Here is a 111,084-nt window from a genome sequence, read left to right as displayed (position 1 = left end):
AACAAAAAAGAATATAACTTTTGTTTTAACAACTAACCGTACGGGTTAGGGTGTCCCACCTTTTTGACTCATCGATGGAGAGCGACCTTGCCTCTGCGTAGCACTTTCACGCGTTTCTTTCAGTTGGAAGCTGCCAGCGGTCTGTTATTGATCGCCGCGGCCATCCTCGCTTTGATTATCAACAACTCGCCATTGTCGTGGCTGTACACCGGTTTGCTCGACACCCCGGTGGTAGCGCAGATCGGCGCGTTGAAAATCGCCAAACCCCTTTTGCTGTGGATCAATGACGGCCTGATGGCCTTGTTCTTTCTGTTGATCGGCCTGGAGGTCAAGCGCGAAGTGCTCGACGGCCAGTTGTCGAAGCCGTCGCAGATCGTCCTGCCGGGTGCGGCCGCTGTCGGCGGCATGCTGGTGCCGGCGCTGATCTACTGGTTCCTCAATCGCGACAATCCGGCCGCCCTGAGCGGCTGGGCAATCCCTACCGCCACCGACATCGCCTTTGCCCTCGGCGTACTGGCCCTGCTCGGCAAGCGTGTGCCGGTGTCGCTGAAGCTGTTCCTGATGACCCTGGCGATCATCGATGACCTCGGCGCCATCGTGATCATTGCGATTTTCTACTCCGGCGAACTCTCGACCCTGTCGCTGGGCCTCGCGGCCGCTTGCATTGCGGCGCTGGTGGCGATGAACCGGCTCGGCGTGGTCAAGCTCGGGCCATACATGATCATCGGCTTGATCCTGTGGGTTTGCGTACTGAAGAGCGGCGTTCATGCAACGCTGGCCGGTGTGACCCTGGCCTTCTGCATCCCGCTACGGACGAAAAACGCCGAGCCTTCGCCGTTGCTGACGCTGGAACACGCGCTTCACCCCTGGGTCGCCTACGGCATTCTGCCGCTGTTCGCCTTCGCCAACGCCGGCCTGTCGCTGAGCGGCGTCACCGTCGAAAGCTTCACCCACCACGTACCGATGGGCATCGCGGTCGGCCTGCTGCTCGGCAAGACCGTCGGCGTATTCGGCCTGACATGGCTGGCCGTGAAGATCGGTATCGCCGCCCTGCCCCAAGGCGCCAACTGGGGTCAGGTGCTGGGCGTGGCGATTCTCTGCGGCATCGGATTCACCATGAGCCTGTTTGTCGGCTCTCTGGCCTTTGTTCCGGGTGCAAGTGAATACGCGGGCATGGACCGGATGGGTATTCTGACGGGGTCGATTCTGGCGGCGTTGATCGGTTATGCGGTGACGGCGGCGGCGAGTCGCCAAAGCACCCTACAATCTGAGAAACCAGCTGCTTCATGAGTATCAGCACGCTTCGCGCAAGGCTTAGCAATGAGCCGCGCAAGTGTGCTATATCTTTCGTTAACCTCAGCCACCTCTCCAGCACGGTATTTCTCGGAGCCATCCATGTCACGTAAAGCAGAAAAACGCCCAATGACGGACGATCAGATTGCCGTGCAGGAATCCCGGATTCCAGATATCGCCCTGAAGGCATTCAACAACGCCTATAGAATGGCACTTGCCAACGGCGCAGCCGTTCTTGTTGCTAAAGATGGCCAACTGTTCGAGGTGACGGAGAAGACCTCCGTTGCTTTGCGCTCGATCGGCACTTATGGAAATCTGAAAAGCGGTACTCGCCTGCACATCAATAAATCTTCAAAACAGGTTACTTCTTGAGCACACCAAGAATACGGATATTTGCGGGACCTAATGGATCGGGAAAAAGCACCTTCAATCGACTTGTTCCTGCCCATTTGCTTGGAAACTACATCAATCCTGATGATATCGAACGGGCGATTAAAGATACGGGATACTTTGACTTCACCTCATATCGAATCGAATCTCATAAAAAAGAGATTTTTGATTTTTTCCGTAAACATGCGCTTTTAAAGAAGTCCCCTCGTTCGTTGGCAAAGCTGGGCTCACTTGCGATTGAAGGTGAAAGACTCAGCTTCGCAAATACTGAAATCGACTCCTACGTCGCTTCAGCCCTTTCCGATTTCATACGTCGGTCGCTGATCAAAGAACGCATCAGCTTTACGTTCGAAACGGTCATGTCCTCCTCAGACAAAGTTAACCTGCTCGCCGAGGCTCATAACTCTGGCTACAGAGTCTACGTTTATTACGTCGCTACAGCTGATCCTGAAATCAATATAGCCAGGGTTGCCTACCGCGTATCGCAAGGCGGGCATAACGTTCCTCCTGAAAAAATAAAGGCCCGTTACTGGAGATCTCTGGAGCTGTTGTCTGAAGCTATCCTGACATCCAACAGAGCCTACATTTTCGATAACTCGGATGAAGGCAGTGAGGGGCTGACACAAATAGCAGAAATCACTGATGGAGAACTGATTGAAATCAAGTCAGATATCCAGCCCCCCTGGTTCAAAGAGTTCGTACTCGATAAATTGTTGTAGTCGAACAATCCCACGCTTTTAGAGACGCGTCCTACAGCCACAAAATTCCTGCTTCGTTAACGTCGTGCAGCCCCTTCCGAGGGGCTGTCGATGGATGAACGAAAGGACGATCAGTGGCTCGCAACAAGGACATTCCCCGGGTTCCCAACCCACCGGCGGGCGACCGGCATCACGTCACCTACCGCTACATGACGGCCACAGAACTGGCCGAGCGCGAAGCCAGACAAAACGCTTACGACGCCATGCTGGCGCGACAGGAGGCTTTCGAGCGCAATCGTGAGGTTGCAGCCAAAAAGCCTGATCCTGTGCGCGCCGGATGCGTGTTTGCCAAGTCCTGCAAGTTGCCGGACGCGATCATTGATTACTCCAATCCTCCGGGGATGGTGCCGACCGATAGTTTGAAAGACTACGGCGACCTGATCCTGCTCGGTGCCCGCGAAGCCGATGCCAACGGTGCCGTCGCGCTGAAGAAAATCAGCGCGACGGCCATCCCGACAGGACTCGGCAATTTTGCTCTGGCCGGATCTGCATTCGAAGCGTTGCCTGCCGTTGCCGCCAGCACTGCTGCTGCCACGTTGGTTGGGTTGGTCGCGCTGTTCATGCCCTCGAGCCTTGGCGACAGCGCCCTCTACACCGACGATCAACTGCTCGCCCTGAAACAGGCCCGTACCCGCGTTCGACTGCGGGTCGAGCAACAGGCCGACGGCAGCCTCAAGGGTTACGGTTTCTACACCGGTAAGAATCGTGATTGGGAAATGGTTGATGTCGTGCAATTCACTGCGCGCGGCAGCCAGTTCATTGCTGACTTGGGTGAAGGCGTCGAACTGATCTGGACACCCGCCGTGGACGGCTCGGACATTCTCGGCATCCCCGCGTTGGAGGCAGCTCCGCAGGCGCCGCATATCTGGGTGTATCCACCGACGAAAGCGGCAGAGGGGATTCTGGTGAATCCGGTTTATCCGCCGGAGTACCGGGATTTCATTCTGGTGTTTCCGGCGGATTCGGGGGTCAGGCCACTCTATATTGTGGTTGCGCGTCCGGTGTCTGGTGACCACGACTACCATATGCCACCCAAGTTACTTCCGGCCTTCCCCGATGCAGTACCGGTTCGTAAAAAAGGACATCGCAAGCGCTGGGAGAGCAAAAAGCGTATTTATGAGTGGGACTATCAACATGGTGCTGTCGAGGTTTATAACTGGGAAGGAGACCATCTCGGCGAGTTCGATATAAAAACGGGTGAGCAAACTGGTAAAGCAAAACCCGAAAGACGCACCACGACCAAGTGAAAAATTGAGTATTCGAGAATGATTTTTTTAGCGCTTTCCGGGTTTTTCCCTGAACCAAATCCAGACAACTCACTGCAATATGATAAAGATGTCCCACAAACTTCAGAGCAGGCGGTTCTTAACGTCATGGGGTGGGAATCTCTGAAAGATGTACCGATGGGTGAACATGATCTAACGGAAACTCAAGCCAGAGAAATCATGCAAATCGTCAATACGCCCTTCAGGGACGATTTGACTTACTGCATCGGGCTTTGTCGCGAAGACTGACAAGCCTGATTCAGAAAAGCTGAAAAGCCACCGACAAAAAAACCCCGACCAGTCACCTGATCGGGGTTTTCTTTTGCCGCTCGCTCCCGCTTAGTGCGAAACGCGGCTGGTCCCGCCAACGGTCGAAATCCGCACACGCTCGCCAACGCGGAACACTTCATTCTCCTGAACCTGCTGCACATAGGCGCGCATGCTGCCGTCGTCTTCGCGCACGGTGATTTCCACACCTTGGGTACGCGTCAGGCCTTCTTCGGTCGCCGAGCCGATCAGACCACCCGCCACCGCACCGATCACAGCAGCGACGATGCTGCCTTTACCGCCACCGATGGCGCTGCCGCCGACACCGCCGACCACTGCGCCTGCTGCGCCGCCGATCGGGGTCTTGGTGCCTTCGATTTTCACCGGACGCAGGGATTCGATGGTACCCATGCGAATCGTCTGCACGCGACGCGCTTCGTCACGGGAGTAGGAGTCACCGGTCAGGCTCGATTGGCAGCCGGTAAGCAACATCGCCATCGTGGAAAAGGAAGCAACCAGCAGAACAGACTTACGCATAGCATCAACTCCAAAGGACAGGTATTCATTAAACTCCGCAGCTTGACGCCTGTCACGGCGCAGCTCGGATAAAATTGCTTTCATTCAGGCCCGGTACAGGCGCCCTGCGAACTCACCCAACATTAGCGCCAAATTCCATTTCTTGCGCCGCCGACCCAAGGATTTTCATGGATTACTTCATCATTGTCGTCACCACCGTCGCCGGTCTGTACTTCCATGGGTGGCTGTACGTACGGATCAAACGCTGGGTTGATCGCGACCTGGCACTGTCGCTGGCCGGCAAGGATGAAGGCAAACGCGCTTTTATGCTTGAACAATTGGCCCATGCACATGCGCAGAAGATCAAGCGTCGGGACCTGCCGAAGTGGCTTGAGGCCGCTGCGGCAGGGTATCCCGCTCGGTAGACTGCTTAAGGTGCCAGACGTTCAAGAATCCAGTCGGCGCCCTGCAAACGGTAGTTGAGGCGATCGTGCAGGCGGCTCGGACGGCCCTGCCAGAATTCGATGCGCTCGGGCAGCAATCGGTAACCGCCCCAGTGTTCCGGACAATCTGGCTGAGTATCGCTGAAGCGTTGCTCGGTCGCCTTGAGCAAATCCTCCAGTTCACCGCGCCCGTTGATCACCCGGCTCTGCGGTGATGCCCAGGCACCGAGGCGGCTGCCCAGTGGACGCACCTGGTAATACGCATCGGACTCTTGCGGTGTGACCTTCACCACCCGCCCTTCGATGCGCACCTGGCGCTCCAGGGTCGGCCAGAAGAAGGTCATGGCGGCAAACGGATTGGCCGCCAGATGCTGGCCCTTGGCGCTGTCGTAATTGGTGAAGAAGGTGAAACCCTGCTCGTCCAGGCCCTTGAGCAGCAGAATGCGGCAATGCGGACGCCCGTCCGCATCGACCGTCGCCAGGGTCAAGGCGTTGGCTTCCACCGGCGCCTGCTCGGTTTTCACCGCGTCGGCGAACCATTGGTGGAACAGCGCAAACGGCTCGGCCGGGGCTTGTGCCTCGGTCAAACCGTCCCGGGTGTAATCACGACGCATATCTGCCAGAGCCTGGGTCATGGCGCATTCCTTTTCGTTAGCGGATCACTTCTTGGTGGCATCGGTCGCGGCGACTTTCTTGTCGGTCGCGGCGGCTTTGGCTGGAGCGGTTTTCTTCGCTGGAGCCTTCGCCGGTGCCTTCTTGGCTGGAGCCTTGGCGGCGGCTTTCTTCGCCGGGGCTTTCTTGGTGGCCGGTACAGCAGCTTTTTTCGCGGCTGGCGCCGGGGTTACCGGTTTGGCCACTGGCTTGGCGTCCTGCGCAGCAACCAGGGTCACTGGCTTCGGCGCTGGCATGTTGTATTTGCTCAGCAGCGCAACCATGGTGTTCTGCGGAGTCACCAGCATTTCAACGCGACGGTTGAGGGCACGACCTTCAACGCTGTCGTTGGCGGCACGTGGCGCTTCAGAACCCATGCCGCGCAGCATCAGGCGATCACGCTGCAAGCCGCTGAGACGGAAGATCGCCGCAATGGCTTGAGCACGTTCCTGACTCAATTTGATGTTGGCCGGCGCAGCGCCGCTGGAGTCGCTGTGACCGAGTACCAGCACGGCGGTTTTCGGGTCGGCTTCGAGGATTTTCGCCACGCGGGTAAACGGGCCAAGCGTGACTGGCAGCAGCATCGCCGGACGATCCGGGTTGAATGAGCCTTCGACCGGCGCGGTGACGACTAGCACATTGTCGCGGCGCTCGAGTTGCAGATTGCTGTCCTGAATGGCAGTACGCAGGCGCGGTTCGTAGTCGTCAAGCCAAGCCTGAGTGACTTTCGGATCCGGCATCGGCACTACTTTGGCGGTGTCCTGATCCTTGCCGCCAAACGGCCACCACCACTTGCCGCCCTTGTCAGCCTCGGCTTTGGCCACGGCGACCGGTTTGGCTTCAGGCTTCACTTCAGGCTTGGCATCTGCCTTGGCGGTCGAATCGTCGGAGCCGAACGGCCAATACCATGGATTGCTGCTTTCAGTTTTGGCAACCGGCGCAGTAGTAGCAGGTTTCAACGGTGCTGGGGCCTGTGCCGGCTCTTTGGCCGCCACTTTGTCGGAAGAACCAAACGGCCACCAACTGCCGCCGTCCGCATCATTTTTAGGAGTCTGTGCACAACCGGTGATCGCAACACACAGGGCCAGGGCGAGTGTCTTTTTAGATGACATTGAAAATCCACAAAATGAAGTAATGAAAAATCAGAGCACTTTCGCCCGGATAAACTGTCGCTTTGAATCGAAAAACCTTTAGAGGTTCCGGCCCTGGAACCTCTGATGACGCTTTACAGACAAGTGGCAAGCACCCGCGCGAGCTTTTGCGCGCGCGGATCCATCAAGACGTACGGCCCAAGGGTATTTGTCACAAAACCAAACGCAACATCATGCTCAGGGTCAGCAAAACCGATCGAGCCGCCCGCGCCCGGATGCCCGAACGCACGCGGGCCGAGGCCGTAGGTGGCATTCGGTACGTCGGGTTGATCAAGCATGCAGCCCAGACCGAAACGGGTGCGAGTCAGCAGGATCTTGTCCTCGCCGATACTGTGTTCGCGGGTCAGTTCTTCAAGCATGTCGCTTTCGAGCAGGCTGCCGTCGAGCAAACCGGCGTAGAACCCGGCCAGACTCCTTGCATTGCCGTGGCCATTGGCCGCCGGCTGCTGCATGCGCCGCCATTCCGGTTTGTTTGTGCTGGTCAGCACCGACGGTGGATTGGTAAAGGCGCGGGTGGTCATGGCGGTCGGCTCGCGCATCGTCACTTGCAGCAGACGCTGAGCGGCGGCGTCGCCGGCATTGCCCTTGCCGCGGGCGATGTGCGCCACACGATGGAATTCTTCGTCCGCCAGACCGACGTGAAAATCCAGACCCAATGGTTTGGCGACACGGGCAACGATCGATTCCCCCGGCCCGCGACCATCGGCACGACGGAGCAGTTCGCCGATCAACCAACCGTAAGTGATCGCGGCATAGCCGTGACCGGTGCCCGGCACCCACCAGGGTGCTTCGGCCGCGAGGGCGTCGACCATGGTTTGCCATTCATAGAGCGCTTCGGGGGCCAGCAGCTCGCGCAAAGCCGGCAGGCCGGCCTGATGGCAGAGCAATTGGCGCAGGGTAACGGACTCTTTGCCAGCGGCGGCGAACTCCGGCCAGTAGCGGGCAACGGGAACATCCAGGTGCAACTTGCCTTCGGCGACCAATTGCAGAGCCGTGACGGCGGTAAAGGTTTTGGTGCAGGAGAACAGGTTGGCGATGGTGTCGCTGTGCCAGGCCTCGGTGCCGTCCTTGTCGGCGGTGCCGGACCAGAGGTCGAGGACGGTTTCTCCGCCGACCTTGATGCACAAAGCTGCGCCGCGTTCCTGGGGATCGTCGAACAGTGCGGCGAATGCCTCGCGCACCGCTTCGAATTGAAGCTCGTAATGTCCCTGAATCTGCACCCGCAACTCCCCCGCGAAAACGCTCTACAAAGTGGCCCGCATTGTTCCAGCCCTTGAGGGTTTTGGGAACAGCTGTGAGCTGGGCGGTCGGATCAAAAGCAAGATCAAAAGATCGCAGCCTACGGCGGCTCCTACAGAGAAGCGCGTCCCATGCAGGAGCTGCCGAAGGCTGCGATCTTTAGCGCATCACGCCTTAATGACCATTGCCCGAATGCCCACCGGCATGGCCAGCGCCCTGCCCCGGGCCTTTGCCGGCCTCACCTTTCCTGCCGCCTTCGGCTTCATGGACCGCTGCGGCTTTCTCCGCCTGTTTGCCAAGTTGATCAACCGCCTGCAAATTGCTCTTGCGTACCGTCTCGACAAAGCCCTGATACGGCAGATCCGTCACCCCGACCAAACCGAAGTGGCCGTTCTCGCCATCCAGTAGACGCCCGGTCACCGGTTGGTCCAGATACTGGAACCAGTGCACGCCGACAATCGACGGCTCGCTCAGCGCCTGTTTGAGGAAGTTGGCGTACGCCGCACCGCGATCCTCTTCCTTGGCCAGTTGCGTCACGCCGCCCCAGAACGGGCCGCGATCAGCAGAGCCGAAGTTGAACTCGGTAATCAGCACCGGTTTGTCCATAGCGTTCAATGCGGCGAAGTCATAGCCGTCTTGCGGCTTGAGGGTGTACATGTTGAAGCTCAGCACATCGCAATACTGCGCGCAGGAGGCCACGGCTTCCGGGGTGCTGATGGCAAAACGGCCGCCGAGCAGCAGTTGATTCGGCGCGTGCCATTTCAGCGAGTCGGAGATGGTCTTGAAGTAGGTATCGGCGAAGACCTTCTGGAAGTATTTGAAGTCAGCCTCGATTTCCGGGTGCTCCGGGTTCGGCAGCGGCGGCACGAAGCCCGGATCTTCCATCAACTCCCACGCCGGCAGGTCAATGCCCCAGGCTTTCGACAGCCCCGCCTGATTGCGGTATTTGTCGCGCAGTTGCTTGAGAAACGCGCGCTTGGCCGGCACGTCAGTGGTCATTTTCAAGGTGCCGTAAGCCAGTGCGTAGCGCGATTGCGGATCGTTGCCCGCGCCTGCCCAGGCCAATTCGTTATCGGCGAAGTAACCGATCAGCCAAGGATCGTCGCGGTGATCGCGGGCCGCGATGGCCACGGCGCGCTCGGTGGCCATGGCGAAACGCGGGTCGAACGGGTCAGGCATGGCGCCCCACCAGTCGTTGCCGGTACTGATGCTGGCGTAATCGCCGACGATCGCCAGCGGCAAGGTGTAGGGCACGCGTTCCGCGTCGCTCAGCGAGTCAGCACTCCAGTTGCCGACCGTGTTGAAGCCCCAGGCTTGCAGCCGATCAAGGGCGTGGCTGGCCCACTTCTGCTCATCGACCGTGGCGGTGCACGGAGTAGTGACGGGTTGATCAGCGGCTTTTTCAGCCGTCGTCGCCACGGCGTCGGTTTTCGCCGCTTCGGCAACACCGGCCTTCGGTTCGCTTGACTGTGCCGCAGGCTCGGCGGCTTTCACTGCGGTTTCTTCAACTGCGCCAGCCTTGGCCGCTTCAGCGACCCCGGCCTTGCTGTCGCTATCCGGTTTGCAGGGCTCGCCATAAACCCGCTGCAGGTTAGCGCCGTAGAAGTCATACCAGCGCCCATTGCTGTAGCCTCGGCCCTGATCGGCGCCGTTGCCGCCACGGTTGTCGCCCTCGCCAAAGTGACTGGCGAGCGGTTCGTCGGGTTTTGGCAGGGACTCGAACATCCACTCGCGCCCGGCCACGTAGGTCTGGTTGACGTCGGGGGTGACGGTGTTGACGCCCAGGGAATAGAACGGATGCCCCTCAGGCGTGACCAGATACCAACGGCCATCACGTTTTTCGGTGCGGAAGAAACCGCTGGCCTTGAACGCCGGGCCTTTGCTCCAGCCGCCGAACTTGTCCAGCGAGGACTTTTCGCGCTCGGCCAGCCAGGTTTTCAGCTGTTGCTGGTCCTTGGCGGCGGCGGATTTGAGTTGTTCGTCACTGGCAATTTTTTCCGGCCATTTGCTGCGGGTCGATTGCCCGTAAGCGTCAACCAGATTGCCGTACACCGCTTGCGTGACCGCCTCACCGTCCTGCACACCAAAGCGCTCTAGCAGCAAACTCTGGGCAACTTTCGGCTGATCCATCGACAGGCTCACCGATACCACTTGGCTGCGATCGATTTCACCGGTGCTGCTGGCAAGCAGAATCCGCTGGCCATCAACGGTCATTGGCATCGGTGGCCCGGCTTTCATGCCCTTGCTAAGCGGCGTGGTCGCCACCAACGGCACCAGCAAGGTTTGCGCAGGGCCGGCCGGCAGGTCGACGCGGCTGGTCAATGTCTGGCCATTGTTGCTCTGGATCTGCACGTAGACCGTCACGGCCCAGTTCATTGCGCTCTGAATGCGCAGGCTCATCATGCCGGACTGCGACCAGTCCCAGGCACCGGTTTGCGGGGTCAGGCGCAAGGTCGGGCGGGCCGCCGGGTTGAAAGTCACGCGTCGCAGCACTTCACCTTCCGGGGTTTGCTCGGCGTTGGCTTGCGGCAGGTCGGCGTTTTCAGTGGCGATTTTCACCACGTCGGCGGGACGGACAAAGTTGAACAGTGTTTGCGGCGCAGCAGGCGCCGCCAGCAACGGGGCAGCGAAGATCAAGGCAAACACGGCAGGCAACGAACGGCGGATCATAAGAACGGAGTTCTCCCTAACGACCAACAATGGCCAATGGAAAAGCGATGGCAGAGAGATAGACAACAAAGTGGGCAAAACTGCCCACCTATGTCTCAGGAAATTTCACGACGGAAAGGAGGCAACGCATTGAGGATCGCCTTGCCATAGCGCTGGGTGACCAGACGCCGGTCGAGCAAGGTGATGGTGCCGCGATCTTCTTCAGTGCGCAGCAGACGACCGCAGGCCTGAACCAGTTTCAGCGAGGCATCGGGCACGGAGATTTCCATGAACGGATTGCCGCCCCGGGCTTCGATCCACTCCGAGAGCGCCGCCTCAACCGGATCGTCCGGCACCGAGAACGGAATCTTGGCAATCACCACGTGTTCGCAGTACGCGCCGGGCAAGTCCACGCCTTCGGCGAAACTGGCCAGACCGAAGAGCACGCTGGAATCGCCGCCATCGACACGAGCCTTGTGTTTGTTCAGGGTTTCCTGTTTCGACAGGTTGCCTTGAATGAACACTTGCTTGCGCCAGTCGCGGTCGAGGCCGTCGAATACGTCCTGCATCTGCTTGCGCGAAGAGAACAACACCAGCGTGCCGCGCGAGCCTTCCACCAGATCCGGCAACTCGCGAATGATCGCGGCCGTGTGAGCGGCGGCGTCGCGTGGATCGGCCTTCAGATCCGGCACCCGCAACACGCCAGCGTCGGCATGGTGGAACGGGCTCGGCACCACGGCGGTGACGGCTTTTTTCGGCAGGCCGGCGCGCATGCGGAAACGGTCGAAAGTGCCGAGCGCGGTCAGGGTTGCCGAAGTCACCAGACAACCGTACGCCACGTTCCACAGGCTGCGGCGTAAAGTTTCAGCCGCGAGGATCGGGCTGGCGTTGACCTCGATGTCGAACAGCGAACCGCTCTCCGCCAGGGTCAGCCAGCGGGCCATCGGCGGGCTGTCTTCCGGGTCTTCGGCGGTGAACGCCGTCCACAGTTCCCAGTTGCCCGACGCACGGGACAACAGGCTGCCGAACAGCGGATACCACTCTTCGGCCTGGTTGCTGGCAATGCCGATGTTGACCTCGCCGTCCATGCCTTCCTTGAGCAGGTCGGTCAGACGGGTGAACAAATCGTTGAGACGGGAGAAGCCTTTTTTCAGCTCGATGCCCATTTCGCGCATGTGCTCGGGAATCACCCCACCGACAAAGCGATGGCGTGGCCGTTCGCGACCTTCGACGTCTTCACCGGGTTTGAAATCGGCGATCTGCTCACAGGCGCTGAACATGAACTGCTGCTGGGTCTTGATCTCCCGCGCCAGTTCCGGCACCTGCTCGATCAATTTGCCGAGATCGCCCGGCAGCGGATGCTGGGCCAGCAGTTTGGTGAGGTTCTTGGCGGTGGTTTCCAGCCAGTCGGCGGTGGAACGCAGGCGCGTGTAGTGAGCGAAGTGGCCGATCGCCTTGTCCGGCAGGTGATGGCCTTCGTCGAACACGTAAAGGGTGTCACGCGGATCAGGCAGAACGGCGCCGCCGCCCAATGCGAGGTCGGCCAGAACCATGTCGTGGTTGGTGACGATCACGTCAACCTTGCCCATGCCTTCACGGGCCTTGTAGAAGGCGCACTGGCCAAAGTTCGGGCAATGGCGGTTGGTGCATTGGCTGTGATCGGTGGTCAAGCGCGCCCAGTCGGCGTCTTCCAGAGCATTGGGCCAACTGTCGCGGTCGCCGTCCCATTTATTGCCGGCGAGTTTCTCGATCATGCTGGTGAAGAGCTTCTGACTGGCCTCATCGACCTCGATCTTGAAGCCTTCTTCTTCGAACAGCTGGGCTGTGGCGGTCTGCGCGTGGCCTTCCTGCAACAGCATGTCGAGCTTGGACAGGCACATGTAGCGGCCACGGCCCTTGGCCAGGGCAAAGCTGAAGTTCAGCCCGCTGTTGCGCATCAGGTCGGGCAAATCCTTGTAGACGATCTGCTCTTGCAGGGCCACGGTCGCGGTGGCGATGACCAGACGTTTGCCGGCCAGTTTCGCCGTCGGGATTGCCGCGAGGCTGTACGCCACGGTCTTGCCGGTACCGGTGCCGGCTTCCACCGCAACAATTGCGGGGTCGCCACTGCGCCGGCCTTCGTCGTCGGTATCGATATCACCGAGGACTTTGGCGATTTCAGCGATCATCAGGCGCTGGCCGTAACGCGGCTTGAGGCTCTTGGCCTCTAGAAAACGCGAGTAGGCGCCCTGGATCGTGGTTTTGAGTTCAGTGCTGATCATGGATTGTCGGGCGCAAAAAACGCTGGATAAATTTTCAGTGGTTTCGGATGGCGGCTATCATACCCCGCTAATTAATCCCGCGCAGAACGGAGTGCCCCAATGACACCTTTTAGCCTCGTTTATCCGCTGCATGTCCTGTCCGCCCTGGTCTGGGTCGGCGGCATGTTTTTCGCCTGGATGGTCTTGCGTCCGGCGGCTGTGAAGGCCTTGGACGGCCCTGCCCGGCTGACCTTGTGGGTTGAAGTGTTTCAAGGTTTTTTCCGCTGGGTCTGGGTCGCGGTGATTCTGTTGCCGATCAGTGGTGTGGGTATGTTGCATTTGCAGCAGGTCGGGTTTGAGACCGCGCCAAAGTATGTGCAAGTGATGATCGGGCTGTATGTGGTGATGACGGCGCTGTTTATCCGGATTCAGGGGTTGATGCTGCCGGAGTTGCGTAAGGCGGTTGAAGCGAAGGACTGGGCGGCGGGTGCGGCGGTGCTGGGGCGAATCCGGCGGGTGGTGGGGATTAATTTGATTGTCGGGTTGGTGCTGGTGGCGATTGCGGCGGCGAGGCCGATGATTTGAAGATCGGGGATTAGATCAAAAGCCCCTCACCCTAGCCCTCTCCCGGAGGGAGAGGGGACTGAGTGGGGGATATTGAAGAGCTACGCCGACTTGAAAGATTGGCTTTGAATCCATAATCGACTCGGTTTTTCAGGTCGATGGATAGCGTGAGTCACCTCGGTCGGCCCCCTCTCCCTCCGGGAGAGGGCTGGGCGGGCGGCGTTCCGATGAGGGTCTGCTTTTACAAGCGCTGCACCGTCACAGCCCCCGCCGCCCCCACTGGCCCAGGCTGCCCATCAGCCCCCGCCTTGCCACTCTTGCCGCCATCGGCGCGATACACCAGGCAGCCCTTGGATTTGCCGCCCTTGCCTGCCTTGCCGCCAACACCCGCCGGGCCGCCAGCACCGCCGGCGACGTTGACCTTGATTTGCTCAACCGGGAAGTCGCGCGGCACTTCCAGCCGCACCAGCGCACCCGGAGCACCTGGCTGACCGTCGCTACCGTCACTGCCATCCGCACCATGTCCAGCCGAGCCATAGGTGCACCCTGGATCTTCACCGTTGCCACCGTCGAGACCGACAAAACCCGGTGCACCGGTACCGCCACGGGCATCGACCAACAGTTGCGGCGCGTTCAGTGCCTTGAATTGCAGATTCAGATTGCGCCCGGCACGGGCGGCTTTTTCGTAGGTGCCCGGCGCACCGCGCGCGGTGATCTGACTGCCTTCGCTCAAATCTGCACGAATGACCTTCATCTCAAAAGCCTGTTCACCCGGAACGATGGCGATGCGTGCTTCATGACCGAGGCGCAATTCGCCGACACTCAGTTCGGTCACGTTGGCCGGAACCAGCAAGGTGCCATAATCGGCCACTTCCAGTCGTTCGAGTTGCAAGGTGCCGGCGGTATTGGGCAGACGCATCAGGGAATTGGTTTCGACGCTGACCACCTGGGCGCAGGCCAAAGGGCTGATAAAAGCAGCGAGCAGACACAATTTACGCATGGGAAGAAGCCTCCGGAGCGGCCGGGGCCGGGATGGTTTGCAGATGGAATACGCCGAACAGCAGGATGCGGCCACGATCACGCCAAGGGTGCGCGCGCCCCTTGAGGCTGCGATTGCACAGCAGCACTTCGAACACATGGATCAGCAACAGCAGAGCGCCGGCCAGATTGACCAGCAGATGCAGCGGATGTACGAACGGCACCAACTGATTGGCCAGTACCACGCAGCAGAACAGCAGGGTCAATAACCGCCCCAGCCCCCAGAACACTTTCATACGCTCCCCCGTGTTGCGAATTATTCTTTGGGCGCACAGTAACGGCTTCTGCGGGGGATAAGCCAGAGGGAAAAATGAAAAATCTTCGCCGAGCCGCTAAATGGCTGCCGGATCGACGATGATCGCCCCGGCAGCTCTAGCTCGCGGACTACAGACACCTCCTAACGATTGATGTGCAGCTCCACGCGACGGTTTTGCGCGCGCCCCTCGTCGGTTGCGTTATCGGCCACCGGCTCACTCTCGCCTCGTCCTTCACTGGTCAGTTTGTTCGGTGCCAGCCCCTGACTCAGCAAATAAGCCGCGACACTGCTGGCGCGCCGTTCCGACAATGCCTGGTTATAAGCATCCGAGCCTTTGCTGTCGGTATGACCGATGACCTTGATGCTGACCACGTCGGCATTGCGCAATTTGTCCATCAGCGTATCAAGTTGGGCTCTCGCGGCGGGCGTCAGGTCGGACTTGTCGAAATCGAACAGTACGTTGCCGGCATCGCTCAACGTGATGACTTCGGTTTGCGGGGCCGGTTCGACCGGTTTCTCTACGACCGGATATTGTGGCAGCGGGCAACCACGGTGATCGACCGGGGTATTGGCCGGAGTATCGGGGCAACGGTCGCGGCGGTCGAACACGCCGTCATCGTCTTTATCGCCGTCCTGGGCATAACAGATCAGTCCGCCGGTAAGTATCCCCAGCGCTGCGCCGCCAGCGGCCCAACCGCCACTTTCAATGGCGCCGAGGCCGCCACCGACCAGCCCGCCGAGAAGGCTGCAGATCGGCCACGTACGTTGATTGAGGGGTGCAGTGCCATCGCTGTGGGTGGCGCAACCGGTGAGCAAGCTGCCAAGCAGCAGCACCGGCAAGACGGACCTTGAGAAAACAGTCATTGTGAAAGCTCCTGTGTCACCGGCCCATACCGGTTACACAGGAGTAAAGACCCGCATCCGCGACTGCACAAGCCGCGGATGCGAGAGGGCTAGCGGTTGATTTTGATTTCTGTACGACGGTTCTGCGCACGGCCGTCAGCGGTTTTGTTGTCCGCGACTGGCTGGCTTTCACCGGCGCCGGTCACCGAAACGAAGCTGCTTTGCGGCACGCCGCTCTCAACCAGGTACTTGACCACCGAGTGCGCGCGACGATCAGACAGTTTCTGGTTGTAGGCATCGCTGCCGACGCTATCGGTATGACCGGTGACGGTCAGTTGCGCGGTCGAGGATTCCTGTTTCAGGCGCGTAGCGACCTTGTCGAGCACTTGTTTGTCGGCACCGGTCAGCGTGGCTTTGTCGAACTGGAAGTGAACATCGCGAATGACAATGGTTTCTTCCTTGACCACGACAGCTTCTTCAACCACGGGTGCAGGCGCTGGTGGAGGGCAACCGTCAGCATCGACCTGAACGCCTTTTGGCGTGCCCGGGCACTTGTCGCGACTGTCCGGCACACCATCGCCGTCTTCGTCGCCATCACCGTGTACCCAGCAATAGGCTGCTGCCGTACCACCGACAATCAGCGCACCGTAGCCCGCCCATGCCGAACTCTCCGTCGCGCCAAGACCGGCACCGACGACACCGCCGACCGCCGCACAGGTCGGCCAGTCGGTTTTCTGCAAACCTGCGCAACCAGTCAACACACTGGTTAGCAGAACCAAGGGTAATGCTGTCCGAACTATGCTCATCTAGTTTTCTCCTGAGGGATCGGCTTAAAACCGATTCAGGGAGTAAAGACCGGAGTTTTAATCTCCGCCAGCAATAGGCCATTGCTGTTTGCGACCGTGTTCACAGGACTTTGGCGCATTTGCCGCAAACCTGCGTGGTCGGGCTCTTTGCCGCCGCAGTCAGGCAGGCTAGTCTTGGCGGTCTGATTGAGGAGCTTCGATGAACGTCGCCATTTCTTCCCGTACGCCGCAACAGGCGTTGGCCGCTTTGCTGGATCGTTACGCCCCGGCGCGTCTGCTGTTGATCGGCGCCAGTGAATTCCCGGCGCTGACTGCTTTTAAAGAAGCGCATCCGGACACCATCGTCGCCCACGCCGCGCCCGGTGCCTTGCCTGCCGAGCTGGCGGCGCAACGTTTCGATCTGGCGCTGGTGGTCGATTGCCTGGAACATTTGCCCAAGCGTGACGGCCTGAATCTGTTGGGCGGGATCCGCAACCTCAACGCCAGTCGCATTGCGGTGCTGGCGGATCTGTCGGCCAGCGGCTGGCAGGAAACCGATTTTTACTCGCTGGCACTGCAAGCCAGCGAACGCTTCCAACGCGACGATCAAGTGCTGACCCTGTTCACCTATGATCTGCTTGACTACAAACAAGTCCCCGACTGGCTCAATTCAAGGTTCTGGGCCAATCCGGAAAACTTCGGGAAATACTGGTGGTAATGCAATGAGTACAGCCATTTGCCCTTGCGGCAGCGGCAATCTGCTGGATGCCTGCTGCGGTCACTATCACGAAGGCCTGCCGGCGCCGTGCGCGGAAGCCTTGATGCGGTCGCGCTACAGCGCTTATGTGCTGGGGCTGATCGACTATCTGGTGGCGACCACCCTGCCCGCTCAGCAAGCGGGGCTGGATCGCCAATCGATCAGTGCCTGGAGCGCGCAAAGCACCTGGCTCGGCCTCGACGTCGAAAGCTCGGAAGTCTTCGGCGGCCAGCCGGAACACGCCTTCGTCACCTTCACCGCGCGCTGGCACGACAGCCAGGGCGAACACAGCCACCGCGAACGTTCTTCATTTGTGCAGAACGCCGGGCGCTGGTACTTCATCGACCCGACTGTGCAATTGAAGCTGGGGCGCAATGACAGTTGCCCATGTGCAAGCGGGCAGAAGTTCAAGAAGTGCTGTGCGGGGTATTTCGGCGCGTAAAGACAGCGGCAACTAGACTGGAGCACAAAGGGAGTCACTCGATGCTCGGTCAACGCCACACACTGCGATTGTTTGTTCTGATGCTGATGCTGAACCTCGGCGGCTGCGCGTCGTGGTTCAGCGATGACCGCGTCGACCCCGCCGTGCACCTGGTAAAAGTCGAAGTGGTGCGCGCCAAGTTGCTTGAGCAGAAGTTCATCCTGCACTTTCGCATCGACAATCCAAACGACAGCGACTTGACCGTGCGCGGCCTGGAATACCGCATTCATCTGGCCGACATGCTGCTGGCTGAGGGCGAGCATGAACACTGGTTTACTGTCGGGCCCAAACGCAGCGCGTACTTCAAAGTGCCGATCCGCACCAATTTATGGCCGAAGGTGAAGGACGTGGTGAAAATGCTGAAAAAACCGGACCAGCAGATTCCCTATCGTTTGCAGGGCGAAATGGAAACCGGTTTATTCATCGCTCACTACGTGCACCTTGAGCGCAATGGCGTGATAATCCCCGCCGATTTAATTCCGGAGCAACACCGATGACTCAGCAACCTCATGTCCATGGCCCTGACTGCAACCACGATCATGATCATGACCATCACCACGATCATGACCATGGCCACGTCCACGGCCCGAACTGCGGCCACGCTCACCAGGAACCAGTGCGCAATGCCTTGAAAGACGTCGGCCGCAACGACCCTTGCCCATGCGGCAACGGCAAGAAATTCAAGAAGTGCCACGGGGCTTGATGCCTCGGGCGAAGATCATCATCGCCTGATCAATCGCCTTCGCGAGCAGGCTCGCTCCTACAGGTTAATCAGCGTCTGTCACACATTTTGTGTACATCGCGATCCTTGTGGGAGCTGGCTTGCCAGCTCCCACAGAGTTCTCAGGCGACGGCCAGAATCTGTCCGGCACTGACCACCGTCGCATACTCCCCATGCAGATTCCCCAGCGACATCCCGTGCACCTCTTCGGCTGAACGCGGCGTGCCGAAATAATCGGTCTTGTCGAAGGTGAAGCACGCATCCTCCGCGACCCACGTATCAAACCCCAGATTGCCCGCCGTGCGCGCTGTCGACTCCACCGAGTTGTTCGTGGCCACGCCAACGATGATCAACTGCCCGATCCCGGCCTGCCGCAACCGTGCTTCCAGTTCAGTGGCACAAAACGCATCCGGCACCTGTTTCTGAATCAGCCACTCGCCGTCCTGCGGCAAAAACCTCTCCTGAAATTCCACCCCGGATTGCTCCGGCCAGAACACCGAATCCGGCGAACGTGACAAGTGCTGCACATGAATCACCGGCCGCCCGCTGCGGCGCCAAAGCGCCAGCAGATCAAGGATTCGTTCTTCAGCCTGCGGATTGTTCCTGCGCCCCAATCGCGGCTGCAGGATGCCTTTTTGCTGGTCGATGATGATCAGTGCAGCGTTGGCCTGCAGCTCCATAGAGGTCTTCTCGCAAGGGTCATTTGATTGGCCGCACTTCAACATCCCTCCCTTCACCTAAGCAAGTCATGAAACGATCATCGATCAGTGGCAAGAAATAACCACTCGCCCCGCTTGCGCGGCCACCTCCCGCTCACTAACGTAGCGGCTTTATTGCGCCCCCAGCCTCGACACCCCCGCAGGAGCTTTGCCATGGCCTCGCCAGCCCTTACACATTTTCTTCCCCGGTTCGGCGTTGCCGCAGCAGTGACCAGTGTTTTGAGCCTGTCCGGTTGCCAGACCTGGAACGCTCAGGACACCCTCCCTCCCAACTCCGGCGTGCAACCGCTCAAAGGGCTGGCGCAGAACGTTTCGGTACGCCGCAATGCCATGGGCATGCCGTTGATCGAAAGCAACAGCTTCCACGACGCGCTGTTCGCCCTCGGCTATGTCCACGCCAGCGACCGCATCAACCAGATGGTCACCCTGCGCCTGCTCGCTCAGGGCCGTATGGCGGAAATCTCCGGCGCCTCGATGCTCGACGCCGACCGCTACATGCGCGCGGTCAATCTGAAAAAAAGCGCCGCCGAGCTCTACAAGGCCTCGTCGCCGCGGCTCAAGCGATTCTTCGAAGTCTATGCGCGCGGCGTCAACGCCTACCTGTTCCGCTATGCCGACAAACTGCCGGGCGACCTCGCTGCCAGCGGCTACAAGCCGGAATACTGGAAGCCGGAAGATTCCGCGCTGATTTTCGCCCTACTGAACTTCAGCCAATCGGCCAACCTGCCGGAAGAAATCTCGTCACTGGTGCTCGCGCAAACCGTGACCACCGACAAACTCGCCTGGCTGACCCCGTCCGCCCCGGACGAAAATCTGCCGCTGGCCGAAGCCGACAAGCTGCAAGGCCTCAAGCTCAGCGGGCAAATCCCCGGTCTGAGCGAACTGAGCAGCGCCAGCCAGCAACTGTCGACGCTAAACCTGCTCGGCACCCCCTCTTCGAACAACTGGGCGATTGCCCCGCAACGCAGTCGCAGCGGCAAAAGCCTGCTGGCCAGCGACAGCCATGGTCCATTGGCCGCGCCGTCGCTCTGGAGCTTCGTACAGATTCGTGCGCCTAAATATCAGGCTGCCGGCGTGACCGTAGCCGGTTTGCCGATGGTCCTGGGTGGTTTCAACGGCAAAGTGGCGTGGAGCATGACCAGCGTGCTCGGCGACAACCAGGACCTGTTTCTGGAAAAAATCCGTCGTCAGGGCAGCACCCTTTCCTACGAAGTAAATGGCAAATGGCAGCCTGTAGGCGTGCGCAACGAAACCTATTTCGTCAAAGGCCAGCGGCCGATTCGCGAAGCGGTGTACGAAACCCGCCACGGCGCGTTGCTCAACAGCGCCCAGGCTGCCGCACAAGGCAACGGTTATGGCCTGGCCTTGCAGACGCCGAGCTTCACCGACGACAAAACCCTGGACGCATTTTTTGATCTGAGTCGTGCGCAGAATGTTGAGCGCGCTTCGGACGCGAGCCGGGAAATCCGCGCCATCGCGCTGAATCTGGTATTCGCCGACGCCAGCAATATTGGCTGGCAAGTCACTGGCCGCTTCCCCAACCGTCGCGAAGGCGAAGGCCTGCTGCCGTCGCCGGGCTGGGAAGGTCGTTACGACTGGGACGGTTATGCCGACCCGATGCTGCACCCATACGATCAGGACCCGGCGCAAGGCTGGCTCGGCACCGCCAACCAGCGCGTGATTCCTCACGGATACGGCATGCAACTGTCGAACTCCTGGGCCGCGCCGGAACGTGGTGAGCGTCTTGCTGAACTCGCCGGCAGCGGCAAGCACGACAGCCGCAGCGTGATTGCCATGCAGTACGACCAGACCACCACGTTCGCCGCCAAGCTGAAGAAAGTGTTCGAAGCGCCGGGCATGAAACAACCGCTGAAACAGGCGATCGACGCCCTGCCGGAAACCGATCGCAGCAAAGCCCGCGAGGCGTTCACCCGATTGATGGCGTTTGACGGCAAACTCAGCCCGACCTCGGCGGATGCGGCGATTTATGAACTGTTCCTGCAAGAAAGCATGAAGCAGATCTTCCTCGACGAACTAGGCCCAGAGTCCAGTGCGGCGTGGAAAGCGTTTATCGCCAACGGTGATTTGTCCTACGCCGCGCAGGCCGATCATCTGCTGGGGCGCGAGGACAGTCCGTTCTGGGATGACCTGCGCACGCCGCAGAAAGAGGACAAAGCGGTGATTCTCGCCCGCAGCTTCGCGGCAGCGATTGCCGCTGGCGACAGCCAGTTGGGTGGCGATCACAAAGCCTGGCAATGGGGCAAATTGCACAGCTACGTGTGGAAGAACGCCAATAGCCAGACTGTTCGTGGGCCGCTGGCGGCTGGCGGCGATCACACCACACTGAACGCCTCGGCGTTTACCTGGGGCCAGGACTTCACCACCACGCGTGCGCCGTCGATGCGTTTTATCGTCGACTTCGGTCAGGCCGAACCGCTGATGGGACAGAACGGTACGGGGCAATCGGGTAATCCGGTCAGCCCGAACTACCTCAATGGCATTGATCAGTGGCTCAAGGGCCAGTACATCGGGTTGCCGATGCAGCCGCAGAACTTTGATCGGGTGTATGGCAAGACGCGCCTGACCCTCACCCCCGGCAAATAAACGCCGATCACTTGTGGGAGCGAGCCTGCTCGCGAAGACGGTGGCACATTCAGAATCGATGTGTCAGATAAACCGCTTTCGCGAGCAGGCTCGCTCCCACAATGGCTTTCTATCCCTCCGCAAAAAATCCATAGAACTTCTGACCCCGCCCAAACCTCATAGCTAACAAGCCCCCCATTTCTGGTAACGACATGGACCTTGTTATCGCCCGCCCCGAAGGTTTGTACTGCCCCGCCGGGGATTTTTATATCGATCCGTGGCGGCCGGTGGAGCGTTCGGTGATTACCCATGCCCATGGCGATCACGCCCGCACCGGCAATCAGCACTACCTGGCCAGCAGCGCCAGCGAAGGGATTCTGCGCGCGCGCCTGGGTCAGGACATCAACCTGCAAACCCTCGCCTACGGCCAACGCCTCACCCACCATGGCGTCACCCTGAGTTTCCATCCAGCCGGGCACGTACTCGGTTCGGCCCAGGTGCGTCTGGAATACGGCGGCGAAGTCTGGGTTGCCTCAGGCGATTACAAGATCGAGCCGGACGGCACCTGCGCACCGTTCGAACCGGTGCGCTGCCACACCTTTATCACCGAATCGACGTTCGGCTTGCCGATCTACCGCTGGCAGCCGCAAGCGCAGGTGTTCAGCGAGATCAACGAGTGGTGGAAAGCCAATATCGCCGTGGGCAAGGCCAGCGTGTTGTTCTGTTACTCGTTCGGCAAGGCTCAGCGCATTCTCCACGGCATCGACGAAACCCTCGGCCCGATCCTCAGCCACGGCGCGGTCGAGCCGTTGAACCGGGTTTATCGCGAAGCAGGGGTGTATCTGCCGCCGACGATCTACGCCGGTGACGTGAAAAAAAGCGATCCGATCATGCGCCAGGCCCTGGTCATCGCCCCGCCATCGGCAGGGGGCAGCACCTGGATGCGGCGGTTCGGCGACTTCAGCGACGGGTTCGCCAGCGGCTGGATGCGTTTGCGCGGCACCCGCCGGCGGCGCGGGGTCGATCGCGGTTTCGTGCTGTCCGATCACGCCGACTGGCCGGGTCTGCTTTGGGCGATCAACCAGACCGGCGCCGAACGAGTGATGGTCACCCACGGCTCGATCGGTGTGCTCGTGCGGCATCTGCGCGAACAAGGCCTCGATGCCAAAGGCTTCAACACTGAATACGGCGATGACGAAGAAGAAAACATCGCCTCCGCACCGACCGTCGCCGAGATGCCAGCATGAAGGCCTTCGCCGAGTTGTACGCAGAACTCGACGCCACCACGTCCAGCAACGCCAAACTGGCAGCGATGCAGGCTTATTTCGCTCAGGCCGAACCGCAGAATGCGGCATGGGCGGTGTACTTTTTATCCGGTGGTCGGCCACGGCAACTGGTGCCGGTGCGGATCCTGCGTGAACTGGCAGTCGAGGTGTCCGGGCTGACGCCATGGCTGTTCGAGGAAAGCTATCAAGCGGTCGGCGATCTGGCGGAAACCATTTCGCTGGTGCTCCCGGAAAATCCGCACAGCTCCGACGCCGGCCTGGCTGAATGGATCGAGGACAGACTGCTGCCATTGCGCGGTGAAACACCGGAGTTCCTGTCACGGCAACTGCCAGCACTTTGGGCGCTGCTGGATCGACCAAGCCTGATGCTGTGTATCAAGCTAATCACCGGCAGCTTTCGCGTCGGTGTGTCGAAACTGTTGGTCACCCGGGCACTGGCCTCGATGGCCGGGCTTGACAGCAAGCGCGTAGCCCAGCGTCTGGTGGGCTACACCGACCTGTCCAACCGGCCGAACGCCGCCAGCTATCTGAAGTTGATTGCGCCAGAGTCTGTCGACGAGCACTCCCAGCGCGGAGGCCAGCCGTACCCGTTTTTCCTCGCGCACGCCTTGGCACAACCGGTCGAAGAGTTTGAAGCATTGATCGGCCCGGCAAGCAATTGGCAGGTGGAATGGAAGTGGGATGGCATTCGCGCGCAGGTGGTCAAGCGTGACGGGAAGTTGTGGGTGTGGTCGCGGGGTGAAGAACTGGTTACCGAACGTTTTCCCGAACTTGATGTGCTGGTGCACGGTTTGCCCGATGGCACGGTGATCGACGGTGAAATCGTGGTGTGGAAAAGCACCCACCCACTGACTGAAGACGCCTTTGATCCGCAGTCGCCGGAATCGCCAGCGGTGCAACCGTTCGCCCTGCTGCAGCAACGGATCGGCCGCAAAACCCTCGACAAGAAAATCCTCGAAGAAGTACCGGTGGTGGTGCTCGCCTACGACTTGCTGGAATGGCAGGGCGAAGACTGGCGCAACGAGCCGCAGGCCAAGCGGCGCGCGCAGTTGGAAGACGTCATCGCCCGCTGCAACAGTCCGGTGCTGCTGGCTTCCCCGGTGCTGACCGGTACGGATTGGTTCGACCTCGCCCGCCAGCGCGAAGCCTCCCGACGCCTGGGCGTCGAGGGCATGATGCTCAAGGCCCGCGACTCGCTGTACGGAGTCGGTCGCACCAAAGATATGGGCGTTTGGTGGAAGTGGAAGGTCGATCCGTTCAGCGTCGATGCCGTATTGATTTACGCGCAACGCGGGCATGGCCGTCGCGCCAGTCTGTACAGCGATTACACCTTCGCCGTTTGGGATGGCCCACCCGATTCCAGCGAGCGTGCGCTGGTGCCGTTCGCCAAAGCCTATTCGGGTCTGACTGACGAGGAAATGCGCCAGGTCGACAGCATCGTGCGCAAGACCACTGTGGAAAAGTTCGGCCCTGTCAGCAGTGTCAAGCCGAGCCTGGTGTTCGAACTGGGCTTCGAAGGCATCGCCCTGTCACGGCGGCACAAGAGCGGGATTGCCGTGCGTTTCCCGCGGATGCTGCGCTGGCGGCAGGACAAGACTGTCGATGAGGCGGACAGCCTGGCCACGCTACAAAACCTCCTTGCCTGACCCCCTTTCCCGGGACACTGATCATTTGAATTGAATGACTACCTGTGGCGAGGGGATTTATCCCCGATCGGCTGCGCAGCAGTCGCAAAACCTGAGCATGCAATTCTCCCTGATGAATGCTGGGGGCTGCTTCGCAACCCATCGGGGATAAATCCCCTCACCACAGGGAATGCAGCGCCCGCGAAATCCCAACATCGAACTGAAATGGTGCAAGGTTTTTACGACGCCCGTTTCCGTGCATCAATCCCCTCCTCATCTACCAATCCCCACCTTTTAAAACGCTTGTTCGGGACTCTGGTTCGGAAATTGCTACTTTCTATAGGTCGTACGCGTTCCAGTAACAATAATTCTGCGCCACAAGCGCTCATATTGGTTCTTAGGGATTGAATAATGAAAAAAGCATTGCTGACCCTTTCTGCACTGGCGTTGTGCATGGCCGCCGGCTCCGCGCTGGCCAAGGAATACAAAGAGCTGCGCTTTGGCGTTGACCCTTCGTACGCACCGTTTGAGTCGAAAGCGGCCGACGGCAACCTGGTGGGCTTCGACATCGACCTGGGCAACGCGATCTGCGCCGAACTGAAGGTCAAGTGCAAGTGGGTCGAAAGTGACTTCGACGGCATGATTCCGGGCCTCAAAGCCAATAAATTCGACGGTGTGATCTCGTCGATGACCGTGACCCCAGCCCGCGAAAAAGTCATCGACTTCTCCAGCGAGCTGTTCTCCGGCCCGACCGCTTACGTGTTCAAGAAAGGCTCGGGTATCACCGCAGACGTTGCGTCTTTGAAAGGAAAAACCGTCGGCTACGAGCAAGGCACCATTCAGGAGGCCTACGCCAAAGCCGTGCTGGACAAGGCCGGCGTGAAAACCCAGGCCTATCAGAACCAGGATCAGGTGTATTCCGACCTGACCTCCGGCCGTCTAGACGCTGGCATCCAGGACATGCTGCAAGCCGAATTGGGCTTCTTGAAGTCGCCAAAGGGCGCAGACTATGAAGTCAGCAAGCCGGTCGACAGCGAATTGCTGCCGGCCAAAACCGCTGTCGGTATTAAGAAAGGTAACACTGAGCTGAAAGCGCTTTTGGATAAAGGTATCAAAGCGTTACACGATGATGGCACCTACGCCACCATCCAGAAGAAACACTTTGGCGATCTGAATCTGTACAGCGGCAAATAATGCCCCGGCGCCCATCCTCGATGGGCGCCTTTTCCATCCGCTCAGGTTGCTGATTTATGTTCGAAAACCTCCTGCAAAATCTGGGGCTATCCGCCTTCAGCCTCAAGGGTTTCGGCCCGTTGCTGCTGGAAGGCACCTGGATGACCATCAAATTATCGGCGTTGTCGCTGCTGGTGGCCGTGTTGCTCGGCCTGCTCGGCGCCAGTGCCAAGCTGTCAAAAGTCAAAATGGTGCGCCTGCCTGCCCAGGTCTACACCACGTTGATTCGCGGGGTGCCGGATCTGGTACTGATGCTGTTGATCTTCTACAGCCTGCAAACCTGGCTGACCTCGCTCACCGATTATATGGAATGGGAATACATCGAGATCGACCCGTTCAGCGCCGGGGTGCTGACCCTGGGCTTCATTTATGGCGCGTACTTCACCGAAACTTTCCGTGGCGCGATCCTCTCGGTGCCGCGCGGTCAGGTTGAAGCTGCCACGGCATATGGCCTCAAACGCGGCCAGCGCTTTCGCTTCGTGGTGTTCCCGCAAATGATGCGCTTCGCCCTGCCAGGCATCGGCAACAACTGGATGGTGATGCTCAAGGCCACCGCGCTGGTGTCGATCATCGGTCTGGCCGATCTGGTCAAAGCCGCGCAAGACGCCGGTAAAAGCACCTATCAACTGTTTTACTTCCTGGTTCTCGCCGCGTTGATCTATCTGCTGATCACCAGTGCCTCGAACATCATCCTGCGCAGGCTCGAACGCCGCTACGCCGCCGGTGCCCGGGAGGCCGTACGATGATCGAACTCTTGCAGGAATACTGGAAAGCCTTCCTTTATACCGACGGCAATAACATCACCGGGCTGGCGATGACGATGTGGCTGCTCAGCGCCTCGATCTTCATTGGCTTCCTCGTGTCGATACCGTTGTCGATTGCCCGTGTGTCGTCGCACTTTTACGTGCGCTGGCCGGTGCAGTTCTACACCTACCTGTTCCGCGGTACGCCGCTGTATATCCAACTGCTGATTTGCTACACCGGCATCTACAGCCTCGCCGCCGTGCGCGCGCAGCCGATTCTCGACAGTTTCTTTCGCGATGCGATGAACTGCACGATCCTCGCCTTTGCCCTGAACACCTGTGGCTACACCACGGAGATTTTCGCCGGAGCGATCCGCAGCATGAACCACGGCGAAGTCGAAGCGGCCAAGGCTTACGGTCTGACGGGCTGGAAGCTGTATGCCTACGTGATCATGCCTTCGGCCTTACGCCGTTCGTTGCCTTACTACAGCAACGAAGTGATCCTGATGCTGCACTCGACCACCGTGGCCTTCACCGCGACCATCCCCGACATCCTGAAAGTCGCCCGGGACGCCAACTCGGCGACCTTCCTGACCTTTCAATCGTTCGGCATTGCCGCGCTGATCTACCTGGCCATTACCTTTGCGCTGGTCGGCCTGTTCCGCCTCGCCGAACGCCGATGGCTGGCCTTCCTCGGGCCGACTCACTAGGAACCTTGTAATGCGACACCAGATCCATGACCTGCTGGCCCCACTGCCGGGGACCGCACGACAGATCCACAGCTTCCACTTCGGCCCGCAGCAGGCCAAAGGCAAGATCTACATCCAGTCGTCGCTGCACGCCGATGAATTGCCCGGCATGCTCGTGGCCTGGCACCTCAAGCAGCGCTTGGCTGAGCTGGAAGCCGCCGGGCGCCTGCGCAGCGAAATCGTGCTGGTGCCGGTGGCCAACCCGGTCGGCCTCGAGCAAGTGCTGATGGACGTGCCGCTGGGCCGCTACGAACTGGAGAGCGGGCAGAACTTCAACCGCTGGTTTGTCGATCTGAGCGAAGAAATCGGCAACGACATCGAGGGCAAGCTCGGCGATGACCCGCAGGGTAATCTCGAACTGATCCGTGCCAGCCTGCGCAACGCCCTCGCCCATCAGACCGCCAGCACGCAACTGCAATCCCAGCGCCTGACCCTGCAACGGCTGGCCTGCGACGCGGACATGGTGCTGGACCTGCATTGCGATTTCGAATCGGTGGTTCACCTCTACACCACGCCCGAAGCGTGGCCGCAGGTCGAGCCGCTGGCGCGTTACATCGAGTCGCAGGCCAGTCTGTTGGCCACCGATTCCGGCGGGCAGTCGTTCGATGAATGTTTCACGCTGCTGTGGTGGCAACTCAAGGAGCGTTTCGGCGAACACTTCGAGATTCCGTTGGGCAGTTTCTCGGTGACCGTCGAGTTGCGCGGCCAGGGCGATGTCAATCACCCGATGGCCAGCCGCGACTGTCAGGCATTGATCGATTATCTGATCCAGTTCGATGCGATCGTCGGCGAGACCCGACCACAGCCGCCATTGGCCTTCCCTGCCACGCCGCTGGCCGGGGTGGAACCGGTGACCACGCCGGTAGGTGGCTTACTGGTCTACACCGCCACGGCGGGGCAATACCTGGAGGCCGGGCAACAGATTGCCGAAATCATCGATCCGATCAACAACCGGGTCACGCCTGTTCATTGCACCACGGCCGGCCTGATGTATGCCCGCTCGCTGCGGCGCATGGCCACCGCCGGCATGGTGATCGCCCACGTCGCGGGCGCCGAAGCCTATCGCAGCGGCTACCTACTTTCGCCTTGAGGATGTCTGTCCCATGTACAAACTGACCGTTGAAGGCCTGCACAAAAGCTATGGCGACCATCAGGTGCTCAAAGGCGTTTCGCTCAAGGCCAAGACCGGCGACGTGATCAGCCTGATCGGCGCCAGCGGCTCGGGTAAAAGCACCTTTTTGCGCTGTATCAATTTTCTCGAACAACCCAACGACGGCGCCATGAGCCTGGATGGCCAAACGATCCGCATGGTCAACGACCGCCACGGCATGCACGTCGCCGACCCGGACGAACTGCAACGCCTGCGCACGCGACTGGCGATGGTATTCCAGCATTTCAACCTGTGGAGCCACATGACCGTGCTGGAAAACATCACCATGGCCCCGCGCCGGGTGCTGGGTTGCAGCAAACAGGAAGCCGAGGATCGCGCCCGGCGCTATCTGGACAAAGTCGGTCTGCCGGCCCGCGTGGCAGATCAGTACCCGGCGTTTCTCTCCGGCGGTCAGCAGCAACGCGTGGCGATTGCCCGGGCGCTGGCGATGGAGCCGGAAGTCATGCTGTTCGATGAACCGACGTCGGCGCTGGACCCGGAGTTGGTGGGTGAAGTGTTGCGCGTGATTCAGGGCCTGGCCGAGGAAGGCCGGACGATGATCATGGTGACTCACGAAATGAGCTTCGCGCGCAAAGTCTCCAGCCAAGTGTTGTTTCTGCACCAAGGGCTGGTCGAAGAGGAAGGCGCGCCTGAAAAGGTACTCGGCAATCCGAAAAGCGAACGCCTGCGGCAGTTCCTCAGCGGCAACCTCAAGTAACCTGCACACATAAAACCTGTGGGAGCGAGCCTGCTCGCGAAAGCGGTCGGTCAGTCAACGATGATGTTGAATGTGACAACGTCTTCGCGAGCAGGCTCGCTCCCACAAGGATATTCATCTACTGACGAAATTAAACTTGTTAGCGGGCACTGCGGTCATTGGAAGAACACCTCCAGAGCGCGCGCAGCAGGCATGGCGAAATCCCCCGACCTCGCAAAAACCTGGTTCAGCGCTCGCGGCTGGAAGCCGTTCGCTTTTCAGAAACAGGTATGGGCCGCCGTCAAAAATGGCGAGTCTGGATTGCTGCACGCCAGCACCGGCGCCGGTAAAACCTATGCGGTGTGGTTTGCCGCACTCAATCGTTTCGCCAAATCCGCGCCAATCGTAGAAACATCGCGTAAACGCAAACCGCCGGCCGAACCACTGACTGTGTTGTGGATCACGCCCATGCGCGCCCTCGCCGCCGACACCGCGCGCGCCTTGCAAACCCCTGTCGATGATTTGCAGATCCCGTGGAGCATCGGCCTGCGCACCGGTGACACCAACAGCAGCGAACGCGCGCGCCAGAGTCGACGCCTGCCAACTGCGCTGATCACCACCCCGGAAAGCCTGACCCTGCTGCTCGCTCGCGCCGATGCGCGCACAGCGCTGTCGACCCTGCGCATGATCGTGGTGGACGAATGGCACGAATTGCTTGGCAACAAACGCGGTGTGCAGTTGCAACTGGCCCTCGCCCGTCTGCGCCATTGGCAACCCGACTTGATCGTCTGGGGCGTCTCCGCGACGCTCGGTAATCAATCCCACGCCGAACAGGTGCTGATCCCACAGGGCGCAGGCATTAGCGTTCAGGGCCAGAGCGAAAAGTCCCTGGAGGTCGACACCCTGCTCCCACCGACTATCGAACGCTTTCCATGGGCCGGGCACATCGGTCTGAAGATGCTGCCGCAGGTGGTCACCGAACTCGATGCCTGCGCCAGTAGCCTGGTGTTCACCAACACCCGGGCGCAGTCGGAAATCTGGTATCAGGCGTTGCTTGAGGCGCGCCCGGACTGGGCCGGGCTGATCGCCTTGCATCACAGCTCGCTGTCCCGTGACACCCGCGATTGGGTCGAACAGGCGTTGAAGGACGGTCAGCTTAAAGCCGTCGTGTGTACGTCGAGTCTCGACCTAGGGGTGGATTTCCTGCCGGTGGAGCGTGTGCTGCAAATCGGTTCGGCCAAAGGTGTCGCGCGCCTGATGCAGCGCGCCGGACGTTCGGGTCATGCGCCCGGGCGCACCTCGCGGGTGACGTTGGTGCCGACTCACAGCCTCGAGTTGATCGAAGCGGCTGCCGCTAAAGACGCCGTGGCGCAACGGCGCATCGAACCGCGCCTGTCGCCACACAAACCGCTGGATGTGCTGGTGCAACATCTGGTCAGCATGGCGCTGGGCGGCGGATTCTTACCCGATGAGCTGTACGAAGAGGTCCGCGGTGCTTGGGCTTATCGTGACCTGACACCCGAGGATTGGGCCTGGGCGCTGGCTTTCGTACGCCATGGCGGAATGTCTCTGACAGCCTATCCGGATTACCGCCGGGTCGAACCGGACGAGCACGGCGTCTGGCGCGTGCCCGATGCGCGCCTGGCCAGGCGCCACCGTATGAGCATCGGCACCATCGTCAGCGATGCAAGCATCCAGTTGAAATTCTGGAGCAAGGGCGGTGGTGGCAAACAGTTGGGCAGTGTCGAGGAAGGTTTTATCGCACGGCTTAAACCGGGGGATGGTTTTCTCTTCGCCGGACGTTTGCTGGAGTTGGTGCGCGTGGAAAACATGACGGCCTACGTCAAACGCAGCACCGCTAAAAAAGCCGCCGTACCGCGCTGGAATGGCGGGCGCATGCCGCTCTCCAACGAGTTGGCCGAGGCGGTGGTGGCGCGCTTTACCGCCGCCGCGCGGGGTGAGTTCGTTGGGCCGGAAATGCAGGCGTTGCGGCCATTGCTGGAAACGCAGGCCCGCTGGTCTGGCCTGCCCACCACCGACAGCCTACTGGCCGAGGTGCTGAAATCCCGCGAAGGCTGGCACCTTTTCCTTTATCCGTTTGCCGGGCGTCAGGTGCATTTGGGGCTGGCCAGCCTGCTCGCGTGGCGGGTCAGTCAGCGTCAACCGGTGACATTCTCGATCGCGGTCAACGATTACGGTCTGGAGCTGCTCAGCGCAACGCCGGTTGACTGGTCGCAACAACTCGATACCGAACTGCTCAGCCCCGATCATCTGTTGCGGGACGTCCTGGCCAGCCTCAACGCCGGCGAACTGGCGCTGCGACGCTTTAGGGAAATTGCCCGGATTGCCGGACTGGTGTTCGCCGGTTACCCCGGCGCGCCTAAAAGTACCCGGCAGGTGCAGGCCTCCAGCGGCTTGTTCTTTGAAGTGTTCAAACAATATGACGCCGACAACCTGCTGCTGGCGCAGGCCGGGGAAGAAGTCCTACGCGAAGAACTGGATATTCGGCGCCTGGAACAGACACTGGCGCACATCAATCAGATGACACTGGAGGTACATCAGATCATACGTCCTACACCCTTGGGGTTTCCGCTACTGGTGGAACGCATGCGCGAGAGCATGAGTTCGGAAAAACTTGCTGACCGGATAAGACGGATGGTCGGTGATTTGGAGAAATCCGCAGACAAGGGCAAGCGCACGTGAACGCGCCCTATCCGGTGCGTCTGGCTGGCGAGGAACTCTGGCTACTGCCGGAGAAAGCCCTGTATTGGCCGGAACAGCAGGCGCTGCTGATCGCCGACGTGCATTTCGGCAAGGCGGCTGCCTATCGCAGCCTCGGGCAACCCGTCCCGCAAGGCACGACGGCGAGCAATATCGCGGTGATTGATCGGCTGCTGGCGAAACTGCCCTGCCGAGAACTGATATTTCTAGGCGACTTCCTGCATGGGCCTGGCTCGCATGCAGCGGGCACTTTAAGCGCGCTGGCTGAATGGCGGTCACGCCACGCTGATCTGCCGATGACGCTGATTCGCGGCAATCACGACAAACGCGCAGGCGACCCACCGGCGTCGCTGAACATCCGCGTGGTGCCGGAACCGCTGCTGCTCGGGCCGTTCGCCTTGCAGCATGAACCCGATCCCCATCCCGAAAGGCACGTGCTGGCCGGGCATGTGCACCCGGTTTATCGGCTGCATGGCAAGGGGCGGCAGAGTTTGCGCCTCGCATGCTTCAGGCTGGGTGAACGCATCAGTGTGATGCCGGCATTCGGCGCCTTCACCGGCGGCTATCCGGTCGAGCGCGACGAGTCATGTAGGATCTTTGTCATTGGTGACAACGAAATATGGCCAGTCAGTTGAAGTCTTGCCGGACTTCAACTGACTGGCCATTCATTTCCCATCGGGATCAGGCAACTGGCGCCGGTGGTGGCTCGTCGGGAAGGGTCGGCTCGCCCGGCTCGGTCGGTTGTTCATTCGGGGTATCGGGATCAGGCTGGCCAGGAATTCCGCCGGCCATGCTGATGGGCGGGTGTGCCAACAAGGACCAGGCTAAAACACCAATCTGATTGGGTTCAAGCCTTGCCAGTTCAGCACTGATATGCGGATCGATCTTCATAGGGCACTCCTCGGCGAAGGCCCGTTTCAGCAGAAGCAAAAACGGGCAGTACACCCCATAGAGTGTCTGCCCGCCAAAGAATTCCCGACAATTGCCGGATGGGCGAATCAGGTACGCGGCAGAGTTACGCCACGCTGGCCCTGGTACTTGCCGCCGCGATCCTTGTAGGAAACTTCACATTCCTCGTCGGATTCGAGGAACAGCATCTGCGCCACGCCTTCGTTGGCGTAGATTTTCGCCGGCAGGTTGGTGGTGTTGGAGAACTCAAGAGTCACGTGACCTTCCCACTCAGGCTCAAGCGGAGTGACGTTAACGATAATGCCGCAACGCGCGTAGGTGCTTTTGCCCAGGCAGATGGTCAGTACATTGCGCGGAATACGGAAATATTCGACGGTGCTGGCCAGGGCGAAGGAGTTCGGCGGAATGATGCACACGTCGCTATGGATGTCGACGAAGCTGCCGGCGTCGAAGTTTTTCGGGTCGACAATGGCCGAATTGATGTTGGTGAACACCTTGAAGTGGTTGGTGCAACGCACGTCGTAGCCGTAGCTCGACACACCGTAGGAGATCACCCGGCTGTCGTCGCTGCCGCGCACCTGGCGCTCGACGAACGGTTCGATCATGCCGTGTTCCTGCGCCATGCGGCGAATCCACTTGTCCGATTTGATGCTCATGGCGGGTGTCCTGAATAGCGAGGTGGAAAAATTCTGTCCGGCATCTTACCGGTCGCGCCGCCGGGTTCAAAGTGCGCGCTGCAATTCTCGCCGAACACCCATGAAATACGGGCTTTGGCGACGAACCGTCACACCGCCGATCCCGAAAACAGAGAAACCTTCGCAAGAAGCATTGGCACTTCTCGGAAAAAGGGTTAAGGTGGCGTCACTGTGTTGCTTGTGTCACTGAGAATCTCTACACGATATGTTGAATTTCGATCCAACCATCTACAAGAATTTTTCCTGCTCTTTGCACTCAGTCTCGGCCAGGGTTCTTCCTGAGTCGCAGTTATCTTTGTTCAAGGAGTTACACCATGTCTAATCGCCAAACCGGTACCGTTAAGTGGTTCAACGATGAAAAAGGCTTCGGCTTCATCACCCCACAATCCGGTGACGATCTGTTCGTTCACTTCAAAGCTATCCAATCCGACGGCTTCAAAAGCCTGAAAGAAGGCCAACAGGTTTCTTTCATCGCTACCCGCGGTCAGAAAGGCATGCAAGCTGAAGAAGTACAAGTTATCTAACTTGTAGCTTCTTTAGAAAAGAGCCCCGCCCTCAAAGCGGGGCTTTTTTGTGGGCGTCTGTTTTTAAGGCGCTAAAAAAAACGCAGCCTGATCAGGCTGCGTTTTTTTTTGAAGCCGCTACCGGCCTTACCAGGCCACGCCAAACCCTGCGGTGTAACGGGTTTTGTTCAAATCGGCATCGTTGGTGCCGCTGATGATGTCCCGCTCGGCTTTCAGATTCAGCGACGCCCAGTCGGTGACCTTGTAGCGCAGGCCCAATTCGGCATCCAGCGCGTAGTCCGCCACACCGGACAATGGCTTGCCGACTTCGCCATTGGTGAAGAACTCGACCTTCTTGCCGATCAGGTAGCGGTTGTAGTCCCACTTCATCGCAACGGAATAGAAGTTGTCCTTGCTGCCATCTTTGTATTCATAGTCGGTACGGTTCAACAGCGAGCCGAGCGAGAACGCGCCCAATTCGTCATCCCAAAACTGGTAACCCGGACCTGTACCGACGACTCGCTGACGGGCCAACTCTTCAACGTGGTCGCGCTTGTAATTCAGGCGCCCTTGCCAGAACCACTTATCCGTCAGGAAGCGGTCGAGTGCGTACTCGGCGCGCCAGTTGTCGGTGGTAGTCACTTCATCCTGCACTTCGCGGTTGTATTCACCCTCGGCGGTGTGCCGCCAGCGACCGTGGCGCGCCGTAGTCTTGAAGCCGACGTCGTAATCGTCGGTGTCTTTTTCTGCGCGCTGATAATCCAGCGCCAGATCGACATTACCCTTCCACACCAGATCCTCGACCACCGGTTTCGGCTTGAGGATTTGCTGGATGCTCGCCAGCTCTACGGTTTTCGGCGCTTCACCGTTGGCCAGCGTGACCTTGCCGTCATCGGCAGCGGTCAACGATTTGGCTTTCTCGCCATTATAGGCATCCTGCTTGACCAGCAATTCCTGGTCACTTTCCAGGGTCTTGACCTCTTTCCAGTCGATCGAGACAGCGCCGGCGTACTGGGTCTGAACCAACAGTTTGCCGCCATCGAACACGGTAATTTTGCCGCTCAACTTGTCACCGTTCTTCAACCAGACGGTGTCGGCAAGCAGGGGCGTGGACGCACTGAAAACAGCAAGGCACAGCAAGGTTCTGGAAAACATAAGCGAGTCGGGGGCTCAAGTTTGCGAAAAAGAACGGCATTATCCGTAGGAATAAGACCCTGACAAGGACTGACCGGACTATTTCTATTGAGTTCATTTCTCAATTGACCGATGAGGGATTACGCTTAAGCCATCCATCCGCTCCTGTTCAGGAACCGCGTACGTGACAGACCCGAACCACGATGGCGAGAGCGAAGCGCAAATCCGACGCACGGCGCTCTACTCGACCCTCGCTCAAGTGCCCGAAGGCAAGGTCGTCAGCTATGGTCAATTGGCTGACCTTGCCGGGTTGGGACGCGCTGCCCGCTGGGTCGGGCGAACCTTGAGTCAATTGCCCGGCGACACCAAACTGCCCTGGCACCGTGTATTGGGCGCCGGCGGGCGAATCAGCCTGCCGGTGGGCAGTCCATCGGGTGATGAACAACGGGCGCGTTTGCGCATGGAAGGCATCACCGTCCTGAACAATCGTGTGGATATTCAGCGCCATGGCTGGCGTCCGGTAGAGCACAGCGGTTAGAGTGCGCGCTTTGTTTTCGCAATCTTGAGGCAGACTTCAGCCCATGCCCCGTAAAACCTGGCGCGCCGCGCTCGCCGCCTATGCCAGTCCTTCGACGCTCGTGCTGTTGTTGCTCGGTTTCGCCGCCGGCCTGCCGTACATGCTGGTGTTTTCAACGCTTTCGGTCTGGCTGCGTGAAGCGGGTGTGGCCCGTGAAACCATCGGCTACGCCAGCCTCATCGGCCTGGCTTACGCGTTCAAATGGGTCTGGTCACCGCTGCTCGATCAATGGCGCTTGCCGTTGCTGGGCAAGCTCGGCCGTCGCCGCTCGTGGCTGGTGCTCTCGCAAGCACTGGTGATTCTCGGTTTGATCGGTATGGGTTTCTGCGATCCGCAGAAGCACCTGTCCTGGCTGATCGCCATCGCCGTCGTCGTTGCGTTCGCCTCCGCCACCCAAGACATCGCGGTAGACGCCTATCGCCTGGAAATCGCCGACGACAGCCGCCAGGCCGCACTCGCCGCCAGTTACATGTCCGGCTACCGCGTCGCCGCGCTGCTCGCCACCGCGGGCGCGTTGTTTTTCGCCGAAGGTTTCGGCTCTACCGGTTTCAACTATCAACACTCAGCCTGGGCCGGCACTTACGCGCTGTTCGGCGCACTGATGATTCCTGCGCTGCTCACTACCCTGCTGATGCGCGAGCCGCCTGTGCCGTTGCGCACCCAATTGCAAGCGGGCCGCTATACCTTCATGCACCAACTGATGTCGGTATTCGTACTGATCGTGCTGTTGGTGTCCGTGCCAGCGATGTTCACCCAGCTCTACAACACCGATTTCGCCAGCGTTTTGTTCGAAGGCGTCAGCCCGCTCGACCTGCTGCTGGAAGACCGCGCCTTCCTGCGCGCCATTCTTTATACCTTGCTCACCTGGATGTGCCTGTCTGCCATGGGTCGCCGCGGGCTGGCGCCGGTCCTGACGCCGGTCAACGACTTCATCCTGCGCTACCGCTGGCAGGCGCTATTGCTGCTCGGGCTGATCGCCACCTATCGGATGTCGGACACGGTCATGGGCGTGATGGCCAACGTGTTCTACATCGACCAGGGGTTCACCAAGGACCAGATTGCCAGCGTCAGCAAGATCTTCGGCCTGATCATGACCCTCGTCGGTGCGGGCATGGGCGGCCTGCTGATCGTGCGCTTCGGTATCCTGCCGATCCTGTTTATTGGCGGCGTGGCATCGGCGGGCACTAACCTGCTGTTTCTGATGCTGGCTGACATGGGGCCGAACCTGAAGATGCTGGTGGTGACCATTTCCCTCGACAACTTCAGCTCGGGACTGGCGACTTCGGCGTTCGTTGCCTACCTGTCGAGCCTGACCAACCTTAAGTTCTCCGCGACGCAGTACGCCCTGCTCAGCTCGATCATGCTCCTGCTGCCGCGCCTGATCGGCGGCTATTCCGGGGTGATGGTGGAGAAGTTCGGTTACCACAACTTCTTCCTGATCACCGCCATGCTCGGTGTGCCGACGCTGTTGCTGATCGCCCTGCACTGGTTCCAGGAAAGCCGCCGCGAAGGCCCTACACCCACGCCTGAGCCTGTGCCGACGCCGCTTGTAGAAGAATCGTAAGACGTTTCGCCAAGGGCGGGAAGAATCCCGCCCTTGTGTCCCTCCGCCGGCCGCACTTCTGTACGTCAGCAAAACTCGCCGGTACACTGCTCCGTCATTTCCAGTCATAGCAACCGACAACGGCCAACCATGCGCACCAGTCAATTTTTGCTCGCCACACAGAAAGAAACGCCTTCCGACGCGGTCGTAATCAGCCACCAGCTGATGCTGCGCGCCGGCATGATCCGCAAACTCGCCTCAGGTCTGTACACCTGGCTGCCCATGGGCCTGCGAGTGATGCGCAAGGTTGAAGCCATCGTTCGTGAAGAAATGAACGCTGCCGGCTCTCTGGAAGTGTTGATGCCGAGCACCCAACCGGCCGAGCTGTGGCAGGAATCGGGGCGCTGGGAAGAATACGGCCCTGAGCTGCTGCGCATCAAAGACCGCCACGGTCGCGACTTCTGCGCGGGCCCGACCCACGAAGAAGTGATCACCGATCTGATGCGCAACGAATTGAGCAGCTACAAACAGTTGCCAATCAACCTGTACCAGATCCAGACCAAATTCCGTGACGAAATCCGCCCACGCTTCGGTTTGATGCGCGGCCGCGAATTCATCATGAAGGACGCGTACTCGTTCCACGCCGATCAGGCTTCGCTGCAGGTCACCTATGACCGCATGCATCAGGCGTACTGCAACGTGTTCACCCGTCTGGGCCTGAAATTCCGCCCGGTTGAAGCCGACAACGGCTCGATCGGCGGCGCCGGTTCCCACGAATTCCACGTACTGGCCGAATCCGGCGAAGACGATATCGTCTTCAGCAACGGTTCCGACTACGCGGCGAACATCGAGAAAGCCGAAGCGGTGCCACGGGAAACTTCCCGCCCTGCACCGGCTGAAGAGCTGCGTCTGGTCGACACTCCGGACACCAAGACCATCGCCGCGCTGGTGGAAAAATTCAGTCTGCCGATTGAAAAGACCATCAAGACCCTGATCGTGCACGCGGAAGAAGAAGGCAAGCTGATTGCCCTGATCATCCGTGGCGACCACGAACTGAACGAAATCAAGGCAGCCCAGCAACCAGGCGTGGCCAGCCCGCTGGTCATGGCGTCCGATGCCGAACTGCGTGACGCCATTGGCGCCGGCGCTGGTTCCCTCGGCCCGCTCAACCTGCCGCTGCCAATCATCATCGACCGCTCGGTCGAACTGATGAGCGACTTCGGCATCGGCGCGAACATCGACGACAAGCACTACTTCGGCGTGAACTGGGAGCGCGATCTGCCGGTTCCGACCGTGGCTGACCTGCGCAACGTGGTTGCCGGCGACCCAAGCCCGGACGGCAAAGGCACGCTGGAAATCAAACGTGGCATCGAAGTCGGGCACATCTTCCAGCTGGGCAACAAGTACAGCAAGGCGATGAAGTGCGAAGTGCTGGGCGAGAACGGCAAGCCAGTGACCCTGGAAATGGGTTGCTACGGCATTGGCGTGTCCCGCGTGGTGGCTGCCGCGATCGAGCAGAACAACGATGCGAACGGCATCATCTGGAGCGACACCCTGGCGCCGTTCCAGATTGCTCTGGTACCGCTGCGTTACGAAACCGAGCAGGTTCGCGAAGCCACCGACAAACTGTACGCAGAACTGACTGCGGCCGGTTTCGAAGTGCTGCTGGATGATCGCGACAAGAAAACCAGCCCGGGCATCAAGTTCGCGGACATGGAGCTGATCGGCATTCCACACCGGATCGTGGTCAGCGACCGCGGCCTCGCCGAAGGCAACCTGGAATACAAGAGCCGTACCGAAGGCGAGGCGCAAGCGCTGCCGGTGGCTGACGTATTGTCCTTCCTTCAGGCTCGTATCCGCCGCTGAAACCAGATAGAGACGTCATGTTCAAGCGAAACACCTTGGGCCTCGGAGGCACCGCCCTGTGCGGTGCCCTGCTGGTCAGCGGCTGTGCCAATCACATGTCACAGCGCAGCGAGCACGAAGAGCGTGTCGAGCGAAAGTTGCTCGATCACACTTTGCAGATCGATGTCGGTGAGCCCAAGGAACTTGAGCTCCCGCAGCGACGCGTGAAGATCAACGAGCAGAAGACATTCGAAGTCACCGAATTCGAAGTCACCCGCCGTTACGACCGCTACACGCCTTACCAACCCTGGCGGGAAGTCTACGAGATTCCGCTGGGCGCGGTGGCGGTGGTCGGTGGCGTCGGCGCGAACGTGGTCAACGTCTTTGCGCTCGGCAATTTGCCGGACAGCGTGACCAAGGACTGGCTGAGCTACGGTTTTGCCGGGCTCAATCCGTTCATGAACGTGCAGTCCAACGGTCGTGCGCAACAGAATCTGGCCGGCATCGATGAAATCCAGCGCGACAAGCGCACGGAGTATTCGAGCCTGCCGTGGAGCGAGCGACCGGTGCAAGTCAAGGCCGGCAAGCAGACATTCGACATGACCACCGACCGTAACGGCGTGCTGCGTCTTAACCTGCTCGACAGCCCGTTTGCCGAAAATGATCTCAATCATGTCGGCAAATTGCAGATCAGCGTCGAAGACGCCAAGGATGAAGTTCACTCTGACTCAACCCTGATGATCAGCAGCCACCTGCGGGGCAAGTTGCTGGAAGCTCACGGGCTGATTTACGACGATCTGGAAGACGACGAAGTGAGCCAATGGGTACACCGGGTCAAACGTCTGTCGGAATTGGGTCTGGAAGAAGAAGCCAGCGAGCTGGAACAAAGCCTGATCGAACTGACGCGTAACGATCCAGAGTTGCAGGCTGAGTTTCTCAAGTCGCTGACCAAGGATGCCGGACGCTTAGTCGCGGATCCGGGACCGAATTAACAGCAAAAGCTAAAAGCTTCGTCGGAACGCCGCCCGGAGCCAGCTCGCTCCCACGTTGGAATGCAATCTAATGTGGGAGCGAGCCTGCTCGCGATGAGGCCCTGACAGGCACCGCAAAACTACCGCTCAAACAACTCCATCTGCTCAAACCCGCCCCGCAAATCCTCCAGCCTCACCCCAACCCCAAGCAACCGCACCGGTTTACCCCCGCGATTGAACGCCTGCGTCAGCATTAACTGATAACTGCCCAGATCCCGACCCGCCCCGGCCTGCTCCAATGTGGTCTGGGTAAAATCGTGGAATTTCACTTTGACGAACGGCTTACCCGGCCGATAGCTGCTGTCGATCCGCGCCATGCGGGTCTTCAGGGTTTCCAGCAGCTCCGGCAATTTGTCCAGGCAACTGCGCAGGTCCGGCAGATCGACATCGTAGGTATTTTCCACACTGATCGACTGACGGCGACTGTCGTTGTGCACCAGCCGATCATCGATCCCACGCGCCAGACTCCAGAGGCGCTCGCCAAAACTACCGAATTCACGCACCAGCGCCAGCTTGTCCCATTCACGCAACTGCATGCAGTCGACGATACCGAGCTTGCCCAACTTGTCTGCGGTGACCTTGCCGACGCCGTGCAGCTTGTTCACTGGCAACCCGCTGACGAAATCCTCGACTTGATCCGGTGTGATCACGAACAAGCCGTTGGGCTTTTTCCAGTCGCTGGCGATCTTCGCCAGAAACTTGTTCGGCGCCACGCCAGCAGAAACCGTGATGTGCAACTGATTGGAGACCCGGCGACGAATATCCTGGGCAATGCGCGTGGCACTGCCGCCAAAATGCGCGCTGTCCGACACGTCCAGATAGGCCTCATCCAGCGACAGCGGCTCGATCAGATCGGTGTAATCGGCAAAGATCGTGTGAATTTCCTTTGAGGCTTCGCGATAGGCATCCATACGCGGTTTGACAATGGTCAGATCCGGGCACAACTTCAAAGCATGCCCGGATGCCATTGCCGAGCGCACGCCATAGGCACGCGCCTCGTAATTACAGGTGGCGATCACCCCACGCCGATCCGCCGAACCACCCACCGCCAACGGCTTGCCGGCCAGACGCGGGTCATCGCGCATCTCGATGGCGGCGTAGAAACAGTCACAGTCGATGTGGATGATTTTTCGCTGAGTCATGTCAGAAAAGGAAACGTGGCGAGCCGGGTCGGCAGTATCTCACTGACACCTGTATATAGCACCAGTGGTGCTGAATGTTCTTTTATGACTGTAGGAATCGTCCTGTGAATTTATTTTCTCAATCGAAAAGCGACCTTCAATAGAGCTGAAAGCCTTACCCCACCTGCCCTGCGGCTTCTTTCAAGTACCGACAAAGAGCGCTAACCGATTGAACCTCAACAGTTTTATCCGGATTGAAGGTTGACAGCCCAGCGATCCTCTGTAGAATGCCGACACACAGACGCGGGATGGAGCAGTCTGGTAGCTCGTCGGGCTCATAACCCGAAGGTCGTCGGTTCAAATCCGGCTCCCGCAACCAAACATCAAAAAAGGCTACTCGAAAGAGTGGCCTTTTTTGTGCGCGCTTGTTTTTCAGGTTCAGACCTCTTCACCCAGAGAATAGCCAAACAGGAACTCGTTTCATTTCCGAAACTTAACGCGTTACCTGCGACCGTTTGACGCGATTCCACACTTATTTGACCCTTTACGGGATTAGCGGTTGACACCTCGCCGTTCGCCTGTAGAATGCCGCCACACAGACGCGGGATGGAGCAGTCTGGTAGCTCGTCGGGCTCATAACCCGAAGGTCGTCGGTTCAAATCCGGCTCCCGCAACCAAACATCAAAAAAGGCTACTCGAAAGAGTGGCCTTTTTTGTATCTGTGGAAAAAGTCCTTTCGCAACAATGATCTGTCACTGTGCAGTGAATCGTCCAGGATCTTCAGAACCGCCGTGCTGCGACTATGCTTTGAGTCGCGGGCAAGAGGTCTGCAATCCATGACTGCCCTCGCCGATACTTGGTGAGAGGCGTAGTATTTTGTGATTATTTTTTTCTACAGGGATTGGTAACTTGGCTGGATACCTCCATCCTGTCGCGCACAATCCAAGAGGTGATTGATGCGCGCCAACTCGTCTGATCCACAAGACACCGTCACAGCGAACCAACCGATCAAACCCGAGCGCCTGCGCTTGCTGGATCGGTTAAGCAAATATCGTCAACCGATCGGTCTGGCGGTCACTCTGCTGTTGTTTGCCATTGCCCTGATTGCCTGTCGCCACTTGCTCGCCGAACTCGATCTCGATGCTTTGCACGACTCGATTCTCGACGTACCGAAACCCGCCCTGCTCGGCGCATTCGCAGCGACCGTGGTCGGCTTCATTATTCTGCTGGGCTATGAATGGTCGGCCAGCCGCTATGCTGGCGTGACATTGCCACCGCGCACGCTGGCCCTCGGCGGCTTCACGGCGTTTGCGATTGGCAACGCGATCGGTCTGTCGCTGCTGTCCGGCGGTTCGGTGCGCTACCGTTTATATGCACGACTGGGTCTGGGAGCGTCGGAAGTCGCGCACATGACCTTATTCGCCAGCCTGTCGCTGGGCTGTGCCCTGCCGCCACTGGCTGCTCTAGCGACGTTGAGCGACCTGCCCGCTGCATCTCAGGCACTCGGCCTCTCGGAAGGCTTGCTCGGCACTGTTGCCGTGACCGTGCTGCTGCTCGGCGCCATCCTGATGATAGGCATCTATCGCCGTCGCCTGCCGGAACAACCCTACCCCGATAACCTGCTGGTCAAGGCCGGACGCCGCACCCTGCGCCTGCCGGGTCGACGCCTGACCTTCCTGCAACTGGTGATCACCGCCCTCGACGTCGCGGCGGCCGCCACCGTGCTGTATCTGTTGCTGCCAGAAGCCCCGCCCTTCGGCGCGTTTTTGCTGGTGTACCTGCTGGCGCTGGCCGCTGGCGTACTCAGCCATGTACCGGGTGGCGTTGGCGTGTTCGAAGCGATCCTGCTCGCCGCATTCGCCGACAAGCTCGGTGCTGCGCCACTGGCCGCTGCATTGCTGCTGTATCGCCTGATCTATGTCGTGCTGCCGCTGCTGGTGGCTTGCGTACTGCTGCTGATCAACGAAGGCCAGCGCCTGTTTCAGACCCAGACCATGCGCGCGGCGTCCGGTCTGGCTGCGCCGATTCTGGCGGTACTGGTGTTCCTGTCCGGTGTGGTGCTGCTGTTTTCCGGTGCCACGCCTGAAATCGATACGCGTCTGGAGCACATCGGCTTTCTGATCCCACATCGCTTGGTCGACGCCTCGCACTTCGGCGCCAGCCTGATCGGCGTGCTCTGCCTGATGCTGGCGCAGGGCCTGCGCCGTCGCTTGTCGGCCGCGTGGATGCTGACCACCATTCTGCTGCTGGTTGGCGCCCTGCTCTCCCTGCTCAAGGGTTTCGACTGGGAAGAAGCCTGTTTGATGACCCTCACTGCCGCGCTGCTGGGGGTATTCCGTCGCTCGTTCTATCGTCCGAGCCGTCTGACTGAGTTGCCGTTCTCGCCGCTGTATCTGGTGGCCAGCCTGTGCGTGCTCGGTGCTTCGGCCTGGCTGCTGCTGTTTGCCTATCAAGACGTGCCGTACAGCCATCAATTGTGGTGGCAGTTCACCCTCGACGCTGACGCCCCGCGCGGCTTGCGCTCGTTGCTCGGCGCCGCCGTGCTGTTGCTGGTGATTGCCTTGACCTGGTTGCTGCGCACTGCGCGCCCGGTCATTCACCTGCCGACCCCGGACGAACTCGACCGCGCGGCGAAGATCCTGATGGCGTCGTCGCAACCCGATGGCGGCCTCGCATTGACGGGTGACAAGGCGTTGCTGTTTCACCAGAACGACGAAGCGTTCCTGATGTACGCCCGCCGTGGCCGCAGTCTGGTGGCGCTGTACGACCCGATCGGCCCTGGCCAGCAACGCGCCGAGATGATCTGGCAGTTCCGCGACCTGTGCGACATCCATCACGCTCGCCCTGTGTTCTATCAAGTGCGCGCGGAGAACCTGCCGTACTACATGGACATCGGCCTGACCGCGATCAAACTCGGCGAGGAAGCCCGGGTCGATCTGCATCGCTTTGACCTGGAAGCCAAGGGCAAGGAGATGAAAGATCTGCGTTACACCTGGAACCGTGGCACCCGTGACGGCCTGTCGCTGGAAATTCACGAGCCGGGTCAGGCGCCGATGGATGAGCTCAAGGTGATTTCCGATGCCTGGCTGACCGGCAAGAACGTGCGCGAGAAAGGCTTCTCCCTCGGCCGCTTCAGCGACGATTACCTGAAGCATTTCCGCATTGCGGTAATTCGCTTCGAGGGGCGCCCGGTGGCGTTCGCCAACCTGCTCGAGACCTACAGCCATGATCTGGCCAGTCTCGACCTGATGCGCGCACACCCGGACGCCCCCAAACTGACCATGGAATTCATGATGGTCGGCCTGATTCAACACTATAAGAGTCACGGATACGCGCGCTTCAGCCTGGGCATGGTGCCGTTGTCGGGGTTGCAACCCCGGCGTGGTGCACCGCTGACCCAACGTCTGGGCTCGATGGTTTTCCGCCGTGGTGAGCAGCTGTACAACTTCCAAGGCTTGCGCCGCTTCAAAGACAAGTTCCAGCCTGACTGGGAACCCCGTTATATGGCCGTGCCCGCCGGACTCGATCCGCTGGTGGCGCTGGCCGACACTGCTGCCCTGATCGCGGGCGGCTTGACTGGATTGGTGAAACGCTGATGATTCAACGCTCCCTGAAGTACATCCTGGCCGCACTGATCGTGCTGGCCGTGATTGCCGGCGGCGGTTTCTGGTACCTCAAACGCCCGGCACCGGAACCGACCGTCGAACAGCTGACTCCGGCCGATGGCCCGGCCATGACCCGTGTGATTCCCGGCACCAAGCCGAAGTCTCAGGTGCTGGTAGCCGTCAATGACGATCAGAAGCTCAGTGAAAAGCAACTGACCACCCTGAGCCGCAGCGCCTCGGCGCAAATCGTTCAGGTGATTCTGCCCAAGGACTGCCTGCTGCAAAGCCGCGCTCTGCAAACCGGTCTGCGCGAATTGAACGGCCCGGCCACGCTGGTCAGCGGTATCGGCCCCGGCGCGGTACTGGCCTGGCGCTGGTTGGCCGAGCAAAAGGACGACAAGGCCCAAGCGATTTCCGTGGACCTGGCACTGGAAAAAGGTGGCTGCACGCACCTGCTGCCTAAATCCGCCACCCACGGTCACTGGCTGGCGGCATGGAACGACAACCCGGACGACGCCAGCGCAGGTTTCGTGCGTGATCAACCGAACGCCGAAACCAGCATCAGCGACTACGACATCAACCTGCCGCAAGTGCTGAACAACGAACTGCGCAAGATCCTCGTCGGCGGTGACAAGGCCAACGGCGGTCTGGCGATCCCCGTGGTTGAAGTTCCGGCCGGTCAAGCGAAAGACACCGTGACCCTGTTCCTCAGCGGTGACGGCGGCTGGCGTGACCTCGACCGCGACGTAGCGGGTGAAATGGCCAAGATCGGCTACCCGGTCGTCGGCATCGACACCCTGCGCTACTACTGGCAGCACAAGAGCCCGGAGCAAAGCGCCCTGGACCTGACCGAACTGATGCAGCACTACCGGCAGAAATGGGGCACCAAGCGCTTCATCCTCACCGGTTACTCGTTCGGTGCCGACGTCCTGCCGGCGATCTACAACCGCCTCCCGGAGACCGAGCAGCAACGTGTCGACGCGATCATCCTGCTGGCCTTCGCCCGCACCGGCAGCTTCGAAATCGAAGTCGAAGGCTGGCTCGGCAACGCCGGCAAAGAAGCCGCCACCGGCCCGGAAATGGCCAAGCTGCCACCGGCCAAGGTCGTGTGCATCTACGGCGAAGAAGAAACCGATGAGAGCGGCTGCACCGACAAGACGGCGGTTGGTGAGGCGGTGAAACTGCCTGGCGGCCACCACTTCGACGAGAACTACCCGGCACTGGCCAAACGCTTGGTGGATCTGATCGAGAAGCGTCAGGCGGCGAGTCAGGTAGCTGAAGAGTGATCTGAAGCGCACCCACAAAAAGCCCCCGCCATCTCACGATGTCGGGGGCTTTTTACATTCAGATAATCACCCCATTCCCCTGTAGGAGTGAGCCTGCTCGCGATAGCGGAGTATCAGTCACTGATTTGCAAGCTGACACTCTGCTATCGCGAGCAGGCTCACTCCTACAGGGAATTGCGTGTCAGGCGTTTAGTTTCGTTTACTTCTCGTCTCGCAATATCGGATGACGCCGACAGACCTTGTAGGCAAACTCCGAATCGCGTGTTGCGGCGTCTTGCCGCCCTGTTGTGCTGTTTTTTGACGGGATACTCTCCAGACGTCGCTGACCCATTCAGCGATCGGGCTTGGTAACGCGGTGGAATAAGGCGCAACAGCGCACCCGACACGACTCAGGCGTTATCCCGTCCGAGCCCCTGTGTTATGGCAGCTGTGTGTGGGACGCTTTCGAGCGTGCCGGTTTCCTTGGTTCCCCGGTTTACCAACCTGCGCACAGCTGCCACCCATTCGCTTGGTATCGGATGCGGCAGCTCTCGAAATCAAGGGAATTGAACATGAGCAATCAATCTGATCTGAAAACAATCGGCTTCACCCCCTTCCTCTACAACTCCGATCAAGCGTATTTCAACGTTCGCTCCGGCATCCCCATAGTCGATGCATTGACCCAATCCTCCGACCTGCTCTACCTCGCCAAATCCTTCGCAGAAGACGCCGCCTACACCAAAGACACCGACCGCCACGCCTGGGCCGCGCATTATCTGACAGTGATGGGCAAAGCCTTGATTGATGACGTGATACAAGCACTGATCCCACGACCTGCGCGGACGAAGACCGAGTCTGAAGAAGATTTCCCTGAAAGCCTGTAAAGGCAACCGAGACAAAAAAGCCCCCGCAGCCTTTAAGGCTACGTGGGCGCTTGATCTTGCTCAATCCTCACTTGATTACAAGCGGCGCTCTGCGGCGTCGTAGACTTCTTCGTCACGTCGAGCACCGACTGCAACGATCAACACCTGAATGGCTATACCATCGACGCGGTAGACGATTCGTGTGTCCCCCGTTCGAATCCTTCTACAACCCGCAAGGCTGGCTCGAAGGGGTTTACCACTCTTATCCGGCTCGCCGTTGATGATCCGTTCCTCGATAACATCAAGTATCCGGTTGGCAGCCGCCGATCCCAGTTGATCCAGATCTCCTTGGACCTCCGGATGATAAATTACTCCCCAAACCATCCAGCGCTCCTTTAATCCTTCTTGGCATACCTTGCCCGCATAGCGTCATGGCTGACTGCTTTGGTTTGATCAAAATTGCTCAGACGCTCACGAGCTGCCGCCTCGATGCGAAGCTCCTCAAGCTCATCCAGCATTTCCTGGTAGGCCTGCACATTGATAATGACCGCTGCCGGTTGATTGTCCTTGAAGATAACCAGACGCTCAGTGGCACGACTGGAAATCTCCTTGAGCCTCGCACTGAAGCTCCTGACCATGGCAGTCACGGAAATAGCCTGGTCAGCACGTTCTAATAATGCCGTCATAATCACCTCTTGCTCAGTTGCTGCAGCGCAGAATAATGCACAGAGTATTGCGTTGAATTAAACACCCTGCAACTTTGTATTTCTTTTGACTGACCAAATGAAAATCCGCCGGGCGCCCACAAAAAAGCCCCCGCCAGCCGCAAGGCTGACGGGGGCTTTTCAGTTGAGGCGGGGTTACATCTCCACCTGCGTCCCCAGCTCAATCACCCGGTTCAGCGGCAGATTGAAGAACCGCAAATTGCCATTGGCATTCTTCAACATGAACGCGAACAGCGCTTCACGCCAACGCGCCATACCCTCGAGCTTCGAGGCGATGACCGTTTCACGGCTGAGGAAGTAAGTCGTGCGCATCGGGCTGAAATCCAGATCATCCAGATGACACAGCTTCAAGGCTTGCGGCACGTCCGGCTCGTCGGTGAAGCCGAAGTGCAGGATCACCCGGAAGAACCCCTCCCCGTGCGCTTCCACTTCGAAGCGTCGGGATGGTGGCACGCGCGGGATGTCTTCGTAGACCACGGTCAGCAGCACCACTTGCTCGTGCAGCACCTGGTTGTGCAGCAGGTTGTGCAACAGCGCGTGGGGCACGGCGTCGGAGCGCGCGGTGAGGAACACGGCGGTGCCCTGCACGCGGTGCGGTGGTTGCACGCGGATGCTGCTGATGAAGATCGGCAGCGGTAGCGCGCCTTCGTCGAGACGATCGACCAGCAGTTCCTTGCCGCGCTTCCAAGTGGTCATCAGGACAAACAGCACAATACCCGCCAACACCGGGAAGGCACCGCCCTGGATGATCTTCGGTACGTTGGCAGCAAAGAACAAACCATCGACCAACAGGAACCCGAGCAGAATCGGCACCGCCAACAGCGGCGGCCATTTCCATAGCAGCAGGATCACCGCCGACACCAGGATGCTGGTGATCAGCATCGTGCCGGTCACGGCCACACCGTAAGCAGACGCCAGCGCGCCCGAGGATTCGAAGCCGATGACCAGCAGGATCACGCCCACCATCAGCGCCCAGTTCACCGCGCCGATGTAAATCTGGCCCTGTTCGGCACTGGAGGTGTGCTGAATGTGCATGCGCGGAATGTAGCCGAGCTGGATGGCCTGACGAGTCAACGAAAACGCGCCGGAAATCACCGCCTGCGAAGCAATGACCGTGGCCAGGGTCGACAGCACCACCAGTGGTACCAGTGCCCAGCTCGGCGCCAGAAGGTAGAACGGGTTACGCGCCGCTTCCGGGTTTTCCAGCAGCAACGCGCCCTGACCGAAGTAGTTCAGCACCAAAGCCGGCAGCACCAGAATCAGCCAGGCGCGTGCGATAGGCTTACGGCCGAAGTGACCCATGTCGGCATACAACGCTTCAGCACCGGTCAGCGCCAGCACCACCGCACCGAGGATTGCTACGCCCATGCCAGGATGTACGATAAAGAAGCGCACGCCCCACACCGGGTTCAATGCGCTCAGCACTTCAGGGTGTTTGACGATACCGTTGACACCCAAAGTGCCCAGCACCAGAAACCACGCCACCATCACCGGGCCGAACATCTTGCCGATGCGATCGGTGCCGTGTTTCTGAATCAGGAACAAGGCAACGAGCACGATCAACGACAGTGGCACCACCCAACGCTCAAGTCCGTCGAAGGCCAGCTCCAGGCCTTCAACCGCCGACAATACGGAGATGGCGGGCGTGATCATGCTATCGCCGTAAAACAGCGCTGCACCGATCAGCCCCAGAATCACCAGCACCGTTTGCAGTTTCGGGTAGCGGCTGGATGCACGTCGCGCCAGAGCGGTCAGCGCCATGATCCCACCTTCCCCCTGGTTGTCAGCGCGCAGTACGAACAACACGTACTTGATAGTGACGACCCAAATCAGCGACCAGAAAATCAACGACAGAATCCCGAAGACTCCATCGTGATTGACCGGCACACCATAATGACCGGCGAAGACTTCTTTGAGGGTGTACAGCGGGCTAGTGCCGATGTCGCCGTAAACCACCCCGACCGCGGCGACCAGCATGCCGATCGGCTTTGCCGTCGAATGCTCGGCGCCCGCCGCCTGACTACTTGCCTGACCCATCCAACACTCCTACTTCTCAGAACCGGCTTCTTGGAATGAAGCACTATGCTTTGTGGTGCAGCATGCGCTGTTTTACCTGCTGTTACAGACGTTTTGTTGACTGTAAATAATCGGTAAAGCTCAACGGCGCGAAGCATAGCGCAGCACTCGTCGCATTTCCCGGCATAAAGCTGGTCAAGTGCGCTCCTCGCCGCTAGAATTGCGCACTTTTTGATCAGAGGCGCGCCCTAAGCGCCCATCCGTCGGCTTTCCCACACGGCAAGCGGCGTCACAAAATACCGAGGTTAGACATGTCCACCACTCCTGCGCCGGCCAATCCAAAGGTTGGCTTCGTATCTCTGGGTTGCCCGAAAGCACTGGTCGACTCCGAGCGCATCCTGACCCAGTTGCGCATGGAAGGCTATGACGTGGTGTCCACCTATCAGGACGCCGACGTCGTGGTGGTCAACACCTGCGGCTTCATCGACTCGGCCAAGGCTGAATCTTTGGAAGTGATCGGCGAAGCGATCAAGGAAAACGGCAAGGTCATCGTCACCGGCTGCATGGGCGTGGAAGAAGGCAATATCCGCAACGTGCACCCGAGCGTGCTGGCCGTGACCGGTCCGCAGCAGTACGAGCAAGTGGTCAACGCTGTGCACGACGTCGTGCCGCCACGCAAAGACCACAACCCGCTGATCGACCTGGTGCCGCCGCAAGGCATCAAGCTGACCCCGCGTCACTACGCGTACCTGAAGATTTCCGAAGGCTGCAACCATAGCTGCAGCTTCTGCATCATCCCGTCGATGCGCGGCAAACTGGTCAGCCGTCCAGTGGGTGATGTGCTCGACGAGGCCCAGCGCCTGGTCAAATCCGGCGTCAAAGAGCTGCTGGTGATCTCCCAGGACACCAGCGCCTACGGCGTCGATGTGAAATACCGCACCGGTTTCTGGAACGGCGCGCCGGTGAAAACCCGCATGACCGAACTCTGCGAAGCGCTGAGCACCTTGGGCGTCTGGGTCCGTCTGCACTACGTTTATCCGTACCCGCACGTTGACGAGCTGATCCCGCTGATGGCCGCCGGCAAGATCCTGCCTTACCTGGACATCCCGTTCCAGCACGCCAGCCCGAAAGTGCTGAAGTCGATGAAACGCCCGGCGTTCGAAGACAAGACCCTGGCGCGCATCAAGAACTGGCGCGAAATCTGCCCGGACCTGATCATCCGTTCGACCTTCATCGTCGGCTTCCCGGGCGAAACCGAAGAAGACTTCCAGTACCTGCTGAACTGGCTGACCGAAGCCCAGCTCGACCGCGTCGGCTGCTTCCAGTACTCGCCGGTTGATGGCGCACCGGCCAATGACCTCGATCTGGACATCGTGCCGGACGACGTCAAGCAAGACCGTTGGGACCGCTTCATGGCGCACCAGCAAGCGATCAGCTCGGCGCGCCTGCAAATGCGCATCGGCCGTGAAATCGAAGTGCTGGTGGACGAAGTCGACGAGCAAGGCGCGGTCGGCCGCTGCTTCTTCGACGCCCCGGAAATCGACGGCAACGTGTTCATCGACAACGGCAGCAATCTCAAGCCGGGCGACAAGGTCTGGTGCAAGGTGACTGACGCAGACGAATACGATCTGTGGGCTGAGCAGATCTAAGCATCACCCAGTACCTGTGGGAGTGAGCCTGCTCGCGAATGCGGTGGGTCAGTTGCTGAAATTGTTGACTGAACCAACGCCTTCGCGAGCAGGCTCGCTCCCACAAGGGGAATAGTGTTGTATTGAAAAGCCCCGCTCTTTTTACGAGATGCGGGGCTTTTTTACGTCTATCGTTTGCTGAGGGAAGGATCCTCATCAAACCAGGCACAAGAGGCACACAGGCATGCGTCACCATTCGGTCATCCACACGCCGAAACTCAGCGATTATCAGGAACTGACCCGGGTCTGGGAGGCCTCGGTCCGCGCTACCCATGATTTTCTGCCGGACAGCTATATCGAATTGCTGCGCAACCTGGTGCTGACCCGCTATCTCGATTCGGTCATGCTGATCTGCACCAAGGATCACGAGCAACGCATCACCGGTTTCGCTGGTGTCGCAGCGGGCAAGATCGAAATGCTGTTCATCGATCCTGCGCATCGTGGCCAAGGCCTGGGCAAGAAACTGCTGAATTACGCCATGCAGCATCTGAACGCCGATGAACTGGACGTCAACGAGCAGAACCCGCAGGCGCTGGGGTTCTACTTCAAGCAGGGGTTCGAGGTGATCGGCCGTTCGGAGGTGGATGGCATGGGCCAGCCGTATCCGTTGCTGCACATGCGCTTGCGCCAAAACCAGCAGCGCTCGGGCAATGGCTGATACACCACAGCTCCCGCATGATTTCACTGCCTGCAAATGGAACCGGGCTTAACCGGCGCCACACAGGTACAATGGCCACCCCTTTTTTGTTACGGCCCTGTCATGACTGACCCGATTCGCCTCTCCAAACGCCTCATCGAACTGGTGGGTTGCTCCCGCCGCGAGGCCGAGCTGTTCATCGAGGGCGGCTGGGTTACCGTGGACGGCGAAGTCATCGACGAGCCGCAATTCAAGGTCGGCGACCAGAAGGTCGAGCTCGACAAGGACGCCAAGGCCACCGCGCCGGAGCCGGTGACCATCCTGCTCAACGTGCCGGCGGGCATGGATGCGGACAGCGCGATGCAAACCCTGAGTGCCGAAACCCTCAGCGAAGAGCACCGTTTCAGCAAACGCCCGTTGCGTGGCCACTTCCTGCGCCTGACCGCCAGCACTGATCTGCAGGCCAAGGCCAGCGGCCTGCTGGTGTTCACCCAGGACTGGAAGATTCTGCGCAAGCTCACCGCCGACTCGGCCAAGATCGAGCAAGAATACATCGTTGAAGTCGAAGGTGACATGGTCGCCCACGGCCTCAACCGCTTGCAGCACGGCCTCACCCACAAGGGCAAGGAGCTGCCACCGGTCAAGGCCAGTTGGCAGAACGAAAACCGCCTGCGCTTCGCCATGAAGAACCCGCAGCCGGGCATCATCGCCCAGTTCTGCGAAGCGGTAGGCCTGAAGGTTATCGGCATCCGCCGTATCCGTATCGGCGGCGTCTCGATCGGCAAAGTCCCGGTCGGCCAATGGCGCTACCTGTCCGGCAAAGAGAAGTTCTAAGACTTCCACTGCCGCCACATATTTCGGCATTGCCCCCGCGCGATGCCCACAACGCCTATCAGGATTACTCACATGATTCATAACGACGTATTGCGCAGCGTGCGCTACATGCTCGACATCAGCGACAAGAAGGTTGTCGAGATCATCAAACTCGGCGGCATGGACGTGACCCTCGCCGACGTGATCACCTGGCTCGACAAGAAAGAAGAAGACGAAGAAGGCTTCGTGCGCTGCCCGGACGAAGTCATCGCGCACTTCCTCGATGGCCTGGTGATCTTCAAGCGTGGCAAGGACGAAAGCCGCCCGCCGCAGCCGATCGAACTGCCGGTGACCAATAACATCATCCTGAAAAAGCTGCGCGTGGCCTTCGAACTGAAAGAAGACGACATGCACGCGATCCTCAAAGCTGCCGAGTTCCCGGTGTCCAAGCCTGAGCTGAGCGCACTGTTCCGCAAGGTCGGCCACACCAACTACCGCCCGTGCGGCGACCAGTTGCTGCGTAACTTCCTCAAGGGCCTGACCCTGCGCGTTCGCGCCGCCTGATATTGCTTCCAGCGGTGGCGACTGACCGTCGCCGCCGCTGCGCATGACCGCTCATTCCCTTCGAAAATAGTGGCTCCGCTTTTCGCGGCTGGCGACTAGGGTGTATTGATCCCTAGCCCTCAGGATTCGCCATGCACCCGTACTTTTCCCTGCAAGGCCGCACCGCTCTGGTGACCGGCGGCACCCGTGGTATCGGCAAAATGATCGCCAAGGCCTTTGTCGAGGCCGGCGCCCGTGTGTTCGTCTGCTCTCGTGACGCCGAAGCCTGTCATCAAACGGCGCAAGAACTCAGTGCATTGGGCACTTGCCACGGCGTGGCGGCGAATCTGGCGACTGAAGAAGGCGTACAGGAACTGGCCGCGAGGCTGGGCGAGCAGATCACCCATCTGGATATTTTGGTGAACAACGCCGGCACCACTTGGGGCGCGCCGCTGGAAAGCTACCCGGTCAAGGGCTGGGAGAAAGTCATGCAGCTCAACGTGACGTCGGTGTTCAGTTGCATTCAGCAGTTCCTGCCGCTGCTGCGCAAAGCAGGGTCGGCGGCGAATCCGGCGCGGATCATCAATATCGGTTCGGTGGCGGGTATTTCGTCTTTCGGCGAGCAGGCGTATGCCTATGGGCCGAGCAAAGCCGCGCTGCATCAACTATCGCGGATTCTCGCGCGGGAACTGGTGAGCCAACACATCAACGTTAACGTGATCGCTCCAGGGCGGTTTCCGAGCAAGATGACCCAGCATATTGGTAATGATCAGCAGGCATTGGCTGAAGACACTGCGCTAATCCCGATGAAGCGTTGGGGCCGTGAAGAAGAAATGGCGGCGTTGGCGATCAGTCTGGCGAGTACGGCCGGGGCGTACATGACGGGGAATATCATTCCGCTGGATGGTGGGTTCAGTCTCTGAGATCGGCGGCGCGGCCATCGATGGCAAGTCACCACCGTACTCGGGTTATCATGCCCGCCCTGATTCCCGCCTCGACTGCAAACCATGACTTACAGCGTCTCTCCCATCGGCTTCGTGCGCTCCTGCTTTAAGGAGAAGTTCGCCATCCCCCGCCAGCCGCAACTGGCCCCCGCTGCCCGGGGCGTGCTGGAACTGGTGGCGCCGTTCGATCAGGGTGACGCGGTGCAGGGTCTGGAACAGGTCAGCCACGTCTGGCTGCTGTTCCTGTTCCATCAGGCGCTGGAAGAAAAACCGCGCCTGAAAGTCCGCCCTCCCCGCCTCGGTGGCAACAAGTCCATGGGCGTCTTCGCCACCCGGGCCACCCACCGCCCGAATGGCATCGGCCAATCCGTGGTGAAACTCGACAAGGTCGAAGCCAATCGCCTGTTCATCTCCGGCATCGACTTGCTCGATGGCACGCCGATTCTCGACATCAAACCCTACGTGCCTTACGCCGACATCATCACCAGCGCCTCCAACAGCATCGCCAGCGCTGCGCCGCAGCTGATCGACGTACAGTGGACGGACGCAGCCTTGCAACAGGCTCACACCCACGCTCAGCGCCTTGCCGAGCCACTGGTCGAGTTGATCGAGCAATGTCTGGCCCAGGATCCGCGCCCGGCGTATCAGACCCCGGCGCCGGAACGTGAATATGGCGCACAGTTCTGGGATCTGGATGTGCGCTGGCACTATCCGACCCCTCAACAGATTCGCGTCCTCGAAGTCATCCCCGCCAGCGCCTAAACCCGCGCCCAATGTAGGAGCTGCCGCAGGCTGCGATCTTTTGATTTTGCTCTTCAAAAGCAAGATCAAAAGATCGCAGCCTGCGGCAGCTCCTACAGGTGAATGTCGCGGGCATAAAAAAGCCCCCATTGCCAATTCAGACAATGGGGGCTTTTTCAGTGGGGCTTACTTCTCGACGAACGCACGCTCGATCAGGTAGTCACCCGGCTCGCGCATACGCGGCGACACGGTCAGACCGAAGCTGTTGAGCACTTCGCTGGTCTCGTCGAGCATGCTCGGGCTGCCGCACAACATGGCGCGGTCGTCCTGCGGGTTGATCGGCGGCAGGCCGATGTCGCTGAACAGTTTGCCGCTGCGCATCAGGTCAGTCAGACGACCTTCGTTCTCGAACGGCTCGCGAGTGACGGTCGGGTAGTAAATCAGCTTGTCGCGCAGCGCTTCGCCGAAGAACTCATTCTGCGGCAGGTGCTCGGTGATGAATTCGCGGTAAGCGACTTCATTCACGTAACGCACGCCGTGGCAAAGGATGACTTTTTCGAAACGCTCGTAGGTTTCCGGATCCTGGATCACACTCATGAACGGCGCCAGTCCGGTACCGGTGCTGAGCAGGTAAAGGTGCTTGCCAGGCTTCAGATCGTCCAGCACCAGCGTGCCCGTAGGCTTTTTGCTGATGATGATCTCGTCGCCTTCCTTCAGATGCTGCAACTGCGAGGTCAGCGGGCCATCAGGTACTTTGATGCTGAAGAATTCCAGATGCTCTTCCCAGTTCGGGCTGGCAATCGAGTAAGCGCGCATAAGCGGGCGGCCGTTTGGCTGTTGCAGGCCGATCATCACGAACTGCCCGTTCTCGAAGCGCAGGCCCGGATCGCGGGTGCACTTGAAGCTGAACAGGGTATCGTTCCAGTGATGAACACTGAGGACACGCTCGTGGTTCATGTTGCTCATGTACGTTTGACTCCTGGATATTGGCTCTGCGCTTGCTCTGGGCTGAATAAATGCCGATGGTGCGCAATTGCATCGCATTCTAATAGCGCCGACAATATCTGTTAACTGGATTATTAAGATAAGGGTTATCGGTTATATCGATATGCGATTTACTCTCCGTCAACTGCAAGTCTTCGTCGCTGTCGCCCAGCAGGAAAGCGTATCCCGTGCTGCGGGTCTGCTCAACCTCTCGCAATCGGCGGCAAGCACCTCGATCACCGAACTGGAGCGCCAGTCCAGCTGCCAGCTGTTCGACCGTGCCGGCAAACGGCTGAGCCTCAATGCCCTCGGTAAACAGCTGCTGCCGCAAGCCGTGGCGCTGCTGGATCAGTCCAAGGAAATCGAAGACCTGCTCAACGGCAAATCCGGTTTCGGCTCGCTGTCGGTGGGCGCAACGCTGACCATCGGCAATTACCTGGCAACCCTGCTGATCGGCAGTTTCATGCAGCGCCACCCGGAAAGTCAGGTGAAGCTGCACGTGCAGAACACTGCCAATATCGTGCAACAAGTCGCTCACTACGAAATTGATCTGGGTCTAATCGAAGGCGATTGCAGCCACCCGGACATCGAAGTGCAGAGCTGGGTCGAGGATGAGCTGGTGGTGTTTTGCGCGCCGCAGCATCCGCTGGCCAAACGCGGCAGCGCGACCATGGAAGAGTTGACGCATGAGGCGTGGATTCTGCGCGAACAGGGTTCCGGCACGCGCCTGACCTTCGATCAGGCCATGCGTCACCATCGCAGTGCGCTGAATATCCGTCTGGAGCTGGAGCACACCGAAGCGATCAAACGCGCGGTGGAGTCGGGGCTGGGGATTGGCTGTATCTCGCGGCTGGCGCTACGTGATGCCTTCCGCCGTGGGAGTCTGGTGCCTGTGGAGACGCCGGATCTGGATCTGGCGCGACAGTTCTACTTCATTTGGCACAAGCAGAAATACCAGACCTCGGCCATGCGCGAGTTTCTCGATCTGTGCCGCGCTTTCACCGCCGGGGTGCAGCGCAGCGACGAGATCGTCTTGCCCACTATCGCTTAAAGCAGAATCACCGCCCAAACCAGAGCGATCATGGTCAAGGCCACGAATTGCGCGGCGCTGCCCATGTCCTTGGCATTCTTGGACAGTGGGTGCAATTCCAGGGAGATGCGGTCAATGGCCGCTTCCACCGCCGAGTTTAGCAACTCGACGATCAGCGCCAGCAAGCACACAGCGATCAACAGTGCCTGTTCGACGCGGCTGACATTGAGGAAGAACGTCAGCGGAATGAGCACTACATTAAGCAGCACCAGTTGGCGGAACGCCGCTTCACCGGTGAAGGCTGCACGCAGACCGTCCAGCGAGTAACCGGAAGCGTTGAGGATGCGTTTCAGGCCGGTCTGGCCCTTGAAAGGTGACATAAAGTGGAAACCAACTGAAAAGGAGTGAGAAAGCTAGATCAACGAAAGTCAAAAAAGCGTGAATACGCCAATAGTTATTGGCTCGGAATTGACTCAAGTTGTTGCAGCAGTAAAGCCGCTTGCGTGCGAGTACGCACATTCAACTTGCGAAAGATCGCTGTGACGTGGGCCTTGATGGTCGCTTCCGACACGCTCAATTCATAGGCGATCTGCTTGTTCAGCAAGCCTTCGCAGACCATGGTCAGCACGCGAAACTGTTGCGGAGTCAGGCTGGCGAGGCCATCACTGGCAGCCTTCGCTTCGGCGGAAACGCTGACCGCTTCGAACGCCTGCGGCGGCCAGAACACATCGCCATCGAGCACTTTGCGCACCGCCTCCTGAATAACGCTCAGGTCGCTGGACTTGGGAATAAAACCACTGGCACCGAATTCACGGGATTTGACCATCACCGAGGCTTCTTCCTGCGCCGAGACCATCACCACGGGAATCTGCGGGTATTGACCGCGCAACATCACCAGCCCGGAAAACCCGAACGCGCCGGGCATATTCAGATCCAAAAGGACCAGATCCCAATCAGCTTTTTCGGTGAGACGGGTTTCCAGTTCGGCGATGCTCGCCACCTCCACCAGCCGGACGTCCGGGCCAAGGCCCAGCGTCACCGCTTGATGCAGGGCGCTACGAAACAGGGGGTGATCATCGGCAATCAGGATGTCGTATGTGGCCATTTTTCAAATGATCCTGTTTTTGATGGCTGACCCGGTGTATTCGGGGTTCGCCAAAGCAACTCAAGATGCGCGTTTAAGCGGCATCCACAGGGGCACGTTCAACGCCAATAACCAGCAAACACGGCGTTTCAAACCTTGGCCGCACCCTAATCGGCGCCAAGCATGCCCAGCGAAGACGGGGTGGTCAAGCAGCACGGCCGCCGCCGCGTACAGTATGGGCCACTATTGGGCCAACTCCGGCTGCGGCTTTCGTATATAGGGTTGCAACTCGGCGTGAGCCGGCGTGGATTCATTCATGTCCAGCTGCTGTTTGGCGCCCAGATAATGCTGGCTGAACACGTCGAAATAGGCGTCCAGCGCCGAGGCCGCGTCACTGTCACCCGCCAGTTCCAGGCACAGCGCCGCAACTTCTGCGGTGCACAGGTGCTCGCTACGGGTCGAACGACGCAAGCGGTAGCGCGAAAGTTTGTCAGGCAACAGGCTGAGGATCGGCAGGCTGTCGAAGTACGGGCTCTTGCGGAAGATCTTGCGCGCTTCGGTCCAGGTCGCGTCCAGCAGAATGAACAGCGGCCGCTTGCTGTTATCGAGGGCGACGGTATTCGTCACGCGCGACGGCTCGACGTATTCGCCGGGAAACACCAGATACGGCTGCCATTGCGGGTCGTTGAGCAGCGCCAGCATCTGCGGGTCCGGCTCGGTGCGCGACCAGATGAACGCATGGTTATCGCGCACCACATCGGCAATCAGCCAACCGGTATTGCTCGGTTTGAACACTTCCTTGCCGGTCATGATCAGGCACACGCCGGAACGGGTTTCCACGCTTGGCCGCCAGGCGCACAGGCAATGACTGATGATCACCCGGCAGTCGCGGCAACGTTCGGAGCGAAAGCCCCGGGCCTGAATCGGCTTGATGCCCTCGTCCTCGCGCTGATCGCGCAGGCGGGCTACGGCGTTGGGGGCATGGTTCATCGCAGGCAAGGCCGGCAGACAGGGAAACTCGACACGAACAACACTCGGCAGGGCAATAAAGGTCGGCAGTTTACCAGAGCAACGGGCACAAGCCTGTACCGTCCAGACCGGCTCCCCTATAATTCGCCGCCACTGAACGCACAGTCACGTGGCTGGTCGAACCACCAGTCACTGAACCAGGAGAGTTTCATGCTGCGCCTTATCGTTCCCACCGCTGCCATTCTGCTGGCGTCGTCCTTCACCGCTCAGGCCGCGTCCTTGAGTGAGCAGAATCTGAACAGAGAGCTGCGCAACGTCGCCGCCCAAAGCAGCGTCGGCACGCCTCGGGCAATCAATGAAGACATTCTTGATCAGGGCTACACCGTTGAAGGCACTCAGTTGATCAACCACCTGAGCGTGCAAAAGAGCCACGCTGACAAGATGCGTGCTGATCCAAAAGCCGTGTATTTCCAGCTCGGCGCCTCGGTCTGCAACAACCCGTCGTACCGCAAGCTGATGGCTAAAGGCGCGGTCATGCGTTACGACTTCACTGAAGTGAAAACCAATAAGGCGATCGGCTCCGCCAGCTATCAGGACTCGGATTGCCCGAAAGCCGCCCCGGCGAAGAAGAAGTAATCATCGCGAGTTGGCGCGCCGCTGTTCATCCTCGGCGCGCAGTTCGGCCACCAGTGCCTGTAAATAACGCGAACGGCGTTCCCCGCCTGCCAACCTGCGGCAGCACTCCTCTTCGAGACTCACTTGGTTGGTCTCGGCCGATGCTTTCAACATCCGATACAGCTGCGTATCGATCTCCAGAATCACTCTGGTCATGTTTCCTCGCCTCCTTGCCACCCGCAAATCCTTGAGTCGCATGCACCTTGCGTATGGTGATTGACGCAAAATTTGCATGGTGCCTGTCAGAGAGTTAATCAGAGGGTTTGCCGTCCGGCACACGTTCGGACGAGCGGTGGTGCAATTGGCTGAAAAACAATAAGCGGTTGCCAGTCAGGACTTTGCAGCGCAATGATCAAGTCAGCGCAAATGCGTGCAAGGGTCTAGATTCAAAGTATTCCCGCTCACTTGTTCAAGGCAGGAAAGGAACTGCCGATTGTGTGTTTTTTTGCAGCGCGGCACTGACGCCGCTAATCAGGGCCACCCGCTCTGTGCAGAAGGAGACGTTGAATGCCTTACCAACCGAATGACCTGCTCAGCCGTCATTTTCAGGAAAGCGGCCCCGACCTCATCAGCCAGGTTGAAGAGCAACTCAACCGTGTTTCACCCAACAGTCCGAATATTCCCATCTATCGCGACATGATCCTGACCGTGCTGCGCATGGCCCAGGAAGACCACAACCGCTGGAACGCCAAGATCACCCTGCAAGCTTTGCGCGAGCTGGAGCAGGCGTTTCGCGTATTGGAGCAATTCAAGGGGCGGCGCAAAGTCACCGTGTTCGGCTCGGCGCGCACGCCAGTCGAACATCCTCTGTATTCGATGGCTCGGGAACTCGGTGCGGCGTTGACGCGTTCGGACATGATGGTCATCACCGGTGCCGGCGGCGGCATCATGGCCGCCGCGCATGAAGGTGCCGGACGTGATCACAGCCTCGGGTTCAACATCACCCTGCCCTTCGAGCAACATGCCAATCCGACGGTGGGCGGCACAGGTAATCTGTTGCCCTTCCACTTCTTCTTCACCCGCAAGCTGTTCTTCGTCAAGGAAGCTGATGCATTGGTGCTGTGCCCGGGCGGGTTCGGCACGCTGGACGAAGCACTGGAAGTGCTGACGCTGATCCAGACAGGCAAAAGCCCACTGGTGCCGGTGGTCTTGCTGGATGCGCCGGGTGGCACGTTCTGGCAGGGGGCGATGGATTTCATCCACCAGCAACTCGCGGACAATCACTACATTTTGCCAACCGACACGAAGCTGATGCGGTTGGTCTACACCGTCGAGGAAGCGGTGGAACAGATCACCCAGTTCTACAGCAACTTCCACTCCAGCCGCTGGCTCAAGCGCCAATTCGTGATCCGCATGAATCACAAACTCAGCGACCAGGCGCTTGAGCATATGCAGGAAGCCTTTGCCGATTTGTGCTTGAGCGACCAGTTCCATCAACACGCCTACGCCGGCGAAGAACACGATGAAGCGCAGTTCAGCCACCTGACGCGGCTGGCCTTTGCTTTCAACGCCCGGAATCACGGGCGTTTGAGGGAGCTGGTGGACTACATCAACTTGCCGGACAACTGGGCCGACTCCAAACCACCGACCGCGCAACGCAGCCGAGAACCGTCGAAAGTCATTTAAAAGGCAAAAAAAAACGGCCCGCTATTTTCATAGCGGGCCGTTTTTACTCAAGCGTGTTAATCGTCCATTCCTCTACCGCTGAACAAGCGGTTGATCATCTCCATCGAAAAGCCCCGATACGCCAGGAACCGGCCTTGTTTGGCACGTTCTTTGGCATCAATCGGTAAATGCCCGGAGAATTTCCGCTGCCACGTTTCCTTAAGTTGCTCCTGCCAACTGATACCGCTTTCGCGCAGGGCGAGTTCGATATCGGCACGTTGCAAACCACGCTGGCTGAGTTCCTCGCGGATTCGCAGAGGGCCATAGCCGGAACGCGCTCGGTAGGAAACAAAGCTTTCAAGATAACGGGCTTCGGAAAGCAGCCCCTCTTCCGTCAAACGGTCGAGGGCTGTTTCGATCATCTCCGCCTCAGCGCCGCGCTGACGCAGTTTACGCGTCAGTTCGACTCGACCGTGCTCGCGACGTGCGAGCAGGTCCATGGCGGTTCGTCGCACCGCGACGAGGGTATCGAGTACAAGAGTCATTCAAAAACTTCAAACGTCGATGTCGGCCTCGGCCATATCGTCGACCTTGTCACGGGTCGCCAAAGCCTTGACGTCTGCTGCTGGCGCCAGCAGCTTGTCGCGCAGTTGCTTCTCGAGCTTGGCGGCGATTTCCGGATTGTCTGCCAGGAACTTGGCCGAGTTGGCCTTGCCCTGACCGATCTTGGTGCCTTCGTAGGCATACCAGGCGCCGGATTTTTCTACGAAACCGTGCAGTACACCCAGGTCGATCATCTCGCCGTTGAGGTAGATGCCCTTGCCGTAAAGAATCTGGAACTCGGCCTGACGGAACGGCGAAGCCACTTTGTTCTTCACAACCTTGACGCGGGTTTCGCTGCCGACCACTTCGTCGCCTTCCTTCACCGCGCCGGTACGGCGGATGTCGAGACGAACCGATGCGTAGAACTTCAGCGCGTTACCACCGGTGGTGGTTTCCGGGCTACCGAACATCACGCCGATCTTCATGCGGATCTGGTTGATGAAGATCACCAGGCAGTTGGCGTTCTTGATGTTACCGGTGATTTTACGCAGCGCCTGGGACATCAGACGGGCTTGCAGGCCCACGTGCATGTCGCCCATTTCGCCTTCGATTTCAGCCTTCGGCACCAGTGCAGCCACGGAGTCGACGATGATCACGTCAACGGCGTTGGAGCGCACCAGCATGTCGGTGATTTCCAGGGCTTGTTCGCCAGTGTCCGGCTGGGAAACCAGCAGGTCGTCGACGTTGACGCCCAGTTTGCCGGCGTACTCAGGGTCGAGGGCGTGTTCAGCGTCGACGAATGCGCAGGTCGCGCCAGCCTTTTGAGCCTGGGCGATCACGGACAGAGTCAGTGTGGTTTTACCGGAAGATTCAGGACCGTAGATTTCAACGATACGGCCTTTTGGCAGGCCGCCAATGCCGAGTGCAATGTCCAGACCCAGAGAGCCAGTGGAGATGGATGGGATCGCCTGACGGTCCTGATCGCCCATACGCATTACGGCACCCTTGCCGAATTGACGTTCGATCTGACCCAGGGCCGCAGCCAAGGCTTTCTTCTTGTTGTCGTCCATTAAAGTCCTCACGTAATCAATAAGGCCTGACGGCCAACACCTGTATAAGTAGCCAGTATTATTCCACAGCGTTCGCGGATCGCCTACCCCTGATTTTCGATTTCTCGTGCCGCCAGTCGCAGGAGCCCCTCTAGCGCGGCCTTCACCGTTTGTCGGCGGACTTCATCGCGGTTACCGGAGAAGTGCTGAACCTCACTCGAAACCGCGTCACCGACACCCCAGGCCAGCCACACCGTGCCCACCGGTTTGTTCGGCGTGCCGCCGTCGGGGCCGGCCACGCCGCTGACCGCCACGGCGAACCGTGCCAGGCTTTTCTCCTGAGCGCCGCCCACCATCGCCTCGACCACTTCGCGACTGACCGCCCCCACCGTGCCGAACAGCTCGGCCGGCACGTTGAGTTGCTGGGTTTTCTGCCGGTTGGAATAGGTCACGTAACCGGCCTCGAACCACGCCGAGCTGCCCGGTATCCGCGTAATGGCTTCGGCAATGCCGCCGCCGGTGCAGGATTCGGCCGTAGTGACGTGGGCATTGAGCACTTGCAGACGTCGGCCAAGTTCGGCGGCCAGTTGAGTGATCTCTTTCACGGTGCGCTCCGGATCGGGTGGAATGGGTCCCACCGTACACGAGCCGGTTGCGCTTTCAATACACAAGCTTATTCAAAATGTGCGGGCGCCAATGCTCTGACATAGGCCTGACAGGCTTGCAAGGCAATCAGTCCGCGGTCGCCGGTGTCGGTGATGGCGACAATTCGTTGAGCATGCGCCGGGTCAAGTCGGGCGCGTACGGTTGCATGATCCACGCCGCCGGTGCCGGCGGTGGCTGGCACCGTACAGCCGGCGGCAACGTCGCCGGCGTCGAGAAGGACTGACAGGCGCACATCAGCAGTGGCAAGGCGATCGCGCAGGCGATCCTGATCACGTTGGGCATCGGTCATGGCTCGAAAATGGTTTTGTTCACTGGCCGCGAGCCGTTGCTCCAGGGCCAGACGTTTATCCTGCTCGGTCTGTTGTGCGGTGGCGGCGGCAATGGTCTGTTGATTAAGGGCTTCGGCGTTTAACCGAGCCTGCTCGGCCAACTGCCGACCATACCGCCAGTCCTGAAACTGCCAGGCCAGCGCCGCTGCCCCCAAGGCCAGTAATACAACGCCGATCACTCGCCAGGGGATTGGCATAGCACCGCCCTCGCCCGCGCCCAGATTTCCAGCCGATCCTGCAAACCGTTCAACCCGCCGTTGATGCGCCGGGTGATCGTGTTGAACTGGTCGCGGTCGGCCAGTTCGTTCAAGCCATTCTTTTCCCAGAACCACGCGGCGGATTCGGCGGCCCATTGCGGTTGTTCCAGCAGTTCCGGCAAGGACAGCAAACGCTCATCGCCGAACAAGCCGAGGCTGCATTGGCGATAGTTGGCGCGACCGGTGATCTGGATCAGCCCGCGACCGCGGTACTTTTGGCCATCGCCATCGGCCTCAGGCGTGTTGCCCAGCCGTAACGCCAAGGTGCCGGTGTCGTACTTGCTCAGGTACTGGTTGTTGCCCAACTCGCGCACGTACCGCAACTGGCCCGACTCGTGGCCGATTTGCGCGAGGAATGCAGCGATACGTTTGGGCGTATCGATACGACGGTTGGCCATGGCGCTGTTGAGCGCAGAAACAAAAACGCCCGCTTGGGTGCGGGCGTTGGGCATGATGTTGATAAGGTTGTTTTCAGTTATTTGCATAATGCGTAATCCTCCCTGGATGCCCGGATTGAATCATGGTTGGGCACTGATGCCTGCCAACCATTTTTTTGCCAGAGTTTTCACGGAGCTGTCCGGAGCAGCCTTTTCAAGTGATTCATTCAAAGGCAGGACCTGTCCGCCTGAGAGCAACCAATCCTGATACTCAAGCCAGTCGCGATTGGTCGGATCCTGCGGGATAAACGCTGAATCACTCACCCGCAGCACGCCACACATCGTCAGTTGATAACCCATGTTGCACTCCTAGAGTTCAGCATCTGCTGTCCATTCAATCTGCAAGCCGTTGCCGGGCTGGCTGTTTACAGGCGTCACCGTGCCAACTGCGAAACTACGCTGTGTCACACTTTGTACAATTGTTCCCGTGCAGGCAGCTCCAATCGAGTAGTTCCAAACCTGGTTACTAACATTTGCAGGGCAATAGAGCACGACAGTAGGCTGCACTCTCTTTTGCACCTGCATGTCTACGGCCATACCGTATTGACCGACATTTGCAGCCGCTGCCTGGGTAAACGTGACAATGCATGTACCCGTGCCATTGTTCGCGCCAATCGTTAAACGGTCGGCAAAAGACTTCTCGAAATAACGCCGACAAAGCACGAATTCTTCAGCCATAGGGCGGTACTCGAATGGCGTGGAGACTGGTCCCTCCTCCAACTGCACTCTTGCCAGATCAACTGTTTGCAAGACGTTCAGCGGAAGATCGAAAGCAAGTCTCAGGCAATCATTCGCACCGAGCATTTTTCCCGCAATGACCGGCACCTGAAACGTTGCGGTGTATCTGGCCCAGGCGGTGCTCAATTGAAAGACGTCGACCGCTTTCACAACGGCTTCCGAACCGCCAGCCCCAAAAAACTGGCCTATCGTCACCTTCAACGGCCGTGCGGCATCGGATCGCGCCCAAAAGGTCACAGTGGCGGTTTTCCCGGCCAATGTTCTGACCGATTCAATGCTCTGGGAAACTGTATGCGTGGTCGCACCGACACCCGCCGTGGTTTGTTGCCAGCGCAAAAAATAGCTCGGCTCGCCGGACACTTCTGCCTGGCCGGGGGCGAAGTCCTGGCGAGAGATGGTCACGGCGGCATTGCCATTCCAGTCACAGCGAAAACGGTCGGCTACATAACCGCCAATACTTGGCCCTTGGTTGGTCGTACCACGCTGCCAGATATCGAATCCACCATTGATCAACAAATTCCTGCGGTACACCTGCACCGGAAACTGTTGCAACGGATCGGGTTTGGACAATTGCCGGATAGCCTGAGCCAATTGATCAGTCTGTTGCTCGTCCGGTTTCAAACCAGCCGCGATAATCGCGCTGAGTATTTCCTGAGTAACACTATTGCCCCAGACCGCCGGAATCAGCGATCCCGGCGTTCCGGCTATCGCATCTTCATCAACAAACTTGCCGTCGACCAGACCGGAGCTGGCGACACTTCTTGGATAATCCACGTTAATTCCTCTTCAGGTCAGCGACGGCTCAACCGTTGACTCGGAGCAAGCTTTCCAGCCAGTCGGGGTTGACCGGGCGGGAGCGTGCCTCCGGAAAGTCCGGATCGTTTGGCCAGTCGCGCAACGCTTGTCGATACGCCAGCAGTTGTTTGAACTCTTCGACGCGCAAGGTTGTGCCCTCGCCCATTTCCAGTTCTTCGCTATCACGAAGGACCAACCACTGAGTCAGCTCCAACGCTTTGTCTCGCCACGCTCGCTCTTGCGCGTCGCTGGACGGTTCCGCTAAAAATATCCGCTCCGGTCGTCCTTCAGTATTCAGTGAAAGAACCGTACCTTTTGGAGCATTCGATACCAGCCCGCAGTAGTCACCTTCGCTTAGTGCAAACGCGTCGGAAGGAATACTCACTCCATGTAAATCCGAATGATAAAAACCAGAAGTTGCCGGCGAGAAATAATACATAGTCAGTACCCTATTCCTATGATTCGGGCGGAGATGGACGAATTGGAATAATCAGGACAGCGCACATTGATGCCCACTTGCCGACTCACTGTAGAAACAGCATTCCATGTCAGAAACGTTGCTGTTGAAGTGCCTTCATGGGTGGCAACTGCAAGAAACAGAGCATTAGGAAATGCCAATGGCCATAGATTCAGATCACCGTAGTTGTTATTGCCTGACTGACTGGCGCTGCCGTTAATCCACTGGATGATCAAGCCACCCATCCAGGACGGAAAAACGATGTAGCCTGAAATCCCCAGCTTCACCATGAATCCAAGTCTGAGTTTTTTCGGAGTCACAATAGACGCGTCGCTAGCGCCAGCATTGACCTCTGCCTGAGAAGCAACTTTTGCAATGCCTACGATGGACTCTGTCGCCTGTTGGATTTTTTTCGCAATGGATTGGACTACGCGCAACGGTGTCATCAACTTGGTAGTACTCGCAGCAGACTCCGCATCCTCCTGACTCGCCAAGCTTTCGCTGTATTTCTTCGAGATCAGCGTATTGATAGCTGCTCTTAACTGAGTGTTATCAGCTTCGTCCGCGACTGCTCCTGAGCTTCTGATAACTTCAAGAATTTCCTGCGTGACGCTATTGCCCCAAGTTGCCGGAATCAACGAGCCCGGCGTTCCGGTGATTGGGTCTTCGTCTACGAATTTGTTATTGATCAGGCCGGCACTGGGCACACTTTTCGGGTAATCCATCACGCTACTCCATGTTTAAAAAATAAGACGTCAGCCATGAAATCCTGCCATCCACACCGGTGCTGACGGGCGGAAAACTTCTGCCGGGAAATGATCCGAATCGGGCCAGTCACGCAAGGCCTGCCGGTACTCCAGCAGCTCCAGATATTGCTGGGCCTTAAGTGTCGTGCCGCGGCCGAGTTCCTGTTCATCGCGATGACGCGTCACCCACCACTCGGTGGACGAAAGGCTCGTCTGCCGCCAAGTGCGCGCAGCCGCCAATGGCTCTTCTTCCTCCGCTGCGACTTGCGGGATAACCAAAGGATTTTCTGTTACGAGCAACGACTCGTTGCCCTGGCGAAGTTCGCCGACTGGCCCACCGATTTCGACCTCCATGCCTTCCGGCACCTGCACCATAGTCTCGACGAAGGCTGGGGCGAACAGTTGGGTAATCAGGTAATCACCGGTATCGATCAGTTCGACCGCGACACCGTTTTCAACTCGTGCATAACGGGCCATTATTCGTACTCCCAGATTTCACAAAAGGCGTTTCCGCCAGCGCCGCTGACCACTGAGGCGGACGGGTTGACCGAGCACGAACCACTGCCACCTGAGCCGCGGATGCCGGCGTTGCCAGCCGTGTTCGATCCGGTGAAAGGGGCCCCGCCATCGAACGGACTGGCGGCTCCGCAACCGGAGAGCAATCCCCAATTTGCATTGCTCATTCCAAATCCGCCGGAGAGTCCCCGAGCGCTGCAAAGATTGCCGCCCGTGACCGCTCCGCCGACCCCACCCTGTATGAATCCGGACGAGGTGGCAGTGGTTACAATCGCAAGTTTCTGCCCGCCGCCGCCTCCCGAAACACTCATATAAGCGCCAAAAGAAGCGCCGCCCCCCGATAAGCCCGTGCTGTTGCTCACCACTCCACCAGCGCCTAAGGAAACAGGTACACCGCTGAGCATTTGCGCAGTCAAGTCATACAGGCTTTCGGCATAGGCACCGGACCCACCGCCGCCTCCCAGGATTTGATTACCCGTCGGAACGGGCATGCATCCGCCGCCCGATCCACCTGCGCCGACTAACCGCACACGAATGCGTTTGGCTCTCGGGTTTGGCACATAAACCGTGATCCCGATCGTCTCGATCTGCCTCACTGCCAGCAACCGCCCCACCGCATCAGTGATGCCGTAACCCGCCAGCGTGGTCGGGGTATTTTTCAGTTTGGTGAAGTCGACCAGTGCACCAATGGCAGTCGCCAACTGATCGGTTTTGGCTTCATCCGGCGTTAACCCGGCAGCCTTGATGGCATTGAGTATTTCTTGCGTGACACTGTTGCCCCACTCGGCGGGGATCAACGATCCCGGAGTACCGGCGACGGGGTTTTCATCGACGAAACCGCCGTTGACCAAGCCCACACCGGGGATGCTTTTTGGATAGTCCACTGTTTTACTCCCTGTGCAGCAATCAGCTGTCTACGGTTGCGCCAGGTGCGGTCGGCCAAGTGATTTCCTCAGGGAAACCAGCGTGCTTTTCGATGCGGTTGAGTTCAACGCTGTACAGCTTCCATTCGAGCAGGCGCAGTTGTTCGTCATGGCTTGCATCACCGACGTCTTCGGCGTATTGGAGGGGCGCGATGCGCAGGACGGCGTCACGCAGCAAGGTGTCACGCAGAGCAATCACTTTGGCCTTTAAGTCCGCCAGACGCAGGGGTTCATTCAGCACCCATGCGTTGTCCTGCCAGAGATGAAATTCGTCGGGGCACGGCTCGGCAGTGAGGTCTTCCGGCAGGGCTCCCAATTCACTCCAGGTCTGTTTCGCACCGTTATCTTTGCGATAGACGGTGCCACGCAGGTCGATCAGCTCGCGAGGCACACCGTTGGCCATCGCCCAGGTACGCCCCTGTTCCGCTTCTGGCAATTCGTAAGCCAGTTGAACCGCGTTAGCGGGCAATTGAACGCCGATGCCTGGCGTCACAAAAAACTCCACCGGCCCCACAAGAGCGCCGGCGTCATCCATTAAGTAATTGAACATGCTGAGCCTCAGATAACCTTGATGCGGCCGGGATAGGCGACGTTGCGGGGACGGGACGTAAACGTATACAAAAGCGTGTTGGCAGCGTCCTGCTGGCAACTGGTGCCTGCGGGAAAAATCGGGCCGCCGTTGCTCGGTTTGACCCATGTTTGATTTTCGTGAGTCTGCTGCCCCACCGCAGAAAGGCTGTCAGACCAGCGCGAACCCACCGTCCCGGCGCCGTTTGCCCCCAAGGCATACGAATGCACCGTGCCGGCTTGATTGGTACCCATGACGCGGCCGACGTCAGCGTTACGCCCCTCGTCCAGAACCCGCAGGAATTCGCCGCGCAGTTCCGGGCCTCGAAAGGTCAACGCGCCATCACCTAGCGTCCAGTTACCTTCATTTCCAGCACGGGTTGCCTCGGTATTGAGCATTCCCGAACGTTGGGCGTGATCCCACAGCCATGGCCACTCGGCACGATTCATCAACGTGCCGTTGAGCGCGCCATAACCACCGGGGCTCAGCACCACGGTGGTCTCGAAAAACGGCCTGCCTAACGGGGTGTTGTCGAAGCGACCAACCGGCCACCAACTCCCCGCACCATCACTGCGCAAATGCCACCAGTCCCCACCGCCCATCAGTACGAAGAATGGATAACCATTCGGCGAAAGGTGCGTATGAAAACGGATGCGGTCAGTGCCGGATGCCTGGATCACCAGACGATTGCCGCTGTTGTCCACACGACGAACAATCACATCGCGTACACCGAGTGCGACGTTGGCCGGCGGCAACAGCACGGTCATCGGAGCCGGGCTGCCGTCGATCAGCACGAGACCGAGTTCTTGCTCGGTCAGCGTTTTGGAAGCAGCCAGTCGAGTGATGACCGAACGCATAGGACTGCCGTTCCCGACAATCGCCTGAATCGCTTTGAACAACTGATTGTTGTCCCCTTCAGAAGCCACCAGCCCGCCACCGATAATCACACTCAGGATTTCCTGAGTAACGCTGTTACCCCACACCGCCGGAATCAACGATCCGGGCGTGCCCGCCACCGGGTTTTCATCAACGAAGCGGCCATCGACCAGGCCGACGCTGGGGACGCTTTTTGGATAATCCATAGGTCTTTCGTTCCTCTGAAATACAAATGAACCGCGTCCCGAGCCCTGCCATTGCAGCCTCGTCCACGGTCAGTTTCTGAAAATAAAAAAGCCCACTTTGGAGTGGGCTTTGGTGATACAGCACGAAGGGATCGCAACTGATTGATCGGATAACCGATCTTGATCGGAGCAATATTTCAAGCCACTCGTTGAGACAACCGGGCAAGCCACTTAGGCGTTTGTGGGCGCGACGCGGTATCAACGGCATCGCTTGCGGCGGGCCAATCACGCAGGGCTTGGCGATAGGCGAGCAACTTCGCAAACTGCTTGGAACTCAAACTTGTTTGTACTCCGGCGTCTAGTTCATCGCGATGACGGATCACCAGCCAGTCAGACTCGATGAGCACTGCGGTGCGCCATTGGCGCTCCGCTGTTGCTGCTGCGTCCTGCGAAACGGTCACGGCGGCAGGCTCACTGAAGGTGTCGTCCTTATAGATCCAACCGGTGGAGACCGGCTTGCCAATGGGAATCACAACGCCGCAATCGACGTCTCCGTTCACCAAAGCAGTCACCAAACCGTTTTCGATAATGGCTTTCATAGTCAAACCTCCCAACGCACGCGCGCATTGATGACACCTGCCGCACTAAGGTTCTGCGCCCACGCGACAATTAACACGCGTCCCATATAACGGTCCGTAAATCCACCCTCTGGTACAACCTGCGTCCCTGACACAGCTACCCCGATCTCTTCACTGACCACGCCATAATCGGTTTTCACGTTGCCGTCAAAATCGTAGATCCCTGCAATGTACGCGCGCGGTTTACGGGCCCAGTTCAACGTTACCGAGTAACTGCCACTGGCAGCGGACCAGACCCCTACGGCTTCAAGCCGCGCCTTGTTCGCCAACAGCGTCAGCTTGGGCGCCGTCCCTGCGCCTGCAGTCACCACTTTGGCTACAAGCATGTCGATACAGGTGGAGTCGAATCCGCCACCGCTGCCCCCGGTTCCGCCCTTCAATGCCGCTGGGATCGCATCGGTATCGGCACCTTTTTGCATGTAGCAAACCAGTGCCCCGTCACGCACCTGCAATCGCAGAAAATAAGTGCTGTTGATATCAAGCGCAGGCGATGCCCAAGCTGTCGTCAACAAGCCACGCGGCCGAGCTGTCATGCCAACGGTCACTTCTTCGCAGAGACTGACCAGAACACCGCCCGGTACCGACACGTTGCCTCCCGCCGAGCCGCTCGCAGCGGTCACTGCGATGCGGCCATCAACCGTAGCCACCGTCGGAAATGCCAGCGCGGCGAAGGGCAAGGCATCCTGGGACAGCACGGTTTTGAGTGACTTGAGCAGTTGGTTCGACTCACTCTCGGAAGGCACCAGACCTGCCGCGCGAATCACGGTCAGCAGCTCCTCGGTCACCGCATTGCCCCAGGTGGCCGGAATCAACGAGCCCGGCGTGCCGGTCAACGGGTTCTCATCGACAAACATGCCATTCACCAGACCGGAACTGGGCACGCTCTTCGGATAATCCATATCGTCATTCCTCCCTAGTCATAATTGATGTGCACCTTGGTATGCGCTGGCGCGCTGCGGTGGATCAGGCATTCCAGCGCCGAGCCCGGGTTCACGCCGAAGCGTTCGCCCCAGTAACTTGCGCCGAAACGCCGACCGAGCAGCAGGCGACCGCCGGTGTTGAGCGTCCACATGAACTGCGCCTCCCACGTGCCCCAATGCGCAGCACCGAACCGTGCACGACCCATGCGTGGGGCTTCGTGTTCGGTGATGCTGGCGTTGGGGTAGCCCTGGCTTTTGGCGATTTCGAGGTAGTAGCCGACGGCCTGGCTGCCGACTGCGAGTAAGCGGCGGCGCACGGCGAGGCGACGGTCGTCGAACAGTGGCGTGGCGCCCAGGCATGGGTCGGGCAGGTCCATCACCCGCTCCCAGTCCGGCACCAGTTCGCTGACGCCGGCCGGGTCCATTTCGTTGAGCAGGTCGGCGGCACGGGCGTCGAGGCGGGCCAGTTCGACGGCGACGCCTTGCAGCACTTCCTCCAGTTCCGGCACTTGTTCCGGGTCCCATGCGGGACCTGCAGGCAACAGCGCACGTAACTGCGCCTGATATTGCGCGGCGGTTCTTATGCCCCCCATACGCAACCTCCGAAGGTCAGCAGTTCACTTTGCCCGGCCGGCACGTCAGCCGAAGGCGCGGTGAGCGTGTGATCGTATTCGCCACCGGCGCTGCTGATGGCTTCGCGAATGTGGCTGATCAGCAACGGCACGCCGAGGTCGGCCTCGCGGTTATGCAGATCGCGCAACTGCGCTTCGACGGCGGCGCGCACGGCGGTGGTGTCCGGGTTGACGCTCTTGAAGCGATAGACCACCGGTACCTGAACCGGTCGCTGCACATGCACTTCGGCGGTGACCGGGCGCAGCGGTTCGATGTATTCCTGAACCTCGGCCAGTTGCTCCTCATTGGGCACCGGTTGCGGATCCTCGTCGCGCATGATGAACACCGTCACTGTGCCCGGCCCGAGCAAGCCGCCACGGCACCAGGCGCGGGTCACGCCCGGCACTTCCAGCGCCCAGGTTTCGTAGTCGCTGGCCGAGCCGCCGTGCGGGATCACACGATAGGAACGAATCACCCGCGAGCGCAGCGATTCCAGGCTTTCGCGCGCCACGCCGCCACTGAGCCCCGGCGCCAAGACGATGAAGCTGTTGCCGACGATGCCGGCGATCGGTTGTACCGGGGTCAGCGCCAGACCCGCGTCGGCATTGCCCAGGCTGCCGGCATCCAGTGCAGCGATGGTGGTGCTGTTGCTGCCATTCACCGTGGTGCGCGAAGCGGTGACTTTGTAAGTACGACCGTCGCTCGATTGCAGCAACGTATCGACGTCGAGCACCGCACCGGCGGTCGCAGTAAAACTGACGCTACCGGTGGCCACTTGCGCGGGTTTGCGTGGCTGGTTCAGGCGCAATGCAGCGATGCGTTCCAGGGTCGATTCATCGGCCTTGTCCGGCAGGATCTGCTCGGCAATCCAGTCGAGATAACCGTACAGGCCATAAGCGGCGCCACCTAAGGTGCGGGCCAGCACTTGCGCATCGGACTGGCGCAGCGAATCGCCGGCCAGGTCGCTTTGGGTGCGCTTGATCAGCACCGGTAGCGAAGGGGTTTCAAACGGCATAGATCACCTGCCAACTGTTATCGGGGTTGATGTCCAGACGTTCACCGTCGGCCAGGGTCAGGACCGTGCGCAGGTTCAGGCGCTGGGCGTCGAGGCGTTCGCTGATGATGTCGATGGCGCTGCAGTGGCCGTCGTCGATCAGCCATTGCAAGGCTTCACGGGCATAGAACTCGGCATCCATCTGGGTCTGTCGGGTCAGCTTGACCCGGCGCAACAGCCACAGCCGCGAGCCGATACGGTCGTCGGCGACGGTGGGAAACGTATCGCCCCACCAGCCGTAGCGTTCGTCGTCGTCGAGGGCGTCGTCATCGGCGGCACGGCGCCAGGTGAACAGGCTGATGAGCACGGCACGGGTCAGCGCGGCATGGAGGTTCTGGCTGATGAACATCACTTGCCTCCTGCCGGCGCACCGGTCTGGCCGTTGCCGGCCTGCACGCCGACGTGCACGTGTTTGATCTGGCTGATGCCGCCGGCGAGTTGATCGCCAGTGGAAACGATTTTCCCGGTCTGATTAATGACTGGTGTATCGAAGTTCACAGCGGTACTGGCGCAGATATTCAGCGTGGCGGTTTCGATGTCGATGATCCGCCCGCGCTTGAAGTGAATCTTGTCGCCTTCGTCGGTGTAGATCGCCACTTCACCGGCGGCCAGCGATTGCAGGCGATAGCGGCGGTCGGCGACTACCAGGGCGATGGCGTGGGAACGGTCACCGCCGAGGAAGGTGACGACGCCCTCGGCGCCAGCCAGCGGGTGGCTGGTGAAACCGTAGGGTTCGAAGTGCTCGAGGTCGTCGTTGACTTCCCCGGCGGTGAGGCGCATTTGCAGCGATTGCAGCTTGGATGCCGAATTGGCGAGCACGACAGTGCCGCGCGCCAGCAGGCGTGTCAGTAGGCTCATGGGGTGTCCTTCAAAAAATGGCCCGAACGGGATCAATGTGGGAGCGAGCCTGCTCGCGAATGCGCTGGATCAGGCACTGTGATGCTGAGGCTGCCGACGCTTTCGCGAGCAGGCTCGCTCCCACAGCGTCGGTGTAGCGCTCAGGTTTTTTTCGGGGGGGTTGGATCAGGATCGAAGGTATGCGGCGGCGCGACTTGCAGGGTCGTCACCGCCCCCTGCGCCGACAGTGAATAAGTCACTTTCGAAATCAGCATGTCGCCCTCAAAACCGAGCACCGGATCCGTGACCTTGACCAGCGTGTTGTGGCGCCACAGATCACCGTTGGACTGACGCCAGCCCTGCACTTGATAAGTAGTGGACTGAGCCCTGCCCATTCGGGTGGCACTTTCCCACTGGGCACGTTGCTGGGCCAGCTCAAAGGTCAGCGCAGTGCCCTCGTTGATGATCGTAGTGCGCCGGCGCTTGAAGGTCAGATCGGCCGCAGTGGATTCAACCTCGCTGACCGCCGCCCCGCTCTTCTTGTCGGAGCCTTTCTGCTGGCCGATCACCCGGTATTCGGAGAACACCTGGCTTTGATCCATCGGCGCGTTGGCCGACAAAATGTTCTTGCCCAGCTCCAGCGCATCACTGGCCCGACCACCACTGCCGGGCTTGGCCAGCACCAGCCGGCCCTGCTCGTCATCGGTGGAAAACACCCGGAAAAGAGAGAGCAAACGGTCGATCGACTGAAACACCGTTTCACCCGGCACGATGGTGTGCTTGGCCAGCCGCGCAGTCTCGGGGATCTCGTTGACGACCATCAGCGAGTACTCCATCGCCAGCGCCTGCACGATGGTCAGCAACGGTTGTTCCTGCCACTGACCGGGCCGGTTGGTGGCAGCGCAATCGACCAGGTCCTGAGTCTTGGAACTGCCTTCGATACTCAGGCTGATCTGCCGGCCGTCATAACGAATCGGCGCCTTGAACACGTAACCGGTGAGTACCAGATCCTTGCCGATCTTCACTTCGCACGGGTCGCCCGGTTTGATCCGCTGATCGACCGTCTGCCCCGGCCATTGCCAAGTGATGTCGAGTTTGAAGGTACGGAACTGGCGCTCCAGATCAGCGCTGATTTCCACGCTTTTCCAGCCGCCGTATTCCATGTTGTTGACCGTCAGCGTGACGCGGTTATCCATCTCGCTCATGGTTTACTCCCTGGACACTTTCACGTCGTTGGGTGAAAAGCCCGGATGGTTCATCTTGTTGCTCTGAGTCACTTGAGTCACCCGTGTGGCATCGGCAAATTGCTTGTAGGCCACGACTAGCGCCGGCAGGTTTTCCTGGAACGACTTACTGACCTGTCGCACACCGGATGACGCCACTGCCTTGAGATGCGCAATCAGCGCTTCCTTCACATCATTGATTGCCTGGTGATGCTTGGGATCGGCCTTGTCCAGCATCGGATCAATGGCCGCCCCGACAGCCTTCTGCAGAGCTTTCATCTCATCGGTCACCGGCACTTCCTGACGGGTCACCGGTTGATTCGCCTGCTGAGCCAGCGAAGGTGTCGATGACAGTTTCACCGCAGGGGTCGCCACCGGCATCGACGCCACCCACTGCGCCACTTTGACCAGCAGAGTGTCCTGCACCAGATCGGCCATGGCTTGTGCCGCTGCGTTGGTGTCCTTGCCGGTGGTGATCTTCGGCGCATCAGCCTTGCGGATGGCTTCGAGTTGTTGGGACACGTCGGCAATCACGCCACGGTAGCCCTCCTTCGCGAATTCCTTGAGCTCCTTGATATCGCCGAGCAAGCCCTTGAACTCCGCCGCCACTTCCTTGGGCAGTTCCTTGACCGCTTTGACCAGTTCGGTGATCTGCCGGTATTGCTCGATCAGCGGTTTGAGTTGCTCCTTGATCACCTCATAAACCCCGGTGAGGCTGTTGCGCAGATTGGCGATGCCGATCCGCGCAGCCTTGATCAGGGTCATCGCCTGTTCGAACCGCGCTACCGCCGAACCCAGCAGCGTGTCGGCTTTCGACAACAAGACCTTCTGGGTGCTGACGGTGGCGGTCGGAAATGGCAGCGGCTGATCGGGATAGAACTTCAGCGCAAACGTCACCAACCCGCCGTCCTGGCGGGTGTGGGTCATGTCGCACTCGCCGACCTTGACTTGCAGGCGGCCGAGCCACGGATGCACCAGTTCACCACTGCCCGCCTCCAGTGCCTTGAGCAGCTTGTCGCGCTGCTCCAGGCAATCAGGGCCGATGATGAACGCCGTCAGATCGTGGGTCTTGGCCTGCTGGCCGAGGTCCTCGAAAAACGGCAGGTCACGCTGCGGGTACTCATGCAACTGACCTTTACGACCGACCGGGGTTTTCGCCTGATCGATCCAGAACCCGACACCGCGAAAGGATGCCGGCAACAAACGGTCACGCCAGTTCATTGGAACCTCCTGCCGACAGCGAGCGATAGCCGATGCGCGAAGACAGCGCCAGGCCCGGTTGATTGGTTTGCGGTTGATCGGTACGCAGCCCCGCCGGCGCATTCTCGAAGCGCACGGTCAGGCCGCCTTCGAGCTGTGTGCGGTTGTTGGCGGCGCTTTGCTGGATCAGGGTATTGGAGGTTTGCGACAGTGAGCCGGCCTGCATCGGCGGTTTTTCCGGCAGATGCCCCGGTGTTGCCAGGTTTCCCGGTACCGACAACTCGCTAGAGGTCGATTCACTGCTGCCCTTGAAAAACACCGGCGCCAACTCGCCTTTGCCTTCGGCATTAGTCTTCAGCTGAGCCTGAGTGAAGACATCCACGCGGGCCTTGGCATCGGCAATCAGCTCGCCGAAACCGCCGTTGAAAAACGCCTTGATCGGTGCGATGGCGTCCTGAAACTTCTGCGCCCACTTTTCGATCCAGGCGGTAACGGGTGCCCAGTTCTCGATGATTTTTTCCAGTGGCGACCAGCCCAACTGCTCTCGAATAATCGCGTACATCGCCAGGAACGGCAGCTTGATGTAATCCCAGATCGCCGTGAACACACTGACCACTGCGCCCCAGATCGCCTGGATCACCTCAAGCGGTGACCAATCGAAGAAGCTCTTGAGAAAGCCCTGCACGGGTACCGACACCGCCCTGAGCAAATCCCAGATCGATGAGAACAACCCCACCAACGGCATCCAGTTATTGATGATCAACCCTTGCGGCGAGTAGTTGAACCAGGTCTTGAAGAACTCGATCACCGGCACGGCAACAGCCTTGACGCCCTCCCACAACACAGAGAAAAACGCCGTGACTGGCCCCCAATTGCTGATCAACTGTCCCAGCGGCGTGTAGCCGAACATGGTCTTGAAAAACTCCGCCATCGGGATGACAACCGGGGCAATCTTTTGCCAGAGGCCGATGAAAAACGTCGAGATCGGTTTCCAGTAAGCCACGATCAAACCGGCGGCCAAGGCAATGCCTGTGGCAATCAGCATGATCGGGTTGGCCTTCATCACCATGCTCATGACATCGAACACCTGGGTCGCTCCGGCCACAGCGGTTTGCATCGCTGAAAACGCGATGGCCCCCGCCGCCAGCCCCTGCACCAGCTCCGGGTTGTCATCGAGCAAACTGCCGAACCCCGTCAGCATCGGCTCAAGTCCAACGACCACGGCACCGACCGCCGGCACCAGCGCGGCATTCACCGCATTGGAAACCTTCTCCATCGAAGCACTGAACACGTTCATGTTCTGCGCCGCGACTTTCGGTGCGGCGGGCAGGTCGACGGTTTTCGCCGTCTCGCTGACTTCGGTTAATTTCCCCTGAAAGGCTGCCGCCGATTTGATGCCGTCCACGAACGGCGTGATCACGCTGCCGCCCTTGAACAACCCGCTGATATCGAGTTTGCCCAGACCGGTCTGCTCGAGGTTTTTCTTGAAGCTCTCGACCTTGGCCCGAAGGGCACCGAGTTTGGGCGACAGCTCATCGATGCCAGTAATCAGCACCGAGGTTTTCGGTTTGCTATCTGTGTCTGCCATCACTGCACCTGCTGCATCGCATTGATCCGTTGCGCGTGCTCCAGCGATTCGCGGAGCACATCCAGTGGCCTGGCCATCATCTGTTCGGGGTCAACCTTCCAGAACCAGGCCAGGTCATAGGCGACTGCGATCAGGTCGGTGATGGCGCCGACGCCGCACTCATGAAAAAACTCGCAACAGCCCAGCTCAGCGCGTTGAGGTCAGCCAGATCGAGCTGGTTGACCGACGACGGCGGAATGCCGGCGCACACGGCGATGTATTTGGCCGCGACGTCCATGTCGAGGCTGACCTCTTCGCTCTTGTCGATCTTGTACGGCAGCGCCTTGATCGCTCGCACTTCCTGCACCGTCGGACGGCGCAGGACGAGTTCGGTCAGGGGCTCGCCGTGAGCTTCGATCGCAACCTGAAGCTTCACGGCGCCACTCATTGCCATGTCCCCTTGATGCCTTCGAATTTCAGTTCGATGGTGGCGTCATCGCCCTTGGAGACTGGTTCTTCAACCAGGTACGCACCGGCCAGCACGTAGACTTTGCCATTGCTGAATTCGCAGGTGACGGTGATGTCGGTGCCTTCGATCAGCTTCTTCAGCGGGAAATCGGCGGTGTGCAGCGCGGTTACTTTGAACGACGGCGCGATGTCGGTTTCCTTGTAGAAGCCGGGTACGACGGTTTCGCGTTTTACGGCCATCAGCGGGGCTTCGCAGCCGCCGTTGATAGTCAGTTGCGCGCCGTCGACCTTGACGTAGCAGGTACCTGCAATCAGTTGACCCATGGTGTTACTCCCTTGAATAAAAAAGCCCACGCGAGGTGGGCTGAATGCTTGACGCTAAACGCGGTTATCAAGCCGCGTCGTCGTACTGCAGACGGAATTGGTTGAGCAGTGCGAACACGCGCAGACCGTTGATGTAATCAGGCGGGAACAGCACGTTCACGCGGCTCGGGTCCTGCACGTCGCGCTCGACGATCAGGTGCTCGGCGAACAACTCGGCGTTCTCGACGTGGCCTTCCAGTTCGAGTTTGGCGTACTGGGCGATCAGCTCACCGCGAATGGTGCTCGGGGTGACGATGGGCTGACCGGCGCCGAAGCGGGTGCCGTCGGAGGCCAGTTTGTGCCGACCGTATTTGCTGGTGATCACGCTTTGCAGACGACGCACGATGAACGCCGACTGGTGCATGGTTTCGCTGTCCAGATAGGAGTTGTCGGCCTGGCCGTAAGCGTTTTTCTGGTAGGTGGTGATCGAACGCTGGATGCGCACGTAACCGCCTTCGTAGTACGCAGTGGCGATGCCGTAGTTGAGCAGCGACTGACGCTCGGTCAGGGTGAAACGCTCGCTCGCTGGCGCAGGATCGACACCCGGCAGGCTGCCGCTCTGGGTCGGACGGCTGGCGTCGGCGGAGATGAACACCGCAGTGCGCGCAGCCAGTGCAGCAGCTTGTACCCAGAACGGTTGCGGAACACCCGGCTCCAGCGCCTGAATGGTCATGTGCTGGTCGTTACGCGCCTGACCGGCCGCCACCAGAGTGCCGACGGTGCCGCGCTTGGCGCTGTAGACATGACCAAACAGTTGCTTGGCCCACGACCAGCGACCGGTGCTGTCATCCATGACCGCTTGCCAGGTGTTGAGGGTCGACAGGTCCGACCACGGCAGTGCGATGAACTCGAATGGCTCATCACCCAGTGCCGCAACGGCACCGATCTGATCCGGCACGCCGGCGCCGCCGGTCATGGCGGTGATTGCGGAGGTCAGGCCGGCCGGGGTCTCTTCGCCATTGCTCTTGCCCAGGCGATTGAATTGCAGGCTGATGTCGTTGCCGCTGTCGCCAGTCCATTTGGCGTTCAGGGTCACGACGCCTTCGGCAGCCGCAGCGCTCACCGGCAGATCGGCCGTGGCGTTGATTTTCTGCGCCAGCGCAGTCGCTGCTTGAGCGGCGGTAGCACCGTTGACCACGGTGGCTTGCACACGCACACCACCAACATACAGGTTGAGTACGCCAGCCTGAGTCGCGGTGCCGGTCAGGGTCAGCACGCCTTTGGCGATGGCGCCTTCAGCGTTGTGCAGCGGCAGGCACCAGATCTCGCCGATCGGGTCGGCCTTGCGGAAGGTCTCGTACATCGAGGCGAGCATCGAGCCCTGGCCACCGATACTTTTTGCCAGCGCCACGCTGGAGACCAAAACCAGTTTGCCGACTTCAGTCGGGGCGATGTTGTCGTTGACCTGAGCCACGATCAAACGGCGCATGGTCGAGCTCGCACTATTGGCGGCCGAGTTGTCCATTTCGGCATAGAACAGCGGTACACGAATGTCCGCGGGGATGTTGCTGAATCCGATCGCCATTATTTGGCTCCCTGTGGTTTAGCCGCTTTTGCGGTTTTGAGTGTGATATCGCCGTCGGCCAGACGTCGGCGCCACCAGGCGCTGTCCAGCACTTCACGGCCTTCGAGAGGCAGCAGATCGCCCGCCTCCGGGTCTGGCACGGCACGGCCTGCGGCCGGCACTACGGTGATGCGATTGCTCATGGGGTTACGTCTCCAGAGAAAGTCAGTTCCACGCGCCCATCGGGGCCCGGGCGTTTCAGGTTGGGGTCGGCCGGGTCGATCGCATCGACCCGCACGGTGGCCCCGGTAAAGGACGACAAACCGTCCAGTTCACGTTCGTGCCAACTCTCCGCAGGCTGACTCGGCAGATTGCGACCGAGCTGGAACTCGGCAAAAAAGCGCAGCCGATAAAAGGCGCGGCTGCTGTTGATCGAGACCATCTCGCCGCCGTCATAAACGATGGCGCTGTAGTCGGCATCGGCTTTGAAACCCACCAGTGCGCGCCACAGTTCGGCGCGCAGGTCGTGCAACAGATCCAGCGCTTTTGTCGCGTCGGTGGCGTCAAGCGCCAGGACGATTTCGAAGCGGTCGCGGATCGGTTGCCAGGTGAGGTTTTGTGCGGTGCTGTTGCTGGCCAGATCGGCCAGCGGTGTGACGTGGGCCGAAGGTGTCGGCAGATCGGGCTTGCCTTGCAGCAACGCCAGGTCGACACCCACCGCGATGTGATTGGCAAGGCTTGGGCATTGCGCACGCAACTGCGTGAGGATCGGGGTGATCTTCATGGTGGTGTTCCGGAATTAGAGGGAGTGAACGCAGAACCCAATGTGGGAGCGAGCCTGCTCGCGAAAGCGCTGGGTCAGTCGTCGCCATCAATGTTGGCTATGCCGGCCTCTTCGCGAGCAGGTCGATCCCACAGGATGTTGTGGAGGGATCAGGCTTTGGGATCGAGGCCGGTTGCCTCAATCAAGCAGCGGTAGCTTTCCTCACGCTTGCCGCTGGCGGTGACTTTTTCGATCGACCAGCGACCGCGCATGAAGTCTGGCCAGGTGTCATCGAGCACCAACAGGCCTTCGGCAGCCAGCAGCGGATCGCCCGGACAGGTGACCCTCAGCTTGTATTTCTGGCGCAGCATCTTGCGCACTTCGGCTTCGCCGATAGCTTTGGCGTCTGCTTCACTGGCCTGTTTCTGGCGAATGACCTTGTAGGGCTCGGAACCGGTTACCACCTCCCGCAGTTTGCCGGCGGCGATGTCCCAGAAGCAGGTCTTGCAACCCTGGTTCTGGGTGCGAGCGGTCTCTTCCAGTGTGGCGCTGATGAAGGCGTGATCACCCGGTCGATTGTTACTGGTCACCGACAGCCTGACGTCCGGTATCACCTGGCCCGACAGGTTTTTGAGCTGCGCAGGTTTCGCCAATACGTAGAGGTCGTTGTACGGTTTGGCCACCGCGTCGTACTTGAGCGCCAGTCGCGTGATGAAGCTCATGTCGGTTTCGTTCGACTGATCAACATGAGCGATCCGGATCAGCGCCAGTTCGGGATCGACGCGCGGCGAAAAACCGTGCGGCGAGACCAACTGGCGAAACAGTGCGCCAAGGGTTGTGGGGCCATGACTGGCCGTGCGCCGTTCCTTGAATCGGGTCTCATCCTTGCCGCTAAAAGGCGCTGCGGTAGCGACCAGCGTCAAGCGCAACGGGAACAGCGTCGGGGTCAGTCGAGTCACCTTGAACTGGCCCTTTTCGACCAGCCCGGACTCCAGATAGCCAACCCGCAGGCCGATTGTTCCGCCCAGAGTCGGCAAGCCTTCGAGGCCTTCCAGGTCGATCACCAATGTCAGTTGATCGGACTCCATCCCGGCAGCATCAATGTGCTCCCAACTGATCAGACGCTGGTTCAGCAAGGCGTGGTTGGCGCCGTAGATTTCGATCGCCGGTGTAAATCCCTGTGCCATGCAACCTCCTTAGTCCCAAGCCAGAACCGGCTTGATTGCGGCCGGTTTGCTGTCGAGCTCCGGCAGCGTCACCCAGATGCCCGCCGGCAAAACGGGGCCGTGTTCGGCCAGGGTCGAATTGAGTGTCCACAACGCGGCTTCGGCCTGATCGTCTGAACGACCCGATTCGCGGTAGAGCAGCAGATTCACCGAATCACCGGCCACGCTTCGAACCTTACGCATTGTTGAACTCCGCTAATTCGAGTACCCACTTGATCACCATCGCGGTGCCGTCATCGATGACCTCGCTCTGGTTTTCCTGAACGCTGCTGATCCGCCACAAACCCCAGTTGCGACCGATGCCGTCGATCAACGGCAGCGGTGCTCTCAAGGCTTGCAGCGCACGCAGCTCATCGAGCCGCTCCATGGCCACGGCGTACATCGCTGTGCCGCCGATGGTCAGGGTTTCGGGCTTCTGTCCGGTCTGATGGGATTTGGGTTTACTGGTGAGAATTGGCAGTTCCGTCCAGCCACCGTCGGACTTTCGCGCCAGCGTGCTATAGGCGAAATTACGCGACAGGCCGAAGATGAAACTGCCCAGCGCCATTTGTTGTTTCATGTACCGGCTCCGTCAGTCAGGGCTGCATCACGACGCGTCCCGAGTGGGTTACCGCCCATCAGCAGCGGCATGAATTGGCCATGGAATTGACCGGAAATCTGTTGCTCGATAATCGAATGAATCTGTTGGGCAGTGTCGGGGGCAGGACAGGTGACCTGGATCGTCGGAGAGAAGGAAACCTGCTGATTTTGCGTCTGTGCGCCAGCCAGGTCTTTGGCGACTTCGGCCGGCGGGGCGAGTTTGTCCGGCGCGGTAGTCATCAGTTTCTCCCCCAAAAAACCTCCCCCTTCAAAGCCCAGCCATCCCCCGATCAGTCCACCAATGACACTCCCAAGTGCCATGCCCGGCGCCAGCCCGGGACTTCCCAGGGTCGCGCCCATCGAGCTACCGGTAAGCGCGCCGGCCCACGCACCACCGGCGGCGCCGAGGCCTTTGCCAATCTGTTGTTTGTCACCGCTGGCAACACCTTCGGCGACCATGGAGGCCCCCATCAGCGCCTTCATCGGCCCGGGCATTGCACGCGACACCGGCTGTATCGAGGCAACCAAAGGCTCCAGCCTCGGAGCAGCAGACCTTGCAGTCTGTTCCAGTATCTTCAAACCGTTGCCGGCATTTGCTGTCCGGCTGGCAAGAGCAGCGCCCTGCGTTTCAGCCACGCCGGTCACTGCAGCTGCTGCGGATGGGGCGAGCCCTGAACGACCGGGGAGCCGACTGGCAGCTTTATCCACGATCCCTTTGCCAACCCGATCTTTCAGCTCCCCAACAACTGCATCGAGCACGAAATCGAACACCGGTTTGATCCAGGCTGCCGCCGTCAGAGCCACTCCCGTGGTTTTCGGATAGGTTTCGGCCAGTTCGCTCAGTTGGTCTACCGAATGACTCTCACCCGGCGTTTCGATATCGGGCGCCAGCGCATTGCCTTTGGCGACCGACAAGCGCTCCTCACGGGCATTTTTTATGTTCAACTGCCCCTGCTGGGTATTGGCAAGGGCCATCGCGGACTCTCTGACCGAGCCTTTTTCCTTGAGCTTCGATGTCGCGTACAGGCTCTTGTCGCTCACCTGCAAGAAGGCATCATTCACCTTGCTCAAGTCCCCGGACAACGAGAGCGCCGCACTGCCACTGTCCGCAAACAATGTCCGGGACAACGTCGAGCGCTCTTCCGGTGATTTGTTATTCAGAGCCGCAAGTACCGAGATAACGGCGCCTTTCTGCAAGCCCTTGTGCTCGGGATCGCGCATGGCTTGCGCGACTGCCTTGGGATCCAGGCCTAATTGATTCCAAGCAGCCTTTTCAGCCCCGGACGCTTGATCGCCCTTGGCCAACGCATCGGAAATGTTCTTCAGTGCGCTACCGGCATCGTCTTTCTTCAGGCCGCTGTTCAACAGCGCCGCCGACAACGCCGCCGCTTGTTCGGGTTGAAAGCCTGCGCCGACGGCAGCTTCACCCGACTGCTGCAAGACAGAACCGATAGCCCCTGCCTGGACATCTCCGGGCATTTTGCCGAGATGATTGGCCGCATCCGCCAAATCAAGGGCTTGATCGCGCGAAAGCTTCATCGAGGTGCGCCAGACCTTCAACATTTCGCCGGCTTCCAGCCCCGTAACCTTGAATGCCGATGCAGTGATGGCCGCATCGCTGGCAAACGTCAGCAATTCGCGTTTCTTGCCCTCGTCGTTTACCGCTTCGCTGCCGACTCCCGCCTTGGCTGCCAGGGTTTCAATCTTGACCAGCTCGACCCCGGTAGTGCCTCCGGCAGCCACCAAGGTGGCACTGGCCATTTTCAGGCTCGTGAGTGCCATGTCTTTCCCGTCGTCGCGGGAAAGCTGCGCCACACTCGCAAGAGTGGCCGCAGCCGAATCCATGGCAATCGCTGCCTTGCGCGTCTCGGGAAGCTCAGCTCCCGTGGAAGATTTTTCCGGTGTTTTCTGCCCACCGGATGACTCACTCTTCGCTTCGGCACTCGCTGCCTGTGGCAACGCACGCAATGCGGACAGAGTCACGCTCAATGCATCGATTGCCGTCGTCAGCAGCACGATTCTTCCGCTGGCCGTCAGCAATGCCTGGCGCAGCCCGCTGATCTGCTCCACGGCAAGCCGCCCCGCACCTGCGTTCAGCGCGGCAACGCTCAGGGTGATACTGCCAAATCCTGCGCCGGCGCTGTCACCGACATTCATGGGCGAAAATTTGCTCTCTGCCATTGCCGCTCTACTCCTGTTTCACGCCAAGGCGAGTGATCGCTATGTCGTAGCGGCGCAACGCCTTTTCGGCGTCCCATTCCAGAATCTCCGCCTCACTTACCGGGTAAATGAGCGGGACGATATCGAGGATTACTTCGATGTCGCGTTCCGAAAGTAGGCCGCCGGCTGGTTTAAAAAATCGTCTATGCGCACCTGTAGCTGAGTCCAGTCAGGGACGGTCAAGTGGGCCAGATCCGGGATCATCAGACCGGTGCAATGGGCGGTGATGAACTCGGCGCGTTCCTTGGCCGTTTTCAGTTTCTTCATCACTTTGGTGGCGCGCAATGCCGGCATTTCCAGCGACAGCGAAGTCACGGTGCGGCCGGTTACGGCGAGCGGTTGCAGCAGTTGCACCTCATCCGGATCGTCGGTTTTTTCCGCGTCTTCGACCTGGTCGCTGAAGTACGACGCCGGCCGGGTCGACATCTCGTGTACGTACTGGGCAATGCTCACGTAGTCCGGGCGTTTGAGCTGGTCTAGCTCTTTGATCGACAGCCCGGTGGCGAGCAGCGCCAGCTCGAAGAACTGATCGTCTTCGTCATCGCCAGCGCGTTCCAGCGCTTCTTTTTGCGCGGCGTAGAACAGCGGTTTGAGTTGGATCTGCTCGATCTGCGCGCCGTCATCGCCGGTGATTGGCGACAGCAGGTCATGCTTGGGTGGCATCCACGACATGAATGAATTCCTTGGTGATTCTTGAGGGGGTGTGCAGTCCCTTGTAGGAGCCGGCTTGCCCGCGATGAGGTCGGCACATCCAACATCAATGTTGAATGATCCACCGCCATCGCGGGCAAGCCCGCTCCCACAGGTTTTTGTGATTGCCTTTAGCCGTGGGTTACGGCATCAGCACCGCACGACGGGCATCACCGAGGATGTCGACGCCGTTGAGCACGAACTTCTGGGTGCGCACGTCGATGTCGATCACCGGTACGCCGTTTTCCAGGCGGTTGTAGGTGCGGCAGGACAGCTCAAGGTTGGTCTTGGGTTTTTCGCCCATCTTCACCGCGGTTTCCTCAAGGGATTTCAGCTTGCCGCCGACGGTGTGGTAGGTGAACCAAGTGTTGCCGTCCTGATCCTGACCGGCCTCACGCACGTTCAGCAGGATGTCGTCGCCCAGCTTCACGCCCAGTGCGAGCATGACTTCTGTGCCCATGCCTTGCAGGGTCAACTTGGCGTTGAGCGCTTTGCCGCCCTTGACCATTTCTTCAACAATGAAGCGGCCGCCACGCATCTCTTCCACATCGAATTCGATCTTCGGCGGAGTAAATTCTTCTACTGTCGCCGACAGCGGCAGGCCTTGCAGGGTGGCCGCGATGGCCTGGCGATTGCGGTTGGTAAACATTAGAGAACGTCCTCCAGGAACTGCTCGATGATTTCATCGCGGGCGTTGAGTTGATAAACCATGTGTTCGTTCGGCGCGTAGCGGCCGTAGTCGATGACCACGTACCAGGTGCCGTTCTTGTACTTCTCGACGCTGTTGAGTTCCGGGTGCAGATAGACGCTGCCGCCAGGAATGGTTTCGTCGGCGACCAGGGTTTGCAGCCAGTCGTTGATGCGCTTGACCTCTTGATCCATGAACGACTTGGTGAGGTTCTTGGCCATGGCTTTCTGGCCGGCCTTGACCAGCTTGCGGCTGATCGCATCTTCGAGGCCGACATAGCTGATGAACTTGCCGGTAATCGAGCGGTTACCCAGCAGCGAGAAGCCGCCGAGCACGGTGCGGGCGTAGTAGCTGACGCCGTAACGGTTGAGCAGATCGCCTTCGGTGGAGGTGTCGAGGATGTTGTATTCCACGACGCGGGAAACGTCTTCGGCGTAGGTCACCTGGTTGCCCGGGCTCTCCCACTGCTTGACCTTGGCCAGCGCGGCAATCGCCAGGCTGGACGGTGCAATGAAGACGTTTTTCTTCGCCGCTTTCGAGTACACGGCCGGCATGTTGTGCACCACCAGGCAACGGTCGAAACCGAGATCGGCGCCGCCCAGTTCCTGGCTGTACAAGACTTGGTCAGCGACCGAGGCGTCCTTGCCATCCAGCACCACACGAGCCTTGATGCGCTTGCCGAACGAGGCGAACTCGCTGGCCACCGCTTTGGTGCCGGTGAAGCCCGGCGCGCCGATGATGGTCAGGTCTTCCGGGACACTGCCCAGTGCCGCCAGACCGAGCTTGCGGCCAGTCGCCGGCTCGACGCCGCCGATCACTGCGTTGACGGTGTCGGCCGGGGTCGCGCCCGCTTCGACAATCACCACATACACCGGCACCTTGACCACTTTGAGGATCTGGTAAACCGCGTGATACAGGGTGCCCTCTTCCGAACCGGTCGGATCGAGCAGCGCGTGGGTGGTGAAGCTGTTGATGCGGAACGGGGCGTTACGCGGAATCAGCGGATCAGCCTTCGGCGCGGTGCCGACCAGACCGATGACGTTGTCACCCAGGCCACCCATGGCCTCGGGGGATTCAGTGGCATTGACGGTAATGCCGTTGTGCTCGAAGTTCAAAACCTCAGCCATGTTCAGTCAGCCTTCTTGGCAGCGGCCTTTTTGGCCTGGGTGGTAGGTGTTTTCAGTTCCAGTCGACCGGCGGTGTGCAGGGCACTGGCCTCGACGTCGAGCAGATCAAGGTCTTGACCGACGCTCGACCAGTGCCCACCGCCGGTGGGGAATGGGACGAGCACGGTGTAGGTTTGGCGGGTTGCCATTTTTCGTTTCTCCATAAACGGGAAAGCCCCTCGTGGGGAGGGGCTTGGCGGGTGTTAGGTGTTTTTTGGGCGGATAAGAAAACGCCCCGGGGTTCGGGGCGTTCAACGTACTTGCAAAGTGATCCAATCAGGTTGTTCTGGCCGAGCCTGCTCATTCGGAAATTGCTCTGACTGTGGCCAATCGCGCAAGTCCTTCAGATAAGCCAGCAACGCCTGATATTGATCGATGGTCAGTGTTGTATCGCTGGACATTTCGAGTTCATCGCGATGACGCTCACGTAACCACTTCACGTTTTGAATCTTGCTGTCACGCCAAATGCGCTCCCGATCAGCCTTGGATTCAAGGTCCAGTTCAGGCTCCCTCAGGACAGGCCTTCCATGTTCATCTGCACCGATCACCAGCGATTGCGCTTCTCCAGCTAAAAGCTCAGAGCGTAGCTGTGTGGTGATTTCCACAACATCGTCAGGCATTGCAACGTGAACGGCATCGTCGTAAAAGCCACCGGTCGAGGCGGCATAAAAAAGTGACATGAATAATTCTCCCTGTTACCAGCCGATGGAAATCCAAGGACCATTCGGTTGACCATTGCTGCCGATGGCAGAAACAGTGAACTTCGTAAGACCGCCGTACATGACACATAGGGTGGAAGTGATCGTGGTAGAGCCCGCCGAGGAACTGTTGCCGACCAGCGTCATGATTTCGGCAGTCGGGTAGGCTATCGGATAGGTGACGCTGACTTGTGCTCCTGCCGCAATCGCATTGATCGTCCCCCACTGGACGATCACACCACCCAACCAGCTCGGCAGCATGAGGTAACCAGCTCGCTCCTTGGACATAGAAAAGCCCCACCGCAACTTCTTCGGCGTGACAATGGTTTTGTCATCCACGCCGGCATCGGTCTGTGCCTGAGAGGCCAGTTTTGCCGTGCCTTGATTGGGTTCAGTCGCTTGTTGTGCGAGAGCGGTCAGCGCAGTGATGTCAATGTTTCCCTGATTGACCGGTGCGTTCCAGGCTTTGATGCACCACATGACGGCGAGGTTGCGGGGACGGGTTTCCGTTGCGTTGCCAAAGTTGTAGGTTCTCACGCTACCTATAGACAACTCAGCGTTGTCGCCCCCGAACGTAGACCGTAGAACCCAATCTGCGGCCGTATCCTTCAGCACAACGGATGGGGTTTCTCCATTGGGATCAACTGCCTGCCCACCTCCCGAGCCTGTTGGAAGGTAATGACTATGTGCCTTGAGCGTGTCCGCCTGATAGCTTCCGGAAGCTCGTCCAGCATCCACGCCTCGCCCATGATCCCAACCACGTAAAAACTCACCGCGCGACTCCGGCAAACGGAAGTTACCAGCGCCTTCGTTACCCTTGTTGTAAGTGACGCCAAGATAGGCGGCCAGATCCGGATAAGTCGCAATGCTCTGCACACTGCCATCCAGCTCAAGATAGCCTGGAGCAACGATGCCGGTCGGGAATGCCAGAACAGCTCCCACCGGAACGGCGGACTTGAGTCGTTCGACTTCCTTAGCCAGTGCGGCTACGTCGATGGTTCCCTGATTGACCGGAGCGTTCCAGGCTTTGATGCACCACATGACGGCGATGTTGCGAGGTCGTGCCTCCGCTCCACCAGAACTATTGAAGCCTGCCGCGAAGTTGCTCATCACTGCGGTATTGCCGTTGTCTACCACGACAGCACTCGGATTACTGCCGGAGGCATTGGCGAACGCCTGCATGCGTGTGACCGTATGGGCATGCGACTTGTTGTCGTCGGCCTGCCAGCTGCCGAGACCACGGCCGGAATCCACACCCCGCCCATGATCCCAACCACGCAAGAACTCCCCACGCGCCTCAGGCAAACGGAAATTCCCGACACCCTCATCCCCCTTGTTGAACTTGCCGCCCAGATAAGCGCTCAAGTCCGGGTAAGTCGCACTGCTTTTGACGCTGTTATCCAGTTCCAGAAAGCCCGGCGGTGGTGCATCAACCGGGAACGCGACAATCGAACCCACCGGCAACGCCGACGCCTTGGCAATCAACGCTTCAACTTCAGCCTTGGTGTACGAATCCTTGATGCCAAACCCGGCCAGCGTCTCAGGGTTCGCACCCGCCGTCGCGCGGCCATATTCATCAACGGTCAGACTCTTGTAAGTCCCGGCAGTAATCCCTGTGCGCCCCGCCAACATCTTGAACGTCAGTGCAGTAGCACCGAGGGTGATCGGCGCATTGGTGGTCAGGTGCCACAGCGAATCGCCGTTCGCCGTGCCCTCCTCCACCATCACCGTCAGCCCCGGAGTGACCTTGGCGCTGCTGTTGGCATCGCTCGCCCGCACCCAGTCTCCGTTGGCAACAATCCACAGGCCGTTGTCCTTGGCCAAGGTCTGATTCGCCAGCAGCACGCGGTCACCAGCAATCACTGCCACACCGTCAATCTGCTGCGCACCGCTCAACACGATGTTGCTGGATGCTGCAACACGCACCGACTGCTTGCCATCCAGTTTGCCGAGTTCTTCGGCGAGGTAACTCATGACCCACGCACGGGTAGCCTTGACCACCGTGTCATCAATCAACAACGTCACCAGCGACGCATTGCTGGTCTCGAAAATCGAGCGAATGTAGAACTCTTTACCCGAACCCGACGTCGCCAAAACCGGTTTGAACGACTCCGGGTATTTGACGATGGCATAGAGAACGCCAGTGTCAGTCCACAGCCCAGCCTCACGCACATACCAACCGCCAACATCCGGCGGAATGGTGACTTCGGCGAGCAGCCAGCTCGGATTCTTCTCGTCCTGGAAGAGTGCATTGAGCGGCCCGCGCCAGACTTCGCGTTTCAGCGCAGTGGCGGTCGCGGCCGGGTTGTAGACGGAGCCGCCGCCGTCGCCGACGGAAATCTGCGTCAACTTGATCGGCACGCCCGCGGCCTTGCACGCCGTTTCGTAGGCAATCCCTGCGTTGGTGAGCAGGGTGTAATAGTCAGCCATTCAGGCCCCCTGAGGATAAATAGTGGATGTTTCGACGGTGTACATGCCTGCGGCCATGAACGCCTCTCCCGAGGTTTCGAGCCCTTCGATGAACACCGGATAAACCGTGGTCAGTTCGCCGCAGAAGGTCGCTGCGCCGATGTAATGGCTGCCGAATGCGCTCAACCCGACCGAGACCGACAGCACATCCCGTTCGCTTTTGGCATCGGCCAGGCGTCGGTCGAGACGGGCGTCGATTTCTTCGCTGTAGGGTTGTTCGCTGAAGGCGCGTACGGAAAAGCTGTATGGCGCGCCGGGCGGCGTCTGTTCGTACCAGGCACGGATTTCCGGGCGCAGTTGCAAACCTTTGGCGGCGTTTTCCAGTGCCTTGCGAGTGCCGGCCTGACGCGCAGTCGGCCAGGCGAGTTCGACGGTCAGGCGTTTTTCCGTTTCAGGCGCGGCGGTGCTCCATTCGGCGACGCCGCGATCCGCTGCGAGATACGGCAGAAATGCGACCGGCGTTTCGCTTGGATTCATCAGCTCGGGGAACGGTGGCGCGATGCGATCAAGCAATGCGCCGAAGCCCAAATCCAATCCTCGCTCCAGCGCCGAACTGTTGGCCGGCAGCAGCGTCGGGCGTTGAGTTTTTTCACTCATAGCGTCAGCACCTCGACCTCGACCGCCGTGCAGTACGGCGCTTGAAACGCGGTGGTCACGATTGGTGCCAGCGGTTCCAGAATCTGCAGTTGCACGGCTCCGGCGCTGTGCAGCGTGTAGTCGATCCAGCTCGGATCCACCCGCCCTTCGAGGCGATGGCAACTGTCTGCGTAAGCCTGCAATTGTTGCTGCGCAGCGACTTGGGTCAGGCCCGAATCGGGGCCGGAATTGATCTTGGCGACGACGCGAATTCTGTAGCGCTGGATCTCGGCAGCCTTGACGGTGACGAGGTCAGTTTCCGGTCGCACATCCGGTCGGGCGAAGTGCTGGCGAACGCCTTCAAGCAATGCCTGCGAAGGTGTGCCGTCACCATCCCGCGCAAGTACCGTTACCTGCACTTCACCCGGTGCGGTGCGGCGTCCATTGCCGTCCTTGACCTGGGCAGCGAGGCCATCCGGGTTGAAGGTGTAAGTGACATTCACCACACCGGCATCGTTGGATTCGACTTTCACCGTCGGCCGTTCGCCGAGGGTGAACACCTCGCGGCGATACTGCATCCGCGACCCCGCCGCCGGTGCATGGGGCGCCAGGTAATAACGCAACCGGGCGTCGTCGTCGCTCTCGTAAATCGCCGGCACCGGCGGGAAGGCGGCGGGATCACCCGGATCGAGCAACTGCCGTTCCAGGCCCATGTCCGCCAGCCTCGCATCGAGGTTGCTGCCGGTGGCCCACCACGCCAGCATCTGCTTGATGCGGGCGTTGTATTTACGTTCATGGGTTTGCAGCCGAACGCAGAAGGCTTCAAGCGCCAGGGTCAGCAGTTCGCTTTCGTTTTCCAGGCTGGTCTTGAGTTTCGCTGCGCTGTCCGGCGAGCGGGCGCCGACGTATTCGATAACGAAGCTTTTGAACTCGGCGAGCAGGTCTTCGAAGGCGTCGACGGCGATCAGCGCGGGTTCGGCCAATTGGTTCTGGCCGGGGATCAACATGCTCATGTCACGACCTCGAAGGTTTGTTGACGGTTTTTCCAGGTGCCGGCGAAACGCAGCAGCAGACCGGCGCCCTGACGGCTGGCGACAATCACTTGCGGCTGAAAATCATCGATGCCGTTTTGCTTGTTGTAGAACGCTTGCGCTGCGTGGCTCTGAGCCAGAAGCAAAACGTCGTCGCCGAGGTTCTGCCCGAGCAGCGAGGGGATCAGCGAGCCATACAGGGGCCGTTTTTGCCGGGTGCCCAGCGGCGTGGTCAGAGCCCGGGTCGCGCGCTGCACAAATTGCAGCCAGTCGTCGACCGTGGCCCCGCTGTCTCTATCGATTCCGATCATGGAAGGCTCTTGAATCAGGGGCTGATGACGCGGCCCTGGTGATCGACCAACGGGCCGCTGAAGTGAACGCCCGAAGCGTCGATGGTCAGGCCGACGGCGCCCAGTTGCAGGTTGATGGCCTGCGGGTTCATCGCCAGTCGCGCCGGGCCGATACTCAGCTCCAGCGATTCGCGAGAACCGCTGAACGCTGCCGGACCGTTCTGCCAGTGAAGGGTGTGCGAGGCGTCGTCGTAACCGCTTTCACTGCCGTCCTGATGCACGCGGCGCGTCAGCGTCGGTACGGTCGAAGTCGGCGGAAAGCGATCACTGTTCAAACCGAACAACGCCACCGATTGCGCACCGCTTTCACCGCTGCCGTAGTTGAACAGCAGGCACTGCTCACCCGCTGTCGGAATCCGCGATTCGCTTTGCGCCCCGGCGCTCGGATTGAAGAACTTGATGGACGGCGTGAGCAGTCCACCGTGGCTGACCGTGCAGGTGTTGCTCGCCGCATCGACTGTCTGGCAGACGCCGATGCGACAGTAGCTCTCGGCACGCCGATGCAGGTCTTCGATTTCCGCTTCCATCTCCGCCAGGCGTTCGATGATCGGGCCCAGTTGCATACGCAGTAATGCGTCGAACATCGGTCAGGCCTCCAGCGCGGTGTATTGGTCGGGGTCGTCGATATTGCTGACTTCCCAGGTGCGGGCGAATTTCGGCGTGCCGAGTGGATCGTCGAGCAGTGTCGGGCCGAGGTAGAGGGTCTGGTTGAACGTCAATGTCCAGGCCTTGTATTGCTGATCGGCGCGGATGAGCAGTGACGGCAAGCCATCAATATTCATCGGCAAATCGCATTGATCGCCCGGCAGATTCCAGCGGTTGTCGGTGATCAGGTTTTTCAGCACGGCGATCAGATCGCAGGCGGCAAATGCCGTGGCGGAAAGCGCCGGGATGACTTGCAGCGACAACGTCATGACATGAGCAATTCGCCCATCGGCGGAGCGAACTCCCGACGCATTTCGGTCGAAGTCGATCAGCACCCAGGCCTGATCGCCGGGAGCATTGAAATCATCTTGATTGCCGACACTGAGGGTGAGTCCTGCGGTGTTGCGCAACGTCGTCGCAATGGCTGTGAACAGTTGCGACGGCTGCTGGATCGGTGTGGGCATACATGACCTCCTTTTCAATCGTCCACGCGAAGCCCTGCCGCCAAAATGGCGGCACGGAAAACAGTCAAGGTTAAGGCTGGTCGCGCGGCGGGACTTCGCAGACGCCAATGCGCTTGGCGGCCCAGCGCTCGTAAAGACCTATAGCGACGTCGGCGCCAGCCATTGCGGTCAGGCAACCAAAGGCGCCGGCGGCCCAGATCGACAATCCTGCGGCATACAGCAGCATGATTGCCGAGACGCCGCAGATCATGCAGGCGCCGGAGCGCAGGGCCAGGCGCCGCAGCAATGACCAGCCGCGGGCGCCTTCCTTGTCGGCGCGCCACATTTCGCCGGACACCCCGCCCACTACGGCGAGTAGGATGACCAGCCAGATCGGCATGTCCGCCAACGCTTGTTGCTCGCTTGTCATGTCACGCCTCCTGGGGGTGATTGATGAGTGGTGTGTGTTGGGTTCAATCGTTTTCTCTTGAGGTAGGCATTCCAAAAAGCCCGGCATTCAGCCGGGCTTTTCAGTAATGCGCTCCGGTTCAAGCAGAGAAAGCAAATGCATCAACCCGGATTCAAGGAACTTCAGGCCAGGTGACGGTCAGCGGATAACCCGGCTGTTTGTTGACGTTGCTCATGTCGATGAAAAACTGCTTGTAGGCCAGCAATGCGGCTTCATCGGCTGGCGTAGCCAGACCCAGCTCAACCTTGTACGCCAGCGCACTGGAAGCCAAAGTGTTATTGGCTCGTTCGAGTCGTGGCGTTCTTGCGCTACGCAGTTCGTTAGAAAGCTGCGACGGCTGCCCCCACATATCGCTGTCGGTAAACTTCCAGACACCGTCGGTTTTTACTGCGTTCCAGGAGTAATCAATCTTGGGCAAAGCAGTGACATCTACCCAGACCTGATTGGCGGGAAACTCATCGGTGATCGGGTTATCGGTTTCAAAAATATTGTCGACCTGACCAGCAACTACACGTGCGTACTTTTTCATGCTCATCTTCCTTATTGATTGCCGGCATCCCGGCCTTTCAGTTCCTGCCCGGGTAGGCATTCCAAAAAGCCCGGCAAATCCGCCGGGCTTTTCAGTAATGCGCTCCTTCGCCTTCCTTTAAGTCCTTTAGTCAAAAAAGGAAGCTGACTTTTCGGCGCTACTGGCGCGGTACGAGTCCGTTCAAATTGTTTTTCCGACCGCGGTCCCTGCCCGTCGGATAACTGCTTCTGGTGCTTTACGCTGCACACCCGGGTCAGTTGCCAACCCTCTGAACCGTTGAGGCCGGTTCATCGCTGCCTGTTCTTGTGGAACTAAAGAGCTTTCATTTCCAGCCGCTTTGTCGAGCGGCTTGGTGGCAATAATATGCATGGATGCATATACAGTCAATGCGTAAATGCATTTATTTATGCGGAAGAAATGCACTGGCGCATGCATGCCGCATAAATCGTGGCGTTGAGGGTTTTGCGCAGGCGAAAAAAAACCCGCCGATGGCGGGTTTTATCTGACCGGGGTCTGCTTAGCGGGCGTACATGCCCCACCAGAAGACGTGACCGAGGATGACGATCTGCTCTTCCTGGATTTCCTGGAAGGTGTAGTCCTCGTCCGGATGTTCGTCGCGATTGAAGCTGCGCAGGCGGATACCGGTAGGCAGCCGATAGAGTTGCTTCACCCGCAACTGGCCGTTGTGGTTGATTGCATAGAGATCGCCATCGATGATGTCGCCAATACCGCACTTGCCCGCGTTCACGCCGACCGTGGCGCCGTCACGCAGCACCGGCAACATGCTGTTGCCACGCACCGTCACGCACTTGGCCTGATCGAATTGCACGCCGTTATGGCGCAGGCTGCGCTTGCCGAAGCGCAGGCTAGAGCGCTCGCTCTCTTCGATGACGAATCTTCCTGATCCAGCTGCCAATTCAACCTCACGAAGGAAGGGCACCGACACCTCGTCATCATCGACAGGCGTGTCGTCGTCCCACAGCATTATGTCCTTGAGTTCCGCATGCACGTCATCACGCGCAGCACCGGCAGACGGCGCAACATCCGCGCGCCCGCGCAACTGATCGGTGCTTACATTGAAGTACTCGGCGATTTTCGAAATGTGTTTATCCGAAGGATCGACGATCTTCCCGCTGAGAATCCGCGAGAGAGTGGATTGAGGCACGCCGGTGCGACGATGGAGCTCCGTGGGGGAGATCCCGTGCTGGTCGAGCAGTGCTCTTAAGACGGAGGATACGTTGCGTTTTTGCATAACGCGCATAGTGCTTGAAGTTTTTCGCGAAGACAAATGCTGATTTGCATAAATTGTGCATAAACACACAAATCATGGGCAAAAGTGTCAGCGGGCCGTCATGCCTGCGTCGGATAGACCGCCATGGTAATCTTGCGCCCATCGCGGAAAAGCCCGGCGGATGCCCCGCTTTTGCCCTACACCTTTGAACGAGTTGCCTGACAATCCGATGAATAAAGCCGTCTCCGACCTGTCCTCCCACACTCCGATGATGCAGCAGTATGGGCTTGAACAGTGCATAAGCCACGTAGCACGCGGCTTTCGGAATTTTTCTGTCTAAAACTCTACTGTCATTTGTTTGCGTTTCTCCCTAGTAAAACCGGGATGGAGTGAGCTAGTTTTAGACAGCTTTTCGGATGGCCGAAAGGAGCTCCAAATTACAAATGGCCGCAGCGCACTACCTGCGCCCGCACACAAGAAACCCACCAGAGGAAAAAACATGTCGAGCAAGGAAGACTTGATTCAGGCATTACAGCGCTTTGAAGAAAAAACGCGAAGCGCGGAGATAGACAAGGAGGCGAAAGCTGTTGAGTTCAAAAGTTTGATCGGCAATAAGATGCTAGAGATACGTAACTGGGTTCCAAAGGTAAGTGGAATTCAGGCGTTGATAGGTCCATCGGTGAGCCTGGGAGGTCTGAGCCTGACCTCCCTTGACGTAACTGTTCTGGGCAAGAAAGTGTCGATTTCGCCAAACGTCCTTGACGAACAGTACTCTATAAAAATTGATGGCCTTTTCGACGGCGTTCAGTATTTTCATTACATCAATAATGAATGGATCGCCAAGGAAGATTTCCTCGATGTAACCATCAAGCTCACACCCGAAACATTCTATGACCAACTAATCGCCCTTATCCCTAAATAGTTTTCAGCACAACAAGCCGTCACCGTGTCACATTCCGAACATACGCTTGGCACGCCTGCAGCGCGATCAGCGCCCGGTCGCCGGTGTCTGTGATGGCGATAATTCGTTGAGCATGCGCCGGGTCAAGTCGGGCGCGTACGGCTGCATGATCCACGCCGCCGGCGCCGGGGGTGGCTGGCACACCGCAACCTTTGGCAACGTCGGTTGCATCGAGGAGGACTGACAGGCGGACATCAGCAGTGGCAAGGCGATCGCGCAGGCGATCTTGATCACGTTGGGCATCACTCATTTTCCTGAAGTGGATTTGCTCGCTGGCCGACAGCCGCTGCTCAAGTGCCAGCCGCTTGTCCTGCTCGGCCTGCTGCGCTGTCGCCGCAGCCTGAGTCAGTTGATTGAGGGTTTCGGCGTGCAACCGGTCCTGCTCGGCCAACTGCTTCCCATAGCGCCAGTCCTGAAACTGCCAGGCGCCGCCGAAGCCGGCTAGCACCAGCGCCAGCACGCCGATTAACTTCCACGGGATTGCTATTGGCATTGCTCGTCCTCCCAGTCAGGCAGATCCACCGTCTGCCCAGCCAGCGCGTGCGTACAGTCGCCGAGAAACTGAATGCGGCCGTCGGTAACGAACGAATGGCACACTCGCTCCCCGTCAGGCCATGAATAACGCACCAGCACTGAAGGCGTGAACGTTGGTCGATCCAAACTTCCATTCCAGCCCCAACGTGGCTCTGGGCCTGGTCCGTGCATGATCCGGTGCACCATCTCGCAGCCTGGGCATTCGAACCACAGACTTCCCTCATCGGTAGTCGCCAGCGCGCGAGACAGCCTGCGAAAGGCCGTCATGGGACATCCTTGAAGAATACGTGACCGCCCAGCTTGAGCGTCTGCTTCGCCTTCGCCGACCACGCAGGCGCCTTGATGCTGGTGGCGTAGTAGTGAGTGGCGCCGCCGGTAGGATCTGGCGCCTTGCCGTCGATCACCTGGTCAGCGGCGATCCGGCATTGCGCAAGTTCGCGGAACAGGATCTGCTTCACGCCGATCAGGTACTGATAGTTTGGGTCGGTCTTGTTCCAGCAACTGAACTGGTATGGCTTTTGGCAGACGCCAGCGTAGCCCTCGCCCCACCATGAATTGGTCTTTCCATCAAACACGCGGTTGCGGATCGTCCAAGCCACCGCGATCTGGCCAGCAGTTCCTTCGCCGCGCGCCTCTCCCCACAGCGTTCGGGCGAGGACGTCTCGATCTTTCTCGGTAACACTCATCAGCTTTCTCCAGGCAAAAAAATACCCGCTCGATGGCGGGTGCGATTTGGCGCATCAATCAAGTCAGGACTGATTCACGCGGGCGACAGCCGTTTCTTCGGTGTACGGATCCGGCTGGTCGGGCCACGCCGGATCGGTCGGCCAAATTGGCTGGCCCGTCACGCGCCCTAGAAGAACGCGGTATTTCTTCCAGTCGGCCAGCGCGGAAACGCGCAATGGTTTTTCTTCGACCTCCTCAGGCAAAGCGTAATCTCCGTTAATCGCGTCATTGATTGCATCGACGCGGCTTTGAAGAGCAGTTACTTGCGCTGTGGCGAGGCGTGTTCTGGTGTTCAGATCAGCCGTCGTAACACGCAGTAGATCCTGCGCGGCGATCGCATCGATCAGAGATTGGGGAATCTCATCGACATACGCTTCGCCCTCCATCAACGCCATGTCGGGGTTAATGGCTCTCCAGCCGGTCGTGGTAATTGCGTAGGGCATGTTTTCACCTGTCGAAGTAATAGCCGATGCAGTAGACGGATGCTCTCGCGGCGCCCGATGCTTGATAAGTGATCGAGCCGTCAACCGCTGAGATAGCGCACCTTGCATTCAGCACAGGTCCAGCCTGAACAAAGACCGTCCAACCTGAAGTAATGGACGTGCCCGCATCAGAAGGCGTGAACTGCGCGTACCCGGTACCGGGATTTTGCCAAGCACCCTCAAGCGTATGGGCAGTCACCGGTGTGCAAGGCCTCGTAGAGAAGGACGCAACCCCTGCGGCGGCGCTCAGAAGAATGAACGGCACGGTCTGCGGGTCGCCATGCTTGTATGAGACGTAGCCTTGCTCCGGATGGTGGTCGAATTTGTATATCTGATTGGCAGTGGCTCGAACAAGTAGTGAGCCAATGTATCGACGGGTGCTATCACTCGTCTTCTGATGAGCCTGGTTGTAGTAGCGAACCGGAGCGGCGGGGCTCTGCTCAATGGCGCCGGCAGAAGTGAGGTAGAGGTGGATAAAGCTGTTGGCTGCCCCCGCCGGCGTAATGCTTCCGCCGGCATAAGCTACCACCTTTCCTGCCGCTGGAACGTACGCGCTACCCGCCCCGATCGCGATCGAGGTCGCAGACGACCACGTCATCGTCAAACCTTCGATAAAGCCTTGAGCGCCACCGATGCCGCCCTGCTCCCGAGAGAGTGGCACTGTCAGGCCGGTGAGTTCGTTGATGTCCGTGTTTACGCCCTTGCCTGCCTTGCTGAACTGAAGCTTGGCCAGTGCGGCGAGCAGCGTATCAGTCGCAACTACGGCGGATGACGCGCCGGGCAGGGTAAATCCAGTCAGCAGTGACGCCCGAACCCGCGCTTCGGTGAAGTACTTGTTCGTTGCGCCTTCACTAAGGCCGTCGGTGTTGGAGAGGTTGAGTGCACTCCGGACGCCCGCCAGAGTCGGATCATTACCCAGCACTGCCAATACGCCGCCGAACTGGTTCACCAGCGCCCGCAACGCATCAGCGGATTCCTTAACGTATCCCTGCATGGGTGCGATTGCATACACCCCAGCGCCAGCGGTCGCGCCCTGGTAATTCGGAGAGATCGACAGGGCCGTGTCGCTGGCGATGTTGGTGACTTCATACCAGCCGCCATCTGGCCCCCGGAATGCGTCACCCACCCGGCCGTTCGATAAAAACGCTGTGCCGACGCCGATAACCGCGTTCGAATTTTGGGCAACAGAGACCGTTCCTGATTTGTACCAGGGCATGGTTTTATCCTTTGATTGTTTCGAGGTTAATTTGAGATTTTCTTTGCAAACAGCGCGGGCATATTAAAAATGAATGGATTGTTAGCGGCCTGAGTTAGCGCTGATAACGCTCCCGTGGCCACATTCCAGCTACAGACTATCGTTCTGTTCGGAAGAAGATTCATGCTGAAGTTATTGACCATCAGATAATCATTCGGGCCAATGCTATTGGGCACGCTGTAATAGTTTGTGTATATACCTTGCGAGCTAAGTTCCGTTCTTACATACGTCCAGCTTTGCGCGGCCTGGGTGAATATCGCGGCCGGCGTACCCGAATCGAAAATCACTTTGGCCGATCCGTCCCATAGCCTCAACCCAAAGGAGGCAATGGCTTGGGAGCTAAACGAACAGGAAAACCATTTTCCGGGAGCAAAACCAGCAGCGCCGCGACTGATGAGATAGAAACCCGTCCATGAACCGGGCGAGCCTAATATCCGAACATCGGTATAAAGTGAGCTGGCATCAGGCCTTACAAAGATGAAAGGCGGCTCCTGCGTAGTGATCGGACTTGCAAACATATTTGTCGAGCTATTAACGCTATCAGAGTTATTGATCAAGCTTCCCGAAGCCATTACGCACATTCTTGCGACTTCACTATCAACGACAACTACGTCGCTCTGATTGACAAAGCTCAGACCGTAAGTCATTTAAACCTCACAACCATAAGATGCATAGAACCGCCGGATACCTCTGTACCTCCCCAGCCTCTGACGTAGTTGTACACGTCGACAAATCCGTCATCCCTCATCAATGTTTCGAACTGCGTTTGAAATGAATTCCAAGCGCCTATCGGCACGACTGTCGCAACGCAATTTTGCGAATTACAGCCAGCAGGTACAGCGAAGGTCTGAACCTGCTTTGCCGGCGACGAGAACGAGACAACCTGCAAAATCACAGGGCGCACGGTGAAGGAATTTTCATCAATCTGGAGCGCCCCATCGCCACCCCATATCCGCATTCCATGGCTCATGCGTCAAGATCTCCCAACTGCACACGCTTAACGCCGTTCTGGTCGTATACCTTGATAGCCCGATTGGTCATCGTCAGCCGTCCACCTCCTGGCGCAGGGCCGTTGAATTCTAGGTTCCCCGCCTTATCCAAGCGCCAGCCCAAAGTGCCGGCAATGTAATTGTCGGACTGGAGGTACTGACCGATCTTCAGCATCGTGATGCTGCCGTCCTGAATGAAGGCAGAGTTCATGAACACTTGGCCACCCTGGACTGCAAAGGGCACAGAAATGGCGCCACCGGCAATTGTGTTGACGATGGCGAACCGATCCGCACTCACCAGGAACTGGCTCTGAAGGCCGGCGCCGGTGTTCTCAATCCCAAGCCCAATGCCGGCCGCAACGTACTGTCCATTCGCCGTGACCTGCATCTTCACCGACCACATTGTCGACAACTTACCGTCGGTGTTCGCGAAGGCGGTCGATGTTTCCTGAATGGCAGCGCTGTTCTCGCCGACCTTCACGTTCACCTGGGTGATTGCCTGCGCGGTGGCTTCTCGGTCGGTGGCCACCACCTGCCGGAGATCGGTAACGTTTGCCTCGTTTTCTCCAACCGCTACAGACAGAGTCTCGGTTTTCTGTGCGAGCGCCAGATTCTCCGACGCCCTTACCTTCTCCTCGCTCGCGATTGCGGCCGTACTTCCCCACTCTTTTAGAGCGCCATCGAGATCTCCCTGCCCGTCGTCATCACGCCAGGAGGCCCGCAGCGCCTGGAATGCTGTCGCTTGCGCCGTGACCACGCCATCGATTTCTTTGATCTCAGTGGTGTTGGTTGCCACCTGCTGAGCTAACCCATTCGCCGTTTCCACTGTTTGGCCTACGTCCAGCCAGTACGACGGATTCGGCGGTGGAGTGTCGATCGGTACCGGGCCGGTGGCCTGATAGATCCGCTTGCCCTGCACCACCAGGTCGTACTCGTCATAGGTGGCTTCAGGGTCGTAGCCCTTGAGCCCGTCGAGCGCGTCGATCTGATCCTGAAGACCAGGGATCTTGTTGATTTCGTCGAGAATGTCCTGGCCAAGTTCTGTTTCGCCAATCTGCCCGGCGATCATTTCCAGAATTGCCGACGCGTCCGCACTCGATTGCCCCATCACGCCCAGGCCAACCGGGTAGAACGGGCCGATGTTTCCGGTACGATCCACCAGGCGAGCCCAGAAGAAGAACGTCACGCCGGCGCGAAGCCCCTGCAATGCGTACTCTTTTTGCGGGTAGGCCAGATCTGCGAGCTTCGTCGCAGCTTCCAGGCTGGTCGACGGCCCGTACCAGATCTCCGTCCGTTGAGTATCCTCCGCCCCTTCAGGGAAGCCCCACCGCAGATTGATGCCGAACAGCAGTGGTGTGGCGATCAAGTGGGTAACCGCCGGCGGCAATCCAGTCTTTCCGAGCAGGTCAGTCAAAACCGAGTTCGTCGGAATCGATGAAACGTTCATGGCGCTGACGGCTCGCACCCGGGCCAAGTATTGACCGGAGTAGATACCGCGCACGTCCACTGCCAGTTCGCCCGTCCGCGGAACCTTGATCCATTCGCGCGCGCCCCACCGCCACTCGACGTCATATCCAACGGCACCGGGTGCGGCGTCCCACGCGATCGTCATGTTGGTGACGGCAATGCCCTGCTCGATCACAACGTGCTGGCTGAGCAGCACGCGCGCTGGCGCTTCCTGCGTCCCGACCGGGATGCCACTGATTGGCCGCGTATCCACGACAGCGCCGAAGTCGATCGCGTCGAATTTGCTCGGCTCGTGCTGAACGACCTCGAGCTGGAACTGATGCCACTCCGGCCGCGTGACGTTGCGCACGTAAAACTGCATGACCTTCAGGTCGTCGAAGTCGATCACCCAGCCGCATTCCGACTCAGGCACTTCGCTGTAATCGGCCATTACGGTGACGGCGCGGCCGGCGAACGACTTGATGACGCGGCCCTCCGACTTTCCGCTCGGCAGGTTCAACATCAGGCGGGCGCCGGTGGGAATGACCACGTCGCGATCGAGTGTGATCACCCGGCCATTGACCGACGAGATGCGCCCACCATTCGCCCGGCCTGCCAGCATAGGGTCGCCGACGGCGATCACCTTTCCAGGCTTAGGGATTTGGCCGTCCAACCCAACGCGGAAGGTCCCGCCCCGGGTTTGCAGTTGTTCGGTGAGTAGCGCCCACTGGCCGGCGCGTTGCGCCTGGCCGAGCGAGGTACAGCCGAACGCGTCCACGGCGAGCTCGCGCACCGAGCCCAACTCGCTCAGCGCCTCGTCGTCGAAGACTGGCTCCTTGTCTGTCTCAAAGCCCTGTGCGGGGTTGTCCCACGACACCATGGCGTTGGTGTGGCGATCACGCCAGCGGGTGCCATCGTATTGAATAGCGCCATTGTTGAGGATTTGTGCCGGACTGTAGCTGAACGCAGGATCGCCCGGCATATCGGCGTTGACGACAATCTGGCTGCCGTCCCAGTAGGCCAGTCCATGAAAGATCGAGGCCAGATCCTGGAGCACGGCATAGGCTTCGGCCTGCTTCTGGAAATACAGATTGCAGGTGAAGCGCGGCTCTTGACCTCCTTTACCGTCCGGCACCATCTGGTCACAGTATTGCGCGATGCGGTACAGCGACCAGCGATCCACCATTGTCGCGTCGATACGCTCGCCCAGCCCGTAATAGGGATGCAGCACCAGATCATAAAAGACCCAAGCTGGATTGTTGGTGTAAGCCTCTTTGAACGTGCCGTCCCAAACTCCATTGCTTGTACCGGTCCCGCCGGTGGCGTAGGTCCGCGTTTCGGGGTTGTAGTTGGTCGGCACCCGCACAATGCGCCCACGCATCAGCACGGCAATCTTGGCGATATCGCCACCGAATTGCTGGGCGTCGTACTCGATGCAGCCAACCGAAGTGAGCGGATATTCCTGGTCGCTGTCGACAACCTCGGCGACCGCTTCGACAACCATGCCGTCCTGTACCAACGAGCTATTCGCCTCAGGCGTCAGGCGCCGGGCGCGGATTGTCCAGCGGCCTCCATCCGGCAATTCGATGCGGTGTGACCGCTCGTATTTGGTGATGTTTTTCCGATCAACAAACGAGGTCAGGACTTGGACATAAGGACCGTTGTCGGTGGATATGTCAACGGCATACTCAATCCGCACGCCGTTGATATTGCCGCTGGAATCTTGGCTTTGCAGCTGCGGCCAACTGAAGCGAACGCGTATGGCGTCGATCATTGCGTTGTTGATGCTATGCAACCAAGGCGCCGTGGTCAGCAGCTCCTGGCCAACGGCGATTTCGTTGCTCGACTCGGATACGCCCTCAAGGCGAGCCTGGTTGAGCTCGCCCGAGCGGAACTGCCATTTCACTCCTGGGAAGTTGACGGTCCCGTCCTGCGCCTGAATCGGCGTTCCATCGAGACGCACGGACTGCAAGCCATTCACCGGCCCGACGATCGGCCCCCAACTCCAGAGATAAACAATGCGAGCAGTGGCGATTGAAGGGACGCTGTTGGAAGCGATGCTCGGCTGCTTCTGCTTTGCTTGGCCACCTTTGGCACCCATCACCGCCTGGCTTCTTTTCGCTACTGCACCCATTCCGGGATCTCCATAAATGCAAAAACCCGCCGAAGCGGGTTGTGGGTGTTACCGAGGGATCAGATGTTGTCTTGCGTGTAGATGCCGCCAGACTCGACGGCGCCGCCGATCTCACGCTCTCCGTAGAGCAGCGGGTATGGATTGCCCTGGGCGATGGTAGTGACGGCGCTGCCGAAGCCGTAGCTCGGGTTGTTGCCGTCCTCGTTCTTGTCGCTGGTGTTGGCTTTGGTCGTCGGAGACAGCATCTGCACCACGCCGCCCAAGCCAACGGCGGCGCCGGCGGCCAGCAAACCCATGCCCAGCGTGGAGGTCGTGCCACCGGTGAACAAGCCGGCGACGACCAGCGCCACGCCGAGCAAGGTTTGAAACATACCGGCCTGCTTGCTTCCTTGAATAATCGGCATGATGCGGATCACGCTTTGCGCCGTCGGCTTGAGGTCAAGCTCCTGCTCGCCAACATTCCTTTCGTCGATGAACACCGCAAACACAAGGCCGCGCTCTTCGGCGCTGCGCAGGAACTGTTCGAAGCCGGGCTTCATGTTGCACAACGCGCTCATCGCATCACGAAAGCCGTATAGGTCGAGCAGGTATTCACGACCAAACCGCTTGCCGAGCACGCCGCCCAGCTTGATAGTGGTCATTGTCATGGCTTGTAGTCCTTGTGCCGCAAAATCAATTTCACGCGGCTCGCCTGTGACCAGCCAAAGATTTCCCGGCACGCCAGACGCCCAGCCATGTGGTGGTAAATGAACGGCCCTGCACCGCCGAGAGTTGGTGCGGGCTCACTGACAAGCGCGGGTTCGTCACCCAAGTAGATCGCGGCGTGATTGGGATGGAAGCATGGCCGGCCGAGTGTCGGCACCTGCAAAACCAGCATGTCGCCGCGTTGCGCACTCTCCACTTGGTAGAAGCCGGCGTCCTTGAAGTTGTCTTCGTAGAGGCTGGGGCCGTTTTCTTCCTCCCACCATAGGTCGTGGCGTTCGAAATTTGGCAGCACCAAGCCGGCCTCTCGAGCGTACCAATCACGACACGCTGCCCAGCAGTCGAGCAACCCATGGGAGAAGTCGCGGGCTAGCAGCGGCGCCTTAAAGCCGACCGGCTTAAACCATTCGAATTCACCGCCGGGCCAACCCACGATGCCCCACGGTATTTCATGCAATTCACAGCTCACGCGATCAGCCATGCTCGGCGCCGGCGCTTTGTCCGGGTGACTGTGTATGATCGCCAGCACCTCGCCGAGATCCTCGGCAGCGGCCAGATCATGCTCATCGATCTGAAAATTCTCTCGGTCGGTCTTTGCCTTGTTGCGACACGGTACATAAACCCGGCCGTCGAGCGTGCCGACCAGCACACCGCACGCCTCAGCTGGATAGACGAGCTCCGCATGACCTCGGATCTCTGCCTGCAACTTCTGATTGATCCGCATAGCTACCTCGATGATGCGATCAGGCTCGCGCCCATGGATCCGCCAAAGCGACGGGTATTGCCACGAAGCTTGCAGCTGCTCCACCAGCCGCCGCAGCGATCGAGCGCCGGGTTGTCGGTCGGTTCGTTCTTTTTCGTAAACATTGCAGTACCCATGTAGGCGCACGCCTCGCCCCGGTAGCCGCCGCGACAAGCCCAGCGACAGAGCTTGGTGATCTGCTGGGAGGGCAACATCTGACCTTCCATGTCTGTGGGTGCCGAGAGCTCGAAGGTCAGCGACTCGAATGTCTCGCTGGTCTTTTGTTCGATGTACCAGAGATTCAGCTTGCTCTGGTTGCTGGCAGTGGGGTTGCCGTCAGGGAAGTTAGCTGCGTCCAGAAAGTGCCGGAATGTCTCAATGACCCTGACCTTTGCGCCCGCCAAATCACGGAACTGCAAGCACAGCGCAGTGAGTGCGCCACGAACGCCGCCCAACTCGTTCGCCACCTGTAGCGTCGGAGATGCAGGCCGGCCATCGCCACGAATATCGAATCCCTTGGCCGTGATCTGCATGGGTGAATAAAGCTGTCCCTGCCAGATGATGTCCCCCTCTTGGGCGTGGCCATGGAAGCGCCAGAGGTTTGCGCCCAGGCGTGTGGCGTCCAGTTCGAACAGACGAATTTGATTGCCCGGCTCCAGCTTTTGAATATCGGCGTTGTAATTCATAAGGCTCCAGAAACAATAAACCCCGCACTTGGCGGGGCTCATCAACTCGGTAGGTCAGGGGGTGTAAACCTGCTTGAACACAAAGGTCAGCGTGAACAAACCGTTTCCCAGCGGGCGAGGCTTGTACCCGTTGCATTTGTAACGCCCCTGAACGCCTCCCGGCGGCGTCCACAAAAACGACTTGTACCCTTCGTGGCGATCGAGGAACGCCCAGACCAAGGGCAGCTCGTCACCCTCTTCCATCGCCCCGGTGTGCGTCAGGTTCCAGGCCTGACTTTTAGTATTGATACCGATGCCACCCGACTGGATGTAACCGTCACCAAACTCGTTTTCCCAGGTCCGCTGCGAAACGTCGCCATCGGCGCCCAACTGCACGTCATAAATGAATACTTCGGCCATCAGGTACGCCTCCAGAGCCGTCCGCCTTGACGCATTTCCCGGTCAAGGAACTGACCGAAGCTGGATTCAAGACCGGCACTGATTGATTCGCCCTGCATTTGCGCCTGCTGATCCGTCATGCCGGGCTGGGCCTGCACACTGACTGGGGCGTTAAACACGATTTGTGTAGTGCTGTCCGGCGCCGACTGGGCGTAAGAGCCAACCATTGCCGCTCGCCCATTGTCAGCGGCCTCTAAGCTACCTTCACCGATCTGCGCTTGCGGTTGAGCGCCAGACAGCCCGTTGTCGATCCGAGACAGCATTGCGTCGAGCTTCGCGCTGGTCTGAGCGGTGGTTACACGCTCACCCTTTTGCAAAAACCAACTGCCGTCCTCTGGCACCGAGTCGATACCATCGTGCGCCATGCCCGCCAGTGCGGTCATACCAACAGCCGAGGCCAGAGGGCCGGTAACAGCCAACGCCGTAGCCATTGCCGCCGGCGCCGCTGCCGGGCCGATGATAGGAATAGCCGCGGTCGAAGCGAAGGCGTTGAGACCCGCTGTCAGAGACATGGCTTGCGCGTTGGCACCGAGGGTACCGGCAGCGCTTGCCTGAGTAGACTTGCCTACCAGCAATTGCACACCCTGGTAAATCAGCCACTGCGCCGCCATGTCGCCCAAAGCCTTCAGCATCGACTTGGCGAAGTTGCCAATCATGTCGCCCAGCGCGTCACCGGCATCCTCTGCGCCGCTGGCCACATCCGAGAAGAACGTGCCCAGCCCACCGGTGGCCTCGCCCAGTGCAGTGTTGGTGATGTCCGCAGCCTGTGCCGAGTAGTCCCGCGCAGCATCGGCGTAATTGGCCCACACCTCGTTGACGCCATTCATCCAGTTGGCTTGCTGTTCATCGGTCGCCGCGTAGAAGTTCTCCTGCGCCAGCAGCCGCTTGTTCAGCTCATCCTGAAGGACCTGCGTTTGCTTCGCATACAGTTCTGGGGCGATCTGATCGGTGTTGCGCTGCTCATTGAGGGCGGCGACATCGGCGGCGTACTTCTGGCGCATAGCCAGGTCAGCGCGCATCCGGTCCCGTGCCTTGTCGCCCATGCCGACGCCGGCAAGCTCTTGGTCGAAGCCATCCTTCGTGGTTTGGGTCGTCAGTGCCTGGGCGTTCTTGAACGCTGTCAGCTTAAGATCGTCCTCGTTCGCCTTCTTCAGCTTGTTCAGCGCATCCAGCTCAGCGGCCATACCCATCAGCCGCTTCTTCTGCGCCTCGCTGAGCTTCCCCAGCTTCCCCTCCTGAAGCTCGAACGAAAGCTTCTGAACCTCTGTGGCGTCCTTCTGCTTGTCACCGGTGGTGTTGATCAGCTCGATCTGGCGCTTGTAGCTCTCCTCGGTCGATTCGAAGTCTTTGAGCTGCTTCTTCGCGGCTGACTCTGTTTCGCTGGAGTTCTTCTTCAATGCCTTGGCAGCAGCATCGTCTGAGGCTTTCTGCGCGTCCTTGGCGGCAGCTGCCGAGCGAATGGCAACGATCATCCCTTCAGTTAGATCTGTATTTTCGGCGATGAACCGGTTGGCAGCCTCAAGAGCTGTTTTGTCTTGTGCGGCACCTAGCTGTTTTTGCAGCTGCTCAAGGTATTTCTTTCCAGCCTGATCGGCTGCAGCGATGGCGGCATTGTTCTTTCCGCGAGCGACGGTATTAGCATCTGTCTCCCCGGTAAGCCGAGCAAGAATTTCACGTTGCGCGTCCAGCGCCGCACTCAAATCGGTAACAGGTCCCTGGCTATTTCTGATGGAATCAGTCATCGAGGTCATGACGCCAGGCACCAGCCGAACCTGCTCAACCACCGCCAGCCAATCGACAACAATCCCCGCGGCCTGATCCTTTGACGCTTTGCGCACCAAATCTAGCGCACCCTGGACATCCGAGGGTAAGGGCGCCAGACCGGCCATTAGACCGTCGGCACCAGCCCCCCCCATATTTCGCAGGTCATTTTCAAACTTGTCGGCAATCGCCTCGGACATCTGACCGAGGTCGGACTGCATGTCCTCGACCTTCGACTTGAGCTGGTCGAGAGTGACAGACTGAGTTGCCCGATTCAGCTTCCCAAATCGCTCGATCAATTTATCAATCGGGTCTCCGAGATCCCCAAGCTTTTGCTCGAGAACGCTGGTGTTATCCCGCAACGTGATGAAGGCGGTTGCCGCTCCGATGGCGAGCGATGCAATACCGAGCGGCCCTCCGAGAACCCCCATGATTACGCCGCCGGCTCTGCTCACCCCCGCCTGTGCGACCGCTACGGCGTTCGTAGCTCGCGCCTCAACCATCCGAGCTTCGGCCAACTGAATAGACATTTGCGTCTGAACTGCAGTACCGCGTGCGGCCAAGGCCTCCTTTTCAGCGAGAAACACCGAGGTCTGAGCTTTCTGCTGCTCGGCCTGTGCGGCGAGCAGAACAGCGGCAGCCTGTGCCTTGCGTGCAGCAGCATCCTTGAACGCTGAATACACAGCCACCGCGGCGGAGTCAGCGGAGGTCACTCCGTACCGGGTTAGGGCGGCAATCGCGGCGACAAGGGCCACATCGGCCAAGGTCTGGAAGTTATCGCCCAGAACGCTAATGCCACTGGCCAAAACGCCAGCAAAGTCAGTCGTTTCATTCAGGCGCCCCGCGTAAACGGTGAAGGCGTTCGACAGATTCTGCACCGCGTCTCGCACCGCCACACTCATGCCATCAGCCAAAATCCCGTTGGCTTCGGCAGACTTCTGTAAGCCCTCGGTAAGCACATCCAGGCTGAGCTTGCCCTGGGCGCCAAGGCTACGTATTTCCTCGGTGGTCTTACCGGTAGACTTCGCGATTGTGTCAACCACTGTCGGCATAGCTGCAAGGATCGATTGCCAGCCATCAGCTTCAACCTTGCCGGTTTGCAGTGCCTTTGAATAAGCATCGATGGCCGCACTGGCCTTGTCAGCTGATGCCGAGTTGGTCACCAACAGAAAACTGAAACTGTCCATCACATCCAGCGCTTGGCTGGCGTTGTAGCCCATCGACTTCAAACTGTCAGCTGTGCGGATGTAAAGCTCTTGAGCCTCGCTCAGTGGACGATAGGTGCGTTTGGCGGTCTCCAGCAGACGACCCTGCACCTGGTCGTACTCGCCAACGCTGGTGGTGGCCATACCGATCCGGTCAGACATCTGGCCATACGAGTCGGCAGCTTCGATGATTTTCCCGACTGAGGCAGCGCCAACGGCGGCGGCCAGAGCACTCTTTATCATGCCGGAAGCATGCACAGCCTGCTCGCCAGCACGGTCAAAAGCCCCATCAATACGCCCAAGGCTTTTATCTATCTTCCCAGACGCTTGGGCCACGCTGGAATCCGCGCGCGCCATTTCCTGACGGAGCTGCGCGGTGGTCGCCTCGATGCGGACCAGCATCCCTTGAACGTCTGTGTCT

At 59.3% G+C, this 111,084-nt stretch carries 120 protein-coding genes and 2 tRNA genes (1 of these 122 only partly in view); 41 read left to right on the top strand and 81 right to left on the bottom strand.

The annotated features are described in order from the left end of the window. Window positions 1-87: 87 nt before the first annotated feature. The 5 genes from nhaA (at window position 88) to ACA043_RS06565 (ending at window position 3,955) form a co-directional block, all read left to right on the top strand. Window positions 88-1,290 carry a Na+/H+ antiporter NhaA gene (gene nhaA, locus ACA043_RS06585; protein WP_489878354.1) on the top strand — a complete coding sequence of 401 codons (1,203 nt, stop codon included), beginning with the start codon at window positions 88-90 and terminating at the stop codon, window positions 1,288-1,290. A 105-nt stretch (window positions 1,291-1,395) separates the two neighbouring features. After that, on the top strand, window positions 1,396-1,665 hold the full coding sequence (locus ACA043_RS06580; RefSeq protein WP_489878353.1) for a hypothetical protein: 270 nt from the start codon (window positions 1,396-1,398) through the stop codon (window positions 1,663-1,665). Then, window positions 1,662-2,402 (top strand): ATPase, encoded by a 741-nt coding sequence (locus tag ACA043_RS06575; RefSeq protein ID WP_489878352.1) that lies wholly within the window; start codon window positions 1,662-1,664, stop codon window positions 2,400-2,402. Before ACA043_RS06580 ends, ACA043_RS06575 begins: the two co-directional genes overlap by 4 nt. A 113-nt stretch (window positions 2,403-2,515) precedes the next feature. Beyond that, window positions 2,516-3,688, top strand: coding sequence for an S-type pyocin domain-containing protein (locus ACA043_RS06570; protein WP_489878351.1), 1,173 nt, complete (start codon window positions 2,516-2,518; stop codon window positions 3,686-3,688). An 18-nt stretch (window positions 3,689-3,706) separates the two neighbouring features. Then, window positions 3,707-3,955: a pyocin S6 family toxin immunity protein gene (locus tag ACA043_RS06565; RefSeq protein WP_489878350.1), complete on the top strand. Its 249-nt coding sequence runs from the start codon at window positions 3,707-3,709 to the stop codon at window positions 3,953-3,955. Window positions 3,956-4,045: 90 nt separating this feature from the next. On the opposite strand, the gene ACA043_RS06560 is transcribed toward ACA043_RS06565, so the two are convergent. Then, window positions 4,046-4,510, bottom strand: coding sequence for an outer membrane lipoprotein (locus ACA043_RS06560; protein WP_007969461.1), 465 nt, complete (start codon window positions 4,508-4,510; stop codon window positions 4,046-4,048). A 167-nt stretch (window positions 4,511-4,677) separates the two neighbouring features. Between ACA043_RS06560 and ACA043_RS06555 the strand changes: the two genes are divergently transcribed. Beyond that, the gene (locus tag ACA043_RS06555) at window positions 4,678-4,914 is read left to right on the top strand and encodes a hypothetical protein (RefSeq protein ID WP_401270545.1); all 237 of its coding nucleotides are present in this window, start codon (window positions 4,678-4,680) and stop codon (window positions 4,912-4,914) included. Between the two features lie 5 nt (window positions 4,915-4,919). Here the strand turns inward: ACA043_RS06555 and pdxH are convergent, their stop codons facing one another. From pdxH to dinG, 5 genes are all read right to left on the bottom strand, one after another. After that, window positions 4,920-5,567: a pyridoxamine 5'-phosphate oxidase gene (gene pdxH / locus ACA043_RS06550; protein WP_305441765.1), complete on the bottom strand. Its 648-nt coding sequence runs from the start codon at window positions 5,565-5,567 to the stop codon at window positions 4,920-4,922. 24 nt (window positions 5,568-5,591) lie between these two features. Then, window positions 5,592-6,695 (bottom strand): OmpA family protein, encoded by a 1,104-nt coding sequence (locus tag ACA043_RS06545; RefSeq protein WP_489878349.1) that lies wholly within the window; start codon window positions 6,693-6,695, stop codon window positions 5,592-5,594. A 113-nt stretch (window positions 6,696-6,808) separates the two neighbouring features. Continuing rightward, window positions 6,809-7,954 carry a serine hydrolase domain-containing protein gene (locus ACA043_RS06540; RefSeq protein WP_489878348.1) on the bottom strand — a complete coding sequence of 382 codons (1,146 nt, stop codon included), beginning with the start codon at window positions 7,952-7,954 and terminating at the stop codon, window positions 6,809-6,811. Window positions 7,955-8,147: 193 nt separating this feature from the next. Beyond that, complete coding sequence (locus tag ACA043_RS06535; protein WP_497658852.1) at window positions 8,148-10,643, bottom strand: beta-galactosidase; 2,496 nt, start codon at window positions 10,641-10,643, stop codon at window positions 8,148-8,150. Window positions 10,644-10,738: 95 nt separating this feature from the next. After that, window positions 10,739-12,883, bottom strand: coding sequence for an ATP-dependent DNA helicase DinG (gene dinG, locus ACA043_RS06530; protein WP_187679466.1), 2,145 nt, complete (start codon window positions 12,881-12,883; stop codon window positions 10,739-10,741). Between the two features lie 99 nt (window positions 12,884-12,982). Between dinG and ACA043_RS06525 the strand changes: the two genes are divergently transcribed. Further along, window positions 12,983-13,447 (top strand): CopD family protein, encoded by a 465-nt coding sequence (locus tag ACA043_RS06525; protein WP_497616745.1) that lies wholly within the window; start codon window positions 12,983-12,985, stop codon window positions 13,445-13,447. A gap of 220 nt (window positions 13,448-13,667) precedes the next feature. On the opposite strand, the gene ACA043_RS06520 is transcribed toward ACA043_RS06525, so the two are convergent. The 4 genes from ACA043_RS06520 to ACA043_RS06505 all read right to left on the bottom strand — a co-directional run bounded on the left by ACA043_RS06520 (window position 13,668) and on the right by ACA043_RS06505 (window position 16,369). Then, window positions 13,668-14,426, bottom strand: coding sequence for a collagen-like protein (locus ACA043_RS06520; RefSeq protein ID WP_497658851.1), 759 nt, complete (start codon window positions 14,424-14,426; stop codon window positions 13,668-13,670). Continuing rightward, window positions 14,419-14,700: a DUF1145 domain-containing protein gene (locus ACA043_RS06515; protein WP_489878345.1), complete on the bottom strand. Its 282-nt coding sequence runs from the start codon at window positions 14,698-14,700 to the stop codon at window positions 14,419-14,421. Before ACA043_RS06515 ends, ACA043_RS06520 begins: the two co-directional genes overlap by 8 nt. 161 nt (window positions 14,701-14,861) lie before the next feature. Next, window positions 14,862-15,584 (bottom strand): PA1041 family peptidoglycan-binding anchor lipoprotein, encoded by a 723-nt coding sequence (locus tag ACA043_RS06510; protein WP_401270565.1) that lies wholly within the window; start codon window positions 15,582-15,584, stop codon window positions 14,862-14,864. Window positions 15,585-15,673: 89 nt separating this feature from the next. Next, entirely contained in the window at window positions 15,674-16,369 is a 696-nt protein-coding gene (locus tag ACA043_RS06505) for a PA1041 family peptidoglycan-binding anchor lipoprotein (RefSeq protein ID WP_489878343.1), read from the bottom strand. A 199-nt stretch (window positions 16,370-16,568) separates the two neighbouring features. Here ACA043_RS06505 and ACA043_RS06500 point away from each other — a divergent pair, with 199 nt between their 5' ends. From ACA043_RS06500 to ACA043_RS06485, 4 genes are read left to right on the top strand one after another with little or no spacing between them, the layout of a single operon-like run. Further along, the gene (locus tag ACA043_RS06500; protein WP_187679472.1) at window positions 16,569-17,066 is read left to right on the top strand and encodes a DUF6231 family protein; all 498 of its coding nucleotides are present in this window, start codon (window positions 16,569-16,571) and stop codon (window positions 17,064-17,066) included. A 4-nt stretch (window positions 17,067-17,070) separates the two neighbouring features. Next, a complete protein-coding gene (locus ACA043_RS06495; RefSeq protein WP_210700995.1) occupies window positions 17,071-17,547 on the top strand; it encodes a YchJ family protein in 477 nt (158 codons plus the stop codon). A 41-nt stretch (window positions 17,548-17,588) separates the two neighbouring features. Continuing rightward, complete coding sequence (locus ACA043_RS06490) at window positions 17,589-18,083, top strand: LEA/WHy family protein (RefSeq protein WP_489878342.1); 495 nt, start codon at window positions 17,589-17,591, stop codon at window positions 18,081-18,083. Further along, window positions 18,080-18,289: an SEC-C metal-binding domain-containing protein gene (locus ACA043_RS06485; RefSeq protein ID WP_008083915.1), complete on the top strand. Its 210-nt coding sequence runs from the start codon at window positions 18,080-18,082 to the stop codon at window positions 18,287-18,289. Before ACA043_RS06490 ends, ACA043_RS06485 begins: the two co-directional genes overlap by 4 nt. A gap of 140 nt (window positions 18,290-18,429) precedes the next feature. Here the strand turns inward: ACA043_RS06485 and ACA043_RS06480 are convergent, their stop codons facing one another. Further along, on the bottom strand, window positions 18,430-18,987 hold the full coding sequence (locus tag ACA043_RS06480) for a cysteine hydrolase family protein (RefSeq protein WP_497658850.1): 558 nt from the start codon (window positions 18,985-18,987) through the stop codon (window positions 18,430-18,432). A gap of 192 nt (window positions 18,988-19,179) precedes the next feature. On the opposite strand from ACA043_RS06480, the gene ACA043_RS06475 reads away from it, so the two are divergent. The 10 genes from ACA043_RS06475 (at window position 19,180) to pdeM (ending at window position 32,448) form a co-directional block, all read left to right on the top strand. Next, window positions 19,180-21,630: a penicillin acylase family protein gene (locus tag ACA043_RS06475; RefSeq protein ID WP_497658849.1), complete on the top strand. Its 2,451-nt coding sequence runs from the start codon at window positions 19,180-19,182 to the stop codon at window positions 21,628-21,630. Between the two features lie 191 nt (window positions 21,631-21,821). Beyond that, window positions 21,822-22,856, top strand: a complete 1,035-nt coding sequence (locus ACA043_RS06470; protein ID WP_187679477.1) for a ligase-associated DNA damage response exonuclease — start codon at window positions 21,822-21,824, stop codon at window positions 22,854-22,856. Further along, on the top strand, window positions 22,853-24,541 hold the full coding sequence (locus tag ACA043_RS06465; RefSeq protein WP_497658848.1) for an ATP-dependent DNA ligase: 1,689 nt from the start codon (window positions 22,853-22,855) through the stop codon (window positions 24,539-24,541). Before ACA043_RS06470 ends, ACA043_RS06465 begins: the two co-directional genes overlap by 4 nt. A 390-nt stretch (window positions 24,542-24,931) precedes the next feature. Further along, window positions 24,932-25,714 carry a transporter substrate-binding domain-containing protein gene (locus tag ACA043_RS06460; protein ID WP_305441745.1) on the top strand — a complete coding sequence of 261 codons (783 nt, stop codon included), beginning with the start codon at window positions 24,932-24,934 and terminating at the stop codon, window positions 25,712-25,714. Window positions 25,715-25,770: 56 nt separating this feature from the next. Further along, a complete protein-coding gene (locus ACA043_RS06455; protein ID WP_497658847.1) occupies window positions 25,771-26,499 on the top strand; it encodes an ABC transporter permease in 729 nt (242 codons plus the stop codon). Further along, a complete protein-coding gene (locus ACA043_RS06450) occupies window positions 26,496-27,206 on the top strand; it encodes an ABC transporter permease (protein WP_497658846.1) in 711 nt (236 codons plus the stop codon). The genes ACA043_RS06455 and ACA043_RS06450 overlap by 4 nt, the downstream gene beginning before the upstream one ends. A gap of 10 nt (window positions 27,207-27,216) precedes the next feature. Further along, window positions 27,217-28,335, top strand: coding sequence for a succinylglutamate desuccinylase/aspartoacylase family protein (locus tag ACA043_RS06445; RefSeq protein WP_497658845.1), 1,119 nt, complete (start codon window positions 27,217-27,219; stop codon window positions 28,333-28,335). A 13-nt stretch (window positions 28,336-28,348) separates the two neighbouring features. Then, window positions 28,349-29,113, top strand: coding sequence for an ABC transporter ATP-binding protein (locus ACA043_RS06440; RefSeq protein WP_497658844.1), 765 nt, complete (start codon window positions 28,349-28,351; stop codon window positions 29,111-29,113). A 192-nt stretch (window positions 29,114-29,305) separates the two neighbouring features. Continuing rightward, the gene (locus ACA043_RS06435) at window positions 29,306-31,795 is read left to right on the top strand and encodes a ligase-associated DNA damage response DEXH box helicase (protein ID WP_497658843.1); all 2,490 of its coding nucleotides are present in this window, start codon (window positions 29,306-29,308) and stop codon (window positions 31,793-31,795) included. Beyond that, the gene (gene pdeM, locus ACA043_RS06430; protein ID WP_497658842.1) at window positions 31,792-32,448 is read left to right on the top strand and encodes a ligase-associated DNA damage response endonuclease PdeM; all 657 of its coding nucleotides are present in this window, start codon (window positions 31,792-31,794) and stop codon (window positions 32,446-32,448) included. Before ACA043_RS06435 ends, pdeM begins: the two co-directional genes overlap by 4 nt. Window positions 32,449-32,494: 46 nt before the next feature. Here the strand turns inward: pdeM and ACA043_RS06425 are convergent, their stop codons facing one another. After that, on the bottom strand, window positions 32,495-32,704 hold the full coding sequence (locus ACA043_RS06425) for a hypothetical protein (protein WP_042557949.1): 210 nt from the start codon (window positions 32,702-32,704) through the stop codon (window positions 32,495-32,497). A 107-nt stretch (window positions 32,705-32,811) separates the two neighbouring features. Further along, a complete protein-coding gene (dcd, locus tag ACA043_RS06420; RefSeq protein ID WP_007904652.1) occupies window positions 32,812-33,378 on the bottom strand; it encodes a dCTP deaminase in 567 nt (188 codons plus the stop codon). Window positions 33,379-33,731: 353 nt separating this feature from the next. On the opposite strand from dcd, the gene ACA043_RS06415 reads away from it, so the two are divergent. Further along, window positions 33,732-33,941 (top strand): cold-shock protein, encoded by a 210-nt coding sequence (locus ACA043_RS06415; protein ID WP_002554837.1) that lies wholly within the window; start codon window positions 33,732-33,734, stop codon window positions 33,939-33,941. 126 nt (window positions 33,942-34,067) lie between these two features. On the opposite strand, the gene ACA043_RS06410 is transcribed toward ACA043_RS06415, so the two are convergent. Further along, window positions 34,068-35,075 carry a DUF481 domain-containing protein gene (locus ACA043_RS06410; protein ID WP_187679486.1) on the bottom strand — a complete coding sequence of 336 codons (1,008 nt, stop codon included), beginning with the start codon at window positions 35,073-35,075 and terminating at the stop codon, window positions 34,068-34,070. A 163-nt stretch (window positions 35,076-35,238) separates the two neighbouring features. On the opposite strand from ACA043_RS06410, the gene ACA043_RS06405 reads away from it, so the two are divergent. From ACA043_RS06405 to ACA043_RS06390, 4 genes are all read left to right on the top strand, one after another. Continuing rightward, complete coding sequence (locus tag ACA043_RS06405) at window positions 35,239-35,592, top strand: MGMT family protein (RefSeq protein ID WP_187679487.1); 354 nt, start codon at window positions 35,239-35,241, stop codon at window positions 35,590-35,592. A gap of 43 nt (window positions 35,593-35,635) precedes the next feature. Further along, window positions 35,636-37,195 carry an AmpG family muropeptide MFS transporter gene (locus ACA043_RS06400; protein ID WP_489878335.1) on the top strand — a complete coding sequence of 520 codons (1,560 nt, stop codon included), beginning with the start codon at window positions 35,636-35,638 and terminating at the stop codon, window positions 37,193-37,195. A gap of 129 nt (window positions 37,196-37,324) precedes the next feature. Continuing rightward, window positions 37,325-39,040 carry a proline--tRNA ligase gene (locus ACA043_RS06395; protein WP_497658841.1) on the top strand — a complete coding sequence of 572 codons (1,716 nt, stop codon included), beginning with the start codon at window positions 37,325-37,327 and terminating at the stop codon, window positions 39,038-39,040. Between the two features lie 17 nt (window positions 39,041-39,057). Further along, complete coding sequence (locus ACA043_RS06390; protein WP_305441728.1) at window positions 39,058-40,011, top strand: hypothetical protein; 954 nt, start codon at window positions 39,058-39,060, stop codon at window positions 40,009-40,011. 119 nt (window positions 40,012-40,130) lie between these two features. Here the strand turns inward: ACA043_RS06390 and dinB are convergent, their stop codons facing one another. After that, window positions 40,131-41,192 carry a DNA polymerase IV gene (dinB, locus tag ACA043_RS06385; RefSeq protein WP_401272062.1) on the bottom strand — a complete coding sequence of 354 codons (1,062 nt, stop codon included), beginning with the start codon at window positions 41,190-41,192 and terminating at the stop codon, window positions 40,131-40,133. Between the two features lie 281 nt (window positions 41,193-41,473). Between dinB and ACA043_RS06380 the strand changes: the two genes are divergently transcribed. The 5 genes from ACA043_RS06380 (at window position 41,474) to ACA043_RS06360 (ending at window position 46,925) form a co-directional block, all read left to right on the top strand. Beyond that, window positions 41,474-41,550: transfer RNA gene (locus tag ACA043_RS06380), tRNA-Met, on the top strand. Window positions 41,551-41,771: 221 nt separating this feature from the next. Continuing rightward, window positions 41,772-41,848: transfer RNA gene (locus ACA043_RS06375), tRNA-Met, on the top strand. 279 nt (window positions 41,849-42,127) lie between these two features. Beyond that, window positions 42,128-44,767: a bifunctional lysylphosphatidylglycerol flippase/synthetase MprF gene (gene mprF / locus ACA043_RS06370; RefSeq protein WP_497658840.1), complete on the top strand. Its 2,640-nt coding sequence runs from the start codon at window positions 42,128-42,130 to the stop codon at window positions 44,765-44,767. Further along, complete coding sequence (locus tag ACA043_RS06365) at window positions 44,767-46,062, top strand: virulence factor family protein (protein WP_497658839.1); 1,296 nt, start codon at window positions 44,767-44,769, stop codon at window positions 46,060-46,062. The genes mprF and ACA043_RS06365 overlap by 1 nt, the downstream gene beginning before the upstream one ends. Window positions 46,063-46,613: 551 nt before the next feature. Next, window positions 46,614-46,925: a DUF3077 domain-containing protein gene (locus ACA043_RS06360; protein ID WP_497658838.1), complete on the top strand. Its 312-nt coding sequence runs from the start codon at window positions 46,614-46,616 to the stop codon at window positions 46,923-46,925. A 75-nt stretch (window positions 46,926-47,000) separates the two neighbouring features. On the opposite strand, the gene ACA043_RS06355 is transcribed toward ACA043_RS06360, so the two are convergent. From ACA043_RS06355 to ACA043_RS06345, 3 genes are all read right to left on the bottom strand, one after another. Continuing rightward, window positions 47,001-47,288 carry a type II toxin-antitoxin system RelE family toxin gene (locus ACA043_RS06355; protein ID WP_497658837.1) on the bottom strand — a complete coding sequence of 96 codons (288 nt, stop codon included), beginning with the start codon at window positions 47,286-47,288 and terminating at the stop codon, window positions 47,001-47,003. An 11-nt stretch (window positions 47,289-47,299) separates the two neighbouring features. After that, complete coding sequence (locus ACA043_RS06350) at window positions 47,300-47,590, bottom strand: type II toxin-antitoxin system Phd/YefM family antitoxin (protein ID WP_401270033.1); 291 nt, start codon at window positions 47,588-47,590, stop codon at window positions 47,300-47,302. A gap of 174 nt (window positions 47,591-47,764) precedes the next feature. Next, window positions 47,765-49,666 (bottom strand): potassium transporter Kup, encoded by a 1,902-nt coding sequence (locus tag ACA043_RS06345; RefSeq protein ID WP_489878327.1) that lies wholly within the window; start codon window positions 49,664-49,666, stop codon window positions 47,765-47,767. Between the two features lie 290 nt (window positions 49,667-49,956). Between ACA043_RS06345 and rimO the strand changes: the two genes are divergently transcribed. The 6 genes from rimO (at window position 49,957) to tsaA (ending at window position 55,032) form a co-directional block, all read left to right on the top strand. Beyond that, entirely contained in the window at window positions 49,957-51,294 is a 1,338-nt protein-coding gene (gene rimO / locus ACA043_RS06340) for a 30S ribosomal protein S12 methylthiotransferase RimO (protein ID WP_401270030.1), read from the top strand. A gap of 223 nt (window positions 51,295-51,517) precedes the next feature. Next, entirely contained in the window at window positions 51,518-51,991 is a 474-nt protein-coding gene (locus ACA043_RS06335) for a GNAT family N-acetyltransferase (protein WP_401270027.1), read from the top strand. 102 nt (window positions 51,992-52,093) lie between these two features. Then, complete coding sequence (locus ACA043_RS06330) at window positions 52,094-52,804, top strand: rRNA pseudouridine synthase (RefSeq protein WP_187679499.1); 711 nt, start codon at window positions 52,094-52,096, stop codon at window positions 52,802-52,804. A gap of 72 nt (window positions 52,805-52,876) precedes the next feature. Continuing rightward, window positions 52,877-53,347 carry a YehS family protein gene (locus tag ACA043_RS06325; RefSeq protein WP_401270023.1) on the top strand — a complete coding sequence of 157 codons (471 nt, stop codon included), beginning with the start codon at window positions 52,877-52,879 and terminating at the stop codon, window positions 53,345-53,347. Between the two features lie 131 nt (window positions 53,348-53,478). Beyond that, complete coding sequence (locus ACA043_RS06320) at window positions 53,479-54,249, top strand: SDR family oxidoreductase (protein WP_497658836.1); 771 nt, start codon at window positions 53,479-53,481, stop codon at window positions 54,247-54,249. Window positions 54,250-54,333: 84 nt separating this feature from the next. Further along, window positions 54,334-55,032, top strand: a complete 699-nt coding sequence (tsaA, locus tag ACA043_RS06315; protein ID WP_497658835.1) for a tRNA (N6-threonylcarbamoyladenosine(37)-N6)-methyltransferase TrmO — start codon at window positions 54,334-54,336, stop codon at window positions 55,030-55,032. A gap of 165 nt (window positions 55,033-55,197) precedes the next feature. On the opposite strand, the gene fpr is transcribed toward tsaA, so the two are convergent. Continuing rightward, on the bottom strand, window positions 55,198-55,977 hold the full coding sequence (fpr, locus tag ACA043_RS06310) for a ferredoxin-NADP reductase (RefSeq protein ID WP_002554680.1): 780 nt from the start codon (window positions 55,975-55,977) through the stop codon (window positions 55,198-55,200). Window positions 55,978-56,119: 142 nt separating this feature from the next. On the opposite strand from fpr, the gene ACA043_RS06305 reads away from it, so the two are divergent. Beyond that, window positions 56,120-57,046, top strand: a complete 927-nt coding sequence (locus ACA043_RS06305) for a LysR family transcriptional regulator (protein ID WP_187679092.1) — start codon at window positions 56,120-56,122, stop codon at window positions 57,044-57,046. On the opposite strand, the gene ACA043_RS06300 is transcribed toward ACA043_RS06305, so the two are convergent. The 3 genes from ACA043_RS06300 to ACA043_RS06290 form a co-directional block, all read right to left on the bottom strand. After that, window positions 57,043-57,405 (bottom strand): diacylglycerol kinase, encoded by a 363-nt coding sequence (locus tag ACA043_RS06300; RefSeq protein WP_129390014.1) that lies wholly within the window; start codon window positions 57,403-57,405, stop codon window positions 57,043-57,045. The two genes, ACA043_RS06305 and ACA043_RS06300, sit on opposite strands and share 4 nt — an antisense overlap. A 74-nt stretch (window positions 57,406-57,479) precedes the next feature. After that, entirely contained in the window at window positions 57,480-58,130 is a 651-nt protein-coding gene (gene erdR, locus ACA043_RS06295; protein WP_042557931.1) for a response regulator transcription factor ErdR, read from the bottom strand. Window positions 58,131-58,352: 222 nt separating this feature from the next. Further along, entirely contained in the window at window positions 58,353-59,099 is a 747-nt protein-coding gene (locus ACA043_RS06290) for a tRNA-uridine aminocarboxypropyltransferase (protein ID WP_187679093.1), read from the bottom strand. Between the two features lie 189 nt (window positions 59,100-59,288). Here ACA043_RS06290 and ACA043_RS06285 point away from each other — a divergent pair, with 189 nt between their 5' ends. Continuing rightward, the gene (locus tag ACA043_RS06285) at window positions 59,289-59,714 is read left to right on the top strand and encodes a PA3611 family quorum-sensing-regulated virulence factor (protein ID WP_187679094.1); all 426 of its coding nucleotides are present in this window, start codon (window positions 59,289-59,291) and stop codon (window positions 59,712-59,714) included. On the opposite strand, the gene ACA043_RS06280 is transcribed toward ACA043_RS06285, so the two are convergent. After that, window positions 59,715-59,909, bottom strand: coding sequence for a hypothetical protein (locus ACA043_RS06280; protein ID WP_401270014.1), 195 nt, complete (start codon window positions 59,907-59,909; stop codon window positions 59,715-59,717). A gap of 351 nt (window positions 59,910-60,260) precedes the next feature. Here ACA043_RS06280 and ACA043_RS06275 point away from each other — a divergent pair, with 351 nt between their 5' ends. After that, window positions 60,261-61,379 (top strand): LOG family protein, encoded by a 1,119-nt coding sequence (locus ACA043_RS06275; protein WP_497616719.1) that lies wholly within the window; start codon window positions 60,261-60,263, stop codon window positions 61,377-61,379. Between the two features lie 56 nt (window positions 61,380-61,435). Here ACA043_RS06275 and recX read toward each other — a convergent pair whose 3' ends face one another. From recX to ACA043_RS06045, 46 genes are all read right to left on the bottom strand, one after another. Then, window positions 61,436-61,903, bottom strand: coding sequence for a recombination regulator RecX (recX, locus tag ACA043_RS06270; protein ID WP_187679097.1), 468 nt, complete (start codon window positions 61,901-61,903; stop codon window positions 61,436-61,438). A gap of 9 nt (window positions 61,904-61,912) precedes the next feature. Continuing rightward, on the bottom strand, window positions 61,913-62,971 hold the full coding sequence (gene recA, locus ACA043_RS06265; RefSeq protein ID WP_187679098.1) for a recombinase RecA: 1,059 nt from the start codon (window positions 62,969-62,971) through the stop codon (window positions 61,913-61,915). A gap of 83 nt (window positions 62,972-63,054) precedes the next feature. Next, complete coding sequence (locus tag ACA043_RS06260) at window positions 63,055-63,555, bottom strand: CinA family protein (RefSeq protein ID WP_497658834.1); 501 nt, start codon at window positions 63,553-63,555, stop codon at window positions 63,055-63,057. 68 nt (window positions 63,556-63,623) lie between these two features. Further along, entirely contained in the window at window positions 63,624-64,142 is a 519-nt protein-coding gene (locus tag ACA043_RS06255; RefSeq protein WP_497658833.1) for a lysis system i-spanin subunit Rz, read from the bottom strand. Then, on the bottom strand, window positions 64,121-64,687 hold the full coding sequence (locus ACA043_RS06250; protein WP_187679101.1) for a glycoside hydrolase family 19 protein: 567 nt from the start codon (window positions 64,685-64,687) through the stop codon (window positions 64,121-64,123). Before ACA043_RS06250 ends, ACA043_RS06255 begins: the two co-directional genes overlap by 22 nt. A 33-nt stretch (window positions 64,688-64,720) precedes the next feature. Then, entirely contained in the window at window positions 64,721-64,939 is a 219-nt protein-coding gene (locus ACA043_RS06245) for a hypothetical protein (protein ID WP_187679102.1), read from the bottom strand. 9 nt (window positions 64,940-64,948) lie between these two features. Next, entirely contained in the window at window positions 64,949-66,151 is a 1,203-nt protein-coding gene (locus ACA043_RS06240) for a carbohydrate binding domain-containing protein (protein WP_489878323.1), read from the bottom strand. A gap of 28 nt (window positions 66,152-66,179) precedes the next feature. Then, complete coding sequence (locus ACA043_RS06235) at window positions 66,180-66,611, bottom strand: phage tail assembly chaperone (protein ID WP_489878322.1); 432 nt, start codon at window positions 66,609-66,611, stop codon at window positions 66,180-66,182. Window positions 66,612-66,613: 2 nt separating this feature from the next. Further along, window positions 66,614-67,354: a gp53-like domain-containing protein gene (locus ACA043_RS06230; protein ID WP_497658832.1), complete on the bottom strand. Its 741-nt coding sequence runs from the start codon at window positions 67,352-67,354 to the stop codon at window positions 66,614-66,616. A 30-nt stretch (window positions 67,355-67,384) separates the two neighbouring features. Further along, window positions 67,385-67,852 (bottom strand): phage tail assembly chaperone, encoded by a 468-nt coding sequence (locus ACA043_RS06225; protein WP_489878320.1) that lies wholly within the window; start codon window positions 67,850-67,852, stop codon window positions 67,385-67,387. After that, complete coding sequence (locus tag ACA043_RS06220) at window positions 67,852-68,775, bottom strand: glycine-rich domain-containing protein (RefSeq protein ID WP_497658831.1); 924 nt, start codon at window positions 68,773-68,775, stop codon at window positions 67,852-67,854. The genes ACA043_RS06225 and ACA043_RS06220 overlap by 1 nt, the downstream gene beginning before the upstream one ends. Before the next feature lie 22 nt (window positions 68,776-68,797). Then, on the bottom strand, window positions 68,798-69,364 hold the full coding sequence (locus tag ACA043_RS06215) for a tail fiber assembly protein (RefSeq protein ID WP_497658830.1): 567 nt from the start codon (window positions 69,362-69,364) through the stop codon (window positions 68,798-68,800). A gap of 8 nt (window positions 69,365-69,372) precedes the next feature. Then, the gene (locus ACA043_RS06210) at window positions 69,373-70,464 is read right to left on the bottom strand and encodes a phage tail protein (protein WP_497658829.1); all 1,092 of its coding nucleotides are present in this window, start codon (window positions 70,462-70,464) and stop codon (window positions 69,373-69,375) included. 176 nt (window positions 70,465-70,640) lie between these two features. Further along, window positions 70,641-71,042 (bottom strand): phage tail assembly chaperone, encoded by a 402-nt coding sequence (locus ACA043_RS06205; protein ID WP_497616707.1) that lies wholly within the window; start codon window positions 71,040-71,042, stop codon window positions 70,641-70,643. A 2-nt stretch (window positions 71,043-71,044) separates the two neighbouring features. Further along, on the bottom strand, window positions 71,045-71,980 hold the full coding sequence (locus tag ACA043_RS06200; protein WP_497616705.1) for a hypothetical protein: 936 nt from the start codon (window positions 71,978-71,980) through the stop codon (window positions 71,045-71,047). A gap of 14 nt (window positions 71,981-71,994) precedes the next feature. Next, entirely contained in the window at window positions 71,995-72,594 is a 600-nt protein-coding gene (locus ACA043_RS06195) for a YmfQ family protein (protein ID WP_497658828.1), read from the bottom strand. Further along, window positions 72,582-73,628 carry a baseplate J/gp47 family protein gene (locus ACA043_RS06190; protein ID WP_497658827.1) on the bottom strand — a complete coding sequence of 349 codons (1,047 nt, stop codon included), beginning with the start codon at window positions 73,626-73,628 and terminating at the stop codon, window positions 72,582-72,584. The genes ACA043_RS06195 and ACA043_RS06190 overlap by 13 nt, the downstream gene beginning before the upstream one ends. After that, a complete protein-coding gene (locus ACA043_RS06185) occupies window positions 73,618-74,016 on the bottom strand; it encodes a phage GP46 family protein (RefSeq protein ID WP_187679114.1) in 399 nt (132 codons plus the stop codon). Before ACA043_RS06185 ends, ACA043_RS06190 begins: the two co-directional genes overlap by 11 nt. Continuing rightward, window positions 74,016-74,525, bottom strand: coding sequence for a phage baseplate assembly protein V (locus ACA043_RS06180; protein ID WP_497658826.1), 510 nt, complete (start codon window positions 74,523-74,525; stop codon window positions 74,016-74,018). Before ACA043_RS06180 ends, ACA043_RS06185 begins: the two co-directional genes overlap by 1 nt. Before the next feature lie 140 nt (window positions 74,526-74,665). After that, the gene (locus ACA043_RS06175; RefSeq protein ID WP_497658825.1) at window positions 74,666-75,709 is read right to left on the bottom strand and encodes a phage baseplate assembly protein; all 1,044 of its coding nucleotides are present in this window, start codon (window positions 75,707-75,709) and stop codon (window positions 74,666-74,668) included. A 3-nt stretch (window positions 75,710-75,712) separates the two neighbouring features. Beyond that, window positions 75,713-76,948, bottom strand: a complete 1,236-nt coding sequence (locus ACA043_RS06170) for a DNA circularization protein (RefSeq protein ID WP_187679117.1) — start codon at window positions 76,946-76,948, stop codon at window positions 75,713-75,715. Continuing rightward, window positions 76,935-78,515: a phage tail protein gene (locus ACA043_RS06165; RefSeq protein ID WP_497658824.1), complete on the bottom strand. Its 1,581-nt coding sequence runs from the start codon at window positions 78,513-78,515 to the stop codon at window positions 76,935-76,937. Before ACA043_RS06165 ends, ACA043_RS06170 begins: the two co-directional genes overlap by 14 nt. Window positions 78,516-78,645: 130 nt before the next feature. Then, the gene (locus ACA043_RS06160; protein ID WP_007908778.1) at window positions 78,646-78,942 is read right to left on the bottom strand and encodes a phage tail assembly protein; all 297 of its coding nucleotides are present in this window, start codon (window positions 78,940-78,942) and stop codon (window positions 78,646-78,648) included. Then, entirely contained in the window at window positions 78,939-79,286 is a 348-nt protein-coding gene (locus ACA043_RS06155; RefSeq protein ID WP_007908779.1) for a phage tail tube protein, read from the bottom strand. The genes ACA043_RS06160 and ACA043_RS06155 overlap by 4 nt, the downstream gene beginning before the upstream one ends. A 67-nt stretch (window positions 79,287-79,353) precedes the next feature. Beyond that, on the bottom strand, window positions 79,354-80,850 hold the full coding sequence (locus ACA043_RS06150) for a phage tail sheath subtilisin-like domain-containing protein (protein WP_497658823.1): 1,497 nt from the start codon (window positions 80,848-80,850) through the stop codon (window positions 79,354-79,356). Beyond that, the gene (locus tag ACA043_RS06145) at window positions 80,850-81,032 is read right to left on the bottom strand and encodes a DUF2635 domain-containing protein (protein WP_095188872.1); all 183 of its coding nucleotides are present in this window, start codon (window positions 81,030-81,032) and stop codon (window positions 80,850-80,852) included. The genes ACA043_RS06150 and ACA043_RS06145 overlap by 1 nt, the downstream gene beginning before the upstream one ends. Further along, window positions 81,029-81,613: a phage tail terminator protein gene (locus ACA043_RS06140; RefSeq protein ID WP_497658822.1), complete on the bottom strand. Its 585-nt coding sequence runs from the start codon at window positions 81,611-81,613 to the stop codon at window positions 81,029-81,031. Before ACA043_RS06140 ends, ACA043_RS06145 begins: the two co-directional genes overlap by 4 nt. 149 nt (window positions 81,614-81,762) lie before the next feature. Further along, a complete protein-coding gene (locus tag ACA043_RS06135) occupies window positions 81,763-82,779 on the bottom strand; it encodes a phage late control D family protein (protein WP_497658821.1) in 1,017 nt (338 codons plus the stop codon). A 9-nt stretch (window positions 82,780-82,788) separates the two neighbouring features. Next, entirely contained in the window at window positions 82,789-83,001 is a 213-nt protein-coding gene (locus ACA043_RS06130) for a tail protein X (protein ID WP_187679122.1), read from the bottom strand. Beyond that, on the bottom strand, window positions 82,994-83,377 hold the full coding sequence (locus tag ACA043_RS06125; protein WP_489878306.1) for a phage tail protein: 384 nt from the start codon (window positions 83,375-83,377) through the stop codon (window positions 82,994-82,996). The genes ACA043_RS06130 and ACA043_RS06125 overlap by 8 nt, the downstream gene beginning before the upstream one ends. Then, window positions 83,374-85,578 carry a phage tail tape measure protein gene (locus ACA043_RS06120; RefSeq protein ID WP_497658820.1) on the bottom strand — a complete coding sequence of 735 codons (2,205 nt, stop codon included), beginning with the start codon at window positions 85,576-85,578 and terminating at the stop codon, window positions 83,374-83,376. The genes ACA043_RS06125 and ACA043_RS06120 overlap by 4 nt, the downstream gene beginning before the upstream one ends. A 129-nt stretch (window positions 85,579-85,707) precedes the next feature. After that, window positions 85,708-86,289, bottom strand: a complete 582-nt coding sequence (locus tag ACA043_RS06115) for a phage tail assembly protein (protein WP_497658819.1) — start codon at window positions 86,287-86,289, stop codon at window positions 85,708-85,710. 160 nt (window positions 86,290-86,449) lie between these two features. Continuing rightward, entirely contained in the window at window positions 86,450-86,956 is a 507-nt protein-coding gene (locus tag ACA043_RS06110) for a phage major tail tube protein (RefSeq protein WP_134825665.1), read from the bottom strand. After that, window positions 86,956-88,122, bottom strand: a complete 1,167-nt coding sequence (locus ACA043_RS06105; RefSeq protein WP_099758138.1) for a phage tail sheath protein — start codon at window positions 88,120-88,122, stop codon at window positions 86,956-86,958. The genes ACA043_RS06110 and ACA043_RS06105 overlap by 1 nt, the downstream gene beginning before the upstream one ends. A gap of 2 nt (window positions 88,123-88,124) precedes the next feature. Then, entirely contained in the window at window positions 88,125-88,310 is a 186-nt protein-coding gene (locus ACA043_RS06100; protein ID WP_003222199.1) for a hypothetical protein, read from the bottom strand. A 102-nt stretch (window positions 88,311-88,412) separates the two neighbouring features. Next, window positions 88,413-88,841, bottom strand: coding sequence for a phage tail assembly chaperone (locus ACA043_RS06095; RefSeq protein WP_497658818.1), 429 nt, complete (start codon window positions 88,839-88,841; stop codon window positions 88,413-88,415). A gap of 15 nt (window positions 88,842-88,856) precedes the next feature. Then, window positions 88,857-91,289, bottom strand: a complete 2,433-nt coding sequence (locus ACA043_RS06090; RefSeq protein ID WP_497658817.1) for a phage tail-collar fiber domain-containing protein — start codon at window positions 91,287-91,289, stop codon at window positions 88,857-88,859. Next, on the bottom strand, window positions 91,290-91,925 hold the full coding sequence (locus ACA043_RS06085) for a phage tail protein I (protein ID WP_187679130.1): 636 nt from the start codon (window positions 91,923-91,925) through the stop codon (window positions 91,290-91,292). Beyond that, window positions 91,922-92,917 (bottom strand): baseplate J/gp47 family protein, encoded by a 996-nt coding sequence (locus ACA043_RS06080; protein WP_497658816.1) that lies wholly within the window; start codon window positions 92,915-92,917, stop codon window positions 91,922-91,924. Before ACA043_RS06080 ends, ACA043_RS06085 begins: the two co-directional genes overlap by 4 nt. Further along, a complete protein-coding gene (locus tag ACA043_RS06075) occupies window positions 92,914-93,246 on the bottom strand; it encodes a phage baseplate protein (protein ID WP_095188860.1) in 333 nt (110 codons plus the stop codon). The genes ACA043_RS06080 and ACA043_RS06075 overlap by 4 nt, the downstream gene beginning before the upstream one ends. Window positions 93,247-93,260: 14 nt before the next feature. After that, a complete protein-coding gene (locus tag ACA043_RS06070; RefSeq protein WP_497658815.1) occupies window positions 93,261-93,869 on the bottom strand; it encodes a phage baseplate assembly protein V in 609 nt (202 codons plus the stop codon). 3 nt (window positions 93,870-93,872) lie between these two features. Continuing rightward, complete coding sequence (locus ACA043_RS06065) at window positions 93,873-94,394, bottom strand: hypothetical protein (RefSeq protein WP_187679134.1); 522 nt, start codon at window positions 94,392-94,394, stop codon at window positions 93,873-93,875. 70 nt (window positions 94,395-94,464) lie between these two features. Further along, window positions 94,465-94,803, bottom strand: coding sequence for a phage holin family protein (locus tag ACA043_RS06060; RefSeq protein WP_038357950.1), 339 nt, complete (start codon window positions 94,801-94,803; stop codon window positions 94,465-94,467). Between the two features lie 151 nt (window positions 94,804-94,954). After that, window positions 94,955-95,371 carry a tail fiber assembly protein gene (locus ACA043_RS06055; RefSeq protein ID WP_489878298.1) on the bottom strand — a complete coding sequence of 139 codons (417 nt, stop codon included), beginning with the start codon at window positions 95,369-95,371 and terminating at the stop codon, window positions 94,955-94,957. Window positions 95,372-95,551: 180 nt separating this feature from the next. Beyond that, window positions 95,552-95,806: a hypothetical protein gene (locus ACA043_RS06050; RefSeq protein WP_497658814.1), complete on the bottom strand. Its 255-nt coding sequence runs from the start codon at window positions 95,804-95,806 to the stop codon at window positions 95,552-95,554. Window positions 95,807-95,888: 82 nt separating this feature from the next. Then, a complete protein-coding gene (locus ACA043_RS06045) occupies window positions 95,889-96,623 on the bottom strand; it encodes a LexA family transcriptional regulator (RefSeq protein WP_095191963.1) in 735 nt (244 codons plus the stop codon). Window positions 96,624-97,101: 478 nt separating this feature from the next. On the opposite strand from ACA043_RS06045, the gene ACA043_RS06040 reads away from it, so the two are divergent. Next, window positions 97,102-97,524, top strand: coding sequence for a hypothetical protein (locus tag ACA043_RS06040; RefSeq protein ID WP_497658813.1), 423 nt, complete (start codon window positions 97,102-97,104; stop codon window positions 97,522-97,524). Between the two features lie 19 nt (window positions 97,525-97,543). Here the strand turns inward: ACA043_RS06040 and ACA043_RS06035 are convergent, their stop codons facing one another. From ACA043_RS06035 to ACA043_RS05980, 12 genes are all read right to left on the bottom strand, one after another. Next, window positions 97,544-98,050, bottom strand: coding sequence for a lysis system i-spanin subunit Rz (locus ACA043_RS06035; RefSeq protein WP_497659622.1), 507 nt, complete (start codon window positions 98,048-98,050; stop codon window positions 97,544-97,546). Then, the gene (locus ACA043_RS06030) at window positions 98,047-98,364 is read right to left on the bottom strand and encodes a ubiquitination-like system serine protease family protein (protein ID WP_497658812.1); all 318 of its coding nucleotides are present in this window, start codon (window positions 98,362-98,364) and stop codon (window positions 98,047-98,049) included. Before ACA043_RS06030 ends, ACA043_RS06035 begins: the two co-directional genes overlap by 4 nt. Continuing rightward, on the bottom strand, window positions 98,361-98,783 hold the full coding sequence (locus ACA043_RS06025; protein WP_497658811.1) for a cell wall hydrolase: 423 nt from the start codon (window positions 98,781-98,783) through the stop codon (window positions 98,361-98,363). Before ACA043_RS06025 ends, ACA043_RS06030 begins: the two co-directional genes overlap by 4 nt. A gap of 63 nt (window positions 98,784-98,846) precedes the next feature. Next, window positions 98,847-99,266 carry a tail fiber assembly protein gene (locus tag ACA043_RS06020; protein WP_497658810.1) on the bottom strand — a complete coding sequence of 140 codons (420 nt, stop codon included), beginning with the start codon at window positions 99,264-99,266 and terminating at the stop codon, window positions 98,847-98,849. A 4-nt stretch (window positions 99,267-99,270) separates the two neighbouring features. Continuing rightward, the gene (locus ACA043_RS06015) at window positions 99,271-100,521 is read right to left on the bottom strand and encodes a hypothetical protein (RefSeq protein ID WP_497658809.1); all 1,251 of its coding nucleotides are present in this window, start codon (window positions 100,519-100,521) and stop codon (window positions 99,271-99,273) included. Window positions 100,522-100,547: 26 nt separating this feature from the next. Further along, window positions 100,548-101,207, bottom strand: a complete 660-nt coding sequence (locus tag ACA043_RS06010; protein WP_497658808.1) for a hypothetical protein — start codon at window positions 101,205-101,207, stop codon at window positions 100,548-100,550. Window positions 101,208-101,526: 319 nt separating this feature from the next. After that, window positions 101,527-105,129 (bottom strand): TipJ family phage tail tip protein, encoded by a 3,603-nt coding sequence (locus tag ACA043_RS06005; RefSeq protein ID WP_497658807.1) that lies wholly within the window; start codon window positions 105,127-105,129, stop codon window positions 101,527-101,529. Between the two features lie 59 nt (window positions 105,130-105,188). After that, on the bottom strand, window positions 105,189-105,776 hold the full coding sequence (locus ACA043_RS06000) for a tail assembly protein (protein WP_497658806.1): 588 nt from the start codon (window positions 105,774-105,776) through the stop codon (window positions 105,189-105,191). Next, entirely contained in the window at window positions 105,773-106,555 is a 783-nt protein-coding gene (locus ACA043_RS05995) for a C40 family peptidase (protein ID WP_497658805.1), read from the bottom strand. The genes ACA043_RS06000 and ACA043_RS05995 overlap by 4 nt, the downstream gene beginning before the upstream one ends. 2 nt (window positions 106,556-106,557) lie before the next feature. Then, window positions 106,558-107,259 (bottom strand): phage minor tail protein L, encoded by a 702-nt coding sequence (locus ACA043_RS05990; RefSeq protein ID WP_497658804.1) that lies wholly within the window; start codon window positions 107,257-107,259, stop codon window positions 106,558-106,560. Window positions 107,260-107,313: 54 nt separating this feature from the next. Further along, window positions 107,314-107,658, bottom strand: a complete 345-nt coding sequence (locus tag ACA043_RS05985) for a phage tail protein (RefSeq protein WP_497658803.1) — start codon at window positions 107,656-107,658, stop codon at window positions 107,314-107,316. Continuing rightward, window positions 107,658-111,084, bottom strand: the 3' portion of a protein-coding gene (locus ACA043_RS05980; protein WP_497658802.1) for a tape measure protein. 5 nt of this gene lie beyond the right edge of the window; the window shows 3,427 of its 3,432 coding nt (coding positions 6-3,432); its start codon lies beyond the right edge, outside the window; the stop codon is at window positions 107,658-107,660. Before ACA043_RS05980 ends, ACA043_RS05985 begins: the two co-directional genes overlap by 1 nt.

The organism is Pseudomonas sp. LBUM1648 (genome assembly GCF_059716145.1).
Note: the sequence above shows the minus strand (reverse complement) of the source record. Positions and strands in the feature narration are given on the sequence as shown.

Excerpts from the sequence above, each read along its gene's own strand:
- ACA043_RS06115 (WP_497658819.1), bottom strand. The coding sequence starts at position 86,289 with ATGTCGTGGATGCCACCCAAGCATGACCTGCTGTCGCCAATCACCGGC.
- ACA043_RS06275 (WP_497616719.1), top strand. The coding sequence starts at position 60,261 with ATGCCTTACCAACCGAATGACCTGCTCAGCCGTCATTTTCAGGAAAGC.
- ACA043_RS06335 (WP_401270027.1), top strand. The coding sequence starts at position 51,518 with ATGCGTCACCATTCGGTCATCCACACGCCGAAACTCAGCGATTATCAG.
- ACA043_RS06440 (WP_497658844.1), top strand. The coding sequence starts at position 28,349 with ATGTACAAACTGACCGTTGAAGGCCTGCACAAAAGCTATGGCGACCAT.
- ACA043_RS06045 (WP_095191963.1), bottom strand. The coding sequence starts at position 96,623 with ATGCAAAAACGCAACGTATCCTCCGTCTTAAGAGCACTGCTCGACCAG.
- ACA043_RS06130 (WP_187679122.1), bottom strand. The coding sequence starts at position 83,001 with ATGCGTAAGGTTCGAAGCGTGGCCGGTGATTCGGTGAATCTGCTGCTC.
- ACA043_RS06065 (WP_187679134.1), bottom strand. The coding sequence starts at position 94,394 with ATGCCCACACCGATCCAGCAGCCGTCGCAACTGTTCACAGCCATTGCG.
- ACA043_RS06200 (WP_497616705.1), bottom strand. The coding sequence starts at position 71,980 with ATGGATTATCCGAAGAGCGTGCCCAGTTCCGGTCTGGTGAATGGCATG.
- ACA043_RS06110 (WP_134825665.1), bottom strand. The coding sequence starts at position 86,956 with ATGTTTACCAACCGCAATCGCCAGGCCATCGCGGCCACCCTGCAAGGC.
- pdxH (WP_305441765.1), bottom strand. The coding sequence starts at position 5,567 with ATGACCCAGGCTCTGGCAGATATGCGTCGTGATTACACCCGGGACGGT.
- ACA043_RS06305 (WP_187679092.1), top strand. The coding sequence starts at position 56,120 with ATGCGATTTACTCTCCGTCAACTGCAAGTCTTCGTCGCTGTCGCCCAG.
- ACA043_RS06395 (WP_497658841.1), top strand. The coding sequence starts at position 37,325 with ATGCGCACCAGTCAATTTTTGCTCGCCACACAGAAAGAAACGCCTTCC.
- ACA043_RS06150 (WP_497658823.1), bottom strand. The coding sequence starts at position 80,850 with ATGGCGATCGGATTCAGCAACATCCCCGCGGACATTCGTGTACCGCTG.
- ACA043_RS06180 (WP_497658826.1), bottom strand. The coding sequence starts at position 74,525 with ATGAGCCTACTGACACGCCTGCTGGCGCGCGGCACTGTCGTGCTCGCC.
- recA (WP_187679098.1), bottom strand. The coding sequence starts at position 62,971 with ATGGACGACAACAAGAAGAAAGCCTTGGCTGCGGCCCTGGGTCAGATC.
- ACA043_RS06460 (WP_305441745.1), top strand. The coding sequence starts at position 24,932 with ATGAAAAAAGCATTGCTGACCCTTTCTGCACTGGCGTTGTGCATGGCC.
- ACA043_RS06165 (WP_497658824.1), bottom strand. The coding sequence starts at position 78,515 with ATGGCAGACACAGATAGCAAACCGAAAACCTCGGTGCTGATTACTGGC.
- ACA043_RS06210 (WP_497658829.1), bottom strand. The coding sequence starts at position 70,464 with ATGGATTATCCAAAAAGCGTCCCCAGCGTCGGCCTGGTCGATGGCCGC.
- ACA043_RS06060 (WP_038357950.1), bottom strand. The coding sequence starts at position 94,803 with ATGACAAGCGAGCAACAAGCGTTGGCGGACATGCCGATCTGGCTGGTC.
- dinB (WP_401272062.1), bottom strand. The coding sequence starts at position 41,192 with ATGACTCAGCGAAAAATCATCCACATCGACTGTGACTGTTTCTACGCC.
- ACA043_RS06450 (WP_497658846.1), top strand. The coding sequence starts at position 26,496 with ATGATCGAACTCTTGCAGGAATACTGGAAAGCCTTCCTTTATACCGAC.
- ACA043_RS06135 (WP_497658821.1), bottom strand. The coding sequence starts at position 82,779 with ATGGCACAGGGATTTACACCGGCGATCGAAATCTACGGCGCCAACCAC.
- ACA043_RS06480 (WP_497658850.1), bottom strand. The coding sequence starts at position 18,987 with ATGGAGCTGCAGGCCAACGCTGCACTGATCATCATCGACCAGCAAAAA.
- ACA043_RS06005 (WP_497658807.1), bottom strand. The coding sequence starts at position 105,129 with ATGGGTGCAGTAGCGAAAAGAAGCCAGGCGGTGATGGGTGCCAAAGGT.
- ACA043_RS06050 (WP_497658814.1), bottom strand. The coding sequence starts at position 95,806 with ATGCATGCGCCAGTGCATTTCTTCCGCATAAATAAATGCATTTACGCA.
- ACA043_RS06365 (WP_497658839.1), top strand. The coding sequence starts at position 44,767 with ATGATTCAACGCTCCCTGAAGTACATCCTGGCCGCACTGATCGTGCTG.
- ACA043_RS05990 (WP_497658804.1), bottom strand. The coding sequence starts at position 107,259 with ATGAATTACAACGCCGATATTCAAAAGCTGGAGCCGGGCAATCAAATT.
- ACA043_RS06280 (WP_401270014.1), bottom strand. The coding sequence starts at position 59,909 with ATGACCAGAGTGATTCTGGAGATCGATACGCAGCTGTATCGGATGTTG.
- ACA043_RS06545 (WP_489878349.1), bottom strand. The coding sequence starts at position 6,695 with ATGTCATCTAAAAAGACACTCGCCCTGGCCCTGTGTGTTGCGATCACC.
- ACA043_RS06455 (WP_497658847.1), top strand. The coding sequence starts at position 25,771 with ATGTTCGAAAACCTCCTGCAAAATCTGGGGCTATCCGCCTTCAGCCTC.
- ACA043_RS06205 (WP_497616707.1), bottom strand. The coding sequence starts at position 71,042 with ATGAAAGCCATTATCGAAAACGGTTTGGTGACTGCTTTGGTGAACGGA.
- ACA043_RS06510 (WP_401270565.1), bottom strand. The coding sequence starts at position 15,584 with ATGACTGTTTTCTCAAGGTCCGTCTTGCCGGTGCTGCTGCTTGGCAGC.
- ACA043_RS06345 (WP_489878327.1), bottom strand. The coding sequence starts at position 49,666 with ATGGGTCAGGCAAGTAGTCAGGCGGCGGGCGCCGAGCATTCGACGGCA.
- ACA043_RS06230 (WP_497658832.1), bottom strand. The coding sequence starts at position 67,354 with ATGGATTACCCGAAAAGTGTGCCCAGTGCCGGCCTGATCAATAACAAA.
- ACA043_RS06095 (WP_497658818.1), bottom strand. The coding sequence starts at position 88,841 with ATGTCACTTTTTTATGCCGCCTCGACCGGTGGCTTTTACGACGATGCC.
- ACA043_RS06010 (WP_497658808.1), bottom strand. The coding sequence starts at position 101,207 with ATGACTTACGGTCTGAGCTTTGTCAATCAGAGCGACGTAGTTGTCGTT.
- ACA043_RS06025 (WP_497658811.1), bottom strand. The coding sequence starts at position 98,783 with ATGAGTGTTACCGAGAAAGATCGAGACGTCCTCGCCCGAACGCTGTGG.
- ACA043_RS06525 (WP_497616745.1), top strand. The coding sequence starts at position 12,983 with ATGACACCTTTTAGCCTCGTTTATCCGCTGCATGTCCTGTCCGCCCTG.
- ACA043_RS06030 (WP_497658812.1), bottom strand. The coding sequence starts at position 98,364 with ATGACGGCCTTTCGCAGGCTGTCTCGCGCGCTGGCGACTACCGATGAG.
- ACA043_RS06100 (WP_003222199.1), bottom strand. The coding sequence starts at position 88,310 with ATGGCAACCCGCCAAACCTACACCGTGCTCGTCCCATTCCCCACCGGC.
- ACA043_RS06195 (WP_497658828.1), bottom strand. The coding sequence starts at position 72,594 with ATGGGGGGCATAAGAACCGCCGCGCAATATCAGGCGCAGTTACGTGCG.
- ACA043_RS06090 (WP_497658817.1), bottom strand. The coding sequence starts at position 91,289 with ATGGCTGACTATTACACCCTGCTCACCAACGCAGGGATTGCCTACGAA.
- ACA043_RS06415 (WP_002554837.1), top strand. The coding sequence starts at position 33,732 with ATGTCTAATCGCCAAACCGGTACCGTTAAGTGGTTCAACGATGAAAAA.
- ACA043_RS06555 (WP_401270545.1), top strand. The coding sequence starts at position 4,678 with ATGGATTACTTCATCATTGTCGTCACCACCGTCGCCGGTCTGTACTTC.
- ACA043_RS06225 (WP_489878320.1), bottom strand. The coding sequence starts at position 67,852 with ATGGCCCGTTATGCACGAGTTGAAAACGGTGTCGCGGTCGAACTGATC.
- ACA043_RS06070 (WP_497658815.1), bottom strand. The coding sequence starts at position 93,869 with ATGTTCGACGCATTACTGCGTATGCAACTGGGCCCGATCATCGAACGC.
- rimO (WP_401270030.1), top strand. The coding sequence starts at position 49,957 with ATGTCCACCACTCCTGCGCCGGCCAATCCAAAGGTTGGCTTCGTATCT.
- ACA043_RS06300 (WP_129390014.1), bottom strand. The coding sequence starts at position 57,405 with ATGTCACCTTTCAAGGGCCAGACCGGCCTGAAACGCATCCTCAACGCT.
- ACA043_RS06505 (WP_489878343.1), bottom strand. The coding sequence starts at position 16,369 with ATGAGCATAGTTCGGACAGCATTACCCTTGGTTCTGCTAACCAGTGTG.
- ACA043_RS06175 (WP_497658825.1), bottom strand. The coding sequence starts at position 75,709 with ATGAGCGAGATGGATAACCGCGTCACGCTGACGGTCAACAACATGGAA.
- ACA043_RS06465 (WP_497658848.1), top strand. The coding sequence starts at position 22,853 with ATGAAGGCCTTCGCCGAGTTGTACGCAGAACTCGACGCCACCACGTCC.
- ACA043_RS06350 (WP_401270033.1), bottom strand. The coding sequence starts at position 47,590 with ATGACGGCATTATTAGAACGTGCTGACCAGGCTATTTCCGTGACTGCC.
- mprF (WP_497658840.1), top strand. The coding sequence starts at position 42,128 with ATGCGCGCCAACTCGTCTGATCCACAAGACACCGTCACAGCGAACCAA.
- ACA043_RS06320 (WP_497658836.1), top strand. The coding sequence starts at position 53,479 with ATGCACCCGTACTTTTCCCTGCAAGGCCGCACCGCTCTGGTGACCGGC.
- ACA043_RS06565 (WP_489878350.1), top strand. The coding sequence starts at position 3,707 with ATGATTTTTTTAGCGCTTTCCGGGTTTTTCCCTGAACCAAATCCAGAC.
- recX (WP_187679097.1), bottom strand. The coding sequence starts at position 61,903 with ATGACTCTTGTACTCGATACCCTCGTCGCGGTGCGACGAACCGCCATG.
- ACA043_RS06390 (WP_305441728.1), top strand. The coding sequence starts at position 39,058 with ATGTTCAAGCGAAACACCTTGGGCCTCGGAGGCACCGCCCTGTGCGGT.
- ACA043_RS06515 (WP_489878345.1), bottom strand. The coding sequence starts at position 14,700 with ATGAAAGTGTTCTGGGGGCTGGGGCGGTTATTGACCCTGCTGTTCTGC.
- ACA043_RS06520 (WP_497658851.1), bottom strand. The coding sequence starts at position 14,426 with ATGCGTAAATTGTGTCTGCTCGCTGCTTTTATCAGCCCTTTGGCCTGC.
- ACA043_RS06245 (WP_187679102.1), bottom strand. The coding sequence starts at position 64,939 with ATGGGTTATCAACTGACGATGTGTGGCGTGCTGCGGGTGAGTGATTCA.
- ACA043_RS06435 (WP_497658843.1), top strand. The coding sequence starts at position 29,306 with ATGGCGAAATCCCCCGACCTCGCAAAAACCTGGTTCAGCGCTCGCGGC.
- dinG (WP_187679466.1), bottom strand. The coding sequence starts at position 12,883 with ATGATCAGCACTGAACTCAAAACCACGATCCAGGGCGCCTACTCGCGT.
- ACA043_RS06020 (WP_497658810.1), bottom strand. The coding sequence starts at position 99,266 with ATGCCCTACGCAATTACCACGACCGGCTGGAGAGCCATTAACCCCGAC.
- fpr (WP_002554680.1), bottom strand. The coding sequence starts at position 55,977 with ATGAGCAACATGAACCACGAGCGTGTCCTCAGTGTTCATCACTGGAAC.
- ACA043_RS06055 (WP_489878298.1), bottom strand. The coding sequence starts at position 95,371 with ATGAAAAAGTACGCACGTGTAGTTGCTGGTCAGGTCGACAATATTTTT.
- ACA043_RS06160 (WP_007908778.1), bottom strand. The coding sequence starts at position 78,942 with ATGAGTGGCGCCGTGAAGCTTCAGGTTGCGATCGAAGCTCACGGCGAG.
- ACA043_RS06075 (WP_095188860.1), bottom strand. The coding sequence starts at position 93,246 with ATGATCGGAATCGATAGAGACAGCGGGGCCACGGTCGACGACTGGCTG.
- ACA043_RS06410 (WP_187679486.1), bottom strand. The coding sequence starts at position 35,075 with ATGTTTTCCAGAACCTTGCTGTGCCTTGCTGTTTTCAGTGCGTCCACG.
- tsaA (WP_497658835.1), top strand. The coding sequence starts at position 54,334 with ATGACTTACAGCGTCTCTCCCATCGGCTTCGTGCGCTCCTGCTTTAAG.
- dcd (WP_007904652.1), bottom strand. The coding sequence starts at position 33,378 with ATGAGCATCAAATCGGACAAGTGGATTCGCCGCATGGCGCAGGAACAC.
- ACA043_RS06170 (WP_187679117.1), bottom strand. The coding sequence starts at position 76,948 with ATGAACTGGCGTGACCGTTTGTTGCCGGCATCCTTTCGCGGTGTCGGG.
- ACA043_RS06425 (WP_042557949.1), bottom strand. The coding sequence starts at position 32,704 with ATGAAGATCGATCCGCATATCAGTGCTGAACTGGCAAGGCTTGAACCC.
- ACA043_RS06155 (WP_007908779.1), bottom strand. The coding sequence starts at position 79,286 with ATGGGTCAACTGATTGCAGGTACCTGCTACGTCAAGGTCGACGGCGCG.
- ACA043_RS06250 (WP_187679101.1), bottom strand. The coding sequence starts at position 64,687 with ATGCAAATAACTGAAAACAACCTTATCAACATCATGCCCAACGCCCGC.
- ACA043_RS06355 (WP_497658837.1), bottom strand. The coding sequence starts at position 47,288 with ATGGTTTGGGGAGTAATTTATCATCCGGAGGTCCAAGGAGATCTGGAT.
- ACA043_RS06235 (WP_489878322.1), bottom strand. The coding sequence starts at position 66,611 with ATGTATTATTTCTCGCCGGCAACTTCTGGTTTTTATCATTCGGATTTA.
- ACA043_RS06290 (WP_187679093.1), bottom strand. The coding sequence starts at position 59,099 with ATGAACCATGCCCCCAACGCCGTAGCCCGCCTGCGCGATCAGCGCGAG.
- ACA043_RS06360 (WP_497658838.1), top strand. The coding sequence starts at position 46,614 with ATGAGCAATCAATCTGATCTGAAAACAATCGGCTTCACCCCCTTCCTC.
- ACA043_RS06330 (WP_187679499.1), top strand. The coding sequence starts at position 52,094 with ATGACTGACCCGATTCGCCTCTCCAAACGCCTCATCGAACTGGTGGGT.
- ACA043_RS06400 (WP_489878335.1), top strand. The coding sequence starts at position 35,636 with ATGCCCCGTAAAACCTGGCGCGCCGCGCTCGCCGCCTATGCCAGTCCT.
- ACA043_RS05995 (WP_497658805.1), bottom strand. The coding sequence starts at position 106,555 with ATGCGGATCAATCAGAAGTTGCAGGCAGAGATCCGAGGTCATGCGGAG.
- ACA043_RS06285 (WP_187679094.1), top strand. The coding sequence starts at position 59,289 with ATGCTGCGCCTTATCGTTCCCACCGCTGCCATTCTGCTGGCGTCGTCC.
- ACA043_RS06255 (WP_497658833.1), bottom strand. The coding sequence starts at position 64,142 with ATGCCAATCCCCTGGCGAGTGATCGGCGTTGTATTACTGGCCTTGGGG.
- ACA043_RS06185 (WP_187679114.1), bottom strand. The coding sequence starts at position 74,016 with ATGTTCATCAGCCAGAACCTCCATGCCGCGCTGACCCGTGCCGTGCTC.
- ACA043_RS06105 (WP_099758138.1), bottom strand. The coding sequence starts at position 88,122 with ATGGCTGAGGTTTTGAACTTCGAGCACAACGGCATTACCGTCAATGCC.
- ACA043_RS06040 (WP_497658813.1), top strand. The coding sequence starts at position 97,102 with ATGTCGAGCAAGGAAGACTTGATTCAGGCATTACAGCGCTTTGAAGAA.
- ACA043_RS06445 (WP_497658845.1), top strand. The coding sequence starts at position 27,217 with ATGCGACACCAGATCCATGACCTGCTGGCCCCACTGCCGGGGACCGCA.
- erdR (WP_042557931.1), bottom strand. The coding sequence starts at position 58,130 with ATGGCCACATACGACATCCTGATTGCCGATGATCACCCCCTGTTTCGT.
- ACA043_RS06535 (WP_497658852.1), bottom strand. The coding sequence starts at position 10,643 with ATGATCCGCCGTTCGTTGCCTGCCGTGTTTGCCTTGATCTTCGCTGCC.
- ACA043_RS06560 (WP_007969461.1), bottom strand. The coding sequence starts at position 4,510 with ATGCGTAAGTCTGTTCTGCTGGTTGCTTCCTTTTCCACGATGGCGATG.
- ACA043_RS06085 (WP_187679130.1), bottom strand. The coding sequence starts at position 91,925 with ATGAGTGAAAAAACTCAACGCCCGACGCTGCTGCCGGCCAACAGTTCG.
- ACA043_RS06080 (WP_497658816.1), bottom strand. The coding sequence starts at position 92,917 with ATGAGCATGTTGATCCCCGGCCAGAACCAATTGGCCGAACCCGCGCTG.
- ACA043_RS06000 (WP_497658806.1), bottom strand. The coding sequence starts at position 105,776 with ATGACAATGACCACTATCAAGCTGGGCGGCGTGCTCGGCAAGCGGTTT.
- ACA043_RS06325 (WP_401270023.1), top strand. The coding sequence starts at position 52,877 with ATGATTCATAACGACGTATTGCGCAGCGTGCGCTACATGCTCGACATC.
- ACA043_RS06125 (WP_489878306.1), bottom strand. The coding sequence starts at position 83,377 with ATGAAACAACAAATGGCGCTGGGCAGTTTCATCTTCGGCCTGTCGCGT.
- ACA043_RS06495 (WP_210700995.1), top strand. The coding sequence starts at position 17,071 with ATGAGTACAGCCATTTGCCCTTGCGGCAGCGGCAATCTGCTGGATGCC.
- ACA043_RS06190 (WP_497658827.1), bottom strand. The coding sequence starts at position 73,628 with ATGCCGTTTGAAACCCCTTCGCTACCGGTGCTGATCAAGCGCACCCAA.
- ACA043_RS06475 (WP_497658849.1), top strand. The coding sequence starts at position 19,180 with ATGGCCTCGCCAGCCCTTACACATTTTCTTCCCCGGTTCGGCGTTGCC.
- ACA043_RS06490 (WP_489878342.1), top strand. The coding sequence starts at position 17,589 with ATGCTCGGTCAACGCCACACACTGCGATTGTTTGTTCTGATGCTGATG.
- ACA043_RS06120 (WP_497658820.1), bottom strand. The coding sequence starts at position 85,578 with ATGGCAGAGAGCAAATTTTCGCCCATGAATGTCGGTGACAGCGCCGGC.
- ACA043_RS06500 (WP_187679472.1), top strand. The coding sequence starts at position 16,569 with ATGAACGTCGCCATTTCTTCCCGTACGCCGCAACAGGCGTTGGCCGCT.
- ACA043_RS05985 (WP_497658803.1), bottom strand. The coding sequence starts at position 107,658 with ATGGCCGAAGTATTCATTTATGACGTGCAGTTGGGCGCCGATGGCGAC.
- ACA043_RS06145 (WP_095188872.1), bottom strand. The coding sequence starts at position 81,032 with ATGAGCAATCGCATCACCGTAGTGCCGGCCGCAGGCCGTGCCGTGCCA.
- ACA043_RS06485 (WP_008083915.1), top strand. The coding sequence starts at position 18,080 with ATGACTCAGCAACCTCATGTCCATGGCCCTGACTGCAACCACGATCAT.
- ACA043_RS06140 (WP_497658822.1), bottom strand. The coding sequence starts at position 81,613 with ATGAAGATCACCCCGATCCTCACGCAGTTGCGTGCGCAATGCCCAAGC.
- ACA043_RS06015 (WP_497658809.1), bottom strand. The coding sequence starts at position 100,521 with ATGCCCTGGTACAAATCAGGAACGGTCTCTGTTGCCCAAAATTCGAAC.
- ACA043_RS06215 (WP_497658830.1), bottom strand. The coding sequence starts at position 69,364 with ATGTTCAATTACTTAATGGATGACGCCGGCGCTCTTGTGGGGCCGGTG.
- ACA043_RS06470 (WP_187679477.1), top strand. The coding sequence starts at position 21,822 with ATGGACCTTGTTATCGCCCGCCCCGAAGGTTTGTACTGCCCCGCCGGG.
- ACA043_RS06580 (WP_489878353.1), top strand. The coding sequence starts at position 1,396 with ATGTCACGTAAAGCAGAAAAACGCCCAATGACGGACGATCAGATTGCC.